Source organism: Pseudotenacibaculum sp. MALMAid0570 (assembly GCF_040151415.1).
Taxonomy (GTDB): domain Bacteria; phylum Bacteroidota; class Bacteroidia; order Flavobacteriales; family Flavobacteriaceae; genus Polaribacter.
This window is the reverse complement of sequence record NZ_JBDKWF010000048.1, coordinates 57,672-173,014: the sequence shown is the minus strand read 5'-3', so window position 1 is coordinate 173,014 and position 115,343 is coordinate 57,672. Positions and strand designations below refer to the sequence as shown.

Sequence of the window (115,343 nt, the reverse complement as noted above, 5' to 3'; positions counted from 1 at the left end):
CGTTTCCAATAACTCCATAACTAGCTCTTAGTTTTAAGAAGTCAATAGCTTCGCTATCCTTCATAAAGTTTTCATCTGAAACGACCCAACCTAAAGAAGCAGTTGTAAAGTATCCAAACTTATTTTTAGGTCCAAAGTTTGAAGAACCGTCTCTTCTTACAACAGCTGAAAGCAAATACTTTCCTTTATAGTTGTATTGAACTCTTGCAAAGTAGGATAATAAACGGCTGTCAGAAAATTGTCTTGGACTATTACTTAATGCCAAGTTATCTCTAGCTCCACTCTGAATGTGGGCGCTATTTAAATCACTTCCACTTACATTATCACTAGTTAGATTTACATCATTAATACCTAGAGATTTGTTTACAGATGTACCTAGCATTAACTTTAAGTCATGTACATCGTTGAATTTTCTTTCATATCTTAGAATAGCATCAAAAAGATAATCTTTAAAAGTTTGTTGGAAAATATTCACACTAGAAATATTCCTATTGAAAACTTTTCCTGCTCCAAAATCTGCAACAGGATTGAAGAATTTACCTTTAACAACGGCATAGTTGTGTTGGTATCTTGTTTCTGCAGAGAAATAATCTAGAAACTTATATTTTAAACTGTAGCTCCCTGCATATTTGTTTACCCAAACTCTATTGAAAGTACCTTCAGTTTGATCAATAGGGTTTATAACTTCAATTCCTACACCAATAGTAGGAGCTTGTTCATTAACACCACTAGTGGCAGGCATATTTAAGGCATTAAATAAAACAGAACCTAATGCATTTTCCGCTAATGTTTTTCTATTCGTGTTTGTATATAGTGAAGAGGTCGTAAGTGTTAAACCATCTATAATCTCTGTACTATAATTGAACTTTGCTGTTCTACGATTAAAGTTTGATTTGTCTCTTCCTATAATTCCATCTTGATCTAAGGCAGAAAGTCCAAAAGAGTACGTAGATTTTTCAGTTCCTTTATTTACTAGAAAATCAACATTGAATATAGGAGCAGTTTCAAACACTTCATTTTGCCAATCAGTTCCAACTCCTAAAGAGCCAACACTTGGGAAAGGAAGCGCATCGCCATTCGCTGCATGTGCCTCATTTGCAAGCAAAGCATATTCTGTTGCATTTAGCATTGGAATTTCTCTTGTAGTAGTCTGGAAACCTGTATAGGCGTTAAAAGCAAACTTATAATCTGTTTCTTTTCTTCCAGATTTGGTAGTAATGATGATAACACCATTTGCACCTCTTACTCCATAAATTCCAGCAGTTGCATCTTTTAAAACGTTAATAGATTCTATATCTGAAGGGTTGATAACACTTAAATCTTCTATGATGTTTCCATCTACAAGAATTAAAGGATTGTTATTCCCATTTGTTGATATACCTCTAATACGGATATTTGGAGCAGCTCCAGGAGATCCTGAAGGTGAAGTAATATTTACCCCGGCAACTTGACCTTGCAAGGCTTGTTCTACACGTGTAGGTTTTAATTCTTCAATTGTTTCACTTCCAACAACTGATACGGCACCTGTAACTTCTTTCTTACGTTGAGTACCATAACCTACAACAACAATCTCGTCTAATTTCTCAGAACTTTCTTCGAGAGCAACATTGATAGTTTCTTTATCAACGACTACTTCTTTGGTTTTGTACCCTAAATAACTAAATACCAAAATAGATCCTTTTGGTACTGCAGAAATTTTATAATTTCCATCAAAATCGGTTACGTCACCTCTAGAAGAATTTTTTACAATAACATTAACCCCCAACAGTGTTTCTCCTGTTACTACATCAGTAACAACACCCTTAACATTAAAAGTTTGGGCATAGAGAAACATCGAACTAAAGGTCAATGCAAATACTAGCAAGAGTTTTCTCATAAAATTTTCAAATTTGTGATTTTGATAAAAATATTACCAATTATTGCGTAATCATTAAAAAAATACACAACAAAAAATATACACTTCAAAAAAAACGAAAAAACATTGCAAACCTTTTATTAGCAAGGATTATTTAATGTCTTTTCAATAAAAAAAAACAAGATGTTGTGGTAATGTATTGTTTTTTAATATAGTTGAAATAAAATCGTATAGTTTTAATTCCTTTGTTTTTAGGGGTTTTACGGCAAATCAAGATTACCAATGTTAAAAACTTAAATTGATTTGATGTGGTGTTTTTTGTAAAAATACTATAAATAGCATTTGTTTAAATCTTAGATTAAGATGTTAAATCATTCTTAAATCAGTTCTGCAAAAGGGCTAAAAAAAATAGTTCCTCTGAAATTTTTGTAACTTGAAAACATTAATATTATAGATCAACGTATTATGCCGGATTACACACTAAAAATTAATGGAAAGTCAATTACCGTTAACGCAGATTCAGATACGCCTTTGTTATGGGTTTTAAGAGATGAACTTGATATGGTTGGCACCAAATTTGGTTGCGGAATTGCTCAATGTGGAGCTTGTACAGTTCATGTTGGAGAAGATGCAATGAGAAGTTGTTCTCTTCCTATTTCTACTGTTGCAGGTGAAAGTATTACAACAATTGAAGGTCTTTCTAAAGACGGATCACATCCAGTACAAGAAGCTTGGAAAGAGATTGACGTACCGCAATGTGGCTATTGTCAAGCCGGTCAAATGATGACTGCTTCAGCATTTTTAAAAGCAAATCCTAACCCTAGTAAAGAGGAAATTCGTCAGGCAATGCACGGAAATATTTGCAGATGTGCTTCATATAATAGAATAGAAAAAGCTGTAGAATTAGCAGCAAAAAAATCATAATCAACTAAATGAACGAAACTATGGAATCTCAAAATAATTCATTGGAATTTAGTAGAAGGAACTTTTTAAGAACTACCGCGTTAGTTGGAGGAGGAATGTTGATTGGGTTTAATTTTTTTACGTCTTGTAAACCTGAAGCTCAACCACCTGTTGATATTTCAAAATTAAATTTTAATGACTTCAATGCCTTTATTAAAATATCTGATGAAGGTTATGTTACAATATTTTCACCCAACCCAGAAATTGGGCAAGGAGTGAAAACATCAATGCCAATGATCATTGCAGAAGAGCTAGACATTCCTTGGGATAAAGTAAATGTTGCTCAAGGAATATATGATCCAAAAAATTACCAAAGACAAGTTGCGGGAGGCAGTCAATCTATTCGTTCTGGATGGGATGCTTTACGTCAGACAGGAGCTACTACTAGGCAGATGTTAGTGAATGCTGCCGCTGCAAAATGGGGAGTTGATGCATCTACATGTACAGCTTCACAAGGAGTGATTACAAACGCAAATGGTGATAAATTAGGTTATGGAGATGTGGTAAAAGAAGCTGCAGCTCTTGAAGTACCCGAAAACGTTAAGTTAAAAGAACCTAAAGATTTTAAATTAATAGGACAAGATGTTGGTAATGTAGATGTTGATAAAATCAAAACAGGAAAGCCATTATTTGGATTGGATTATAAATCGGAAGGAATGGTATATGCTTCGTTATTAAGACCACCTGCTTTTGGGCAAAAGCTAAAGAACTTTGATGATTCAAAAGCCAGAGCTGTTAAAGGTGTTATAGATGTAGTTAGAATTGGAGAAAAACTTAAAAAGTTAGATCGAATTGATTTTACTAGATCTGTAGATAAAATTGCTGTTATTGCCACAAACACTTGGGCAGCAATGAAAGGTAAAAAAGCCTTGATAGCAGAGTGGGAAAATGATAAAAAGTTAGAAAGTACAGAGAGTCATGACAAAGAGCTTTTAAAAATTTTAAATGGGAAAAAATTTGATGTTCGACGTGAAGATGGAAATGTAAAGAAAGCTTTTTCTCAAGCAGATAAGGTAATAGAAAGAACCTATGAATCTCCCTTCTTACCGCACAATTGTATGGAACCCATGAATTTTTATGCAAATGTTACTGCCGAAAAAGTTCATTTGGTAGGACCTATTCAAACTCCAGCTTGGGCCTCTTTCTTGGTTTCTCAAGCTTTAGGTAGAAAGCCAGAAGAGATTCATTTAGAAATGACACGTATGGGAGGTGGTTTTGGTCGCCGTTTGTATGGTGATTTTGTGTTGGAAGCTGCTGAGATTTCAGACAAGATTAAAAAACCTGTAAAAGTAGTTTTCTCCAGAGAAGACGATATGACTGCAGGAACATACAGACCTGCAATTAAATATAGAATAGCTGCTTCCATCAAAGGAGGAAAAATTACAGGATATCATTTAAAAGAAGCTGCTATCAATTCTAACATGTATGGATTGATTCCAAATTTCTTTCCTGCAGGATGTATTCCAAATTATAAAGTAAGTACTGGAAATTACAAAAGTGATATGACCACCGGAGCTTGGAGAGCACCTTATACAAACTTTTTAGCATTTGCTGAGCAATCGTTTTTTAGAGAGTTGGCAGATGAATTAGGAAAAGATCACCCGCAATTATTAATTGAACTTCTTCAAAATGTAAAAGGCACAGAAGATAAATCAATTCAGTATTCAGGACAAAGAATGGAGGATACTATTAAGCTGGCAATGGCTAAGTCTAATTGGGGTAAACCAGCCCAAGGAAGACATCAAGGATTTGCAGCCTATTATAGTCATAACACTCACGTTGCAGAAGTGGCTGAGGTAGAAATGAAAGATGGATATCCTATTGTTAAAAAAGTAACTGCAGCCGTTGATTGTGGAATTGTTGTTAATCCTTTAGGAGCCAAAAATCAAGTTGAAGGAGGAGTTATTGATGGAATTGGACATGCAATGTATGGTGATTTAAATTTTAAAGACGGAGTACCTCAATCTGTTAATTTCGATAAATATAGATTAATTAGAATGCAAGAAACACCAGAGGTTGATGTGCATTTTGTTCAAAATGAAGAATCTCCTACAGGATTAGGAGAACCAGGTTTACCGCCAGCAGGAGGTGCAATTGCCAATGCGATTAAAGCTGCCACAGGTAAACAAATGTTCAACCAGCCATTCATTCATTATTTCGATAAGAAAAAGAATACAATCTTAGGGTAAAAGACAATAATGAAAAGTTACTTGCTTATTTGCTGCTGTTTGCTTATCATGATTTCATGTAGTAAACATACTACGAAAACAGACATTTCTAAGGAAAAAAAAGCAATCTTAGAATTGCATAAAAAACAACGAGAGTATCACTTTTTGAAAGACTCTATTGCTTTTGCAAATCAGTTATCTGATAACTTTATTTCAGTTAATAAAGGCGAAATCACGAACCCAAAAAGAGAAGCAATTATAACGAGATACCATCGTTATTTTTCATCAGTAGAATTTTTAGAATGGGATGATGTAAGTGAGCCTATTATTAAGTTTTCTGATGATGGAACAATGGCTTATACGATTGTTGATAAAATGGTTAAAGTATCTTTTGTAAATCAAGATGGAGACACAATTCAAGGAAAAACTCACTTTGCTTGGACTGCGATTTATAAAAAATACGGAAATCAATGGAAAATAGATAACGTAACTTCTACAGACAAAAAACAAGAAATATAGATTAAAGTTATTACGATAATTCTAGTAATTTCTGATATGCATCTTGTGTATCTACATCAAAGTAAGGGGTTTTAGACTGAAGTTTTAAAACCTCTTTTTTGTATTTGTCTATAATAGGTTTAGCACCTTCATCATTATTCAACAAAGACAAGGCATCAAATAAAGACTTATCAAAAACAACAGGAACGCCTGATGTATCATCATATTCAGTAAGAATAATTCTTTTCCTAGATTCTACAGACAAAGAAATAAGTTCTTTGTAATGGGAATTAGAAACAAGAGGAATATCACTCAAAGTAATTAAAACTCTATCAAAGGCATTTTTCTTTTTGATGAATTGAATTCCTTTACTGATAGAACTTCCCATGCCGTTTTCCCAATCGTTGTTTTTAAGAACAGTAACTCCTTCAGTTCTGATTGATTGAAAAACTTCCTGAAAATAAGCACCTACAACAACAAAAACCTGAGAGTTTTCAATGCCTTTTACTTGACTTATAGCATGCGATAATAAAGATGTTTTTTTGTAGGGTAATAGTTGTTTAGGCTTACCTAATCTTTTAGATTCACCCGCAGCTAGAATTAAAATAGCGGTTTTAGACATTATTGATGGATACCTCCTGATTTATCCTTCAAAGATATGGGTTTTTGTTTTCTAATAACAGAAAGAATTTCAGCTAATATTGAAATTGCAATTTCTTGAGGTGTCTCAGCCCCAATATTGATACCTGCTGGACCGTAAATTTGATCAAGAAAATCATAAGAAATTTCGCTATCTATTTCTAACAGTTCATTAATGAGCTTTTCTCTTCTCTTGCTCGGACCTAACAAACCAATATAAGGAACTTCTTTGTTGGTCATTGCAGATAAGTACTTCAAATCTTTTACATAGCTATGCGTCATGAGCATTAGTGCAGTTTGTGTATCAAAATCATATGATTGGAAATCATGCTCACTAATTCCGTAATAATTAGAAGCTCCAGGAAAGTTTTCTATCGATTTAGGATCGTCTGGAGGTGCTATAATATCAACCTCCCATCCTGTTAAAGAAGCATATTTAGTTAACTGCACTGCATCGTGTTCTGAGCCAACGATAACTAGCTTAAAGCCAGGTTGAATACGTTGTTTAAAAACTTCCAAAGAAGAGTCTTCTTTATAACTGTCGTATACTCTAAATGTGGTATTTGAAAAAGAAAAAACAGACCCGCCTTCTAGTTGTTTGCTTTCCTCTTTTGAAAATGTAGTAGTAATTTCAAAAGGTTTTCTTGAGACACATTGTTCTTCAAAAGCAAGATAAAATTCATTTTTTGGATCAAATGGTTCGATAAGAATATACAAAATACCCTCACATCCTAAACGATATCGTCCATCGTACATCATTAATTTTGGAAGGCCTTTTTCAAAAACACTTTGCGCTTGCCTTAATACTTCTTTCTCTACGCAACCTCCACTAACAGCTCCAATCATTTTTCCATCACTTTGAATAGACATTCGTACTCCAGGTCTTCGGTAAGAAGATCCGTCTAAAGAAACAACAGAGGCTAAAGCTGTTTTAATTCCTTTTTCTTTGGCTACTTTGGCAGATCGTATAATGTCTTTGAGTTCGTGAAGCATAAATGAAAGTCCAAAATACAAATTTTAAGACTTTTGCTGCTGAAGATTGTGATGAAGTTTTGTTAAGAATTTATCAAAATTAGAAAAAGATATCCTGAGCCAAGCGAAATGTATTTGCATGTGCTTCTACTATTATATTGATATCTTTAGAATACCCACCACCCATACTGCAAACAACAGGAATATTAAAATCTTTACAAGATTGTAATACAATTCGATCTCGTTCTTTACAACCTTGTATTGAAAGTGATAACTTACCTAATTTATCAGATTCTATAACATCAACTCCTGATAAGTAAAAAATAAAATCAGGGTTGTGTTCTAAGATTAATTTAGGTAAGATACCTTTTAGGATTTGATGATATTCTTCATCTTGGATTCCATCTTCTAACGGAATATCTAAATTACTTTTTTCTTTTTGAAACGGATAGTTCTTTTTCCCATGCATAGAGAATGTAAAAACGCTATCATCATCCTTAAAAATCTCAGCAGTTCCATTTCCTTGATGGACATCTAAATCGATAATTAAAATTTTATCAGCAAGGTTTTTGTGCTGAAGATAACGTGCTCCTATAGCTTGGTCATTCAACATACAAAAACCTTCTCCTTTGTTTGTAAAAGCATGATGTGTACCGCCAGCAATGTTCATGGCAATTCTATTTTTTAAAGCATATTCACAAGCTTTTATAGTACCATCGGCAATAATAATTTCACGCTTTATTAAAAGTTCATTTAAAGGGAAACCAATACGTCTAGCGATTCTTTGATCTAAAGTAAGGTTCATTAAATCTGAAACATATTCTGGGTCATGCGTTAGAAAAAGATATTTATTGTTAGGAATTTCAGGTTCAAAAAAATTCTCTTCAGTACATGTTCCTTCATGCAAAAGTTGCTGATATAGGAATTCGTATTTACCCATAGGGAAACGATGTCCTAAAGGTAAAGGATGTCTGTAAATAGGGTGGTATGCTATTTTAAGTAAAAACTCTTTTATCGATTGATGGTTTTGGTTTGAGAAATAAGACCTTTCCCATTAATTATTCCTTCAATATATAAATTTATTTCATCCCTATAGTTATTAGGTATTTTGAAAGTTGCGATTCCATCTTCGCTTACAGAAATATTAGGAATCCAATCAATAACACCATATTCTTTAAAGAATTTAGTTCTTCTAGAAGAATAAAAAGGAGTATAGAATTTCTTAGCTGTACTAAATGTTAAAGAAAAAGGGTATTGTGAAACATTTTTTCCTGAATTACCAATAGACTTAGCAGAAAGCAGAGGATTGGTTACAATTTTAATCAAAGTTCTACCGCCTCTAACTCCAAGTCCCATACCTCCCTTATTGATATCTATAAAGTCTACTTCATCCATTCTCAAGTAGTAAATGAAATTAAAATCCTCTGTAACAATTCCATTCAGCATAAAGATTGGATTTGTTGCATTTGGACTTGCAGGGTTTCTATCTTCAATAGTATATCGTCCAATACTAGAGTTTTCAATTCTAAATCCTCTTCCGCTTAAATATTGGGCAATGGAACGGTAATTTCTTCGATCTTTATCATCGAATACGTGTACGTTTCCAAAGCTTCGGTTTCTAATTTCCTCAATTCTGGATGATCTCCTGTATTTAGATTTTACAACAACTTCCCCAAGTAATTCTGTGTCTTCAATATCCCAATTTGCAACTATAGGGTTTGTATCTACCGAAGAAATAGATAATGACAGGTCTCTTAAAGGAGTTTTATAGAAAGAAAAGTCAAAAGTAGGAACTTCTGAAGGGAAGAATTGTAAATACATTCCTGCTTTTTTCGTCTTTCCACTTTTCTTTAAGATACTTACACCATAACTGTCTTTTTCATATGGGAAGATGTTTGCATGCGTAAATTTCTTATTCCCATCGGCAATCTCAACTATGTTTGGTGTTCTTCCTTTAAGAGGATAAACCATAAACTTTTTCTCTTTTGTGTCGTTTATGTTTGCAACAACATCGATACCGCTTTCAAAACGATGCTTAATCTCAGGTTTTTTGAAAATTGTAGTCCAATCATAACTACTCCAACCTTGTGTGATGAGAAGATTATCTAGGTCAGATTTTACTTTCTTAGAATTATTTGAAAAATAGTAACCAGCGTTTTCAATAAAACCTTTCACATACGAATTCAAATATGTTTGCGATAAAATATTGGTGTTAAATTGATATGATTTTGTGTTTTTAGGCAATACTGAAATACTCAAATTCTGAACTTTTTTCAAATCGATTGTTTCATCTATTTTTAAAGAAACAAGAATAGAATCGTTGGCTTTGGTTGTTGATACAGAAGAAATGTCTGTATTAGGAATCCCTTTCCAGTTAAAGAACATACGCTCCAAAATAGGGATGTTTTTATCTGGATCAAAAACAGTAAAAATATTAATTCCAGGATATAAATTGTCATGACTCAAAGCCTGAACAACTTGATCATTATCACCAAATTGAAAAGGAGCTACTTTTACATAAGTACCATTGTGAATGGCAAGAATATATGACTTCCCTTTTACATAAGGCATCGACTTTTTATTGGCTTTGTATAGTAAAGCAATCTTGTTTGTATAACTAAATAGTGAAACATTAAAACCAATGTCCTGAATATCTGTAATTTTTGATTCAATTATTTTTTCGCCTTTTGATACTAAGACTTTATATGTTTTTCCTTCTTCTGGCGTTAATGAGACTTTGGCAATTCCAAATTGATTTAAAGTAAAATCTTTAACCATTTGATTCTTATTATCTAAAATCAATCCAGAAGCATTAGCCAAACCAAAACCATCAGAATCTTTAACAATTACCCCTACATAATTGTTTATGCCTTTAACAAGATGTCCTCCTTCAGGAAGTACTTGAATTTTATACGCAGCATCTGTAGTAGTTTCTACAATTTCTTTTTGCTGATCTGGATCTATAATGGTAATTGTATGTTCGTAATAATTACGCTCATCAAAATTTAGCATCCAGTTTGTGTAAGCTCTAAAAGTGTACTTACCTGAGTTAAATAAACTATCTATTTTAAATATATTGGAAGAAACTCCTCTATTAACCTCAACTAATTTGCTTTTGATAACCTTATCATTTTGGTCGGAAATTGTACAATATAAATTCTTTGTAACCAATGAAGGTTGTTTGGTGAATTTATCAAAAACGTAAGCTGTAAATCCTAGCATTTCATTTTTAATCAAAGTCGATTTGTTAAGATGCGCATATGCTATTTCTCTAGGAGAGCCTACAAATGTTTCATAAGATTTTACAATTTGATCTTGTGAAATCTGAGCAAATATGACAACGGAAAAAAGTAATGAAAAGGTAGAAAGAATCCTTTTTTTAGAGGTAATAGTTTTCATTGGGTTTTTCTATTTAGCGTATTGAATTTTGACATAACAAAACACAAAAGGTTTAATTATAAATAATATCAGTTATGCTTTGGTCGATATCAAAGATAATCCATAACAAAACGAGGTTTTATTTTTTAACGAATAATTAGGAAATGATGTATTCCAAAAAAGAAGAACCAACTCAATGAATTTACTTGTATTGGCTCTTTTGAACAACTTAAAATTATTGATTGCTATTTTACAAATTTGGTTTCTGAAATAAGATCTTTTCCATTAATAATTCCTTCTATGCGTAACCTCATTACATCTTTATATTTTCTAGAAATTTTAAAAGTAGCAGTATTATTTTCATCAAACTTCACATTAGGAATCCAACTGATGACTCCAAAATTTCGAAAAAAATCAGAACTGTAAGAAGAATACATTGGAGTATAGTATTCTTTAGGAGCACTAAAGGTTAATAAAAAAGGGTAACTAGAGATTCTATTATTTGCATAGCTTGTATCTTCAAATAAAAATTTAGAATCAGTCACAATTGTCACTATAGGTCTTAAACCTCCCTCTGTGCCTGGACCTTCTTTTCTAATTTCTATATAATCTACGATATCCATTCTAACTACACTGTTTAAGTATCCCAAATCTTCTGTAACAAAACCATTCAAAATAAATTTGGGAGCCCCTCCAGAGAGTCCTTCACTAGTCAAATAATGTGATAATGATCGGGCATGCTTTCTATCTAAACGATTAAATACATGTACATCCCCATAACTAGCAGCCTTTATTTCTCTAACTCTTTTTGACCTTTTACTTTTAGCCCTAACATAAACCTCATCTAAAAGTTCTGATCCTTTATCATACCAGCTTGTAATCAACGGATTCATATCTAATGAATAAATAGAAAAAGGAGAATATTTTAAAGAAAATTCATGTGAATAAATTGAAAAACTAGGAATTTTAGATGGATAAAATTGTAAATACATAGAAGGCTTTCTCACTTCACCACTGTTTTTTAATTTACCCACGATATATTGTTCCTTTTCGTAAGGGAAAAGGTTGGTGTGCATAAATTGAGAATTTGTTTCTTCCATTTGAATTATACTTGGAAGACTATTTTTTAGAGGATATACTATAAATTTTTTGTCTTTCTTATTGTTAACTTTCGCAACAACATCAATACCATTTTCAAACCGGTGATTGATGAGTTGTTTTTGAAAAATGGTGCTCCAATCATAACTACTCCAACCTTGAGTAATTAGTAAATTGTCAAAATCAGATTTTACTTTCCCAGAAAAATTTGTAAAATAATAATGAGGGTTTTCAATATATCCTTTTATATAAGGGTTTAAATGCAATTGAGAAATGATGGTGGAATTAAACTTCGGCAATAGAGCGCTTTTAGGTAATACAGAAACACTTAGATTTTGAATTTTAGAAAGATCAATGTTTTCAGATATTTTGAGAGAGACAGATAAAGAGTCTTCCATCTCTTTTACCTTCATGTCATTAATCTTGGCAATTGAAATTCCATTCCAATTGAAGTATAGCCTTTCTAATACGGGCATGTTTTGATCCTGATCAAAGACCGTAAAAATATTAACTCCAGAAAAAAGATCTTGATGATTAAACGTTTTGATAATGCGTTGTTTGTCATGAAATTGAAATTTTATTGATTTAATTTCTGAACCATTGTGAATAACCAGCACATATGATTTTTTTTGAAGTAAAGGGAGAGACTGCTTATTGGTACTAAACAGCAATCGAATTTTCTTTGGGAGGTTAAGTAAAGATATATTAAACCCAACGGAACTAATTTCTTTTATGGGAGTAACTATTTTTTGGCCATTTCCAGAAATAATCACTCGGTACTTTTCCCTATCTATTGGTTTTAAATTAACCTTAGCAATTCCAAATTGATTCAGAGTAAACTCTTTAATCGGTTGATTATTGCTATCTACGATAAGACCACGGGCATTTGACAGACCAAACCCATTCGTATCCTTCACAATAATTCCTAGGTTGTTACCAACACCAGCTACAATATGCCCCCCTTCTGGAAGCACTTGTGTAGTAAACATACGCTCAACTTTTTTCGGAACAATTTCTTTTTGTTTATCTGGATCTATAACTGTAATTGTATGTTCATAATAATTGCGCTCATCGAAATTAAGCATCCAATTTGTATAGGCTCTAAAGGTGTAATTTCCTGAACTAAATAAACTGTCAATCTTAAAAACATTTGGAGAAATTCCATCCGCTACTTTAATTAACGTACTTTTAATAATCTTATTATTTTTATCTGTAATAGTGCAATATAGATTGGTGGTAACAGTAGAAGGTTTTTTAGTGAACTTATCAAACACATATGCATTAAACCCAAGCATTTCATTTTTTATGAGAACAGATTTATTAAGATGAACATAAGCTACTTCTCTAGGAGACTTTGCAAATTCTTTATAAAAGTTGATAATCTGATCTTGTGAAATTTGTGCGCTTAAGCTTATTGAAAAAAAAGAGCAAAGGGCTATAAGGAGAATTTTCTTAAGAGCGACTAATTTCATAGATGACTTCTTTTAACTTGTACTAACAATTTCTATAAAAGTTTACTTGTAAACAGTAAACAAGTAGAAACACTCTACAAAATAAAAAATATTCCCTAATGAATTGATTCTAAAATAAGTTAAAAAGAAAAGAGATGATTTTTTAACGAATAATTAGTAAACGAAAGATATATAAACAAAAACTCCTTTGTGTATTAACTAATCTGTTGTCCGTTTTTTACTTCTCTTTCAGGTTCTACAAAAGCCAATTTACCATCAGGAGTATCTGTCATTAATATCATTCCTTGACTTTCTACACCTCGTATCTTCCTAGGCGCTAGGTTTGTCAATACAGTTACTTGTTGTCCGATGATTTCTTCTGCAGAAAAACTTTCAGCAATTCCAGAAACGATGGTTCTAACATCAATTCCTACATCTACTTTTAATTGAAGTAATTTCTTAGTTTTTGGAACTTTTTGAGCTTCCAAAATGGTTCCTACACGAATATCTAATTTTGTAAAATCTTCAAACTCGATAGTCTCTTTTTGAGGTTCTACAACTTTGTTGGCTTGCTCATTGGCAAGTTTCGTAGCTTTTAATTTTTCTAATTGAGCTTCAATTGTTTTGTCTTCTATTTTAGAGAAAAGTAATTCAGACTTTCCAATTTGATGACCAGAAGACAAAAGAATATCTTTCTCGGTAACATCATCCCAAGAAAGCTCTTGAAGCTGTAAGATAGATTTTAGTTTACTTGAAGTAAACGGTAAAAAAGGTTCAGAAACTACGGCCAAACCAGCTGCAATTTGTAACGCAACATACATGATGGTTTTTACACGCTCTTCATCTACTTTAATTTTTTTCCAAGGCTCTTCATCTGCTAAATATTTGTTCCCTAAACGAGCCAGATTCATCAATTCTTGTGAACCTTCTCTAAATCGATAGCGTTCAATAGATTTACCAATAATATTAGGAAAACCTTTTAAAGCAGCTAGTGTGTCTTCGTCAACTTCAGAGAAGTCATTTGGTTCAGGAATAACTCCGTCAAAGTATTTGTGAGTTAACACAGCAACTCGATTGATAAAATTACCAAAGATGGCAACCAACTCATTATTGTTTCTAGCTTGAAAATCTTTCCAAGTAAAATCGTTGTCTTTATTTTCAGGAGCATTTGCTGTTAATGTATAACGCAATACATCTTGCTGATTTGGAAATTCTTCTAAATATTCGTGCAACCAAACCGCCCAATTTTTAGATGTAGATAATTTGTTTCCTTCTAAGTTTAAAAACTCGTTTGCAGGCACATTGTCAGGCAGGATATAACCACCATGTGCTTTTAGCATAGAAGGGAAAATGATACAGTGAAAAACAATATTATCTTTTCCGATAAAGTGAACTAATTTGGTGTCTTCATTCTTCCAGTAATCTTCCCAGTTCTTTCCCTCTCTTTTAGCCCATTCTTTAGTAGCAGAAATGTATCCAATAGGTGCATCAAACCAAACATACAGTACTTTTCCTTCACCGCCTTCAATTGGAACAGGAATCCCCCAGTCTAAATCACGAGTTACAGCTCTTGGTCGTAATCCATCTTCTACCCAAGATTTAACTTGTCCGTATACATTTGGTTTCCAGTCGTTTTTATGACCTTTTAAGATCCACTCTCTTAAGAAATCTTCATGTTTATCTAAAGGTAAAAACCAATGCTTGGTTTGTTTTACCGTAGGCGCGTTTCCTGTGATTGCTGATTTTGGATTGATTAAATCTGTAGCGTTATGACTGGTTCCACAATTTTCACACTGATCTCCATAGCTCTCTTCAAATCCACATTTTGGGCAAGTTCCTACAACAAAACGATCTGCTAGAAACTGATTCGCTTCAGCATCGTATAATTGTTCTGTAACTTCTTCGATAAATTCTTCTTTTTCATGTAGGTTGATAAAGAACTCAGAAGCTGTTTTATGATGAATCTCTGTAGAAGTTCTAGAATAGTTATCAAAAGAGATTCCAAAGTCTTCAAACGATTTTTTGATAATTCCGTGATACTTATCAATAATGTCTTTAGGGGTTACACCTTCTTTTTTTGCACGCATAGGTATAGCAACACCATGCTCATCACTACCACAGATGTATGCAACATCATTTCCTGTTAATCGTAAATATCTAGAATAAATATCTGCAGGAACATATACCCCCGCTAAATGACCAATATGAATAGGTCCGTTAGTGTAAGGTAAGGCTGCAGTGATTGTATATCGTTTCGAAGAACTCATGAATTTCTCTTTGGTCAAGTTTTTGCGTGACAAAAGTACAAAAAGCAACTTGAACTACTTTTTGAATAACAGATGAAAATAGATACATTTACAAAAACCTTTTTTATGAAGAATCGAATTCGATTCACTATCGTTTTTTTATTTCTTATTATTTGCTTCTCAGTAAATGCACAAATAGAGAAAGATTCAATTTCTGAACCTATGAAATTAGTACAACCTGAATATTTAAAAAAAGGAGATTCTATTGCTATTGTGGCTCCGGCTGGAATCTTAAAAAACAAAAAAGATCTAATAAATCAAGCGAAAGAATTAGCAGAAAGCTGGGGTTTAAAAGTGATTGTTGGTCAACATGTTTTTAATCAGAACCATCATTTTGCAGGAACAGATGAAGAAAGAACAAGTGATTTTCAGAAAGCATTAGACAATCCAAATATCAAAGCGATTTGGAGCGCCAGAGGAGGTTATGGTTCTGTTCGAATCATCGATGAATTAGATTTCACCAAATTTAAAGAGAATCCTAAATGGATTATTGGTTATTCAGATATTACAGCGCTTCACAGTCATATTCATAATTTAGGTTTTGAAACAATTCATGGAATGATGGGAACCAGTATGCAATTCGATTCAGAGGAGAACAAAGAAAGTATAGAAACCCTGAGGAAAGCTTTGTTTGGTGAAATTTTACAATATCAAGTTCCGTCTTCAGAATACAACCAAAAAGGAATTGCAGAAGGTCAATTGATAGGTGGTAATTTAACCATCCTACTAACAATGTTGGGTAGTGAAAGTCAATTAGAAACAAAAGGAAAAATACTTTTTATAGAAGAAATAGGCGAGTATAAATATCACATAGATCGAATGCTGCAAAGCTTAAAAAGAGCTGGTTATTTTGATGAGTTAAAAGGATTGATTGTTGGAGATATGAGTAATATCAAAAAGAATACAACGAAATGGGGAAGTTCTATAGAGCAATTGATTTTAGATGCGACTTCCGAATACGATTTTCCGATTTTGTTTGATTTTCCAGCAGGACACGAAATAGATAATAGAGCAATTTTACTAGGAAGATCTATTAAAATGAATGTGAAAAGCACAACATCCGAAGTAAAATTTAAATGAAGGTAATAGAAAAGATAATTGTAGATTTTGCTTCATTTATATGGGGATTGCCTCTGTTAATCCTATTAATTGGAGGAGGTTTTTACCTTTTAATTCGATCAAAATTTTTACCTTTTCGATTCTTCGGACATGCAATTCAGGTCTTACGAGGCAAGTATGACAACCCTAATGATCCAGGTCAAATAAGCCATTTTCAAGCACTCACTACCGCACTTTCTGCAACAGTTGGAATGGGAAATATCTCTGGTGTTGCTGTGGCAATTGCTATGGGTGGACCGGGTGCTATTTTTTGGATGTGGATGAGCGCAATAGTTGGGATGTCTACAAAATTCTTTACTTCTTCTCTAGCTATTATGTTTAGAGGTAAAGACAGTAATGGTGAAGTTCAGGGAGGCCCTATGTACTTTATTATTGAAGGTTTGGGTAAAAAATGGAAACCATTAGCCATCTTTTTTAGTTTTTGTGCTATGATTGGGGCATTACCAGTTTTTAATGTAAATCAACTAACACAAGCTGTTAATGACATTATTCTAATTCCATCGGGTATTAAAGTAACAGATTATACCAATTTAATTTTAGGTATTTTTCTAGTTCTTATTACCAGTATTGTTGTTTTTGGAGGAGTGAAACGTATTGGAAAAGTAACGTCAAAACTAGTACCCTCTATGGTACTACTCTATTTTATCTTGGTTGTTATTATTTTGATTACTCATATTGATGTAGTTCCTAAATATTTAGGAATGATTTTCACCGATGCATTTTCGGCAGAATTTATAAAACCCGATGCATTTTTTGGAGGCGCTTTAGGAACTTTAATTATTTTAGGAATTCGACGAGGAGCTTTTTCTAATGAAGCTGGAATTGGAACAGCACCAATGGCTCATGGAGCAGCAAAAACTTCTGAACCTATTCGAGAAGGGTTGGTAGCCATGCTTGGGCCATTTATAGACACTATTGTTGTTTGTACTTTAACGGCATTAGCAATTTTGGTTACAGGTGTTTGGCAAACAAGTTCTGACAATGGGGTTAGTTTAACTGCTACAGCTTTTAGTGAGGCAATGCCAGGAATAGGAAAGTATTTGTTAATGACTTGTATTGCAGTGTTTAGTATTTCATCCTTATTTTCTTATTCCTATTACGGAACCAAATCTTTGTCATTTTTAGCAGGAGCAAAAAATAAACATTTCTACAACTATTTTTACATTGCAAGCATCCTGTTGGGAGCTATGACTAGCTTAGATATGATGTTGGGATTAATTGATAGTGCATTTGCTTTAATGGCAATTCCAACAATGCTATCAACTATTCTGTTAGCCCCCAAAGTGATGAAAGAAGTTAAAAAATATATTGCAGTATTGAAAGAAGAATAAAGTTAAGGAAGAAGAATATTTCCATCAAAGTTGAATTTGTTGATTTTAGCTAATGAAATTAATATCACAGCTAAAATAGTTTTGGGTTTAGATGCTATTTAAAGATAGTAGAAAGATTACCTCATAGAGGTTATAAAAAATTCAACTCATTTTAAAAGAAACCTTTTCAAATTAGCATCTAATACGCGCGTTTGTTTATTTTCTGTATTGGTGAAAAAGACATATCCGCTTTTATGTTTCTTATTAAAAAAATACTGTGACGTAGAACTACCATTGTTACCACTATGGGCATAATTAGTTCCATAATTTGTATTGTCTATTATGATTCCTAGTCCATAATTTACACCAGGCTTTTTTCCAGTTTTAGGGCGGGAAGACTGTATTTTTAAGATCTCTCTGTGACTATTTTTAGATAATAATTTTCCGTTTATTAAAGCAGAAAGGAAATTTCCATATGCAACTGCATTGGTTTGTAAACTTGCTGCAGCATTAAAATCAGGGTCCTTTAAATTAATGCTCCAACCTTTATTGGGCTTCCCATTAATATGTCCATCAGCACGATATTTTTCGAGATAATTATTCCAAACAAAACTGCTCTCACCCATTGCTAAAGGATTAAATAATAAAGCAGTCATTTTTTCTTGTAATCCGTTCATATCTGTATTCAAAATATGAGCAATTACTTGTGCTAAATATTTGAACCCCTCTCCAGAATACCGATACTGAGTCCCAGGCTTAAATTCTATTCTAAGTTTTCCATTAGGATCATATTGACCTTTATCATTCAAGTAACGCCAGTTAGGAAACCCTGTAGTGTGTGACAATGCCATTCTTGCAGTAATTTTCTTATAACGTTTATCATATGCAATATCAGGGTTTTTAAGATATTTATAAAGAGGTGTATCTAGATTTAGTAATCCTTTATCAACCATTTGCATTGCAAAAAAACTGAAAACTGTTTTCGAAATGGAAGCAGCATCAAATAAGGTTTTATTTGTTACAGGTTCTTTGGTTTTGGTATTTACTACCCCTAAATTTTTACTATAAACTATTTTATCGTTATTTATATATGCAAATGATAATCCAGGAATATTTAAGGAATCCATTTGATGCTTTAAAAAAGAGTCTAAAGCATCAATCTTTATCATATTTCCATTAATGGAATGCATTAATTTTTCTTTTTTGTCCGTTTGACTATGACTCTTTTTTGTATAGTTATGCTTTTTAAGAAACTCATCAAACTTCATTTGAGCATCACGAACTGTTTTCTTGTCAGGGTTTGGCCAACCGTCATCTGGTTCGGTAGAGGGGGTGAATAAATGCCCAACATTATCATAAATAATTAATTGACACTCATTATGATACTTATCCATATTTTTTTTGAAAAGCCGAGAACCTTCCAAAGGAGTTACAGTATCATCTCGTCCAATAACAATAATAGAAGGCGGCGTGTTTTTAGAAACTGATTCTGCTGGAGATATATCTATGACATTAATTTTACCTTTTAAGCGTTTTGAAAAATTAGAGTAACCAGATAGGCTTAATGCAGGTGATTTTAAGAGTAATAAGTTTGGAGCGCTCGATATTTTTTCATTTTCAGCATGTAGATTTTCAAAAATTGAAGCACAAGCTGCTAAGTGCGCTCCAGCTGACCAACCGTAAGCAGCAATTTTATTTTTATTTATTGAAAAGTCATTGGCATTTTTTCTAATCCATCGAATAGCTTTTTGTGCATCAAGTACGGATTCGTAAGGAGTAAAACCTTTTTTTGAGTTTTGTAGCCTATACTGAGCTGAAAAAGCTACCATGCCTTGACTTGCATAGTGTTTGGCAGCGCTAAACCCCCATGAGGGTTCACCAATAGACCAGCCGCCACCATGAAATATTACAATAGCAGCGTATTCTTTGTTTGAGTCATAATTGAGGGGGTTAATGCGATAAATTTTAAGCCCCTCTTTTTGATCATAAATAAACTCTTCAATTTTTAAAGAATCAGATTCAATTTGTCCAGCACTTATAAAAGGGATAAAAAAACTGATTATACTCAGTGTCAATTTCATTTTTTTAGTCATAATTAATACTAATGGGGGATTAAATAAAAAGGTTTTTGAACATAGTTATATTTTGATTGATAAGTTAAAACTTTTCTTATATTGATAACTTATATTACAAATCAAAGGAGTTATTTGCAATCAAAAGTCCTATGATATACTATAGGACTAATCTATTTATAACTTGTAATCAATTAAGGCAAAGATTTATCATTTTGCTTTAAATCATAATATATAGCTCCGTAATTAAAAAATAAATGAATTTATCATTATTGGATATATTATTGATAATTGTAATTGGCCACTGCCTTTATTTAATTTTATCTTTTCAATTAATTCCTCAAAGGAATAAAGATGCCAATAAAATTTTACAATATTTATTAGCTATATATACTTGTATTTTGTTAGAGGGAATTATAGTTTTTAAAATAGAAAACGTAGATCTCTTAACTCGCTACAGAGGAATTACTACTGTAATTTACTTTCTTATAGGGCCATTAATTTATACTTATTTAAGAAGGCTTCTTTTTTCTAAAAACGGGTCTTATAATCTTAATGTTTTACATTATTTACCAGCAATTGGGTTTCTTTTGTATTCTTTAATCATAGTGATTGCATATAAGTATTTGAGAGGTTCTAAAGAGTTTTTAACTACTTCTTATTTTTTATTTGAATTATTTGGAATTGCTTCTATTTGTATATATATATTTAAATCGTATCGATTATTACGATATTTTGAAATAAGCGAAAAACAAGAATTATCATTCAATCAAACAAATTCAAAATATATTAATAGAATTCTTTTTTTTATGTCTGCTTGTATGCTGGTCTGGCTAATTAGTGTAATTAATAGATATATTTTTAAATTTTATGGTTCTATTTTTACTGATCTTATCTGGATATTATTTGGAGCTCAAGCATATATCATAGGTTATTATTCTTTAAAACAACCAAAAATATTTAAAACTCAATTACATAAAGATATTGAAGTTAACTCTCCAAAAACAACCCTTAGAATTAATCAAAATCATATAGATAAGCTTAATAATTTGGTCCATACTTTTCTAGATAATGATAAAGGATATCGAGAACCAGATTTAAGCTTATCTATTATGGCAGATAAATTATCTACAACGACCAATGATTTATCATGGTTTTTAAACAATATTTATAATAAATCCTTCTATCAATTAATAAATGAATATAGAGTAAAAGAATTCAAGAAAAGAATTAAGAATAATGAACATAAAGAGTATACGGTAATTTCTATAGCATATGAGGTTGGATTTAATTCCAAATCTACTTTTTATAAAGCCTTTAAAGAGATTACAAGTATTACACCTACAGAGTATATTAAAAAAGTTGAAAATTCTAATAATCTTGAAAATCAGTAATCATTTTATTCTGTTTACTTCTATAGAGATAAATGAAGAAGTTTAAAAAGACTATAAACTGATTATTATTTCAAAACCAATAGCATCAGAAATAGCGCTGTTTCTTATAGTACTATTGTAATTAACTCCCCAAAGAGTCCTGTCGATTTTAAACTTGGTGGTCATTTGTTTTTTTTCAAAGTTCACTTCTGCCTGAAAATTAATAGGTTTAGTAATACCCTTAATAGTCATATCTGCATAAACCTTCATGTGTGTAGAATCGTGATACGTAACTTTAGTAATAAGCAATTTTGCTTCTGGATGTTTAGCAACATCAAAAAAGTCAGGATCTTTTAAATGATTAACGAGGCTTTTGTTTGCTTTTTTTGCTTTGATATCAATATTTTTAATACTTGTCATATTAATCATAAATTCACCTCCTGTAATTTTATCTCCAGTTTTGATAAAGTTACCTTCTTTAAAGTCTATAGTTCCGTCATGACCTCCAAAGTAAAAAGTATAATAACCATACCAATGTATAGAACTTTTAGAAGTGTTTATTTTAAGTTTTTCTTGAGCATTTAATGCAGTTGAAAAGCAGATGGCAATGATGCATAGACTAATAATTTTTCTCATGATATTTTGTTTTTGGGTAAAACTAAATCGGAGAGAAAAGAAGAATGTCAAAAAAATGTAAAAGAAGTGTCAACAGTTGTAAAAAGTCATAAAAATGTATGTTCTTTACAGAAGATTATGGGCAAAAAAACTATTTTTTCATTTCTTGCATTTGCAATTATCATTCTATTAGTAAGAGTTGTTATAACAACTGATGAAGTAGATGTTGACTTCTCTGAGAAAGCAAAAATCCACCTTCGAGATATAGGGAATCAATTGCTGCTGTCAAATCAAGATTCTACATCTCTTATTTTACCTGTTGTAGAAATCAATAGTTCAAAATATGAACTTTCTTTTCAAAATCAGCTTTCCTTTATTCCAGATAGTTTAGTAACCATTGTTAGCAGAAGTATTTTAAAATCAGAGTTGTCTAAAAGCTATAGAGTTGAGGTGATTCAATGTTTAGATAATGAAGTAGCTTATAGCTATGAAATGAATGAGGATAAAGAGAACACAATTATTCCATGTTTGGATAGATCTTTGCCAAATCAATGCTATAAGATACAGATACGCTTTTTAGATAAAAAGTCGAGACTATTAAACAACCAAATACTTTTTTATGCACTTATTTTAATCACCTTTCTTTTAATACAATTGGCCTTTTTTAAAACTAAACCAGAAAATAGATCAAACGATAAAGAGTATACTTCTTTGGGTAGCTTTCGATTTTATCCAGACCAAAACAAACTAGTTAAAGAAGCTGCTGAAATTAGTCTTTCAAAAAAAGAATGTGAATTGTTAGAAATCTTCGTTGCCAACCCAAATCAAATTATTAAAAGAGATGAGCTCACAAAAAAGATTTGGGAAGATAATGGTGTTTTTGTTGGAAGAAGTTTAGACACTTATATATCTAAACTACGCAAAAAATTAAAAGAAGATTCATCTATTAAGATTGTAAATATCCATGGCGTGGGGTATAAATTAGAAATTATTAATAAATAAGATTGTGTATTTTTAGTCAAAAAAAAAAATGGCTAAACACTACGAATTAGGAAAAATTGGAGAAGAACTTGCTGCCGAATTCTTGCTTAAAGAAAAGTATATCATTCTAGAGAAAAATTGGCGATTTCAAAAAGCGGAAGTAGATATTATTGCTCAAAAAGGTGAGGTTTTGACTGTGGTAGAAGTAAAAACAAGATCAACAGATGATTTTGGAAACCCTCAAGATTTTGTGAGTAAAAAAAAGATACAATTACTTGTAAAAGCAATTGATGAATATGTGATTCAAAACGACTTAGATATTGAAGTTCGTTTCGATATTATTGCAATCACAAAAAACAACTCTAAATTTGATATAGAGCATTTAGAAAATGCGTTTTATCATTTTTAATTTAAGCTTCCTAGAATTACTTTTAAGTCTTCAATCTTTTCAGGATTGGCAATAATTTTTTTATCCATTCCTAAGACAAAATATGTTGGAGTTGAGTTTACCTGATAAGTTCGGGCAATTTTATTCTCCCATTTCCCTAAGCCTAAAGGATGATGCCATCCAGATAAATTTTTGATGTAATTTTTCCAAGCAGTATCTGAAGTTTCCATGGCAAAAGCAATCACTTTTGTTTTGGTTTTGTCTTTCATGAAATCATATATTTGGGGAATTTCACGTAAACAATGTCCGCATTCAGTACTATAAAAAATTAATAAATAACTCTGACCACCTTTTAATTGAGAAAGACTCATTTCTTTACCATTTTCTGTCCAAGAAAAATCGGGAGCGATTCTTCCAATAGCAATTGCCATAGCTTCTTCAATTCTCTTTTTAAATTCTAAGTTTTGCTTGTCTTTAGGCAACTTGTTAAAATGATTGGCAAGTAAATAATCTACTAAATCTACATTCTTTAAAGCAGAGAATTGAGAGGTTAGAAATTCAATTACATCAGCTTTAAATGTAATATCGGTTACTTTACCTATTGCTACATCAACAGCTTTTTTATAGAGCTGTTGTTGCTTTTCTGCATTATTAGAATAATTCATGTAAAAGACATAATCTGCAATACGATCTATAAGAAAAGAAGAATTATACAGTTGAGAATTAGAAAAATCAATCTTATCAAAGAAGTGAGAAATTACTCCATCTAAATACTCTTGTGAACTTTTAGCAATTGTAGGAGAATTATATCTATCAGTAGCTTTAATAAAATGATATGCTAAGGTTCCTTGAGCATTTTTTGTATAAGAACTCTGAACCTTACGAACGTTAGACAATGCATTGTTATAAGCATTTTCACTATTTGTTGATGGATTCTTTAAGTAGGCAACTTGTAAAGAATCTACCTGATATTGAGCAAGAGCAATATCATTTAAAAATCGTTTATAGAGCTGATTTTCTTTCGATGTAGAAAAAACGGTTGTCCCTTCAACATCTCCTGGATTAAATGAAAGTTCAACATTTTCTTTATTAAATAAAAAATCTACAAAACCATTTTGTTGCAAATCATAAGTTATTCTATAAGATCCGGTTTTTGTATCAGCAGGAAGTTCAAATTCAAAAGTTCCTATAGTAATGTTTTTTCCATCTACTTGTTTTACCTCTTGTTTAATCTGAGTGTTTTTCACAAAAAGTTGCCTAGCACCTTCTACTTTATAAAGTAAAACCCAAGTATATTTTTTAGGAGGATGTATGTTTCCTTTAACAGAGTATTGAGCTTGAGCAAATGAACTAATTAATAAAAATAAAATCAGTAGTTTTTTCATGGATCTTAATTTAGAAATGCTTCCCCAAGAAGCGTACCAAAATTACTGTTTCTCTTTGAAAATATGTACATTGCTGTAAAATAAATCTATATGATCTTTCAAGATAAAGTGGTTTGGATTACAGGTGCATCCTCAGGAATTGGAGAAGCACTCGCATTAGAGTTGTCTCAACAAGGAGCTTTGTTGGTAATTTCTGCAAGAAATGAAAAAGCATTAGAAGAAGTAAAATTAAAATGCGCAAGTCCAGATCAAGTAAAAGTGCTACCCTTAGATCTTGAACAGTATGATGATTTTGATCAAAAAGTACAAGAAGCAATTTCTTGGTCTGGAAGAATAGATATTTTGGTTAACAATGGAGGAATTAGCCAACGCTCCTTTGCCAAAGACACCATGATAAGTGTAGACAAAAGAATAATGGAAGTTAATTATATTGGAACTGTAGCACTTACGAAGTCGCTATTGCCGCATTTTATAGAAAGACAGCAGGGTCATTTTGTAGTAACCACAAGTATTGTTGGGAAAATAGGAACTCCATTACGATCAACCTATGCAGCATCCAAACATGCTTTGCATGGTTTTTTCGATAGCCTAAGAGCAGAGGTTTATGATATCAACATAGATGTTACTTTGATTTGCCCTGGTTATGTAACGACCAATGTTTCTATAAATGCATTGCAAGGAGATGGAACTCCACAACAAACCATGGATAAGGCAACCAAAAACGGAATAAAACCCGAACGTTTTGCAAAGCTAATGGCGAAAACCATACACAAAAAGAAGCAAGAAGCTTATATTGCAGGAACTAAAGAAAAGTTAGGGGTTTATGTGAAAAGATGGATTCCGAAATTGTACTCTTACATGGTTAGGAAGTTGAGCGTTACTTAAGAAGTAAAAAAACCAATACTTTCAAAGTAAGTAATAATTGCTTCCTTCATTAAAACAGTTTGCTCACCTGGTTTTAAGTTAGGTAATTCGGTAAGCATTTTATAGTGAGGCCATCCATCATCATCAAAAAAATCAAACTCATAATACCCGTAAGGTTCTAGCAACTTGCAGATAGCAATATGCATGAGATTTACTTTTTCATCTTTCTTAAAACGTCTTTTTCCTTGACCCAACTCTTGTACACCAATGAGGTAGATAATTCCATCAACATTCAAGTCTTCTCCATCAGAAAATTGATTAGTTAGTTCATTAACTAAAAAATCCCATTTTTCTTTCAGTGTTGTGTCTTTTTCCATGATCAAAAGTTGAAGAAACAAAGGTAGGAGAAATTAGCTACTTTTGTGAGGATGAATTTGCCTAAAAAACTTCAGGAAAAACTTCAAAAAAGAACCGATAATCAATCAATAAGAAAACTATCGGATCAAAATCACCTTACTGACTTTTCTTCTAATGATTATTTAGGATTGTCTTCTGATGTAAATGTTTTTCATAGATCACATGATTATTTAATCGAATTAGATTTGCAACAAAATGGGGCAACGGGTTCTCGATTAATTTCTGGAAATCATCAATTATACAATCAAGTTGAAGCTTTTTTAAGCGACTTTCATAAGTCGGAATCCGCATTGGTTTTTAACTCTGGATACGATGCTAATATTGGTTTTTTTTCTTCCGTGCCACAAAGAGGAGATGTCATTTTATATGATGAGCTATCTCACGCATCAATTCGAGATGGAATTACCATGAGCAATGCAAAGAGTTATAAATTCAAACACAATGATCTTTCTAATCTAGAAGAATTACTGAATAGATATAAAGATGCTGATGCAATTTATGTTGTTACAGAATCTGTGTTTTCTATGGATGGCGATTCGCCAGATTTAGTAAGAATGGCCGCACTTGTCAATCAATATCAAGCTCGTTGTATTATAGATGAGGCTCACGCTTTAGGGGTTTTTGGAGATCTAGGTTCTGGTTTGATTCAATCTTTAAATTTAGAAACTAAGGTTTTTGCAAGAGTCATAACCTTCGGAAAAGCCTTAGGTTGTCATGGAGCAGCAGTTTTAGGAAGCCGGGATTTAAGAGAATATTTGATCAACTTTGCCCGAAGTTTTATTTACACCACAGGATTACCACCTCATTCATTAGCAACTATTTTAATGAGTTATCAGGAGATGATTCATTCAAAAAAAGAAGACGCATTACAAACAAACGTAGAGTTTTTTAAGAAAGAAGTTTCTAGAATTGAAATGACAGATTTCTTTATCTCTAGTAATTCTGCCATTCATTCTTGTATTATTCCTGGAAATAAAAAGGTGAAAACTATTGCTAAGAATATCCAAAATTCAGGTTTTGATGTAAAAGCAATCTTATCACCAACAGTTCCAGAAGGACAAGAACGTATTCGCTTTTGTTTGCATGCCTATAATTCTTTTCAAGAAATTACGTCTGTCTTAGAGACGCTTCGTATTTTTGCGGCAATATGAAGAAATATTTTATCACAGGAATTTCAACCGAAGTAGGAAAAACAATTGTTTCTGCTATTGTTACTGAAGCTTTAGAAGCCGATTATTGGAAACCTGTTCAGGCAGGAGATTTACATTTTTCCGACACTGATAAAGTACAGAAGTTGGTGTCTAATTCAACATCTGTTTTCCATGCCAACTCATATGCATTAAACACTCCAATGAGTCCACATGCTGCTGCTGAGATTGATGGAGTTCAAATTAAGTTGAGTGATATTAAAGAACCAAAAACTCAAAATCATTTAGTTATTGAAGGTGCTGGAGGCTTATTTGTACCATTAAATGATAAGGAAACCATTTTTGATATTATCAAACAAGAATACAAAGTAATTGTAGTTTCAAGACACTATTTAGGAAGTATCAATCATACATTGCTAACTGTAAATGCGTTAAAAGAGAAAGGATTTGATGTATCTATAATCTTCTCTGGGGATGAGCACCCAACAACAGAGTCCATTATCGAAAAAATGACGCAAGTTTCTGTTTTGGGAAGGATAGATGATGAGCCTTATTTTGATCAGAATGTGATTAAAGAATATGCAACGAAGTTTAAAGAAGTTTTGTAAATGAGTCTACAAGAAAGAGATAAAAAACATCTGTGGCATCCACTAAAACAGCATCAGTTAAATCCTGATAGTATGGCAATAGTTAAAGCGAAAGGATGTATTCTTACTGATGAAGATGGGAATGAATATATTGATGCTATTTCTTCTTGGTATACCTGTGTTTTTGGGCATTGCAATGATTTTATTACCAATCGAGTATATCAACAAATGCGGCAATTAGATCAAGTGATGTTTAGCGATTTCACGCATGAACCTGCCGTAAAACTCTCAGAAGAACTTATCAAAATTCTACCTCAAGGACAAAATAGAATTTTCTTTAACGATAACGGATCTACTGCAGTAGAAGCTAGTATCAAAATGGCTTTGCAATACTATTTTAACAAAGGAGAAAAGCGTTCCAATTTTATTGCCTTTGAAGATGGCTTTCACGGCGATACTTTTGGAGCAATGAGTGTTTCAGGATTGTCTGTATACAATGGTCCGTTTGAAGATTTTTTGATGGATGTAAAACGTATTCCGGTTCCCAATGGCGAAAATCATGATGAAATTCTAACTCAACTTGAAGAATACATCAATCAAAATGACATTGCAGGGTTTATTTACGAACCATTAGTTCAAGGTGCAGCTGGAATGAAAATTCATGATGCTAAAGGATTGAATGCAATTCTAAAACTTTGTAAATCTTCCGGAGTTCTAACCATTGCAGACGAAGTAATGACAGGTTTTGGAAAAACAGGAAAAAACTTTGCGTCAGATTATATAGAAACCAAACCTGATATTGTTTGTTTAAGCAAGGCCCTTACAGCAGGATTACTTCCAATGGCAATTACTTCTTGTACAGAAGAAATCTACGAAGCTTTTTTAAGTAATGATATTGCCAAAGGTTTCTTTCACTGTCATACATATTCGGCAAATCCAGTTGCTTGTTCAGCGGCTTTAGCTGGAATAGAATTGTTACAAACTGAAGAGATTCAAAATAATATTCAAGAAATTAGTGCAGCTCACCAAGAATTTTCAGAACGAGTTAAACTACATCCCAAGGTAAAATCGACAAGACATATTGGAATCATTTTCGCCTTAGACCTTAATACTGAAACAGAACGATATGGAGGTTTGAGAGACAAGTTGCTTAAATTTTTTATGGATAGAGGTGTTTTTTTAAGACCATTAGGTAACACATTGTACCTGCAAGTTCCTTATATTATTAGCAAAGAAGAATTATCCAAAGTATATAAAGTAATGGAAGAAGCTTTAGATGCCCTCTAAAGATTTCTCTAATAAGTTTATTTTTTCGCCAGTTTCCTTTATACGAATAAGCAGCTTCTCGTAGTACCATTCGCCATCAACTTTTTCTGCCACAACATAGATAATTGCTTTTCCGTTTGGACCTTTTACTGGAATATTAAGATTTGCACTACCATCATTATTACTAAAGTTAATTTCTCCAGAAATTAAACCTTTTTGTTCAATAGGAGTTCCTAGTTGATTGATAACAATTTGATGATTAGATGCTTTTTCTATGGCGTATTTGGTAGGAGTTGCATCAGACATCATGCCCGTAACTCCAAAAATTAATGCACCAATTCCTAAAAAGAATAAAATAATTAATGTTCCACAACCTACTGTAGGAACAAACCATAGCCAATTTCTTTTAAACCAACTTTTTTGTTGTTGCTCTTCCATGAATCTATTTTTAAGCAAGATACATAAAAATAGATTTCAAAAAATTATCATGGTCAATAATGGTTGATGGTGTATTTTTGCAGTCAAATATTCGTTTTTGAAAGAACCAATTTCCATAGTATCCATATCAACGCTTTCTGCTTTAGGAAGTACACAAGAAGAAATATGGAGTAAATATCTAAATAGCGATCACTTCATTACTGAAAAGCAATTTAATTTCGATAAAGCTTTAGTTGCTGAGCTCCCCAAAGAAGCAAAAAAAGAGATAAAAAAACTTAGAGAATCTGATGCAAAGTATAAGAAACTAGATGATACGGTATTGTATGCAATCTACGTATCTAGAAAAGCGACGAAAAAAGCTGGTTGGAAAAGTAAGGATCATTTTGGAATTAATATTGGATCTTCAAGAGGAGCTACACATTTATTTGAAAAATATCATCAAACTTTTTTAAAAAATCAAAAGACACCAACTTTAACCTCACCAACAACTACATTGGGAAATGTTGCTTCTTGGGTAGCTCATGATTTACAATCTCAAGGACCTGAAATTTCCCATTCTATCACTTGTTCTACAGCGTTACATGCTCTGCTTAATGGAGTTGCATGGATTCAAGCTGGCTTAACAGAAAAGTTTTTGGTAGGAGGAACAGAAGCTTCATTAACAGAGTTTACCATTGCTCAAATGAAGGCGATGAAAATTTATGCTAACAAGAATGTTGATTACCCTTGTAGAGCTTTCGATTTAGAAAAGAAAAAAAACACCATGGTTCTTGGTGAAGGAGCTTCATCAATATGTTTAGAAAAAGGAAATCTTAAAGAGGCCATTGCTAAAATAGAAGGCATTGGATACGCTACAGAAATTCTAGAGCATAATATTTCTATTTCTACTGAAGCCGAATGTTTTCAAAAATCAATGCAAATGGCAATTAAAGATATAAATCCTGATGAAATTGATGCTATTGTAATGCATGCCCCTGGAACAATTCAAGGAGATTTATCTGAATACAAGGCTATAGAAAAAATCTTTAATAATAATAAACCATTTTTGACAACTAATAAATGGAAACTGGGACACACTTTTGGAGCTTCAGGAATGTTAAGTTTAGAATTGGCTATTCTTATGCTAGAAAAGCAGCAAATAATTGCTGTTCCTTTTACTATGAAACAAGACCCACCAAAAAAGATTGAAAAAATTCTGGTGAATGCTGTAGGTTTTGGCGGAAATGCCGTTTCCGTTTTGTTAACTAATTAGTCTTTTTTTTATATATTATCATTACTTTTGAACCGTAAAAGCTACTCAACTTTATGAGCGTAACAAAACACAATTGGACCAAGGAAGAAATTCTTGAAATTTATAACAAACCTTTAATGGAATTGTTATATGAAGCAGCAACAATCCATAGAGAACATCATGATCCTAATACAGTTCAGGTGTCTACTCTACTATCCATAAAAACTGGAGGATGTCCAGAAGATTGTGGATACTGTCCGCAAGCAGCTAGATATCACACAGATATTGAAGGAAATGATTTAATGACTGTTTCTCATGTAAAAGCACAGGCTTTAAGAGCTAAAGCATCTGGAAGTTCTCGTGTTTGTATGGGAGCAGCTTGGAGAAATGTTAAAGACGGACCAGAATTTGATCAAGTTTTGGAAATGGTAAGAACCATCAACAAGCTAGATATGGAAGTGTGTTGTACATTAGGAATGCTTACAGAAAACCAAGCGCACCGTTTGGCAGAAGCAGGATTATATGCATACAACCATAATTTAGATTCTTCAGAAGAATACTACAAAGAAGTCATTTCTACTCGTGGGTTTGAAGACAGATTGGAAACAATTGATAATGTTCGTAAAACGAACGTTACAGTTTGCTCAGGAGGAATTATTGGTATGGGAGAAAAAGAAGAAGATAGAGCCGGAATGTTAGTTGCTTTGGCTACGTTGAATCCGCAACCAGAATCTGTACCTATTAATGCATTAGTAGCCGTAGATGGAACACCTTTAGAAGATCAAGAACCAGTGCAAATTTGGGATATGATTCGTATGGTAGCAACCACAAGAATAGTAATGCCGGAGACCCAAGTACGTCTTTCTGCTGGAAGAACAGAAATGAGTAGAGAAGGTCAAGCAATGTGTTTCTTCGCTGGAGCCAATTCAATTTTTGCTGGAGACAAGTTACTAACTACTCCAAATCCTGATGTAAATGAAGACATGGAAATGTTTAAGCTATTAGGATTGAATCCACAAAAACCTTTTATTAAGAAAATGCAACCAAAAACTGTAGAAGCAGATGAATCTCAATTTCAGTCTTTGGGAGAAAAACCAAAATGGTCTAGACCAGATCATACAATTGAGAGAAACGAAGAAGCAAGACAAAAAGCAAAGGAGTTAAAAATTTAACTTTTAGAATAACCAACTATAAAAAACCATCGTCTTTAAAAAGATGATGGTTTCTTTTTTTACGAAACAATTTTCAAACGTTTTATTAACTTTGTTTTTAAATAGTTGCGAATGAGCTTGAATTTGTCTGAGATTGATAGAGTAAAATCCATTACCAAGGAAGACTTTATCAAGAACTACTTTAAACCCCAAAAACCCGTTGTTATAGAACGGTTTATAGAAGATTGGCCTGCCTATAAAAAATGGTCTTTAGATTATATGAAGGAAATTGCAGGAGATAAAAAAGTTCCTTTGTATGATGATAGGCCTGTAGATTACAAGGATGGTTTTAATGAACCTCACGCTACCATGAGAATGGAAGACTATGTAGAACTTCTTAAAAGCGAACCTACTAAATACAGAATTTTTTTATGGAACATTCTAAAAGAAGTTCCAGAATTGCAAAAAGATTTTTCTTTCCCCGATTTTGGGTTACGATTGATGAAAGGACTACCTATGTTATTCTTTGGAGGTAAAGATTCCTATACATTCATGCATTATGATATTGATTTGGCTAATATTTTTCACTTTCATTTTGAGGGGAAAAAACAATGTATTTTATTCGATCAAAAGCAAAACAAATACCTTTATAAAATTCCAAATTCTTTAATTACGAGAGAAGACATCAATTTTGCAAACCCTGATTTTGAAAAATGGCCAGCTTTAAAAAATGCAAAAGGATATGTGGCTAATTTAGAACACGGGAATGTGTTATATATGCCCGAAGGTTATTGGCATTACATGCGATATATAACCCCAGGTTTTTCAATGAGTTTACGTGCTATTCCTAGAAATCCAATTCGTTTAGGAAAAGCTATTTATAATATTGTTGTCATGAGGTCTTTTGACAATATTATGAGAAGATTGAAAGGGCAAAAGTGGATTGATTGGAAGAATGAATATGCGATAAAAAGAACACACAAGAAGAATAATATAACTCAATAAGTCTAATTTATAATTTATTATCTCTAAATTAGAGACATAATTCCCCCAAGTTGAAAAAATGTCCTAGCTGTTCATCTACTAAAAGAAGTAGACGAAGAAGAAAATATGTACTAAAGTATATTCCTTACTCAAGAGCATATGCTTGTGAGGACTGCTATACACGATATTTATATATAATACCGTTTGATCTTTCGATTAAGATTCGAAAATCATTCTATTAAAAACAAAAACCCCGCTTAAAACTAAGCAGGGTTTTTGTTTTATTTTATCCAAGATGTTTAATCAAAGAGTCTAAATATATCATTCCCATTTGCGAATAGTAGTAGTGCTACCAATAGAATGAATCCAGTAATTTGAGCATACTCTAAGAACTTATCGCTAGGTTTTCTTCTTGTAATCATTTCCCATAAAGTAAACACTACATGTCCACCATCTAGAGCTGGAATTGGAAGTAAATTCATAAATCCAAGCATAATTGATAAGAAGGCAGTAATATTCCAAAATGTTTCTGAGCTCCACTCAGATGGAAAAATACTACCAATTGAAATAAATCCACCTAAGCCTTTATAAGCCCCTGTTTTGGGATTAAATATTTTCTTCAACTGTTTAACATAGCTAGTTAAGGTTTCATATGATTTTCTAAACCCTGCTGGAATTGCTTCAGCAAAAGAATATTCTATTCTTGTTAAATCATAATAGCCCAGTTTTGAAAGATCTGAGACGCTAAGACCATAAGCCACTACTTCTAATTTCCCTTCATCACTTACTTTGGCATTTAGAGTAGATATTTTCTCTTCTCTCTTAATATCTATAGTTATATCTTTTCCTTTATTTTCAAGCAAGAGAGCTTCTACTTCGTCATAGTATTTTACTTTCTTTCCGTTAAGACCTACAACAATATCCTTGTCTAAAAATCCAATATTAGCATTTACACTACTATCAGGAACCTGAGCGATCATAAAAGGACTTCTAGGCCTAGCGATAGGACCTTCATTGTTTTTTCTTCGATCAATTAATTTAGAAATGAAATCAACAGGAAGTTCCTTCTCAATAGTTTGCCCATCTCTTTCAATAGTAAAATTATGTCCATTGATAAATGCCACAGTCATGTCGTTAAACTTTCTAAGCTTTTCACCATCAACAGCAACAACTTTATCTCCATTTTGCAATCCGATGTTAATAGCTAAAGAATCTTGAACCCAAAGACCATCTTTTACATTGTCGTTAGAAAGATAATTTTCTCCATATGTGTACATTAACATGATGTAAATGAAAATACCTAAGACAAAATTTACAAACACACCACCTAACATGATAATTAATCGCTGCCAAGCTGGCTTCGACCTAAATTCCCAAGGTTTAGGCTCTTCCTTTAATTGCTCTTTATCCATGCTTTCATCAATCATTCCAGCAATTTTCACGTATCCTCCTAAAGGAATCCAACCAATTCCATATACGGTTTCACCTACTTTCTTTTTAAGTAAAGAAAACTTATAATCGAAAAATAAATAGAACTTTTCTACTTTGGTTTTAAAAATCTTGGCAGGGATAAAATGCCCCAACTCATGTAGAACTATCAATAATGATAAACTAAGAATGAATTGAGAAGCTTTAATTAATATTTCCATCAACAATAATATCTTTCTGATTTGAACGCACAAATGTACGTTTTTAAAGAGAGTTGTAAAAGATTGTTTTTCAAACCTAATCTGTTTTAACAAAGATTTAGGCTGTAAAAGGGGTGAAATAGTTTTAGTAGTGCAATTCTATGCCGTAAATTTGCAAAAGAATTCAGAATCATGAAGTTGAGTTTCTTTAAAAAATCTATACCTACTCTTATTTTTTTAGGAGTCTTTTCTTTAGTAGGAATTACAGTTTTCTATCAACTCTTATTAGTGGAAAAAAAACTGAAGATCTATAACCCAATTGATGTAAACCCAAAATTGGTTGACGCTTCAGTCAAAAACATTCATAAGAACCATAAAATTGGCGATTTTCAATTGATAAATCAGAATGGGGAGTTGATTACCAATGAAGATTATAAAGACAAAATATACATAGCAGATTTCTTTTTTACTCGTTGTCAAACTATTTGCATCGCTATGGCATACAACATGAGTGAGTTGCAAGAACATTATAAGAGCGACAATGAAATTATGTTCTTGTCGCATTCTGTAACTCCAGTGATGGATAGTGTTCCTGTTTTAAAAGAATATGCTATTAACAAAGGTGTTATAGATGGTAAATGGAATGTAACAACCGGACCCAAAAAACACATTTATGATTTAGCACGCAAGAGTTATTTTGCAGTGGAAGATGAGGGTGATGGAGGAGATCAAGATTTTATACATACCAACTTATTTATCCTGATTGATAAAGAAAGAAGGATTCGAGGGTTCTACGATGGAACAGAAAAAGAGGATATGGAAAAGATCAAGAAAGATATTCTAATCTTAAAAAAAGAATACGAGTAAAATTACTTGTTTAGAATCATTCTAATATAGTATCTTTGCTTTTTAACTTTGTTCTCGTATAAATCGAGAATCTATACATGACTACAATAGCTTCTTTACATATTGGTGAACTAGGATACGTTTCTGAAGAATCTTTGAGTGAAATACCACTAAAACTTTTAGAAATGGGTTGCTTACCAGGAGCTGAGGTAGAACTAATTCAAATTGCACCGTTAAATGATCCATTGTATATCTGTGTCAATGGAAGTCACCTAGCTATTAGAAAAGAAACTGCAGCTAAAATACAAATTATTAAAGCAAACTAATGAGTGAAAAGAAAACAATCAATGTTGCTTTAATAGGAAACCCCAATACTGGAAAAACGTCACTATTCAATCAGCTAACTGGGTTGAATCAAAAAGTGGGAAATTATCCAGGAATTACCGTTGATAAAAAAGAAGGAACCAGCAAACTTTCTGAAAAAATAAAAGCTGTTGTAACTGATCTTCCAGGAACTTACAGCATCAACCCAACTTCTGCAGATGAGTCTATTGTTTTAAAAACATTACTCAATTCAAAACACGACAAAACACCTGATGTGATTGTTGTGGTGGCTGATGTTGAAAATCTTAAAAGAAATTTATTACTATTCTCACAAGTCAAAGATTTAGAAATCCCTACTGTTTTGGTGGTTAATATGGCCGACCAAATGAAGAGAAAAGGTATTATCTTGAATATAGAGGAATTAGCCAATGAAGTTGATAACGAGGTAGTTTTAATTAGTGTAAGAAAAGAAAGTGGAATTGAGGAAGTAAAAAAAGCAATTATTCGTACTTACGAAACCAAAAAAACAACTCCACTTTGTAATATCAATCATAAGATTGATGCAGACTATTTTCAAAAACTAAAAGAAGTCAACTCGAATTATTCGACATATGAATTGTGGTTGATGATAACACAGGAAAGCTTTCCAAAAAATATTACTGAAGACGAAAGACAACAGTTAATCGATTTTAAAAATAATTCGAAGAATCTAAAAAAATATCAGCACAAAGAAACGATTTATAGATATCAAAGAATTAATGAAATTTTAAAGAAAGCTTATACGGTAGATAGATCTAAAGCAACAGATTTAAGAGCAAAATTAGACAAAGTATTTACGCATAAGATATTTGGTTACGTATTGTTTTTTGGAGTTCTTTTACTGATTTTTCAATCTATTTTTGAATGGGCAAGTACACCAATGGATTTTATAGACGCAACTTTTGCCGACTTAAGCTCCTTTATCAAAAATCAGATGTCTGAAGGCGTTTTAAATGACCTTATAACAGACGGAATTATCCCAGGAATAGGTGGTGTGGTAATCTTTATTCCACAAATAGCAATTTTGTTTTTATTTATCGCTGTTTTAGAAGAAACAGGATACATGAGTCGCGTGGTATTTTTAATGGATAAAATCATGCGTAAGTTTGGAATGAGTGGTAAAAGTGTTATTCCTTTAATTTCAGGAACTGCTTGTGCAATTCCTGCTGTCATGGCTACCAGAAATATTTCTGGATGGAAAGAACGATTGATAACTATTTTGGTTACTCCATTTACTACCTGTTCTGCAAGACTCCCTGTGTATGCAATTTTAATCGCATTGATTATTCCAGATAAAGAAGTGTTAGGATTTTTTAATTTGCAAGGATTAACATTGCTAAGTTTATATCTGCTAGGATTTTTAACAGCAGTTATTGCAGCAATTATACTACACAAAACACTAAAGGTAAAAAGTACCTCTTTCTTTGTAGCTGAGATGCCAGATTATAAACTTCCTTCAATAAAGAATGTGTTTTACGAAGTAGTAGAAAAAACAAAAGCTTTTGTGATTGGAGCCGGAAAGATCATTTTAGCTATTTCCATTATTTTATGGTTTTTAGCATCCAATGGTCCAGAATCCTATAAGATGGCGGAAAAGAATGTTATTGAAAATGTTAATAATCAACAATTATCACAAGAAGAGTTAAATCAAAAAATTGCATCAGCAAAACTAGAAAACTCCTACATTGGAATTATGGGAAAAACCATAGAACCTGTTATAAAACCTCTAGGATATGATTGGAAAATAGGAATAGGATTGATTACTTCATTTGCGGCCAGAGAAGTTTTTGTTGGGACCTTAGCAACTATTTATTCTGTAGAAAGTGATGATGAAGACAATTCAACCATTAAAGAACGAATGGCTTCAGAAATTAATCCAACTACAGGAGAAAAAAGATTTAACTTTCCAGTAGGAATGTCTTTATTGGTGTTTTATGCATTCGCTATGCAATGTATGGCAACCTTGGCAATTGTAAAAAGAGAAACTAAGAGTTGGAAATGGCCATTAATCCAGTTATTTGGAATGGGATTATTAGCATATATATCATCATTTATTGTATTTCAAATTTTAAGCTAATGCAAGAAGTATTTGTTTATATTATTGTAGCAGCAGCAATTGTTTTTCTAATTAGAAAGTTCTTCTTTAGTTCTAAAAAAAGTTCAGGATGTAATCCTGATTGTAATTGTTAGAAGGTATTCTAGAATCTTTACTTTTAGAATTTAAATCTAAATGAGCAAAAGGATAAAAAATCTTGATCCCTTGAGAGGATTTCTGGCAATATGCGTAATGTTGTGTCACATTCCTTTGATATCGAAGACACTTAATCTTCCGTATTTTTCTGCATTACCTCTTTTTGATAAAGGGCATGAAGTAGTCTTAGTATTTTTCGTTTTGAGTGGTTTTTTAATCATCGGTCTTTTGTATGATGAAAAAAGAGAAAAGGGGAAAATCAATATTAAAGACTTTTATATACGTAGAATCTTAAGACTTTACCCAGTCTACTATCTGGTTTTGTCTTTTGGTTTTATCCTTTATCATTTCTTATTACCAGTTCTTAAAATCCCTTTTGATGTAAATTATCATCTTTTGGAAGGAATTGCTTGGAGTGTAGGATTTTTACCCAATGTTTTTAGAGCCTTATACGAACCTGGTAGTGTTTTAACAATTTTATGGTCCATAGGAATTGAAGAACAATTCTATTTGATAATCGCACCATTACTTTATTTATTGCCAATAAAGAACTATATGAAAGGGCTGTTGTTTTTTACAATTGGATACTTATTGATATTTCATCTAGAAACTTTTTATTTTTTAGAGAAATACGATTTTCTATACTTTTTCCTAACATCTGGAGGATTGGTTGCTATTGCTCACAGAAAAGGAATCCGATTGTACTTTCAGTCAACAATCTTGAGATGGATTGTCTATATTATCTTTTTCATGTATTTGATGACAGATGTCTTTAGTTTCCTTGCACCTAAAATTTATGAATCAGTATTTCAGGTAGTTATTTTTAATTTATTAATTATTAATCTTTCTAATGATGCAACAATAGATATTAAAAACAGATTTATAAACTATCTAGGAAAAATATCTTATGGGATATACATGTACCATATGATAGTAGTCAATCTCGTATTATATGTGTTTATGAAAATCAATATTCAAGGCTACCTATATGATTGGCAAACAATTATCTTAGTCCATATTATATGTTTGGTAGGGACATTTTTTGCATCACACCTTTCTTACAAGTATTTTGAATCTTATTTTTTAAAGAAAAAAGAAAAGTATAGAAATTAAATCTTAACACAACATTAATAAATCTCTGATGTAAGGAGTAGTATTTTTGAAGACTAAGGTTTAAATCAAACTAAAATATTTCATTATGAAAAAAACTATTTCTTTGATAGCAGTATTAGTAGTTGCTGTTATCTTCTCTAACCAAATACAAGCTCAAGAATTTGAAGGGTTAGATAAAAGCCCAATGGATCAGGTAGTTTACCCAATCTCAAAAAGGAATACAGACAAAACTGTTAAAATTACTTATAGCAGACCTCAATTAAAAGGAAGAAGTTTGGCAAAGTTAGCTCCAGCTGGAAAAGTATGGAGAACAGGTGCAAACGAAGCTACAGAAATTACGTTTTATAAAGACGTAACTGTTGGAGGAAAACAAGTAAAGGCTGGTACATATACGATGTATGCGATTCCTGGAGATAACGAATGGACTATAATCATTAGCAAGCAATTAAATGTTTGGGGTTCTTATTTTTATAAAGAAAGTGAAGATGTAGCTCGAGTAAAAGGAAAAGTATCTAAATCAGATAAAACCCTTGAAGCATTTTCAATGGCTTTTGGAAAAGACATGACCCTATATTTAGGATGGGGAGATACTATTGTAAGTGTTCCGATGAAATAATCTTACAACTGTAAAACATAAAAAAACCGCAAACATTGTCTGCGGTTTTTTTATGTTCTTTTTGATTGTTTACTTACTAAGAAAACACCTAAAAACACCAGTAAGCAACTCACAATTTTTATCCATCCAATATCTTCCTTATACTGTTCATGTCCTAACCAGTAAGCATAAATGCTTACCATGATAAAACTAATAGCAGGTTGCAAATAAATATAGCTTCCATTTACAGAAGGAGAAACATTATTTAAAGAATATGTATTTAATAAATAAGCTAAGAAAGTAGTTCCAATAATTACAAAAGCCACAGTTAGGTAAGTATGCAATGTAAATGATTCAAAATCAGTACTGATTACGTCTTCAATTCCGATTGGAAACATAAAAATAAAACCAAATAAAAAAGCCCAGCTTACCACAGTAATTGTATTGTATTTTTTCATTAAAGGTTTTACTAAAACTAAATACAATCCATAACAACAAGCATTCAAAAAAACAAAGAGATTCCCTAGCAAAGAACTTGTTCCATCAGCAGAATTTCCTGTTGAGATTAGTAAAACAGCACCAATAGCACCAATGGTAACCCCTAGTATTTTATTGGAAGTAATCTTTTCTTTTAGGATAAAAAAACTGAACACCAATACCAGAATAGGAACTGCAGTAATAATAATAGAAGCATCAATTGGAGAAGTTAGATTCAATCCATGAAAAAACAACAATTGATTGGTTGCAACTCCCAATAATCCACAAATCAATAATCGTCTTAAATCTTTTTTTGCAACACGCTCTTTAATAAAAGTTTTTAATAACCAAAACAAGATGCCAGCTCCAACAATTCTAAGAAAGACAAAAGCAGATGCCCCAATTTTATGAGGCATAATTCCTTTTGCAATTATATGATTTGCTCCGTAAATAAGATTAGCTCCCAAAAGAGCCAAATGAGCTTTTAAGATTTTAGAATTCACTCTCTATTGTTTTCTACTACAAAGAACAACATTTTCAAACAATCCAAAGAACGAAAAAATAAAGATTTACACCTTTAAAAGATTTGTTAGATTTTAGTTGGTCATAATAGCTTGACAACAAATCCTTTTTACTTCGTTAATTGATACAGAAAATGTAACTTTGCCTCCTTTAAAAGAGAAGAAATACGATGCAATACAATCATCAAGAGATAGAGAAAAAATGGCAGGATGAGTGGAGGAAAAGAGAAACCTTCAAAGCAGAAAATAATTCTGAGAAACCAAAATACTACGTTTTGGATATGTTTCCTTATCCATCCGGAGCAGGACTGCACGTAGGTCATCCTTTAGGGTACATTGCATCAGATATATATGCAAGGTATAAGCGTCATAAAGGATTCAATGTATTGCACCCACAAGGATATGACTCGTTTGGGTTACCAGCAGAACAATATGCGATTCAAACAGGACAGCATCCTGCAAAAACAACAGATGAGAATATCAAAACCTATCGTCGTCAGCTAGATCAGATTGGGTTTTCTTTTGATTGGTCTCGTGAAGTGAGAACTTCAAATCCAGAATATTACAAATGGACACAATGGGTCTTCATTCAGTTATTCAACTCATGTTACTGCAATGAAATTGACAAAGCCCGTCCCATAAGTGATCTTGTTGCTGTATTTGAAAAAGAAGGAAATGCAAATTGCAATACTGTTTGTGATGAAGATACTCCTACATTTTCGGCAGAAGAATGGAATAACTTTTCTGAGAAAGAACAGCAAGAGATTTTATTAAAATATCGCCTTACATTTTTATCGGATACCGAAGTAAACTGGTGTCCGGCATTAGGAACTGTATTAGCAAACGACGAGATCGTAAACGGAGTTTCAGAACGTGGTGGTCATCCTGTGATTCGTAAAAAAATGACCCAGTGGTCGATGCGAATTTCTGCTTATGCACAGCGTTTATTGGATGGATTAGATACTATTGATTGGCCTCAACCTTTAAAAGATTCTCAAACCAATTGGATTGGTCGTTCTCAAGGAGCAATGGTGGAATTCAAAATTGAAAATTCAGAATCTAAAATCTCTGTTTTTACCACACGTCCTGATACAATTTTTGGTGTCAGTTTTATGACTTTAGCGCCTGAACACGAATTGGTGTCAGAAATTACAACAGAGGCTCAAAAAGCAGAGGTAGAAGCTTATGTAGAAGCTACAGCAAAACGTTCAGAACGCGATCGTATGGCGGATGTAAAAACCATTTCTGGAGCCTTTACTGGAGCCTACGCTATACATCCATTTTCTGGAGAAAAAGTACAGATTTGGATTGGAGATTATGTGTTAGCTAGCTACGGAACAGGAGCTGTAATGGCAGTACCATGTGGTGATCAACGCGATTACGATTTTGCAAAGCATTTTGGAATAGATATCCCAAATATTTTTGAAAATGTCGACATTTCTGAAGCAGCGCATGCTGATAAAGAAGGAACTGTGATAGCCAATTCCGATTTCTTAAGCGGATTAAAATATAAGAAAGCACTCAAACTAGCCATATACGAGTTAGAGAAAAAAGGATTAGGATACGGAAAAATTAACTATCGTTTACGAGATGCAGTATTTAGCCGTCAACGTTATTGGGGAGAACCATTTCCAGTCTATTATGTAGACGGAATGCCTCAAATGATTGCAGACCAGCATTTACCCATTGTATTGCCCGAAGTTGAAAAATACTTACCTACAGAAGACGGTCAACCTCCGTTAGGAAATGCAGAGGTTTGGGCTTGGGATACAACAACAAATTCTGTGGTTGAAAATTCGAAAATAGACCATGAAACTATTTTCCCGTTAGAGCTAAATACCATGCCAGGTTGGGCAGGAAGTTCCTACTATTTCAATCGTTATATGGATTCTAACAATAGCTCTGAGTTTGCATCGAAAGAAGCTTTAGACTATTGGAAACAAGTAGATTTATACATTGGAGGATCTGAGCATGCAACAGGTCACTTATTATACGCACGCTTTTGGCAAAAATTCTTGTTTGACATGAACTTAGTTCCTGTAGACGAGTTTGCCAAAAAACTAATCAACCAAGGAATGATTCTGGGAACAAGTGCTATAGTATATCGTATAACAGGTACAAATAAATATGTTTCAAAGGGATTAAAAGATCAATATGAAACAGATGAGTTAAGAGTAGATGTTAATCTAGTAAATAATGCTGATGAAATTGATGTAGAAGAATTAAAGAATTGGCAACCTCAATTTAAAGATGCTGAGTTTCTTTTAGATGAGGGTAAATATATAGTTGGAAGAGAGGTTGAGAAGATGTCAAAAAGATGGTTCAATGTAGTCAACCCAGATGATATTTGTGAAGAATACGGTGCTGATTCATTACGTTTGTTTGAAATGTTCCTAGGACCATTAGAACAATCCAAACCTTGGAAAACATCTGGAATCTCTGGAGTGTATTCGTTCTTAAAGAAGCTTTGGAAATTGTATCATTCTTCCCTCGAGGGAGGTCAGGTGGGTGTAACTGATGCAGAGCCTACCAAAGATGAACTAAAGACCTTGCATAAGACCATCAAAAAAGTAGAAGAAGACATCGAGAATTTCTCGTTCAACACATCTGTTTCTACTTTCATGATTGCTGTGAATGAACTCACTGCTCAAAAATGTAACAAACGAGCGATTCTTGAACCGTTATTAATTTTAATTTCTCCTTATGCTCCGCACATTGCAGAAGAACTCTGGGAAAAACTAGGAAATACTGAGTCCATTTCAGAAGCTGATTTCCCAGTATTTGATGAGAAGCATTTGGTAGAAAGTAGCAAGAACTATCCAATTTCGTTTAATGGAAAAATGAGGTTCACACTTGAGTTATCGTTAGACTTAAGCAAGGAAGAAATAGAAACTACAGTTTTAGCACACGAGAAAACACAAGCACAACTACAAGGACGAACGCCTAAAAAAGTGATCGTAGTTCCTGGAAAGATTGTGAATATTGTAGGGTAATCATAACTCTTACATAAAAAATTCCTTCTGTCACCTCGAGGGCAGCCGAGAGATCTCTTTAGGTCTCGACTGCGCTCGACCTGACATAAATTTATGTATCTTGTAACTCCTAAAAACATACACATGAAACGACTTTTTTTATTGTATCTAGGTCTTTTTGGAATGCTATTTGTATCCTGCAAACAAGAAGAAAAAACACTCAAAGAATACATGACAGATTCTTGGCAAACAACCTATATAAAAATTGAAATGCCTACTTTTCAAAAGTCAGATACAACAAATGTTTTTGAAGACAAATTTGAAAATAACCCAGCAAGAATTGTACAATCTAAATACAACAGTGATGGAAGCTTTTCTACTTGGTCATTAAATAGAGAAGGAGAAAAGTATGGAAACTCTGAAGGAGTTTGGGGTGTTAAAGGAGATTCACTTTTTCTAGAATTTTACTATGACGGAAGAAATGTAAAAGAAGCTTATCAAATAGAAAAAACAGAAAATGGTTTTCAAGGAAAAAGTAAGTACGATTGGGACAAAGATGGGGAATTTGACGACCTTCTGATTATGAAAACCAAAAGAATCAAATTAGAAGAATAAGTGGTAAGTTTTAAAAATATATCGCTTCGTATAAGGATATTCTTGTCAATGATCCTGCTTATTCTTTTGGCGTCAGTTTTAATTATTACCGTTACTATTTATCAATATGACGAGCAAACTAAAGAATACAACGTAAAACGTTTTGGACGTAAAGAACAAACGATAAAAAAAGACATCAATTTTGAACTAACCAAAAAGACAACTTATCCTGTAAACACAGAAAACTTACAATACATCTTCCAAGAGCGAATATATGAGTTATCCGACATTCATAATTTTGAGATTACCATGTATGATATGGAAGGGAAACTACAAAAAACCTCCATTCCGTTTGGTTTAAAAGATTCTATTCCTAACGATCTTTCAAAAACTATTGTAGATGAGTTAGCCAATAAAGATGATTTTAGAATCTTAGATATCAAAGAATCTCAAGATGTAAGTTACGAAACATCTTACACCTATATTTTAGATTCATATTCAAAAAAAATAGGAATATTAAAATTAGAATTCACCCAAGATAATTTAGAGCAAGAACAAGAATTAGAAGAGTTTTTATCTCGCTTGAGTGTGGTTTATTTTTTCATGTTTCTTATTGCCATTACCTTGGCTTATTTCCTTTCAAGTTATATTACCAGATCTATTAAAAAGATCACCATAAAAATGCATCAAACTAGATTGAATAAAAGAAATGAGAAAATCATTTTAAAAGATGCTAGTTCTGAGTTGAACATCTTAGTAGAAGCTTACAATAATATGATTGACGAACTTGAGGAAAGTGCTGTAAAATTAGCTCAAAGCGAAAGAGAACAGGCTTGGAGGGAAATGGCAAAGCAAGTGGCGCATGAGATTAAAAACCCACTAACTCCAATGCGTTTGTCGGTACAAAGTTTTGAACGAAGATTTGATGCGAATGATCCTAAGATAGAAGAAAAAGTAAAAGAATATAGCGAAACCCTCATTCAGCAAATAGATGTAATGAGCTCTATAGCTTCTGCATTTTCTGATTTTGCAAAAATGCCTACTCAGAAGAAAGAAAAAATTGAAGTCATTGGAGTTGTAAAAATGGCTTTAGATATCTTTAATGAGGACTATATTACTTACCATCCAAAAGAAACCGAATTGTTTGGAAACTTAGACAAAACCCAACTCATTAGAATTGTAACCAATTTAATTAAAAACGCTACGCAAGCAGTAGAAGAAAAAGACAATCCTAAGATAGAAGTAAAGGTTTTTTCTCAAAAAAATAAGATCGTTATTGAGGTTACAGATAACGGAAAAGGAATAAAACAAGAAGTAGAACACCTTATTTTCGAACCAAAGTTTACCACAAAAACAAGTGGTATGGGGCTTGGATTACCAATGATTAAAAATATTATTGAAGCTTACAGCGGGACCATAAGTTTTACATCCAAAGAAGATATAGGAACCACATTTAAAGTAATTTTACCAAAAACATAATAGAATAACCAACAATGGATTTTGAAAATATTTTAGTTGATCAGCAAGATGGATTAGCCACGATCACAATCAACAGACCGAAGAAGTTAAACGCATTAAACAGAAATACTATTGCAGAATTGCACAACGCTTTTAACCAACTCAATCAGGATTCTTCAATTAAAGTAATTATCATTACTGGAAGTGGTGAAAAAGCATTTGTTGCAGGTGCAGATATCTCAGAGTTTGCAGACTTCTCTGTTGAAGAAGGTGGAAAATTAGCTGCCAACGGCCAAGAAACTTTATTTGATTATGTAGAAAACCTTTCAACACCAGTTATTGCTGCTGTAAATGGATTTGCCTTAGGAGGAGGTTTAGAACTAGCCATGTCATGTCATTTTAGAATAGCTTCAGACAATGCCAGAATGGGATTGCCAGAAGTTTCTTTAGGAGTTATTCCTGGATACGGAGGAACACAGCGTTTACCTCAATTGGTAGGAAAAGGAAAAGCTATGGAAATGATTATGACAGCAGGGATGATTTCTGCCGATGAAGCTAAAAACTCTGGATTGGTTAATTACGTAGTTGCTCAAGAAGAACTTATTCCTTTAGCGCAAAAACTAGCAGGAAAGATTGCCAGAAACTCATCAGTTGCAATTAGTTCTGCAATTAAGGCAGTTAATGATAATTTTAAAGATGGAGTGAATGGTTATTCCACTGAAATCAGAGAATTTGGAAACTGTTTTGGCACCGAAGACTTTAAAGAAGGAACCACAGCTTTCTTAGAAAAAAGAAAACCAAAATTTCCAGGGTTTTAGTGCTTAAATCAAAGAAATACAAATTAATAATTGGAATAATACTTATTTCCTTTTCTTTATTATTGAAAATATATTTTTTTCATCAGTATTCCTTTTGGACATTAAGAGAGTTTCTTTCGCTTATATTTTTGATTTTAGGTTTTGTTATAGTCTATAATACGGTTGTTTCATTTTTTTTAGAATCAATTGAAAAACAAAACAGTTTAGTTAAAACGATTCTTAATATAGTCATGTTGGTATTGTTATTCTTTTTATTCTTTAAAACAGATCAGTTGACGAAAGATTTAAATTATAATTTATGGAAAGATTACAAGAACACAGAAAAGATAGAGTTCATAGGAACAATAATAGATATTAAACAAAAAGGCATTGCCAGATCTCCAAAAGAAAATTTTTATATTGTTAAATATAAGCTTGACGGCAAGTTTTATGAAACAGGAATTTTATGTGATTATACTGAAAAAGATATAAGCTTAACAAAACAAGCCATAACAAGATCAGAAAATGAATTAACTATAAGAAAAATAATTAATTCCAAAGTAAGATTAAGTTATTCTGCAAATAAACCTTCATATATAAGAATAGTAGGATTTGAATAAAATTTAAAATTATTGTCCAATTTATAAAGGTGAGTTCGTCTTTATCCAAATCATATTAATTTAAAAACTAAAAACATGAGTAATTTTTTGTATTTATTTAGAGGAGGAGACGAAGATTTTAATAGCTGGACTCCAGAACAACAACAAGCCCATATGTTAGTTTGGGAAGAATGGATGGGTAATTTAGCTCAGAAAGGGAAATTGTTAGGAGGAGAACAACTATTTGATGGAGGAAAAATAGTGAAAGACAAGGGTGAGATTATTACAGATGGTCCCTTTGTTGAAGGAGCTGAAATGGTTGGAGGCTATGTAATTGTTGTAGCTGCAGATTTGAATGAAGCAGTGCAAATGTCTAAAACATGTCCTATTTTCGATTATAAAGGAGCTTTTGTAGAAGTAAGAGAGATTGCAAGCAAAGAACACTAAAGTTTTGCTTATGAGTAATTTTTTATTTCTATTTAGAGGAGGAGATGAAAACATGAGAAGTTTATCTCAAGAAGAGAAAGAAACTCACATGATTTTATGGCAAAAATGGATGGGAAAACTCATTCAAGAAAAACATTTAATTGATGGTTTGCCTTTAGACAGCAAAGGAAAAGTGATTGCAAATCAAGGAGACGTAATTACTGATGGACCTTTTGCTGAAGGAGCCGAAATGATAGGAGGATATTTAATTGTTTCTGCTAAAGATCTTAGTGAGGCAACAGAGATTTCTAAAGATTGCCCGATTTTTGATTATGACGGAAGTACAGTGGAAATTCGAGAGATTATGTCAATGGATATGTAATCGAAAAAATTAAAATTAAAGTCCGAAATTTACTTTTCGGACTTTTTGTTTTATGAATAAATACAATCAAAATACTACCATAGATCATATATTCAGACATGAATATGGTAAGATTATCTCAATCTTGATTCATAAGTTTGGTCCTCAAAATCTTGAAAAAATTGAAGATGTAGTACAAGATGCCTTTTTAAAAGCCATGCAAGTTTGGGGGTATAAAGAAGTTCCTAAAAATCCCACAGCTTGGCTTTTACAAGTTGCTAAAAACACCTTAATAGATTCTCTGAGAAGAGATCAAAAAATGCAACAGAAAGATGATGTTCTTGATTTTTTAGAGAACTCTTCAAATCAACAAGAAGAAATTTCTCTTAATAACATGATTCAAGACAGTCAACTTAAAATGACATTTGCTTGCTGCAATCCAAAGCTTTCTTCCGAAAGTCAAATCATCCTAAGTTTAAAACTAATAGGAGGGTTTAGTAATAAAGAAATTTCTAAAGCACTACTCAAAAAAGAAGACACAATAGCGAAATCATTTACAAGAGCTAAAAAGAAATTTAAGGAAACAATAAAAACCTTAGATATTCCTGTAGAGATGGCGCTATCATCTAGAATAAATATTGTTTTAAAAGTAATCTACTTGTTGTTTTCCGAAGGTTATACAACTAGCTATGGAGAAGAAATTATCAAGAGAGATATTTGTTATGAGGCGATAAGATTAGCCCTTTTATTAACCGATAATTCTTCTACAAATACTTCAGAAACAAACGCTTTAATTGCTTTGATGTGTTTTCATGCCTCTAGGTTTGATGCTAGAACAGATGAGAATGGAAATTTTGTTGATTTAGAACATCATAATCGTTCAAAATACAATAGAGAACTTATACGAGTTGGAATGATTCATTTTAAAACAGCAGAAAAAAAACCATCTCAGAATCCATCTTATTTTTTACAGGCAGCAGTCTCTTATAGTTATTGTGAAGCAGAGAGTTTCGATAAAATTCAGTGGAAAAACATCTTGAATTTATATGATTTACAACTCAAATACTCTTACTCGCCAATAATTAGATTGAATAGAATTATTCCGTTTTATAAAGTTTATGGAGCGAAAAAAGCAATCAAAGCTCTAGAAGATGTTTATCTAGATTCTGATTTAGAAGAAAGCGGATTGTATTACTCTATCAAAGCACAATTATTGATAGATTTAAGTCAAAAATCAGCAGCCGTAGAAACTTTAAATAAAGCAATAGAACATACCACGAATGATGTTCAAAAAAAACACCTCAAGAAAAAATTAATTCAAATTAAGTAAGATTTTTTCAAAAATAATCTTTGTCTGTTCAGATTCATTAGTATAAACACTAACAATATCAAAACCATTTTTGAGGTTCAAGATAATCATGGGTTTAAATCGGTTCATCGATTTTGTTCTTACTTTTTCATATCTTTTTTTTAAGGCACAGTCATGTTGTAGTTCCATTAGCTTTTGAGCAATTCCTTGTTTTCTATGTTCATCTAAAACACCACCAACCCAACTATAAAAAGTAGTATCATTATACCGATAACCCAATTTAAAACCAACTAACAAATCATCATGATAACACAGAATAGTAACAAGATCCTCTTTAGCGTGAATTCTATCTACAAAAAAGGCTAGTTTGGCATCATCAAACAAAGTTTTATACAGCACTAAGAGTTCTTGAATGGTTTTTTGCTTAGGAATTCTTTTAACTATTTCGTATCTATATTTACTCATTACTCATTACTCATTACTCATTTACTTATGATACAAATAAGACTGTAAAATAATGGTTGCACTGATTTCATCAACTAAAGCTTTATTTCTTCGTTGTTTTTTCTTTAAACCACTGTCGATCATAGTTTGAAAAGCCATTTTAGAAGTAAATCGCTCATCAATTCTTTTAATGGGGATATTTGGAATTTTTTTCTCAAGTGAAGTTAAAAAATGCTGAATGTATTGCTCGCTTTCACTTTCTGAGTTATTCATTTGTTTAGGTTCTCCTACTATAAACAAATCTACTTTTTCTTTTTGCACATAGTCTAATAAGAAAGACAGTAAATCTTTAGTATCTACAGTGGTTAATCCAGAAGCAATAATTTGCAATTCATCAGTAACCGCAATTCCAGTTCTCTTTTCACCAAAGTCAATAGCTAATATCCTTCCCATATGATAGAATTTGATGCAAAAATAAGGATTTTAAACAAGCAACTTTTATCTGTTTAAAAAATGTATCTTCGCATGAAAGACTGATGCGAATGGTATCTTTGTTGGTTAATTATTATCAGAAAGAATCAACCATAAAATTCAAAGTTAAAAATGATGAATTCGTTAAGAGAAACTATAGAAAAAGCTTGGGAAGATAGAGCACTTTTAAAAGAAGAAACAACCATTAATGCTATAAGAGAAGTAGTGAGTCTTTTGGATGAAGGAACTTTACGCGTTGCTGAACCTTCAGGAAAAGATTGGAAAGTGAATGAGTGGGTTAAGAAAGCAGTTGTCTTATATTTTCCAATTCAAAAGATGGAAACACTTGAAGCTGGAATTTTTGAATACCACGATAAAATTCCATTAAAAAGAGATTATGAAGCGAAAGGAATTCGTGTAGTGCCTAATGCAGTAGCTAGACATGGTGCTTATATTTCTTCAGGAACTATTTTAATGCCTAGTTATGTAAACATTGGTGCTTATGTAGATGAAGGAACAATGGTAGACACATGGGCTACAGTAGGTAGTTGTGCTCAGATTGGTAAGAATGTTCACTTATCTGGAGGTGTTGGAATTGGAGGAGTGTTAGAGCCGTTACAAGCATCACCAGTAATTATTGAAGATGGAGCTTTTATTGGATCACGTTGTATCGTGGTTGAAGGAGTGCGTGTTGGTAGAGAAGCCGTTTTAGGAGCTAATGTAGTACTTACGATGAGTACAAAGATTATTGATGTTACTGGAGATAAACCTGTAGAAATGAAAGGCTATGTTCCAGAAAGATCTGTTGTGATTCCGGGAAGTTATTCTAAGAAGTTTGCTGCAGGAGAATACAATGTGCCTTGTGCTCTAATTATTGGGCAAAGAAAAGAAAGTACTAACAAAAAAACATCACTAAATGATGCGCTACGTGAATATGACGTAGCTGTTTAATATAAAAATTATCTATGACTAAGATTACTGCGATTATTCCAACGTTCAATGAAGAGGAACGTATTAAGAATTCGCTAAAATCAGCTGAATTTGCAGATGAGATTATTGTCATAGATTCCTATAGTACAGATAATACAATAGAAATCGTCAAAGAGTCTAATGCAGTTTTATTGCAACGGAAGTTTGACGATTTTTCTTCTCAAAAGAATTATGCTATTGAAAAAGCATCTAATGATTGGATCGTTTGGATTGATGCTGATGAGGTCTTAACCCAAGAGCTTCAAGATGAAATTAAACTAGCCATTCAAAATGCAAAAGAGCTTGTTGGTTTTTATATTTATAGAGTTTTCTTTTTTAAAGGGAAAAGAATGCGATATACTGGAACTCAAAATGATAAGCTAATTCGTGTTTTTAATAGACAGTATTGTAAGTACGAAGGAAAAGTACATGAGAAAATAGTACCTCAAGGAAAAGTAGGAGTTTTACAAAATAGGATACTTCACTATTCTTATATTAGTTTTGATCGATATATCGTAAAACTAAATCAACATTCAGCATTAAAGGCTGAAGAGTTGTTTGAGAAAGGTCTGATAATAACTCCTTTTCATATAGTTATTAAACCTTTTGCACGTTTTATAAAACACTATTTTATAAAGCTAGGAATACTAGATGGATTTTATGGCTTTATCATTTCATTTGCCTTGTCTTATGGAGTTTTAGTACGGTATATCAAGCTGTGGAATTTAAAACAGAAGCAGAGAAAGAATGAAAAGCTCGACAAATAATATTGATATTTCTATTGTCATTGTCAATTACAGAAGTTGGAAACATCTAAAAGACTGTCTGAACTCTCTTAAATTCGAAAACAATGAATTTCTTTTTGAAGTTATTGTTGTAGATAATAATTCTTCAGATAAAAAAATCGAAGTTTTTCAAGAAGATTTTTCAGAAGTAAAATTTCTACAGAATACAGGTAATAATGGATTTGCTAATGGTTGTAATTTTGGTGCTCAACATTCCAAAGGGAAATACCTTTTGTTTTTAAATCCAGATACAATAGCAAATAAAGATGCTATTGAGAAAATGTGGAATTTTGCCAAAGCAAATCCTACAAAAGGGATAGTTTCTTGTGAACAAAAAAAATCAAAAGGAGGTTACGAAAAATCTCAACGTATCTTCTTAAATACTTTTACACTTTTCGGACTTACAAGAGCTCTTTATAGATTTTTAAATAAGAAAAGATTACAGAATAAATTTGAAACAAAAGAGAATATACTTTTTCCAGATTGGGTGTCTGGATCTGTAGTTTTTATTAGTAAAGAATGGTTAAATCAGATTAATGGATGGAATGAGGATTATTGGATGTATTATGAAGATATGGACCTTTGTAGGAGAGTTCAAAACTCTAACGGACAGATTGCTTTATTAAAAGATGCTGAAATTATTCATAACCATGGTGGAGCTTCTCGATTAAATATAAAAACTGCAAGTATTACAAAAACAGAAGTACTAATTTCTAAGCATGTATATATTAGTAATCATTTCAAGGGTTTCGAAAACGGAATTGCTCAATGTTGTTTAGTTGTCAATAACTTGATTATAAAGCTTTTACTGGGAATTATTGGAGTTTTATTGTTTTTTATTCCTAAAATGCGATTAAACGTATATTTGTTCCTGAAAATGATTAGGTATTACTTTTCATCACTTATTCGAATGAGTTGGTTGAGTAAAAGGTCTATGAATGCAAAATAAAGATTGATGAGTAAATCAAAAAAAGATACAGCTTACTATGCAAATGTGCGTCCAGAGATGTTAAAATACATTCCTTCCGATGCAAAGAAGATTTTAGAAGTTGGTTGTGGTGAAGGAAATTTTTCTGCACAACTTGTTCAAAACGAAAGAGAAATTTGGGCTATTGAACCTGATATCAATGCAGCAAAAAAAGCTTCAGAAAAATTGACAAAAGTTTTTGTAGGTACAATAGCTGAAAAAATAGATGAGGTTCCAGATAATTTTTTTGATGTCATTATCATGAATGATGTTATTGAACATTTATTAGAGCCTTGGGATGATATTCAAAAATTGAAAAGTAAATTAAAGAGTGATGGGATATTTGTGTCCTCAATCCCTAATGTTCGTTATGCAAAAAACCTTTTTAATATGCTGTTTAAAAGAGATTGGAAATATACGGATGATCGTATTTTAGACAGTACACACTATCGATTCTTTACAAAGAAAAGTATTCGAAGATTGTTTGAAGAAAACGGATATAGTGTGCAAAAAATGAAAGGAGTAAACAGAACAAAATCCTTTGCTTTTTTCCCGTTTGCAGTTTTGTTCAACATTCTTTTTTTATTTAGTCAATTAGATATTTTTTATATGCAATACGCAACTGTTGCAAAAAAGAAATAAAATCATGTTTAATGACGAGATAGCGCAAAGTATTTTAGATCTTAAAGAAGGGAAGTTAATTCTGTATCCAACCGATACGGTTTGGGGTATAGGTTGTGATGCTACATCAGAACAGGCTGTCCAGAAAGTATACAACTTAAAGAATAGGGAAGAGAGTAAAAGCTTAGTGATTTTAGTAAGTTCTATGGAAATGCTAAAAGAGTATATCAATGAGATCCCAGAAAAGGTTTTAGAAACCTTAAGAACTCAAGACAATCCTACCACAATTATTTACAATCAACCTAAAGGATTAGCAAAAAATACGATAGCTATAGATAATACGATTGCTATAAGAATTCCAAGACATGATTTTTGTAGAAAACTTATCGATGAATTTAAAAAGCCTATCGTATCTACATCTGCAAATATTTCTGGAGAACCTACACCTAAGTCTTTTTCAGAAATCTCTAAACCTATTTTGGAGGGCGTAGATTATATAGTAAATTTGGAGCGCGAAAAAATCACTGAAAAATCTTCAACCATTTTAAAGATTGTAGGAGAAGAGATTGAAGTGATAAGAGCTTAATTCATGCAAGAAAATAACTATACAAAAGCAGTTTCTGCCGATATTTTCTCCATCATTTCTCAGGCATCTAAAGAAATAAATGTAAAGAGTTATGTGATAGGAGGCTATGTTCGCGACTTTATTCTAAAAAGAGGAAATGCTAAAGATATAGATGTTGTAGCTGTTGGTAGTGGTATAGAATTAGCAAAAAAAGTAGCAAGTTTACTTCCAAACAAACCAAAAATTCAAGTTTTTAAAACCTACGGAACAGCAATGTTACGTTATAAAGACATCGAACTAGAGTTTGTTGGCGCACGAAAAGAATCCTATTCTGAAGAAACTAGAAATCCTGAAGTTTCTGAAGGAAACTTAGAAGATGATCAAAATCGTAGAGATTTCACTATTAATGCATTGGCAATAAGCTTAAATAAGGAAGATTATGGAGCTTTATTAGACCCGTTTGGAGGAATAGAAGATTTAGAAAAAAAGATCATTAAAACTCCTTTAGACCCAGATATTACTTATTCCGATGATCCATTACGAATGATGAGAGCCATTAGATTTGCTTCTCAATTAAATTTTAAAATAGAAAAAAGTTCGCTAGAGGCAATTACTAAAAATGCAGAAAGATTAGATATTATTACTAGAGAGAGGATTGTTGATGAACTCAATAAAATATTAGCATCGCCTAAACCTTCCGTTGGATTCTTACTATTAGAAAAAACCAATTTATTGGAACGATTTCTACCTGAACTTATTGCTTTAAAAGGAGTAGAAGAGGTAGAAGGACAAAAACATAAAGATAATTTTTATCATACATTAGAAGTTGTAGACAATATTTCTAAAAACACCGAAGATGTTTGGTTGCGATGGGCAGCTTTGTTGCATGATATTGGAAAAGCACCTACAAAACGATTTCATAAAAAAATAGGTTGGACCTTTCATTCTCATGAATTTGTTGGGGCAAAAATGGTATATAAACTCTTTAAACGTTTAAAAATGCCATTGAATAATAAAATGAAGTTTGTTCAAAAAATGGTATTGCTAAGTTCTCGCCCTATTGTTTTAGCGTCTGAGGTAACTGATTCGGCTGTAAGAAGATTGATCTTTGATGCTGGTGATGATGTTGATTCTTTAATGACTTTATGTGAAGCTGATATTACTACGAAAAACCCAAGGAAATTTCAACGATATCACAAGAACTTTGAATTGGTTAGAACCAAAATTAAAGAAGTTGAAGAGAGAGACAGAGTTCGTAATTTCCAACCACCAGTTACAGGAGAGGAAATCATGAAAGCGTTTAATCTAAAACCTTGTCGCGAAATAGGTCAGATTAAGGAGGCAATTAAAAATGCAATTCTCGATGGAGAAATTCCTAATGAACACGAAGCTTCGTATCAATTTATGTTGAAGAAAGGGAAAGAGTTAGGATTAAAATTAGCTTAAAAATAATTGATCTAATTTCTTTGAACAATTTTCCCAACTATGTTTCATTGCGGTTGATCTAACGTCAATTGTTTTTGAATCTGCTTGATTGATGAGGTCAATTACTTCAGTATAATGAGCATCAATATCAAATAAAAAACCATTCTCTCCATGAGAGATAATATCTGGGCAAAATCCTGTTTTTGAGGCAATTGGAAAGCAGTTAGATAACATGGCTTCCAATACTGGAACTGGACCACCTTCTAATGTTGATGGAGAAATAAAAATATCTATTTTATTGTACAAATCAGGATATCTTTCATAGTCCTCATTGTCAAAATAAGTAAAATTAGAAAGCTTCTTTAATTCTTCATACTTTTCATAACGATCCCAATATCGACCAATCATGTAAAATTGTCTCTCAGGCATATGTTTAATCAGATTATACACCATTTCAGGATTTTTACGGTCCCCAAAAGCGCTACAAAATCCAACAGAACCTGTTGTTCTTTCATGAGGATAAAAGAAATTAGGATCTGAAGCAATGGGCATTAAGATGGCTTTTTCAGCTTTTAAACCCAAATCGATTAATTCTCTTTTTACTTCCGAATTCAAACAGATTACATAGTCAGCTTTATTCAAACACCAAATAACATGAGTTTTAGAAAATGAAAATGTCCAATTAGGATGTGTAAACATCACAATATTTTTCTTAGTAAGTATTTTTGGATTATGGCGAATAGCTCTATAGAAGTACTGATGAAAAACAAAAAAGTAGCCGTCAGAATCGGGTAAATCCCGCAAACGATCGTGAAAATATGTTTGAGCATTTAGCTTAGAAAATTTGGCTAACCTAGTAACTTTTGCTCCAAAAATCCAATCTTTATCAGCTTCTCTTGCTACGTAAGTAATGGTTTCTGTTTTCTTTAGTTTAGTTTTTGGTAAACTTTTAGCCTTAAGAAATGCAAGAAGATATTTCCATTTATATAACAGATTGAAAATGATCTTTTCTTTAAGCATTATTCCATATTTTGCATAGAAACCAACTTAAAGTACTCACCTTTTTTCTTCATTAAGTCCTCATGTTTTCCTTGTTCTACGATTTCACCTTTTCTTAAAACCACAATATTGTCGGCATTTTGAATGGTAGATAGTCGATGAGCAATTACCAAAGAAGTGCGGTTTTCCATCATGTTTTCCAATGCTAATTGCACAATTTGCTCCGATTCAGTATCTAAAGCAGACATGGCTTCATCTAAAATCATGATTGGAGGATTCTTTAAGACAGCTCTAGCAATAGACAAGCGTTGTTTTTGACCACCTGAAAGCTTATTTCCACTATCTCCAATATTTGTTTCATATTGATTAGGCATGTCTTTTACAAACTCGTGAGCATGAGCTATTTCAGAAGCTTGCTGCACTTCTTGTAGAGTGGCATCTTGCTTTCCTAATTTGATGTTATTAGCAACAGAGTCGTTAAATAAAATAGAGTCTTGAGCTACAATTCCCATTAAACTTAACAACGATTTTTTCTTAATGTCTTTTACATTTATACCGTCTATAGTAATACTTCCTTCATTCACATCGTAAAAACGTGTGACTAAATTGGCTAATGTAGATTTTCCACTACCTGATTGACCTACTAAAGCAACTGTCTTTCCTTTAGGAACAGTTAACGAAAAATCTTTAAGAACATATTCATCTTCGTACTTAAAAGAGATGTTATTGAATGAAATCTCTGAAGTAAAGTCTGTTTTTTCAAGAGCATCTTTTTTATCTTTTAAAGGATCTTCTGTTTCAAGAATTTCTAAAATTCTTTCGGCCGCTGCATTTCCTTTTTTGATGGTATAGCTCGCTTTTGAAATTGATTTAGCAGGTGTGATAATATTATATGCTAGCGCAATATATGCAATGAAGGTTTCTCCAGACATTGCCTCTTCTACTAAAACCAAAGAACCACCGTACCAAATAAGAACACAAATTACTCCAATTCCTAATACTTCACTAACAGGTCCTGCTAACTGTGTTCTGGTCATCAACTTATTTGATAGTTTTTCAAACCTTGAAGTAGACTGTCCAAACACTTTTTGAAAAAGACTCTCAGCGTTAAAACCTTTAATTACTCGTAATCCAGATAAGGTCTCTTCTAAAAGAGATAAAAAGACTCCTTGCTCTTTTTGAACTTTATCCGATGTCTTTTTTAAATTTTTACCAACAACATTAATTAAGAAACCAGCAACAGGTAGAAATACAAAAACAAAAATGGTGAGCTTAACACTCATGATTAGCATGATAGCAATTGTAACCAAGATCATTAAAGGGTCTCTGAAAATCAATTCTAAAATAGAAAGAAAAGAATAGTGAACTTCAATTACATCGGGGCCAATTCTGGACATTAAATCTCCTTTTTTCTTTTCTGTAAAGTAAGAAACTGGAAGTGATACAGTCTTGGCATACAAATCATTTCGAATATCTTTTAAAACTCCATTTTTTAAGAATGTTATCGCATAAAAACCTAAATAGCTAAATAGGTTTTTTAGAAGAAAGACAACAATGATTAATACAATAACAGCGATTAATATATCAGCTTTATCATCACCAACCAATTTGTAAACTGAATAACTAAAATAATCATTGAAATAATTATCTAATTGCTCAATTCCCTTATACTCTGGCTTTATCTTGGTAATAGCCCTTTCTTTATTAAAAATGATTTTTAAAAAAGGCATTAAAACCACAAAAGATAATGCTGAAAATAGTGCATAGAAAATATTAAAAAATACATTTAAGAAAGCAAACCTTTTATAAGGGTAAGCATAACGTATTATTTTTTTAAAATACTTCATTAAATACTCATTTCTTCAATAATGCGGTCTATTTTAGCTTCTAATTCGCTCTCAATAGTATCTGCATTTTTTACTGAATCTAATTTAGTTTGTACGCTAAAATAGAATTTAATTTTGGGTTCTGTACCACTTGGTCTTGCAGCTACCTTTGTTCCGTCTTCTGTATGATAAATCAAAACATTAGACTTAGGAATATTCATAATAGTTTCTTCTCCTGTACTCATGTTCTTTTCAATAGAAGATTGATAATCATTGATAAATGTAACTTTAGAACCATCGATATGTGTTAATGGATTACTTCTTAAATCAATCATAATTTGTTTGATTTGTTGCGCTCCATCCATTCCTTTCTTTACAAAAGAAACCAAACGCTCTTTGTAAAACGAATGTTTTACATACAATTCTAACAAAGCTTCATAAAAAGAACTTCCTTTAGATTTTGCATCAGCAGCTATTTCACAAGCTAAAAGGGCAGAAGTAACAGCGTCTTTATCTCTTACAAAATCACCTACCATATACCCAAAACTTTCTTCACCACCACCAATAAAATCTAATTCAGGATTGTCTTTAATCATTTTAGCAATCCATTTGAAACCAGTCAATCCAATTTTAGTTTCAACTCCATAACTATCAGCAACATCATTTACCATAGTTGTAGAAACAATCGTAGATCCAACAAATTCGTTACCATCAAGCTTGCCTTGTTGTTGCCATTGATTGATTAGGAACTCTGTCATAACAACCATTGCTTGATTTCCGTTTAACAACTTCATTTTGCCATGATTATCTCTAACAGCAACGCCTATTCTGTCGCTATCAGGATCTGTTCCTAAAACAATATCAGCATTAATTTCTTCGGCTAATTTTGTAGCAATTTCAAGAGCTTCAGGTTCTTCTGGGTTTGGCGATTTTACCGTAGGGAAGTTCCCATCAGGAACTTCTTGTTCTTTTACACTATGAACTTGGGTATATCCTGCGCGTTTTAAAACTTCTGGAATTAATTTTATTGAGGTTCCATGTAATGAAGTAAAAACAATTTTTAAATCTTCTCTACCTTTTATGTCAAAGGTTCCGTTTTGTAATGACGCTTTCCAAAAAGCCTCATCTACTTCAGAACCAATATAAGTGATTAAATCTTCGTTTGCATTAAAATTAATGTCAGCATACTCTAAAGAATTCACTTCGTCAATAATGCCTTTGTCTTCTGGTGGGACAATCTGACCTCCATCAGTCCAATAAACTTTATAGCCATTGTATTCAGGTGGATTATGCGATGCTGTTAAAACAATTCCAGCATGACAATTCAGCTCATTTACAGCAAATGATAATTCTGGAGTTGGGCGTAAATCTTCAAATAAGAATACTTGAATTTGATTGGCAGTTAAAACATTAGCAACAGTTTTTGCTAACCATTCGCTGTCGTTACGACAATCATAACCAATAGCTACTTTTATAGTTTCGTCAGAGATTACTTTGTGCAAATAATTGCTTAACCCTTGCGTAGCTTTCCCTAGAGTATATTTATTAATACGGTTTGTTCCAGCTCCAACTACACCTCTCATTCCTCCTGTACCAAATTCTAGATCTTTGTAAAATCTATCTGCTAAATCAGGAGAATTTGTATCAATTAACTCTTGAATCTCCTTTTGTGTTTTATTGTCAAATGGCTGAGAGAGCCATTGTTTTGCATTTTCTAAAATATTCTCCATAGTTCTAAAATTAGCAGGCTAATTTAGGATTAGTGATTGATTTTTTCTCTGATTTTGTAATGTTTTTCGCTTGATTTGGACTTTATTATCAATTCTCCAATAAAACCTGCTAAAAATAATTGAGTTCCTAAAATCATTGCTGTTAAAGCGATATAAAACCAAGGATTATCAGTTACTAAAATGGTTTTCATTCCTTGAGAAAGCTTATAAAGTTTCATTGCTCCAATATATCCAGCTGAAATAAAACCGAAAACAAACATGAATGTACCCCATAAACCAAAAAAGTGCATGGGTCTTTTTCCGAATTTAGATAAGAAAGAAATAGTAATTAAATCCAGAAAACCGTTTACAAAACGATTCATTCCAAATTTAGTTTCTCCATATTTTCTAGCTTGGTGTTGAACTACCTTTTCACCAATTTTGGAAAAACCTTCGTTCTTAGCAAGTACAGGGATATACCTATGCATTTCGCCACTTACTTTTACACTTTTCACAACAGCGTTTTTATACGCTTTTAATCCGCAATTAAAATCGTGAAGTTTTAAACCAGATGTTTTTCTAGCTGCCCAATTAAATAACTTTGAAGGTAAGTTTTTAGCAATTACATTATCATATCTCTTTTTCTTCCATCCAGAAATGAGATCAAAATTATCTTTGGTGATTAGGTTGTATAATTCTGGAATTTCATCAGGACTGTCCTGTAAATCTGCATCCATTGTAATAACAACTCTTCCAGTTGCAATTTCAAAACCAGCATCTAAAGCTTGAGATTTTCCATAGTTTTTTTGAAAACGAATCCCTTTTACAGATTCGTTTGAAAGGGATAATGTCTCTATGACTTCCCATGATTTATCTGTACTTCCATCATCTATAAAAATAACTTCATACAAAAATCGATTGGATTGCATCACCGATGCAATCCAATCATATAATTCTTTTAAAGATTCTTCTTCGTTTAATAAAGGTATAACAACCGATATATCCATAAGTGGTTATTTATAGTGCAAAGTTAATGATAATCTTAACACTAAAAATAAGAATCTAGTATCCGTCTTCTTCTGTTCTTTTCATTACAGCTCCAGCAATAAGAGAAATAACTCCCCCAAGGAAAAGGTTTACAATAAGAATACCTCCAAATAATGAAAGATAAAAGAAGTCGTTAGCTCTTTTAGCACTTTCTTCAATTTCAGAAGGAGTCATACCAAAGGTGTCAGCCCAAACAGTCTTTTGAGATTCTATAGATAATGTTTGGAATTCAGGTTCAATGACTGTAGAAAAAAGAAAGTAATAAGCCATTATAATTAATGTTGATATTAATGTAATTCCTAAGCCTATTTTTACTGCTTTTCCAAAAGATAAGATATTCATGTTATCTTTCTTAAAGGCCTTTATACCTAAGATGATAAATACAATTAAAGCTAATATTCCAGCAATTCCAGAATAAAACTCTTGCTCATATTGCATTTCCATAGCATATTTTATCACTGCTATTAATATAGAGACAACTCCAAGGTATAAACCGTAGTTTAAAATAACATTTTTACTTGATGCTTGATTTTCCATAAGATTTGATTTAGTTAGTTAACAAATATAAAGATTTCATTTTCAGTACCTTTTCATGGGTTTACTACTGAAAACAATAGATTAGTAATCAATTGATTTGAATTGTTACATAAAAAATGAGAAAGTTTTCATTTGTTATGCTAAAAATTGATTGTAACTTTGCATCGGCAAGTCCTACACAACTAGCTCCCTCGGAATCCCCCAGGGCGGGAACGCAGCAAGGGTACTTGGTTGTAGCAGTGTGATGTAGGTAGCTTGCCTTTTTTTGTGCCTTAAATTTACCTATTCATAACTCTGTTAATATCTACCACTAAAATTGTATTCGAGTCACATTTTCTTTTTAGATATTTGTTTCGATATTTTTCTTAAGTCAATATGTCTAAAGTAGTACTTATTACCGGCGCTTCTTCTGGAATTGGAAAATCTACAGCGCAACTTCTTTCTGATAAGGGATATGTTGTCTACGGAACAAGTAGAAATACAAAAGAAGGAAACCAAGATTACAAGATGATTTCTTTGGATGTAACAGAGGTTAGTTCTATTCAAAATGCTATTCGTACTGTAGTGGAAAGTGAAGGTAAGATAGATGTGTTAATCAACAATGCTGGAATGGGAATTACAGGGCCAATTGAAGATACACCAACTGATGAAATGCGAAAAGTGTTTAATACAAACTTCTTCGGAGCTATAGATGTAATGAAAGAAGTACTTCCAGTAATGAGAAAACAAAAGTCTGGGTGTATTATAAATGTAACTTCAATAGCTGGATACATGGGATTGCCTTACAGGGGAATTTACTCGTCTACGAAAGGGGCTTTAGAATTGGCTGTAGAAGCCGTGAGAATGGAAGTAAAAGAGTTTGGAATTAAAGTAACTAATATAGCGCCAGGCGATGTAGCAACCAATATTGCTGCTGGAAGATATCATACTCCTGTTTTTGATGACTCTGCCTACAAAGAAAAATATCAAATGAATTTAGATTTGATGGATAGCCATGTAGATTCTGGAATGGATCCTCTTAAAATGGCTAAGAAAATAGAAAAGATTATCAATACAAACAATCCTAGAGTGCATTATAAAGTTGGTGGATTTATGGAGAAGTTTTCGATTGTTTTGAAGAGAATCTTGCCAGACAAAGTTTATGAAAAACTATTAATGAATCACTATAAATTGTAACACACAACTAAAAACAAAACCATGAAATTTTTTATTGATACTGCGAACTTAGACCAAATTAAAGAAGCTCAAGCTTTAGGTATTTTGGATGGAGTAACTACTAATCCTTCTTTAATGGCCAAAGAAGGAATTACCGGAGAAGAAAATATTATCAATCACTATAAAGCAATCTGCGAAGAAGTAGATGGTGATGTTTCTGCAGAAGTAATCTCAACAGATTTTGAAGGAATGGTTAGAGAAGGAGAAGCATTGGCTGCTTTAAACCCACAGATTGTTGTAAAATTACCAATGATTGCCGATGGTGTAAAGGCTTGTAAATATTTTTCAGACAAAGGAATAAAAACCAACGTTACTTTGGTGTTTTCAGCAGGTCAAGCATTGTTAGCAGCGAAAGCAGGAGCAACGTATGTATCTCCATTTATTGGTCGTTTGGATGATATTTCTACTGATGGATTAAACTTAATTGCTGAAATCCGTCAAATTTATGATAACTACGCATTCGAAACAGAAATCTTAGCAGCTTCTGTACGTCATACAATGCATATTATTGACTGTGCTAAGATTGGGGCTGATGTAATGACAGGACCTTTAAGTGCTATTAGTGGTTTATTAAAACATCCTTTAACTGATATCGGATTAGAAAAGTTTTTAGCTGACTATAAAAAAGGCAACTAAATACGCCAATAATCAAAATATTAAATCCATGCAATTGCATGGATTTTTTCTTTTTTAGAAGTACCTTTGTTATAGAAAATTCTTCTATGTATCCTAAAAAGGAATTAGCACAAATTATCATTTCCGCTTGTCGTCAATTTCAAATTGAAACTGTTGTCATTTCTCCAGGTTCCAGAAATGCACCTTTAACAATTGGTTTTACAAATGATACAGATTTTGATACTATCAGTATTGTTGATGAACGTTGTGCTGCCTTTTTTGCTTTAGGAATTGCGCAACAAAGACAAAAACCAGTTGCAATAGTGTGTACTTCAGGATCAGCTTTATTAAATTATTATCCTGCAGTTGCCGAAGCATATTATAGTCAAATTCCATTAGTAGTAATTTCTGCTGATAGACCTAGACATTTAATTGATATTGGAGATGGTCAAACAATCCGTCAAGAGAATGTTTTTACCAATCATATTTTATATAGTGCCAACTTAGAGGAAAACCAAACAGAAATGAATTTTCAGTTGTTAACTGAAGCTTTTTCAATGTTAACACAGGTAAAAGGCCCTATACATATCAATGCACCATTTGATGAACCTCTGTATGAAACCACAAATGAAATAAAAGAGTTTTCATTTAAAGTAGATCAACAGATTCAAATGGATAATGTAGATTATACCTCTTTAGCTAATCAATGGAACTCAGCTAAAAAGAAAATGATCTTGGTAGGAGTGCATTATCCTGATAAAGAATTAGAAAATTTATTAGATAAAGTTGCGGATGACCCTTCGGTTTTAGTGCTAACTGAGACTACTTCGAATCTTCATAATAAGAGATTTATCAATTCAATAGATAATTTAATTTTCAATCTTTCTGATGAAGAATTTAGATCTCTTCAACCTGATATTTTACTCACCTTTGGAGGTTTAATTGTGTCTAAAAAAATCAAAAGATTTTTACGCGATTACAAACCAAGAGAACATTGGCATGTGAATGAATTAAGAGCTTTTGATACCTATTTTGCTCTAACTAAGCATATAAAAATTGATAGTAAAACTTTTTTCACTCACTTTAGTAAACTCACCAACTATAGAAATGGTAGTGATTACGAATCTAAATGGATAGCTTATAGAGATCATACAAATAAAAAACACAAAGAATATTTAGAAAAAGCCAAATATTCAGATTTAAAGGTTTTTGAGAGTATTTTGGATTCCTTACCAGAAAGTTCTGAAGTTCAATTTAGTAATAGTGCCATTATTCGATATTCTCAGCTTTTTAAAATGAAGGACTCAGTAGTTGTGTTTTGTAATAGAGGAACTAGTGGGATTGACGGTAGCACAAGTACTGCTATAGGAGCTGCTTATGCAGCTAACAAGCAAATTACATTAATTACAGGAGATTTGAGTTTCTTTTATGATAGCAATGCTCTTTGGAACTCACATATCCCAAAGAATTTTAGAATTATTGTGGTTAATAATTCTGGAGGAGGAATCTTTAAAATTATTCCAGGACCTAATACAACAGATTCTATAGAGTATTTTGAAGCACCACATAATTTAACGGCAGAACATTTGTGTGCCATGTATGGATTCAAGTACGAGAAAGTTAAAAACTTGAAATCCTTAAAGGAAAATCTTGATACTTTTTACCAAGATGAACAACCAAAACTTTTGGAAGTTTTTACACCTAGTGATGAAAATGATAAAGTTTTAAAACAATACATAAATCACCTACACTAATGGATTTAGAAATTGGACAAAAAGTTAATTTGATTATCGGAGTTGAAACTGCTTTAGGATTTACAGTTTTAATTGAAGAATCTCATGAAGGATTAATTTACAGGAATGAAATTTTTAAACCTTTAGAAGAAGGAGTGAAAACTACTGGGTATATTAAGAATATAAGAGAAGACGGTAAGATCGATGTTTCTTTACAACCTCTAGGATATAGAAATACTATTGACGCTGATAAAGAAAAGATATTATCAAAATTAATTGCGAATCAAGGAGTTTTAAATTTTACAGATAAGAGCAGTCCAGAATCTATCAAGTTTCACCTGCAAATGAGTAAAAAAGCTTTTAAAAGAGCTTTAGGAGCTTTGTATAAAGAGAAAAAAATAAAATTGTTTCCAGATAGGATTGAGAAAAATTAACCAATTTTAGATTCAAGTAAACTTGTAATCTCTTTCATTTGATCTTTAGATATAATATCAACAGGTATAATAGTAGCGGGAGACTTGTCAAAAATATTTTTTGAAAACAAGATCAAAAAGCTGTTAGTTTGAGAGAATTTTGAATAAAATTCCCATTTCCTTTCAATAGTGGTTGTCTCATTTTTAAATGTAATTCCATTGGAATTAAATTGATAAGAAAATTCGTTAGCAAAAGTCGAAAATTTAGTATTAAAGATCAACGTTAAAGCATTCTTAACCTTTACAAAGTTTGAAATAAGAAAAAGGCCATATAAAAGAAGTCCTATACCTAAACCAAGAAAAATATTAGAAATTATAAAGCCAATATTTCCAAATTTATTTTCCGAAAGTGAATACGTATTGACTTTGGAATCGTCAAATATGTAACCAAGAATTAGGAATATTGCAAAAATCAAAATAATGATTATATACAATTTCTTCTTTCTTGTAAAAATTGTTTCCCAAAATATATCTCTTATGGGGTTAAGGTAATCTTTTGTATAAGAATATGTTATTGTGATGTCTATCATTATAAATTCAAAGCGTATTGACCTTACTTCCCAAGAACTCTTTCTACATTCTGATAAAATAAATCTGCATTTGGATCGGCAGGATCCATTTTTCCATATCCTAATCTATATTGCTCTAAAGCCGATTTAAAATCATTCCCACTTTCAAAATAACGCCCTAAATAGTAGTTCCCCATTTCAGAAGTTGGATAAAGCTTCAAGATCATTTCACCAAAATCCTTTAAATAGTCTCCATTTTCTTTTTCAATAATGATATCTTCAATAGCTACAACATCGCGTTGTCTAATACCAATATTAGAACCAAACAAATATTCAATATCTAAATATTTCTTCTCCAAATATGCAATGGCGCTAGGAGGGTCAAGCTCTTTAATATTCTTATCGTATTCATCTTGAGTAATACCAGAATATATTTCAAAGATTTTAGCAAAGGCTCTAGACATTCCTTCTCCTATAACAGAAGAAGAACTTGGAGAACTTTTTAATTCATCAAAAACAACATGAAAGTTCTCAACGCCAACAGATTTCATAAACTTCCCATAAGACTGAATTTTGGTTAGCTTTTCGCTTTTAGCATAAGGGTTTCCAGATAAATAAAAATAGAAAGTATTGTCCATTGGACCCATCTTCTCTAGGTTGAAACCTTGCATTTTTGCGTTCACATCAGGAGCTAGTGTTGGATTCAAACAGATATATGCATTAAAAATGGGGTCGCCTTCTTTTAAAAAGTGAGTAATAAAATTTGCAGTTAAACTCTCACCCACAATTGTTAAAAAAGGTGATGTTTTATAATTTGCTTCTACAAAAGGAATTAATTCATCTCTCAAAAAACGATAAAACCTTTTGGCATCAGTTCTCAGATTGCTATTGGTAATATCATACCCAGCATCTTTGTTTCTAGTAGATTCCATATCAATTCCTACTACTATTTGCTCAGGAGCATTGTCTTGATTTGAATAATAATTAGAAACACCTACATAGAGGTCAAAAAGTTTATGACCATCTAAAACGATAGCTAAAGGGAAATTAGAAATAGAATCCTTTTCATAACTCTTCGGTAAATAAATAGAAACATCTCTAATATCTTTTAACTCATCAGACTCATATTTTTTAAAAATCGTTTTTTGTCCAAATGAAAAGGAAAAAGAAAAAACGAGTAAAAGTAATGTTAGTATTCTCATAATGTGGAGGAATCATTTATTTGTTAAATATAGAAGTTTTCAAAATATTGAAAAAGGATTATTCTTATCAAAATGGCTATTGCCAATTCTGAAAGTTTTATTTTTGTCTTCTCTTTAATGAAAAATACATCCAACTAGTAAACGACTAAAGTTTGAAATTATGATACAACCAGAATGGATTACTGCAAAAGAATACGAAGATATCACCTATAAAAAGTGCAATGGTGTTGCTAGGATAGCATTTAACAGACCCAATGTAAGAAATGCATTCAGACCTAAAACAACTAGCGAATTGTATGATGCTTTTTATGATGCTAATGAAGATACTTCTATTGGAGTTGTTTTGTTATCTGCTGAAGGACCTTCTACCAAAGATGGTATTTGGAGCTTTTGTTCTGGAGGAGATCAAAAGGCAAGAGGTCATCAAGGATATGTAGGTGAAGACGGATACCACCGATTGAATATTTTAGAAGTTCAACGTTTAATTCGTTTTATGCCTAAAGCTGTAATAGCTGTTGTTCCTGGATGGGCTGTAGGAGGAGGTCATAGTTTGCATGTAGTTTGTGATTTAACATTGGCAAGTAAAGAACATGCTATTTTCAAACAAACAGATGCTGATGTTACCTCTTTTGATGGAGGATATGGCTCGGCTTATTTAGCAAAAATGGTTGGACAAAAAAAAGCAAGAGAAATCTTTTTCTTAGGAAGAAACTATTCTGCGCAAGATGCTTATGAAATGGGAATGGTTAATGCTGTGATTCCTCATGATGAGTTAGAAAGTACGGCTTATGAATGGGCGCAAGAAATTTTAGCAAAATCACCAACATCTATTAAAATGCTCAAGTTTGCCATGAATTTAACCGATGATGGTATGGTAGGGCAACAAGTTTTTGCAGGTGAAGCAACACGTTTGGCTTATATGACTGATGAAGCTGTTGAAGGACGAAATGCGTTCCTAGAAAAAAGAAAACCAAATTTTGATAAAAAGTGGATCCCTTAGTCAATGAACAATTACCATTAATCAATGTTAACGTACAATTGATATCTGATAATTGATATCTGATAATTGAATATGAAAATAATTTGTATTGGGCGTAACTACGCTAAACATATTGAAGAGCTTGCGAATGAAAGACCAGAAAGTCCTGTGATTTTTTTGAAACCAGATTCAGCCATTCTTCCAAAGAACAATCCTTTTTTTATACCACCTTTTTCTAATGATGTACATTATGAAGTGGAGGTGTTGGTGAAGATTAATAAAGTTGGAAAACACATTGCGGCACGATTCGCTCATAAATATTATGATGAAGTTGGATTAGGAATCGATTTTACCGCAAGAGATGTTCAAGCACTATGTAAAGAAAAAGGACTACCATGGGAAAAGGCAAAAGCTTTTGATGGTAGTGCTATTGTTGGACAGTTTTTTTCAAAAACAGAATTTGATCTAGAGAACCTTTCTTTTCAATTGTTAAAAAATGATGAAGTAGTGCAAGACGGAAATACAAAAGCTATGTTGTGGAAAATAGATGAATTAATTAGCTATGTTTCTCAATACTTCACACTCAAAAAAGGAGATTTAATATTTACAGGAACACCAGCAGGAGTTGGAAAAGTTAAAGAAAATGATGAATTGATTGGAATTATAGAAGATCAAAAAGCATTTCAAATTAGAGTAAAATAGAAATTAACAAAAACAAATTACTATGTTAGGAATATTACTGCTTTTCTTCGCTGGAAGAATTTTCTATAAACTGGCTGAGAAATATAATAAGAATAAGTGGGGTTTTGGTGTTTTAGGAGTAGTCAGTTATATATTTGGATTCTATGCAGCTGGAGTAACATATACAGTTATTTTTTTTATTAGTAATCCTGAAGCGTTAATTTCAGACTTAAATGAGACAACAGTTGGTTTAATTAGCATACCTTTTGGTATTATTACTTCATATATAATGCACTATTTTTTAAAAAAATCGTGGATTAAATATAAGAGTGAAGATGAGAAGTCATTCAACATAGATGATATCGGAACAAAATAAGAACCAGTTGACATGAATGCAGAGATTATAACTATAGGTGATGAGATTCTCATCGGTCAAATTGTAGATACCAACTCGCAATGGATGGCTGTTGAGTTAAATAAAATAGGAATTTCTGTACATCAAATATCTTCTGTTCAAGATAATAGAGAGCATATTTTAGAAGCGCTTGAAGAAGCAAATGGTAGAGCTGATCTAATTTTAATTACTGGAGGTCTTGGTCCTACAAAGGACGATATTACTAAAAAAACAATTGGAGAATACTTCAATGATACTGAAATGATACATTATCAAGAAGTCTATGACAATATCGTTCGACTATTCAAAAGAGTTGGTCATCCTGTAAATGAGGTACAGAAGTATCAAGCCTTATTACCTTCTAAAGCTACAATGCTTCCTAATAGATTTGGTACGGCGCCTGGAATGTGGTTTTATGAAAACAACACTGTTTTTGTGTCTATGCCTGGTGTTCCCTATGAAATGAAAGGGTTGATGAAGTATGAAGTATTACCTAGAATTCAAAAACAGTTTCAATTACCGCATATTCTTCATAAGACGGTTATGACCTATGGACAAGGTGAAAGTGTAATTGCCGAACGAATTATAGGCTGGGAAGAAAGTTTACCCAATTTCATTAAGCTTGCTTATTTGCCATCTTTTGGAAGAGTTCGATTAAGACTCTCTGCAAAAGGAACAAACAAAGAATTACTTCAAAACACCATTCAAGAAAAAATAAATGAGCTCTATGCTTTAATTCCTGATATCATAACAGGTTTTGACGACGGAGAAACCATTGAAAAACATGTAGGAAAACTATTGAATGATCATAACTTAACAGTTTCAACTGCAGAAAGTATGACAGGAGGTAGAATTGCTTCAACGATAGTTTCGGTGGCGGGTGCATCTTCATACTTTAAAGGAAGTGTAATAACATACTCTGCAGAAACCAAAAAAGAATTATTAGGAATTAGTCAAGAAACAATTAATCAGTTTACTGTAGTGAGTAAAGAGGTTGCCGAGCAAATGGCAATTTCTGCGCGAAAAAAAATGAAAACAGATTACTCAATCGCTATTACCGGAAATGCAGGTCCCACTAAGGATGAGACAGATAAATCTGTAGGGATTGTTTTTATTGCTATTGCTTCTGAGAATGGAGTAATATGCAAGGAGTATAATTTTGGTCAACCAAGAGAAAAAGTCATTAAAAGAACGGTAAATAAATCTTTAGAAATGTTACAAGAAGAAATTCTAAAAAATAACTAAGATTGTTTTTGCAGAATTTTAAAATTGTCGTACATTTGCACCTCGTTTAAAGATAAGAACCAAAAACTGTAAGAAGATGTCTAGAGTTTGTGAATTAACAGGAAAAAAAGCGATGGTAGGAAACAATGTTTCTCACGCTTTAAACAGAACGAAAAGAAAGTTTAACGCTAATCTTATGACTAAGCGTTTCTACATTCCAGAAGAAGATAAGTGGATTACATTGAAAGTTTCTGCTTCTGCGTTAAAAAATATCAACAAGAAAGGAATTTCTGCAGTTATCAAAGAAGCAAGAGAGAAAGGTTTCTTAACTAAGTAATTCTCTAGATAAAGTATAGAAAGATGGCAAAAAAAGGAAACAGAGTACAAGTAATCTTAGAGTGCACAGAGCACAAAGCTTCTGGACAACCAGGAACTTCTAGATACATTACAACTAAGAATAAGAAGAATACTCCAGATAGAATTGAGTTAAAGAAATTCAATCCTATTTTGAAGAAAATGACAGTTCATAAAGAAATTAAATAATTCGACATTTTTTATAAAAATGTCAGATAACATCTAAGTCATGGCAAAGAAAGCAGTAGCATCATTACAGACAGGTTCTAAAAGACTAACAAAAGCTATCAAAATGGTAAAGTCTCCAAAATCAGGAGCTTACACATTTGTTGAAGCGATTATGGATCCAACAAAAGTAAACGACTTCTTAGCTAAGAAATAAGTTTACCTTTATCACAATATTACAAAGCTACTTTCTTATGGAGGTAGCTTTTTTTATGCCGTTTATTTCGTTAATTTTGAAGCACTTTAATTAGAAATCAATCAATGAGTTTTTTTAAGAATATATTTTCAAAAGAGAAGAAGGAAACACTAGACAAAGGATTAGAAAAATCTAAATCTAGCTTCTTCAATAAACTATCCAAAGCAGTTGCAGGAAAATCTAAAGTAGATGATGATGTTTTAGATAATCTAGAAGAAGTACTCGTTTCATCAGATGTAGGGGTAGATACTACGTTAAAAATAATCGATAGGATTGAAGAGCGTGTTGCAAGAGATAAGTACTTAGGTACAGAAGAACTCAATCAAATTCTTAGAGAAGAAATAGCAAGTCTACTTTCTGAGACAAATGTTGGGGAAGAAACAGATTTTACTATTCCAGCTGATAAAAAACCTTATGTATTAATGGTAGTGGGAGTGAATGGTGTTGGAAAAACAACAACCATTGGAAAATTAGCCGCTCAATTTAAAAAGAAAGGACTCAAAGTAGTCTTAGGAGCAGCCGATACCTTTAGAGCTGCAGCCATAGATCAATTGCAAGTTTGGGCAGACAGAACAGATGTTCCAATTGTACGTCAAGAAATGGGATCTGATCCTGCTTCTGTAGCTTTTGATACTTTAAAATCAGCAGTTTCTCAAGAAGCCGATGTTGTGATTATAGACACTGCTGGTCGTTTGCATAATAAGGTGAATTTGATGAATGAATTAACCAAGATTAAGCGTGTAATGCAAAAAGTAATTGATGATGCACCGCATGATGTACTCTTGGTATTGGACGGTTCTACAGGTCAAAATGCCTTTGAACAAGCTAAACAATTCACCAAAGCAACAGAAGTAACTTCCTTAGCTGTAACCAAGCTAGACGGTACTGCAAAAGGCGGTGTTGTGATTGGAATCTCAGATCAGTTTCAAATTCCTGTAAAATATATTGGAGTAGGAGAAGGAATTGACGATTTACAAGTATTTAATAAACACGAGTTTGTAGATAGTTTCTTTAAATAAGATAATGAGTTCAGAAAAAGGTTTTTCTATTTACCACAATTTACTGATTAAAGCTTCAGTAGAAAAAGTATTTGATGCCATAAGCCTTCCTGAACACCTAAACAATTGGTGGTCTCTAAAATCTTCAGGAGAACCAAAATTAGGAACGAAATACAATTTAAATTTTACAGATCAGTACAATTGGTTCGGAATTGTCTCAGAAGTAAAGCAAAACGAGTTGTTCTTTATTAAGATGACTGAAGCAGATGACGACTGGAATCCTACTACTTTTGGTTTTGTTTTGGAACCGAAAGATAATGGAACCTACCTTCGATTCAGTCACACGGGTTGGTTAAAAAACAACGATCACTTAAAACACTCTTCTTTCTGTTGGGCAATGCTATTAAATGGTCTTAAGAATTATGTAGAAAAGGGTGTGATTATCTCTTTCGATAAACGAGAATAATATGCCCATTGTTATAAATTTGATAACCCCCGTGATTATTTAGTTCAAACAAAACACGAGGGATATGCATGGTTGGGGGGAGAGGCTACGTATAAACATGTAGCTACATGTTTATAAGACTAAGGTTTTTTGATAAGGTTTAATGAGTTATCTTTGATTCTTATCAAATACAAGACCATGAAAAAATATCTTACACTTCTCCTAGTAGTAATTCTTGTGTATGCTTGTCAAGAAAAGCAAGCACCAGATTTTTTCCAAAAATACGATGAAACACAAGCTCTAGAAAAACAACAAGAGCATCAAAACCCTCGTATGAAATTCAAGCTATTTCAGTCGAAATACTTGAATATGAATGAAGTTTTCAAACCTTTTGAAAATGAACTAGAAAATTTTTCTGAGGAAGAATACAATATGTTGAAGCCTTTAATTATAGAGCAAAATATTCCTAGTATTCAAAAAAGTGTAAGAGACGGTCAGTTAACCTATGAAAAACTGACGCTGTTTTATTTGTACCGAATCAGAAAATTTGAAAGTGATAGTACAAAATCATTAAATGCAATCATAGCTTTAAACCCTAATGTGCTTAATGAAGCAAGACAAAGAGATCAGGAAAGGGCTTCAAAAAGAATAGATCAGAATAAAGTTTATGGAATGCCAATTCTTTTAAAAGACAATATCAATACTGCAGGAATGCCAACAACTGCTGGCGCTCTAGCCTTATCTGAAAATAAGAATACTAAAGATGCTTTTATTGTTACTAGATTGAAGGAAGAAGGAGCTTTGATTTTAGGAAAAGTAAACTTGAGTGAATGGGCTTATTATTTTTGTTCTGGTTGTCCTCTAGGCTATAGTGCTGTGGGAGGTCAAACTTTAAATCCTTATGGAAGAGGAGAATTTGAAACAGGTGGTTCAAGTGCTGCTAGTGGTGCTGCAGTAGCTGCAAACTATGCTGTTGCAGCTGTTGGAACAGAAACTGCGGGATCTATTACATCACCTTCAAGTCAGAATTCTTTAGTTGGTTTAAAGCCTACCATTGGATTGTTGAGTAGAGTAGGAATTGTTCCTATTTCTAGTACCTTAGATACACCAGGCCCTATGACAAAAAGTGTTATGGATAATTGGATCATGATTAACGCAATGTATGGATATGATCCAAACGATTCTAAATCGTATAACTACGTCGATAGAAACTATGGCACATTTAAGGATAACCTAAAAGGAAAACGATTTGGAATTATAAAATCATATTTACAAGATTCTGTGTTCAATGCCAATGTGAATATAATCAAGGAAGCTGGAGCAGAAATTGTAGAAATTACACCCCCACAAGTTGGATTGCCAGGTTTTTTAACGCTTTTGAATATCGATATGAAGCACGATCTTCCCGAATATTTAAAAAATCATACAGATCCTAATGTAACTGTTCGTTCTGTAAAAGATGTGGTTGATTTTAACTTAAAAGATTCTATTCTTAGGGCTCCATACGGACAACAACTTTTTGACGGAATTGTGGCAGATACTACAACTGTGGAGCAATTACAAGAAATCAAGAAGACTTTAATGAAAAATGCGCGTCAATATTTTGAAGCCTTAGATACCGAAAATCTGGATGCAATTTTATCTATTAATAATTATCACTCAGCATTTTCAGCAGTTGCAGAATATCCTAACATTACAGTGCCAATGGGGTATAAAAAATCAGGAGAACCTATGAATATGACTTTTATTGTAAAGGATAAAGAGGAATCTAGATTGTACGTTTTAGGAAATGCATTTGAACAATTAACGAAGCATAGAAAATTGCCTAAGAATTACGAATAGAATTTAGATGAGAAGGGCTATTTTTGTGGATTATTTATAAAGAAGAAAAGAGTAAGGATTAACGAGTAAAGGATAAAGAGTAAAGAAAAAGAAAAGGCTAAAGAGAAAAATAAAAATGATGCTATGGGAAAAAGTTTTAAAAATTTAGTGCTTTGGAAAAAAGCGCATGGATTGGTTTTAGGAGTTTATAAATTAAGCTCTCAATTGCCAGATTCAGAGAAGTTTGGGTTGATTAATCAAATTCAGAGAAGTTGTGTTTCAGTTCCGGCTAACATTGTTGAAGGTTTTGGACGAATAAGTCCTAAAGAGAAACTTAGATTTTTATATATCGCTAATGGATCGCTGGAAGAAACAAGATATTTCTTGATTCTAATTCAAGACTTAAATTTTTCAATAACTGAAAGTTTACAAGAAGAACTTTCTGAAGTATCAAAAATATTAAACACATACATAAAAAAGTTGAGAGCTAGTTTACAGTAATCATTACTCTATACTCCTTTCTACTTAATCTTTAATTATGCGTACTAAGACGGTAAAAAAAAATAAAATCAACGTAGTTACTTTAGGATGTTCTAAGAATATCTACGATTCAGAAGTGTTGATGGGACAGCTAAAAGCGAATGGAAAGGAAGTTGTTCATGAAGATGAAAATGATGAAGGAAACATTGTGGTAATCAATACCTGTGGTTTTATTGGAAAAGCCAAAGAAGAATCTGTAGATACTATCTTACATTATGTAGAGAAAAAAGAAGCTGGAGATGTAGATAAGGTTTTTGTAACTGGATGTTTGAGTGAACGTTATAAACCAGACTTAGAAAAAGAAATTTCTGATGTAGATCAGTATTTTGGAACTCATGATTTGCCAAATTTATTGAAAGTTTTAGAAGCTGATTACAAGCATGAATTGATTGGTGAACGTTTAACCACAACACCCAAACATTATGCTTATTTAAAAATTGCAGAAGGTTGTGATCGTCCTTGTTCTTTTTGTGCCATTCCTTTAATGCGCGGAAAACATAAATCTACACCTATTGAAGAAATCGTTACAGAAGCTGAAAAACTAGCTGAAAAAGGAATCAAAGAACTCATGTTGATTGCTCAAGATTTAACCTATTATGGTTTAGATATCTATAAAAAAAGAGCCTTAGCAGATTTACTGAAAGCATTGGTGAATGTTGAAGGAATTGAGTGGATTCGTTTGCACTATGCATTTCCAACAGGATTTCCGGTTGATGTATTGGAGGTTATGAATAATGAACCCAAGGTTTGTAATTATTTAGACATTCCACTACAGCATATCAATACAGAAATTTTAAAGTCAATGAAACGTGGGACGACCCATGAAAAAACGACAGCGTTGATTCATAAGTTCCGTGAAACAGTTCCTAACATGGCTATTAGAACAACATTAATTGTAGGTTATCCTGGTGAAACCGAAGAACAATTTCAAGAGCTAAAAGATTGGGTAGAAGAAATGCGTTTTGAGCGTTTGGGTGCTTTTGAGTATTCTCACGAAGAAAATACAGGAGCTTTTGCTTTAGAAGATGATGTTCCTGCAGATGTGAAATTCCGTCGTGTGAATGAGATTATGGAAATTCAATCTCAAATATCTTGGGAAATCAATCAAGAAAAAATTGGTAAGACTTTCCGTTGTTTGTTTGATAGAAAAGAAGGAAACTATTTCTATGGACGTACAGAGTTTGATTCACCTGATGTAGATAATGATGTATTAGTTGACGCTAGAGAACATTATATCAAGATTGGTGAGTTTGTTGATGTAAAGATCTATGAAGCTGGAGATTTTGACTTATACGGAACTCCTGTAAAAGATGAATAATTGTGACATCGAGTGCAGTCGAGATGTCTTGTAGAGCTTTATAATAAAAGATGAAAGAGTTGCTTGAAAGTACAGTACTACAATTTGAAATAGAAGACTTTGCGCATTTAATGATTGATAAAAGATATGATTTTTCATCATTAAAAAAGAAAGTTTGTGATTTACCTCTTTCAAATGATAATAGAAAAATAGTATTGCAAAGAATTGATTTTGCTAATAAGAGAATCAACAAGCCTTTAAGTTGGTCAGAGACTATATTATTTATCCTCCTTCCTTTTGGTAGATTTAATAGATATGTTAAATCTACTTTTATAAATACTGAAGAAGAGCTAAGATTAGGTTTTAAGAGAAGAGTTGATGAATTTGTTATTTATTCTATTGTAGGTATTGTTATGTATGTATTAGTTGCTCTGGGTATTATATATATATAATTATGAAAAAAGCCTACTTCAATTGGTCATCAGGTAAAGACTCCGCACTAGCATTGTATAAGATGCTTCAAGACTCTGAATATGGAATTGATTTATTAGTAACTACCGTCAATCAGGATTTTAATCGTGTTTCTATGCACGGATTGCGAAACGAATTGCTAGAGCAACAAGCCAAATCTATAGGACTTCCCTTATTGAAAATTCCTTTTGCCGCCAATGTAACTATGGACGATTACTCCAAAACTATGAAATTGGCAATGACTTCTTTACTGGATCAAAACTACAAACACGGTATGTTTGGAGATATCTTTTTAGAAGATTTAAAATCGTATAGAGATTCAAAATTAGCTGAGGTAGGAATTCAAGGAGTTTATCCCCTTTGGAAAAAAGATACAAGAAGTCTCATACAGGAATTTTTGGGCCTAGGATTCAAAGCGATTACGGTATGTGTGAATGCTAAACTATTGGGAAAAGAGTTTGTTGGCCGTGTAATTGACGAACAATTCATCAAAGATTTACCTGAAAACGTTGATGTTTGTGGTGAGAATGGCGAATTTCACACCTTTGTGTTTGATGGACCTATTTTTTCAAAACCAATAGATTTCAAGATAGGAGAGAAGGTCTTACGTTCTTATACTTTACACGAAGAAGATTCCGATAATTGTCACCAATCTAAAGAAGAACAGAAAAATTATGATACCAGTTTTTGGTATTGTGATTTGTTACTGAAAGAGTTAGGAAACAAGAGAAAAGAGTAAAGAGAAAAGAGTAAAGAGTAAAGAGTAAAGAGTAAAGTGAAAGGACAAAGTATGTCATTCTGAGGAGTTTCGAGATTTCGAAACGACGTGAGAATCTCATAAATAATAATTGTGAGTTATAAAGACATTTCTCCACTTCGGCCGAAATGACAAACTGATGAATTTTTAGTATTTGTGAACTACTTTAGGATTTATAAATCTCTTAAAAAGACATCCTTTTAGGAAATACAATCTTTTTAATATTCTTAGTCAACAATAGATTGTATAAAAGAATTAAAATAAGCATGATGACTGCACCAAATAAAACAATACGATTGCTTTGCAATGAGAAATCAAAGAAATTTTGAAACTCTTTTAGATAACTATTTCGAATACTACTACTCACAATAATTGCCACTACAATAGCTAAAAAAGTAGTACTGCTAATAATAATTTGATAAAACTTAGCAATCTTTTTGTGATTATACCCGATATGATATAAGTTTAGAATCAAATCTTTGTTCTTATGAATAATTAAATTCAAGCTCATTAAAATAAATGCTACAGACAGTATGATGATAATAATGGCAATAATAAAGACAAAGATTAAAGCAGATTTGAAAAAGAAGAATAGTTTTCCAAACTCTAAATTTTCTTTATTAATCGTATAATTATGATCATTAAAATACTTAAGAATGCCTTCATCAGAAGGATCGTTAAATTCGACTAGAACACGACTAGTTTTTTGAGCTTTTAACTCTCCAAATTCGTTATTAGCCCAAAGCATAAAATCTTGAGGAACCAGAATAGAATTAATTTTATTAGAAAAACCTACAATCTTACTTGAGTATAACTGAGACTTAGAATTTCCTGAAATTTCAATATGGAACTCTATTTGAGAGATGGTGTTTTTAGAAACTACCGGTAATCCTTGACTTTCTGCAAAACCAAAATTGTAGAGGTTTACATAGTCTTCAGGAATGATGATAGGAATAAAATCTTGAGAAATACCCCATTTCCAATCTTCTGGCTTTACATCTAAATGTTTTTCAGAAATGCTTTCAAAGAATAAATCGGTTGAAAACATAGGAACATTAGCAGTTTGTTTAGATTGTGCTTTTACTTTAAATCTAGCACTGGTAAACAGAGAAACGTCTTTAGCAAACTTCTGCTTTTTTAAATTGTCAATTTCTGATTGCGTAAAATATATTTTCTCTTTATCTAGAGATTTAAAAATCGAAATCTGCTTACTAATTACTGTAGATTTACTTTCAAAAACAGAAGAATCTTTAAACAGTAAGGGTTTGGCATCTAGAAACAACTGAATGGTTGTTAAAATGATAACAATCCCGATAAATAAAGTAAGTGTATACCCAATTATCTGAGTAAGATTTAACGTCTTTTTTTGAAGTTTTAAAAGCATCTATTATAAGTTTAAAACTTGATCGTAGGTAAATAGATATGAACTATCTAAAGAAGTAAGAATGAGTCCTGCTTTTTGTTGCTCCAATTCCTTTTCGATAATTTGAGAGATTTTCTCAATATTATTATTGTCTAAATGACTAAAAGGTTCATCTAACAGTAAAAAATCAAATGGTTGACAGAGAGCTCTTATCAAAGTAACACGTTGTTTTTGACCTAATGATAAATTTTTCACCAAAGAATTTCTTTTATGACTAAGCTGTACCTGATTGATCAATTCATCAATCTCTTTTTCAGATTTATAACTCGTAAGTAGGTTTTTTAGTTGAATATTTTCAAAAACAGTTAATTCTGGAAATAACTTAAAATCTTGAAAAACGTAACTAATGTTAGTTTTTCTATACTCAAAAATATTTTTATTGATGTTTGAATGATATCGAATTTCTCCTTCAAAATTTAGATTACTTCCGTAGATAAAGTTTAAGATAGAACTCTTTCCGTGACCAGAATGTGCTTTGATCAAGTATTTTTTTTCTTTCTCAAAAACAACACTATTTTGTTTATATACATCGGAAGCAGCAACATCTGCTTCCGACATATACGTAGGTTTGATATTATTAAGTTCTATTCTCATTTAGATTAAAACGGAGCCAATTGGTTCATGTTCTTATCAATGGTAGAAATAATTTTATATAAGCTGTTAACACCATCATCACTTGTGGTGAATATAAACTCGCTTGAAGTACTATTAATTTGTTTAAACTCCATGCTTTTAGCCATTTCACCCCATGTTTCTAGCATAGAAACCACTTTTGTTCCTTGACTGTCTCCTAATTGTTTTTGTAGAGATTTAGAGTAGGATTTAAAATCTAAATTCATATACATATACATAGAGTTATTTGCTAAATTCTTAGCTAATGCAGAATTTCCTAAATGATTTGAAGCGTAAGTAGTATTGTTTTTAAATGCATTTACACTTTTCACATCATTTGTAATTAACCCTTTAGAATCATCATAGATAATATATACAGAAGTGCCGGGAACAATTTCCATTTCAAATTCATTTTCCCCTTTCTTAGCTTCAGCAGGCATATTCTTTGCTAACTCTACTAACATTTTATCACTCTTGATATCAAAAGCACATCCCATCAAAGGAATCATTGTACCATCATTAGCTGTATTATCAGAACTATAAATAGTATACACCATATTTCCGCCAACACTTTCAAACATTTCTTTAACGTTAATAGGATATGTTTTTTGAATTTGGTCTAACATTATATCAAATGATTTTTGACTAGAAATCATTTTATAGTATCCATTTGGATTTATAGAAGCACTCATAGAAATAAACCCATTATCAGGAAATAACTTTAATAGGTCTTTGTCGAAATCATTATCTAGAATGTTATATTCATCCATTTGCTTTTGCAACTCAGCATTTGGTTTGTATTCTGTTTTTAATACAATTTTATCAGTTGCAAAATCTAAAAAAGCAGAAAGTTGATTGTCCCTAAGGTCAAAACCAACTTGTTCTTTAAACATATCCATTCCAGGAAAACCTTCTAAGATGTTGGTAGACATCCAAAAGTTGAGATCTTTTGTTTTGCTATAGAACTGATTAAAATCTTCATTAGAAGTTATCTGATCTTTTTCTTCAAGGCTAATCAATTCTTCGATTAAAGTTTTCAAACCTTTTCCACCCTTATAACTTTGAGGAGATGCTAAAATTAGCTTTTCATTATCCCATGCCATTGCCATTTGACTTCCAAAATTTATATGCTTGTAATTTTCAGCCTCTTCTATAGGAAGTTGAACTCCAGATTCTGCTACTAAATCTTTTACAAATTGAGTGAATTTTTCTTCACTATCTACTTCAATAGAAAAACACATGTACATTCCTTGTTGTTCTTTATCTAAAACGAAAAAGAATAAATCTGAGGTTAAATCCAGTCCAGATGATCGAGGATCTTTCATCAAATCATCCATCATAGTTGCAACTTTCTTGTTTTCATTTTTTATTTCAGTATTGAAAGCTTTAAAGAAATTAAATTCTGACATGTCTGTTAATTTTCCTTTAGAGGCAATAGAGTAGATATCTACTGAAGAAACTAAGTTAGTGTCTTTAGGAATCGCTTTTAAACTATTAGGTTTTGAAGAACACGATGCTAAAAACATTGTAGTTAGTACAAATAGCGTTATGCTGAAAAATGTTTTTTTGATTTTTTTCATTATACAATTATTGATTGGTTAATTTTTATTTAGAATAGGAAGATTTGTGATAATAGCAATTTTTAACCACTAAGAAAATTTCTTACCTATAGCTTGTCAAAAGTAAGAAAAATAACATGAAGGAAAAAGCATCATTTTGAAATGATATTAGTTTAATTACTTTTTCTCAACTCCTTCGCAGCCCCAGCATTAAACTCAAAATCGTAATAAGAAATGTGTGAATTAATTGTTCCTAAGGCCCTTTCAATTTGCTTGTAGATTCCCGAGAGACTTCTGTAGTAGTTTAACACCTTCGAATCTCCGGCGTCAAGGTATTTGTGTTTAGTCCATTCTAAAATATCTTCTTCCTCGCTATAAGTTTCTAATTCTCTTAATATCAAGCATAAGTGAAGTAGTGGATTGTTAATTTTAAAATCGTTGACTTCATCGTCAATTAGCAATACGAAAGAGTTTTTATTGATAGTAAACTCAACCCATACATGTCCTAATGCTTTAAACAGAAATTCTTCTCCCAAAACTTTGATGTTAATGTCAAAATCTTGAGTTATCTTTTCTAAAGCTTGTATTTCTGGGTATTTACTCATAATACGATATATGAATCCTTGAAGTTCTATCAAGACAATGAGTTAAAAATCCCTCCTTAGGAGGGATTTAGGGAGGTGTCAATTACCTCTTTATATCACTTGAGTTTCTAAAGAACAACGCATTCACAAAGAATAACTTTCCGTTATCCCAGAAAGATCTAAACAGCACATTGTCTACAAAATAGATAATGCTTCCTCCACCTTTACGCTCTTCTCCAATTAATAAGGATTCTGGAATGTTTTTTACAGCTTTACTTCCTGCAAATCCAGAAACATTGGTAGCATCTTTGGTAAAGTAGGCAACATTTCCTCCGTTTTGTAGATAATCATAAGTACGGCTTCCTAATTTTAAAGAGAAATATTCATTACCATAACCAAACGCTAAAGGATGTGTAGCATCAACTTTCGATTTAAAAACTGCACCAGTAATTAAATTATCGGCGCCTGCTCTTTCTTGATCTGCATACGGAGTCAAATTTGCTTTAGGAGCCTCTTTATTAGCACTTTTTTTACTCTTAAGAGCAAAACCTTTTTTATCAGCAAAACTGCGTAAAGCATTTCCAATTGCAATAACAGTTCCACCGTTTTGCGCAAATTCTTTTACTTTTTCTAAACCGCTTTTATTTAAGACTCTTCCGTAAAAACCATTTGGAATGATTAAAACGTCGTAATTATCTAAATCTACACCACCAAAGTAGTCAGTATCTATAATTGTTATTGGATATTTTAATTGCGTTTCAAAGAAATGCCAAATCTCACCAAAACTTAATGAAGAAGTTCCTTGTCCTGATAAAAGAGCAATTTTTTGTCTGTTAATAGGATTTACACTACTCGATCCAAAATCAACTCCTTTGCTAACAAATCCAGTACTTACAGCAGTTAGTTTTCTGCCATATTTATTGGCCAAAGCAATAAGTTTAGAATCGAAATCTGCCTGACGATTGTCGTGTCGTAAGATCATCAATGTTCCTTTCTTATAGTTGTTTCCTTCAGTTGAGAAATCTTTTTCAGCAAAACGAACTCGTATTCCATGATCTAAAATCTGAGCTAAGAATGTAGCATCCTCTAAGCTATTCCACTTAGCCAAATATGCATAAGAAGATTTGTTAGGCACATTAACAATTACATTGGTGTTTACACCTTTTGATGAATTTACTTTTGTTTTAGAAGCAATAGCTTTAAAACCATGAGCATACGGAATAGACCATGCAGTAATATCATAGGTTAAAGAATCAGATAATTTGGCATTAGGTTCAAATAAAACCTTCACCATTTTCCCTTTAGGTTGATCTGTATGAACTACCAAATCGTTATTAGAAACATTCATTCTAGATTCTTTTTGAGTTTGGTAGTTGTATCCTCTTACTTGTCCTTTTTTAGCATATTCATAATCAATTTCATGTTTGTCTAGCAAATCAATTAAACGTTGAGTTTTGTCTTTGTTTTCATTTTTTAAGACATAACTTTTATACAGTAAACCTCTGTTATCAAAGAATTTTTTGAACTCAGAATTTAATTTTGTTGCATTCTTAGAAGAAATTTCAACAGTAGACAATCCAGTTGTTGTATGATGTGCAACTCTATCTATCAACGTCAATTCATATCCATGATCAGTATCAATTCCCAATCCAGCCATACCATGCCCAGCTTGTTCGTAAGTCATTCCAATTGCTCCCATATAGGTTGGGTAGGTGTCACCATAACTAGGATATAATAAATCGAAACTCTCTTTTGTAAAATACAACCAACCATTTTGATCGAAATATTTCGCATGATTCTTTCCAATTTGAGTTTGGAAGTCACGTTGCCAATCAGAAATAATTTCATGGAAAGGCTCTGCTGCAGGAGCAAAATAATATGGATTATTAATGAATTGCTCATGAAAATCTACATGAATATGAGGCATCCACTTATTATATACTGATAAGCGTTGAGCAGATTCTACTTGAGTGGCCCAAGCCCAATCGCGATTCAAATCAAATAAATAGTGATTTGGTCTACCACTTGGCCATGGTTCTCTATGTTCCTTTGCATTTTGATCGCTGTTATAAGGAGAACTACTCACCTGATTGAACCAGTTTACATAACGATCACGACCATCAGGATTAATACATGGATCTATAATTACTAAAGTGTTTTCTAAATAAGATTTCTTCTCAGTAACCAACTTATATAAGGTGTTCATTGAAGCTTCAGTACTAGAAGCTTCATTTCCATGTACATTGTAACTCAACCAAACAATAGCAATATCATTATTACCGTTAGAAGGTTTTAAACCAGTTTGACCTAAGTTTTTTAAACGAATTTGTTCTAGATTATCAATGTTTTTTTGTGAAGAAACATAGGTAATGTATAAAGGTCTATGTTCATTGGTTTCACCATATTTTTCCATTTCAACATTTCCAAGTTGATTGCTTACATAGGTGAAATATTCTACAACTTTATGATGACGGGTAAATCGTTCTCCAAGTTTATATCCTAAGAATTCTTCTGGAGATTGAATGCTTTGAGCAATAATGGTTGTTGTAAAAAGAATCGAAACAAGTAATAGTATTCTAAATTTCATTGAGTTTATTTTGATGGAAACCAAATGTACAGAATATTATTTTTTGTTGGAAGTTAAATCTTTGTTAGAATAAACAAGGACTTTCGTCTAAGTTTCAAAAAATCGTATTTTTGAACTATGACTACAAACGAAAGCGACTGTCAAGTTTCTACACTAACCACCTTTTGTATTGGTATAAATAAATAACTGCATGAAAGTTACACATATACCATTTCAACAAACCGGCTTCTTTTCTAAAACTATGAAAGACTATTTAGAAAAGAATGAAAGTATTAAGGAATACTATCATAATTTCCCTGATATTGATGGATTTGCCAAGCAAATTGAAGAGAAAAAAGGATTTTCAAAAGAAAATAGAGATGTATTGGTTAAGACTTTGCAAAAGCAATATGAGAATGTGGAAGCTTCTGATTTAACTATTGAGAACATTGAAAGTTTACAGGACGAAAATACATTTACTATAACTACTGGTCATCAATTAAACTTGTTTACAGGTCCTTTGTATTTCTTGTATAAGATTATTTCTACGATAAATTTATGCGAAACGCTTTCTGAAAAATTTCCGAAACAACATTTTGTACCTGTCTATTGGATGGCTACTGAAGATCATGATTTTGAAGAAATCAATTATTTCAATTTTAAAGGAACTAAAGTAGTTTGGAATAGAAATGATGGAGGTGCAGTTGGGAGATTTAACACAAAAGGACTTAAAGAAGTACTTGAAGTTTTTTCTAAACATATCGGCGCTACAAGAAATGCAGAATATTTAAAAAATCTTTTCAAAAAAGCATACATAAATCACCAGAATCTGTCTGATGCTACTTTATATATAGCTAATGAATTGTTTAAGGAATATGGTCTTGTAATTGTGGATGCAGATCATGCAAATTTAAAACAACTTTTTGCTCCGATTGTTAAAGATGAATTGTTACATCAAACCTCTTTTAAAGCTGTTTCTCAAACCATAACTGATTTTGAAAAAGAGTATAAGGTACAGGTAAATCCAAGAGAGATTAACTTATTTTATTTAACAGATACAATAAGAGAACGAATTATATTTGAGGAAGGGACATATTTAGTAAACGATACCGACATTTCTTTTTCTAAGGAAGAGATTTTACAAGAACTAGAGTCCCACCCAGAACGATTTAGTCCTAATGTAATTATGCGTCCTTTATATCAAGAAGTAATCTTACCCAACCTCTGCTATATTGGAGGAGGAGGTGAGTTGGCTTATTGGTTAGAGCTGAAAAATTATTTCAACAAGGTTGAAATTCCTTTTCCTATTTTATTGTTGAGAAATTCTGTTCAGGTGATATCTGAAAAACAAGCAAAAAAACTAAAAAACTTAAATGTTTCTTTAGAGGAAATATTTATCAAACAACATAAATTACTAGCTAAAAAAGTAAAAGAGAATTCTGATATTCAGTTTAGTTTTCAAGATGCGCAAACTTTGTTGGAACAACAATTTGCTGCTTTACAAAGAGTTGCTGAACAAACAGATGTTTCTTTTGTAGGAGCAGTGAATGCACAACAACAAAAACAATTAAAAGGGTTGAAAAACTTAGAAAAACGATTGTTAAGAGCAGAAAAAAGAAAACATTCCGATTTAGTTACTAGAATTATAACTCTACAAGATGAGTTATTACCCAATCAAAGTTTAGAAGAAAGACAACGTAATTTCTCTGAGTTTTATTTAGAGTATGGACCTAATTTTATTTCAACTTTGAAAGAGGCCTTACAACCATTACAACTAGAATTTACTATTTTAGAGGTCTAATTTCCCCTAAGAATGGCCCTTCATAAAGGATTACATCCTAAGAATAAACATAAGCAAGGCTATGATTTTGAAGCATTAATTCAGAAGAATCGTAGACTAAATGCCTTTTTGTTTCAGAATAAATTTAAGGTTCGCTCTATTGATTTTTCTGACCCAAAAGCGGTAAAAGAGCTGAATCGTTCTTTACTAAGGCATCATTATGGAATTCACTTTTGGGACTTTCCAGATGAGAACTTATGTCCACCAATTCCCGGAAGAGTAGATTATATTCATCATCTTTCTGATTTGTTATCACCTCTAAATTTACAAGATGTTAAAGTACTTGATATTGGAACTGGTGCAACGTGTATTTATCCTTTACTAGGAGTAAAAGAATACAATTGGACAATGGTTGCTTCCGACATCGATAGGGATTCTTTGCTATCGGCTCAAAGAATTATTGATAAAAACAATTTGAATGATGTTATTGAACTTAGATACCAAAATAGCAAACAGCAAATTTTAAAAGGTATTCTACAAACAGATGATATGTTTTCGGTAACAATGTGTAATCCTCCTTTTTATAAATCAGCAGCCGAAGCAAAAGGAGCAAACGCTAGAAAGTCTAGAAATTTAGGGAACAATGCTGTAAGAAATTTTGCTGGAAACAATAATGAACTTTGGTATGAAGGGGGTGAAAAAGCATTTTTGCATAACTATTTATATGAAAGTTCTTTATTTCCAAAACAGAGTATTTGGTTTACGTCTTTAGTTTCCAAAAAAGAAAACGTAAAAAGCCTTGAAACATCAGCTAAAAAGTTGGGAGTAAAAACGTTTAAAATAATCCCGATGCATCAAGGGAATAAGGTAACTAGAATTGTAGCTTGGCAATTTTAACTAAAGACAATGTCTTTGATTTTGTATTTCTTGCATAGAAAATAGAGTAGTGTGTATACCAACATGTGTACAAAAACTAAGCAAAGAAATGCATAGAGTGGAACTCCAAATAATTGATAAGGCCAATAGTAGGTCCAAACTCCTAAATTAATAGTGATTACTTCTCCAAAAGCAGGAATAATTAATGATAACCAAAATGCGATGATGAGTTTATTGCTAATAGTTTTATGTTGAATATGTTGAATTAAACCAGATTCTATTCGATATAAAAAATAGAAAGCCAACATCCATGCGAAGGGTAGCCATAAAGGCAATTCTCTAGAGACATCATGATATTCCCAATAGTGATTACTTACTCCCCAATATTCTCCAATGATTCCGCCAAAACCAGTAAGAAGCATACCTATTAAGAGAATCCAATTTTTCTGATGTGGTTTCCATAGATTGATATAGATAACATGAACAATTTTTAAAAGTAAAATGATGGCAATAATGAGGTCGTAACTTTTTAAATAACCAATTACAAATCCAGCAACCGTTAGTTTAAGAATAGCTTTGATAATTTCTATGAGAAATCCTTTAGAGTTGGTAATTGTTATCATCTAAATATCTTGAACCACAAAAATGGCATTTTTATTCAGATCATAAAAACCAAATTCGTGAGTTTTCCATGGAGTGTTTTTACGCAATTTTTCGGGCTTTATAGTTCCTCTTTCTACAAACTCTTGGAAGATGGATAGAATGTCTTTGACAAAAATTTTAATCACAGAACCACCAAGTAAAGGATCCTCTTCAGAATCTGCATGCCATTGTAAATGAATAGATAAGTTTTCTCTTTTCAAAACAGCATACATGTTATCGGTATGAACAGGAGTAAAACCTGTGTATTTTTGATACCATTTGATGTCTCGTTGGATATCTTGAGAGGGTAAGACAGGCTCTATTTGTCGAAAATTAGATTGAGTCATGTTCAAAGATAAAAAAAACCGAAGAGGGGGTTCTTCGGCTTTAAAAAGTGTATAACTTTTTCTTTAGTTAGCAATTCTCCCCACAAATCTTGCTTTTAGTAAACTTAGAATCATGGTTGGAAAGTTTATGTTAATGTTTTGTTAATCACAAATATGGTGCCATAAAAAAACCGAAGCTTTAGCTTCGGTTTTTGTTTGTTGTCTTGTGTATGTTTTATAAGTGAATTACCTCATCATACGCATCAGCTACAGCTTCCATAACAGCTTCACTCATCGTTGGATGCGGGTGAATTGCTTTTAATACTTCATGCCCTGTAGTTTCTAGTTTTCTACCTAATACAGCTTCAGCAATCATATCGGTTACTCCAGCTCCAATCATATGGCAACCTAGCCACTCTCCGTATTTTGCATCAAAAATTACTTTCACAAATCCGTCTGGAGTTCCAGCGGCTTTTGCTTTTCCAGAAGCAGAAAATGGAAATTTTCCAACTTTTAGCTCATATCCTTGCTCTTTAGCTTGCTCTTCAGTTAATCCAACAGAAGCAATTTCTGGAGTTGCATATGTACATCCAGGAATATTTCCGTAATCGATAGCTTCTGTATGTAAACCGGCAATTTTTTCTACACAAGTAATTCCTTCAGCAGAAGCAACGTGTGCTAAGGCTGGTCCAGGAGCAACATCACCAATAGCATAATATCCTGGAATATTGGTTTGATACCAATCGTTTACTAAAATTTTATCTCTATCTACAATGATTCCAACATCTTCCAACCCAATATTTTCAATATTGGTTTTGATTCCTACAGCAGATAATACTAAGTCTGCTTCTAAAACTTCTTCTCCTTTTTTAGTTTTTACAGTTGCTTTTACTCCTTTTCCTGAAGTATCTACAGATTCAACTGAAGAGTTGGTCATTACTTTGATCCCTGATTTTTTGAAAGAACGTTCAAATTGTTTTGAAACATCTTTGTCTTCTAATGGAACTAAATTTGGTAAGTACTCTACAATAGTTACTTCAGTTCCCATAGAGTTGTAGAAGTGAGCAAACTCAACTCCAATAGCACCAGAACCAACTACAATCATTGATTTTGGTTGCTTTGGTAAACTCATAGCTTCTCTATATCCAATTACTTTTTTACCGTCTTGTGGTAAGTTGGGTAACTCTCTAGAACGAGCTCCTGTGGCAATAATGATGTGATCTGCACTGTATTCAGTTACCTTACCATCAGCTGCAGTAACATCTACTTTTTTTCCGGTTTTGATTTTTCCAAAACCCTCAATAACATCAATTTTATTTTTCTTCATTAAGAATTGAACTCCTTTGCTCATTCCTTCAGCTACACCACGACTTCTTTTGATAACCGCTTCAAAATCTTTATCAATTGCTTCAGCTTTTAAACCATATTCGTCAACATGTTTTAAATAATCATATACTTGAGCACTTTTTAGCAAAGCTTTGGTTGGAATACATCCCCAGTTCAAACAAACACCACCTAAGTTTTCTTTTTCAACTACAGCGGTTTTCAATCCTAATTGAGAAGCTCTAATGGCAGTTACATATCCTCCAGGACCACTACCAACTACTATTACGTCGTATTTCATCTTTTAGTTGTTTTATAATTTTACATTCTGTTTGGAACCTGAATTCCTAATAAACTGAATGCCGATTTTATGATGTCAGCTACTTTATGAGATAACTGAACTCTAAATATTTTCTTGTCTTCGTTTTCTTCGCCTAAGATAGAGACATTTTGATAAAAAGAATTGAACTCTTTTACCAAATCATAGGTGTAATTAGCAATTAATGCTGGCGAATAGTTCGCAGCTGCTTGCTGAATTACTTCTGGATACATCTCTAACTGTTTGATTAATTCTTTTTCTTTCTCATGCAGTTCAACATCTAAGATAGCTTTTGAATAGTCAAAATTAGCTTTCCTTAAAATCGATTGTATCCTAGCATAAGTGTACTGTACGAAAGGACCAGTATTTCCTTGAAAATCTACAGAAGCTTTTGGGTCGAATAAGATTCGTTTCTTAGGATCTACTTTTAAAATAAAGTATTTTAAAGCTCCTAAACCAATAATTCTATACAGCTCTTCTTTTTCTTCATCTGAGTATCCTTCTAGCTTTCCTAGCTCTTGAGAAATTTCTTTCGCAGTATTGGCCATTTCTATCATCAGATCATCAGCATCTACAACTGTACCTTCTCTTGATTTCATTTTTCCTGAAGGAAGATCTACCATTCCGTAGCTCAAATGATACAATTGCTCAGCCCAAGAAAATCCTAATTTCTTTAAGATTAAAAACAATACTTTGAAATGGTAATCTTGTTCGTTTCCTACTGTGTATACCATTCCGTTGATATCAGAATAATCTTTAACACGTTGTATAGCTGTACCAATATCTTGAGTCATATAAACAGCAGTACCATCAGAACGTAAAACCAATTTTTCATCCAATCCTTCATCGGTTAAATCACACCAAACAGAACCATCTTCTTTTTTGAAGAATACACCTTTTGTCAACCCATCAGCAATTACATCTTTTCCTAATAAATACGTATTGCTTTCGTAATATAAGGTATCAAAATCTACACCTAAGTTCTTATAGGTAATATCAAACCCATCATAAACCCAACCGTTCATGGTTTTCCATAAATCAACGGTTTCTTCATCACCAGATTCCCATTTACGAAGCATAGTTTGTGCTTCTAACAGAGAAGGAGCTTGTTTTTTAGCATCCTCTTCAGATATTCCAGAAGCAATAAGTTCAGCCATTTCTTTTTTATATTCTTGATCGAACTTCACATAATAATTCCCAACCAATTTATCGCCTTTCAGTCCTGTAGATGTTGGCGTTTCTCCATTTCCATATTTTTTCCATGCCAACATAGATTTACAAATATGAATTCCACGATCATTAATAATCTGTGTTTTGTATACCTTTTTTCCAGCAGCTTTTAAGATCTCAGCAACAGAATATCCTAATAGATTATTTCTAATATGCCCTAAATGAAGTGGTTTGTTAGTGTTAGGAGATGAATATTCTACCATCATCGTATCTTGTGTTTTTGTTACAAAACCATACGAATTGTCTTGATAGATGTTTTGGAAGAAATTGGTGTAGAATATATCAGAAACTACCAAATTCAAAAAGCCCTTCACTACATTGAAACTCTTTATCTCACTAACATGTTCTACTAAGTACTTCCCAAGATCTTCTCCTATTTGTACTGGATTTCCTTTTTTATAACGTAGCATTGGAAAGACAACAACTGTAATATCTCCTTCAAAATCCTTACGAGTGGCTTGAAATTCTACGCTAGGTAGTTCGGTATCAAATAAAGAAGAAAACCCTTCCTTTACTTTTGTTTCAAGTAGTGCTTGAATATTCATTGAATTACTTAAAATTGAAGTGCAAAATTACGTATTTTATTTGTTTTGATAACGGTATTTTTGTGTTTGAATTCGTTGTACTTTTATCACATGGAAAAACGATTGGAGGAATTGCCAAAATTGGCCAAGCAAGCGCTAGCAGAGAATAGAAAATATTTTAAAATGCTAAAAAAGAGAACACCTAAAAATTTAGATGTTGTCATGAAAGAATTGCATGATGAAGAATTTCAGAAAACCGATTGTCTGTCTTGTGGAAATTGTTGTAAAACAACCAGTCCTATATTTACCGAAAAAGATATTCAGCGTATTGCAAAGCATCTGCGGATGAAAGAACGTCAGTTTATAGATCAGTATTTAGAAAGAGATTCTGATGATTTTATGGTATTAAAATCTTCGCCCTGTAGTTTTTTAGATGAGTCTGATAATTCTTGCTTTATCTATGACGTTAGACCCAAAGCTTGTTCTGAATATCCGCATACAAATCGCAAAAAATTTATCCAAATTACAGACTTAACATTGACTAATACCCAGATTTGTCCGGCAACCTATGCAATTATTGAGAATCTAAAAAAACGATTGCCTTTAGAGTACAATAAGAAGGTTAAAAGAAGTTAAAGTTCTTTATAGGGATTTAATTATGTTCTGCATGTAAATTCACTCAAACTATTATATTAGTTTTTTCCTTATTTTAGGGAAAAATTTACACTTTGGACGCTGTATTTAATTACTTTGAAAATATTCCTTCGCTGCATAGAAGTATAATATTAGTTGGAGGAATTACTTTTTTTTGGTTGCTGGAAGGCGCTTTACCATTATTCCGATTCAGATATCATAAATGGAAGCATGCATTTCCTAATTTATTTTTTACAGCCACTACAGTAGTCATCAATTTTGCACTAGCTTTCTTATTATTGAATACAGCCGATTGGGTGCAAGCTAATGATTTTGGAATACTCAATTGGTTGCCAGAAATGTCTACTGGAATGAAGATTGTTCTAGGTGTATTATTATTGGATTTCTTTGGAGCTTATTTGCCTCATTTTGTAGAACATAAGGTCAAACCTTTGTGGATGGTTCACTTAGTGCATCATACAGATCATAAGGTAGATACAACTACGGCAAACAGGCATCATCCGCTAGAGAGTATGATTCGTTTTACCTTTACTTTGTTCGGAGTATTTGTTATCGGAACTCCTATTGCTATTGTAATGTTATATCAATCGATGTCGTTAATCTTTACGCAGTTTACACATGCAAATATTAAGATGTCTAAACGATTGGATAAAATCTTGAGTTATGTTATAGTATCGCCAGATATGCATAAGGTTCATCATCATAATTTGTTGCCTTACACAGATTCAAACTACGGAAATATTTTTTCTATCTGGGATCGTTTGTTGGGTACTTATCTATATCTAGATAGAGAAAAGATTGTGTATGGCGTAGACACTTTTCCGGATGAAAAGATCAATAGCAATCTATGGGAATTATTGAAACAACCGTTTCAGAAGTATAAGAAACCTACTAATATAGATCATCTTTAATGCCTTTTTTTGCTAATTGGAAAGCGTTACTTATTTATTTGCTTGAAGATAAGAATAGTTTTACTCGAGTTGAAGATGCTATTTCTTTAAGTGGAGATTCTATAAGTTTAACCTTTGAAAAGCCTTATTTAGACTCTAAGACTAAAATAGAAGCAATTACTTTAGATACAGGAGAGTTAATTACTTTGAGGTTTAGTAACCCTATCGTACCTGGCTATAATGAGTTTTCTTTTGGAGAATATTTTTATTCATTTCAATTTCAAACTCCATCAGGTTATGGTCCACCTGGATTGGAATACAATGAAATAAATATAAGTGGAATACAATCAATCTTAAGAGAAGGTGTTAAAGGAAAAGAAGTTCAATATTTTAAAGGAGATGTTATTTTGAAATCTGAAGTTCATTTTGATATAAATAATCGTGTGTTTAAATACAAGTATGATTTTACCGACAGATCATTATGGAAAAGACTTTTTAGAAAAAAAATAGATAGTTTAGATGGAGTAGTGGTTAGAGAAATAAATCTAAGTGACTATTTCCCTCCATTACTTGTAGAGTAAATACTTTTCCCTCACTTTTTTAAATTCCTCAATTCCTGTTTTCCAAGTACGTTTGATGTCTTCTTGAGAAACTTTTCCCTCTAGTTGTGATTGTAGTTTGGTTGTTCCTGCAAGTTTGGTAAAAAACGCATTAAAAAAGTTCTTTGTAGTATTTTCTTTACAAGCCTTAATTAACCAGTTTAAATCCAACTCTTTTAAACGTGGAGTATTACGTAAGTCTTCGCCGTAACAAATCATATAAGCGTGCTTAGGGTATTTTGCGCCTTCGTTTGGAGATGGTGTATACGAAAACGGATTTTTATCACTTAAAAAAGGAGAACCGTATATCTGAAACTGCATATCCGTTCCACGACCAGCACTTACATTAGTTCCTTCAAAGAAACATAAACTAGGGTACAAGTTGATGGAAACATCATTTGGTAAATTGGGTGAAGGCTTGATAGGTAAACTGTATTCCGATTGATGTGTATAATTTTGTAACGGAATTACGGTAAGTTTCGCTTGAATCCCATTATTCAACCATTTTTCTCCATTAATCATCTTGGCATATTCACCAATGGTCATACCATATACAATAGGAACAGGATGCATGCCAACAAAACTTTTATGTTCCGGTTCTAAAACAGGTCCGTCTATATAATGTCCGTTGGGATTTGGTCTGTCTAATACAATCACAGGGATTTTAGCTTCAGCACAAGCTTCCATTACATAATGCAATGTTGAAATATACGTGTAAAAACGAGCCCCAACATCTTGAATATCAAAAACAACAACATCAATTCCTTTCAATTGCTCTTTACTAGGCTTTTTGTTTTTCCCGTACAAAGAAATAATAGGAAGACCTGTTTTTTTATCTAAACCATCTGCGATGGCTTCTCCTGCATCTGCTTTTCCTCGAAACCCATGTTCTGGAGCGAATACTTTCTGAATATTGATTTGCAAGCTTACAAGGCTGTCTACAAGGTGAGTATATTTCTTACTCTTATCTCCATTCTTCTCAATAATAACTGAGGTTTGATTAGCTACAACAGCAACTCGTTTCCCTTTTAACTTTTTGAGATACAATTCAGTTCGGTCAGCTGCCGTTTGTATAGTATTGGATGATTTTTGAGCACAAGAACTCAAGTGAATCATTAGAAAAAAAGCAAAGAATAAATACGTACTTTTACGAGCAGTTAAAGTCATGAAATTGAATTTCGAATTATTTGTCGCCAAACGGATTATTGCCGGTAAGGAATACAAAAGTAGTATATCGTCACCAATAATTAAAATTGCTATCACAGCAATTGCATTGGGAATTATTATTATGATGATTTCTGTGGCTACAGGTGCCGGATTACAACAGAAAATTCGAGATAAAATGTCAGGCTTTAAAGGACATATTCAGATCACGAATTTCGACAATAATAATTCTGATGTATCTGTGGTTCCTGTGAGTAAAAACCAAGATTTTTATCCTAATTTTTCTACTATAGACGGAATCAAAAATGTACAAGTTTTTGCTAATACAGTTGGACTGGTTAGAACAAAAACCGATTTTGAAGGAATTGTTTTTAAAGGGGTTTCAACAGACTACGACTGGTCGTTCTTTAAAGAATATTTAGTAGAAGGTGATGTGCCTAATTTTAATCAGAAAAGGACAAGAGATATTTTATTATCCAAAACGTTGGTTGATCGATTGCAATTAAAATTAAACGATACAATTAGAGTTTCTTTTTTTAAAAAAGATCCAAAGAAACTTCCTAGTACCTATAAATTGATAATCAAAGGAGTTTATAATACTGGTTTTTTGGAGTTTGATAAGAATATGATGATTGGTGATTTGCGTGAAGTTCAAAGGTTAAATAAATGGACAAAAGATCAAGTTGGTGGTTTTGAAGTTTTAATTGATGATTTCGATCAACTAAGAGAGAAAGGGAATCAGATACATCAATCTATTGGGTCTACATTAGAAGCTACAACTATCGTAGGAAGTTACCCTGCAATTTTTGAATGGATCAACCTTTTTGATAACAATATTTGGTTCATTATTGGAATTATGATTTTGGTTGCAGGAATTAACATGATTACAGCTTTGTTAGTGCTAATTCTTGAACGCATACCAATGATAGGAATTTTAAAAGCATTAGGAAGTTCAGATTGGAGCATACGAAAAGTATTTCTCTATAATGCTACCTATTTAATCATACAAGGACTATTTTGGGGAAATCTAATTGGATTGACTATTCTTTTATTGCAACAATACTTTGGGTTTATTACTCTAGACCCAGAGAACTATTATGTTTCTGAAGTACCTGTTTATATTGATGTTTTCTCAATGTTAGCCTTAAATCTTGGAACATTGATTTTATGTTTTACAATGTTGGTAGTTCCTTCCGTAATAATTACTAAAATTCAACCTTCAAAATCCATTCGATTTGCGTAATTTTGCCGCGTAAAATCGAATCATGAAATACGCTAAAAATATTTTAGAAACTATTGGAAATACTCCTTTAGTGCAATTAAACTCAGTTACTTCAGAAATAGATGCTATGGTATTAGCCAAAGTAGAAACTTTCAATCCAGGAAACTCTGTTAAAGACCGTATGGCTTTAAAAATGATTGAAGATGCAGAGGCAGATGGAAGATTGAAACCTGGAGGAACTATCATTGAAGGAACTTCTGGAAACACTGGAATGGGATTGGCTTTAGCAGCAATTGTTAAAGGTTACAAATGCATATTTGTAATCTCTGATAAGCAATCTAAAGAAAAGATGGATATTTTAAGAGCTGTAGGAGCTGAGGTGGTAGTTTGTCCTACCAACGTTGAGCCGGATGATCCGAGATCATACTATTCAGTTTCTAAAAGATTAGGAAAAGAAACTCCGAATTCTTGGTACGTGAATCAATATGATAACCCATCTAATGCAGTAGCTCACTATGAGCAAACTGGACCAGAAATTTGGGAGCAGACAGATGGAAAAATTACCCATTTTGTAGTTGGAGTTGGAACAGGAGGAACCATTTCTGGAACTGCTAAATATTTAAAAGAGAAAAATCCCAATATCAAGATTTGGGGAGTAGATACTTACGGATCTGTATTTAAAAAATATCATGAAACTGGAATTTTTGATGAGAATGAAATCTATCCATACATTACAGAAGGTATTGGAGAAGATATTCTTCCTGAGAATGTAGATTTTAGCTTGATTGATGGATTTACTAAGGTAACAGATAAAGATGCAGCAGTTTATACAAGAAAGATTGCCAAAGAAGAAGGGATTTTTGTTGGAAACTCGGCGGGATCTGCAGTAAAAGGAATCTTACAATTGAAAGAACACTTTACAAAAGATGATGTTGTTGTGGTTTTATTCCACGATCATGGAAGTCGTTATGTAGGTAAAATGTTTAACGACGATTGGATGAGAGATCGTGGCTTTTTAGAAGAAGAAATTACTACTGCTGCTGATTTGATTAAAGATCATGCAGATAAGCCTTTGTTAACTGTTAGAACTGAAGAGTTGGTGTCTCATGCCATAGAGAGAATGAGAGAGTATAAGATTTCTCAAATTCCAGTTGAAGACTTAAATGGCTTTGTAGGTTCTGTAGATGAATCCACTTTATTACATCACTATATTGTTGATAAAGATATAGCTGAGAAGCCTATCAAAGAAGTTATGGGAGCTACTTATCCTATTGTTTCCGCAGATACTTCTATTGAGAAAGTTTCTAAGCTAATTACAAAAGATAATCAAGCAGTTTTGGTTAATTTAGGAAAAGGAAAGCATCATATTATTACCAAATATGACATTATAAATGCAATGTAAAAACATAGTTATAAAAAGAAAAGGAGCTTTAAGCTCCTTTTTTTATGATTAACACCCACATGAAATTTCAATAACACTTTGTGCTTTGGTTTGTTTTATCTTGTAATAACAACCTGCTTCTTCGTTTTTGGGGCCATATTCATTTTTACCTTTATACCAGGTGTTTTCTATATCTGAAGGATTAGACTTATCTATTTGCTCAATCCACTTTTTAAGTACTGCTAGTTGAGTTTTAGGGAAAATAAGTTTCTCTTTCACAGGAGCTGCTTCACCACAATTATGATAGGTGTATTTTATTCCATATTCAAACTTTTTAGTAAATCCACATTCAACTCCACCCATTTCATCATCTTTCTTAATGTCTAGCTTTCCAGTGGTAGATTTATAATTTTTCTCCAAATATGACAGTATGATGTTCATTTGGTATTCGCTCTTTTCGAATTCTTTTTTTAATTTTTTAGAATTAGGAGTTTTTAAAACAAAAGATTCTTGAGCTGTTATTGCGAAACTGCAAAAAACAAAAAGTATAGATAAGTATTTGATTTTCATGATTTAAAAGTACTAAAAAAATGAATAGACTAAGATTCCTATCTTTAACATCAAATACCAAACCAATCAATATGCGAATTTTAAAAATTATTTTTTGTGCACTACTTATTGTGTCTTGTAATAACAAACAAACAGAGAACAACAACCCTATGGGTTATTCAGATGAAGTTCTTGCGAAAGCAAAAGAAATTCATGATAGAGTATTAAAATTAGATACTCACGTAGATATTAATGTTAATAATTTTACAGCTGAAAAGAATTATAATCAAGAACTGAATACACAAGTAAACCTTCCTTTTATGGATGAAGGAGATTTAGATGTGGCTTGGTTGATTGTGTATACAGGTCAAGGAGAATTAAATGAAGAAGAGTATAATAAAGCTTATAAAAATGCTATAAGCAAATTTGATGCAATTCATAGGCTAACCAAAGAATTAGCCCCAGATAGAATTGAATTGGCTGTAAATTCAAAAGAAGCCAGAGACATTCATTCTAAAGGAAAGAGAGTAGCCATGATTGGAATTGAAAATGGATATCCGGTTGGAACCGAAGTATCAAGAGTAAAAGAGTTTTACGATTTAGGAGCTAGATATATGTCTTTATCTCACAATGGTCATAGTCAATTATGTGATTCTAATACGGGAGAAAAGGATAGTATTTGGTTGCATAATGGGGTAAGTGAATTAGGAAAAGAAGTGATTAAAGAAATGAATAAATGGGGAATGATGATCGATGTTTCTCATCCCTCTAAAAAATCGATACAGGATATGATAGAACTTACAAAGGCCCCTATCATTGCTTCTCATTCTTCAGCAAGAGCATTGTGTGGTCATAGTAGAAATTTGGATGATGAACAGTTGCAATGGATGAAAGAAAATGGTGGAGTAGTTCAAACCGTAGCTTTTAGTTCTTATTTAAAGACAGACAAGCATAATACTTACAGAAAAGCACTTGGAGAAGCTATGAAAAAGGTAGCCAAAGAAGAAGGTTTTGAAATGAAACCTTGGGGAGAGGTAAGAAAAATGAAAGATGAAGAGATTAGTGAGTATATCTCAAAACGAAGAGAAATTTCAAAAAAGGCAGCAGAAACCGTTAAAAGTGAAGCAGAGCCAGTTGATGTTGCCGATTTTGTTGATCATATAGATTATTTGATAGAAAAAATGGGAATAGACCATGTAGGAATTAGTTCTGATTTTGATGGAGGCGGAGGAGTTTATGGCTGGGATGATGCATCCGAAACATTAAACGTTACTGCAGAATTAGTAAAAAGAGGATATACAGAAGAAGAGATTGCTAAACTGTGGAGTGGAAATTTACTCAGAGTTTTGGACGAGGTTGAAGCGGTTGCACAAAAAATTCAACAAGCCGAAAAATAAAATCTCTATAAAAACACAAAACCACCTCGAGAGAGGTGGTTTATGCTAATCAACTAATTCAAATAATTTACACAATGAAAACAATTTTACTTGCTTCGTAAAACATATTTCAATTACCGTGCCAAAATGAATTATTCTGTTGTTTTTTGTTAAAAAGATGTGATTTTTATATTTATTTAACATTCAAGGAGTTTTTATTAAAGATTCCTTAAATATCAGCTCATTTAAGATATTAAATAAATAATTTTTTGAAGAAAAATTGTGAATCTTATAAAAACTTAATTGGCGTGTTTATGAGCTTTATATGAAGAACGAACCAAAGCACCACTTTCTACATACATGAATCCCATTTCTAATCCTAAGGTTTCGTATTTTTTAAATTGCTCTGGAGTGATAAATTCTTTTACAGGAAGATGCTTTTTACTAGGTTGTAAATATTGACCAATAGTAATAACATCTAATCCAACTCCTCGAAGATCTTTCATAGTTTGAATAACTTCTTCTTCGGTTTCTCCTAAACCTAACATGATTCCAGATTTGGTACGCATACCATTATCTTTTAAATATTTTAAAACACCTAAACTTCTATCATATTTAGCTTGAATGCGAACTTCTCTAGTTAAGCGACGAACGGTTTCCATATTATGAGAAACTACTTCTGGATGTACTTCAATAATTCGATCTAATAATTTTTCATTTCCTTGAAAATCAGGAATTAAAGTTTCTAAAGTTGTATTAGGATTTGCTCTACGAATAGCTTCAACAGTTTCTGCCCAAATTATAGATCCACCATCTTTTAGGTCGTCTCTATCAACAGAAGTAATCACTGCATGCTTAATTCCCATGATTTTAATAGAACGAGCCACTTTTTCTGGTTCGTCCCATTCAACCGTTTCTGGTCTTCCAGTTTTTACACCACAAAATCCGCAAGAACGAGTACAAATATTTCCTAAGATCATAAATGTAGCAGTTCCTTCACCCCAACATTCACCCATGTTAGGGCAGCTTCCACTCGTACAAATAGTATTCAATTTGTACTTATCTACCAAACCACGAAGCTCCGTATATTTCTTCCCAACAGGAAGTTTAACACGTAACCACTCTGGCTTTTTCTTTCTTTCCGGTGCTGCAACTGTATCGCTACTCATCAATAGAAATATTTAAGTTGCAAAGTTACGAAGAAAACTATTATAAATTCAAAAGAAACCAAACACTAAACCCTAGTAAAAAAACAATACCTAGAATACTCAATATTTTAAGAGAAATGTTAGGTTGATGTTCTTTTGGAGTATGCTTTCCTGTGATTAAAATATAATTAAGAATTGCATAAAACGGAGCTGTTAGAAAAGACAATACAGTAGCTATTTTAACCATTAGTCCCATGTCATCTCTAAAGAAGCGTAAAATAATATAAGTTCCCAATCCAAGTAAAACAATCCAAAACCAATACGTGAGTTTTGTCTTTTTGCCAAATACTAAATTGTTGGCAATGGTCATGGTTCTTGGAGATGCATCTAACGTGGTAATAGTAGTGCTAAACATTGTAGTAAATGCAGCTATGGCAATAAAGATATAGGCAAAATCACCCAAACTGTTAGTATATAACTCAATTAACTGTCCAGCGAAAACCCCTCCTTGATTAGAAAAGCTTTCTCCAGATTTATGCATTACTAAAGCGCCAAGCATTACAAAGCAAACAGCTAGAAAAATAGTGCCGATATAACCAACATTAAAATCGAAGATAGCTTGTTTAGGCTGAATTTTTTGATGGGTTGTTTTTTCCTTTTCTAAAGACCAAATAGATTGCCAAATAGAAATATCTAAAGGAGCTGGCATCCAGCCTAAAAATGCAATTAGAAAGGTGATTTCTATGGTTCCTTTAGGAAGAACTTGAGTAATATCAAAAGTGTCTGTTGTTTTAAATAACGCCACATTTACAGCTACCAAAGTACAAATGGTGAGCAATAAAATGATGTATTTCATCAATTTGTCCAAAAGTTTATACCTCCCAACAATTAATATCACAATGCTTACAATAGTAATTGCTAAGGACATTGTAACCATATCATCCCCAGAAAACCCAAATAGATTAACGGCCAATCCTGCTGTAACAATGGTTACTGCAGCTTGAATGATAAACATAGTAATGAAACTAATAATATAGCTAATAATTAAAATTCCCTTTCCTAATTTTTTATAACCATCTAATAATGTTTCTCCTGTTGCCGCAGCATACCTTGGGCCGAATTGAAAAAATGGATATTTCAAAAGGTTTGCCAATAATAGTGCCCATAACAATCCAAATCCAAACTCGGCACCTGCACGTGTAGATTGTACCAAGTGCGATACGCCAACAGCAGCACCAGCAAAGAGAAGTCCAGGACCTAAAGAGCGTAAAATAGATTTTGTTTTCATATTATTTGAGGTTGAAATTTTCTTTAATTTCTTTTATATGATGCGATTCAATATGAGAAGGAGCTAAAACTTCGATGTAATCTTTTTTTGAATTTTTATCTATAGATACATTTTCTATTTCTATTAAAAAACTGATTCTATTTTTGTCATAATAAATATAAACATTTGAGTATCTATAAGGATCTGGCTTACTTAAATTCATTAAAGCCTTAGAAGGGTTTGAATACAATGATTCTAAAAAATGATTTCTTAATGTAATATATTCGAACTCTTGATCAATTTTTACTTTCTTATACCACTTGTTGTCTATCTCAGAAAAAGGAATTACTTCAAATAAATTATATATTCTCAAAGGAACTAATATGAGAATAACTGCTTCTGTAATCCATACACACCATAAAATAGGTCCATTTATAATAGTTGATCTGATTTCCCAAGTTCCAATCGAATTGATTTGAATTATATCGTTAAAAATTATATCAGGACTTATGAATAGTTCCAAAATAATAGAGATGTCTTGCAAAGGGTTAATCTCATTAGCTAAGTAGATATAAATGAATAGAACCCATTGTATGTATATGATTATTAATGAAATGATACCTGTAGCTAAAAAACAAATCCTTTGATTTCTAATTTTAAAGGCTAAACATAAATATCTTACTGTATAAGCAATACAATATCCAAGACCAACAACAAGAAGCACATTTAAATATACTATTGGAGAGAGTGTAAGAAGAATGTTGTAGATAAAACTAAAAAAAGAAATTATAAGTAAACTGGAAATAAAGGCTAGTAGTAAATTCAATACAGGAGCTGTTCCAGACTCTTCATATTTTTTAAATAAATTCTTTGGAGGCATTATGATTTCTTAATAATTTCTGCTAACAATTTTTTTGCGCGAAGTAATTTTACTTTCACATTATTCATAGGTTCACCAATTTGTTCAGAAATTTCTTTATAACTCAATTCTTGAAAATACCGGAGGTTAATAACCTGCTGGTATTTAGGTTTTAATTGCTTTATATCTCTTAAAAGCTTGGCAAGATTTTGTTCCGTGATAATCTTATCTTCAGGGGTTGGGTTGTCGTCAACAACAGCATATGCCTCTCTTTCTTGCTCTTTAGTAGTTTTTAAATTGATAGAAGCTTTATTTTTTCTAATTAGATCAATATGAATATTCTTAGAAATAGTAATAAGCCAAGTTTTAAACTTATACTCTTCATTAAAAGAGTCTATCTTATCAAAAGCCCTAGAGAATGATTGAATAGTAATATCCTCAGCATCATTATCATTTTGAGTTCTTTTTAGTTGATATTGATAGACATCACTCCAGAAATGATCAAGCAAAAAGTTAAATGAAATCTGATTTCCTTCTTTTGCTCTTTTAATATGATTATTTAGAATCTCCTTCTTTATTTCCAATGAGTGGGCTTTGAAATGGTGTTGGCAATAAATATAGTAATTTGAAATAACACCAAAAAGAGTTCAAGAAAAGGTAAAAAGTAAGAGACCTGAGTCTCGTTTAATTTTTTTGAAGAGACACCTATGGTTATGTAATTAAAAATAAAGTAAGAACCTATAATAGCTAAAGAAATTTCAATAGGCTCCCAAAAAACAATAAAAGGAGCCAAGACCCAAAAAGACAATTTTGTCAGAAAGAAAAGAGTTAAAAAGAATTGATGCTTGAACTTATAGTGTGATGAAGTTGAAATGTGCCTTCTTTTTTGTCGGAACCATTCAATAAAACTTTTGGGAGCTTCTGAAATTGTAAAACTATTTGGGTGAATGCTAATTGTAGTGTTGTTTCTATCAGCTGCATCTTTAATAAATAAATCATCATCACCTGAACGTATCTGCATATGATTGATAAACCCTTTTACTTTAAAGAATTCATCTTTTGTATACGCTAAATTTCTACCAACTGCCATATATGGAGATCCTAATCTTGCATAGCTGAAATACTGAACTGCAGTTATTAAAGTTTCATAACGTACCAATAAATTTACAGGAGAAAATCTTTTGGATCGATATTTACCATAACCTAGAATAATAGTTTTTTTAGAAGAGAACTGAGCACTCATTTCTTGCACCCATAAATCTGATGAAGGAACACAATCGGCATCAGTAAACAATAAATGATTGTATTTAGCCGCTTTAATACCTAGAGTTAGTGCATACTTCTTGTTTCCCCAAAAAGCTTCATTGTTTTCTACATTCACTATTTTAATTCGAGAATCTTTACCCTTGAATGCATCTAAAACATCTAACGTATTATCTGTAGATGCATCATTAATAATGACGAGTTCAAATTTAGGGTGCTTTTGTTTTAATAGAAGAGGAATTAGTCTTTGTAAATTCTGTTCTTCATTTTTAGCACATACAATAATAGATATGTCTGGTGTTATATCTTCCATTTTCTTTTTAGAACTGTAAAAAGCAAACGAAAAAAAAGAGATATAATAGAGGATTTGAATTACCGTAACTGCTACAAAAAAGTAGAATAAAACAGTAAAAATCATCGAAAAGAATTATTTATGAGAAGTCTCAGTGCACGTATCAAATTGATCAGGAGTTTTACCACAAAAGCCACAAGCTTCTCCTTCTGTATTTAACATCGGATTCTGACTAGCGCAAGTTCCTGCAAACTCACCATTTTTCTTTCCCCAAATCTTAATAGCAATACCTGCAACCGCCAAAGCCAACAACCCTAAAGTTAATAAAAGAAGTTTCATTGTAATACGTTTTTTACAGATGCAAAGATAATCATAATCTAAGAAAAATTAACTCATTATAGTTGAGTTATTCTAAGTTTTTTATACTTTACAACTCAACAGATTATTTCACTTTTTGACTAACCAAGAAGAATTCATAGAAAAACTTAAAAAAGGAAGCGAATCTGCTTTTAGCCTTCTTCTAGAAGAATATCAGCAGAAAGTATTCCATACATGTTTGTCTTTTGTGCCTAACAAAGAAGATGCAGAAGATGTAGCGCAAGAAGTTTTTTTAGAAGTGTATAAATCTGTTTCTAAATTTAAAGGAAACTCCAAACTATCAACTTGGATATATAAAATATGCACAAACAAGTGCTTGGAATTTATTAGAAAGAAGAATGCAAAAAAGAGGTTTGCATTTATGCAAAGTATTTTAGGAAATGAAATTCCAATGGACAAAACGAATTTTTTTACGGAATTCAATCATCCAGGAATTTTATTGGAAAATAAAGAAAAATCAGAAGCAATTTTTTTAGCAATTAACACGTTACCAGAGAGTCAACGAGTTATTTTTACCTTGGCTAAAATTGATGGTAAAAGCTATCAAGAGATTGTTGAAATTACTGGAAAAAGTTTGTCTTCTGTAGAATCTGTTATGTTTAGAGCAAAGAAAAATTTGCAACAAAAGTTAGAGAATTTTTATAAAAAAAATCAATAAACGCAAGTTTTAAAAAGATATTGCATCTTAATAAAAGAACGAGATGAAAACACATAAAAACAAAAGTATAGAGAATAACAATACTTTAGATATTTTAGACGAGATTCAAGAAGTAAAGGTAAGTCCTTTCTTTAAGAATAAAGTATTGAATACTATTCGCCAACAAAAGGAAGAAAAGACTCCTTCGTTTGGTTGGTTCACTCCGCAATTACAATTAGCTACACTTGCATTGGTGCTTTGTATCAATGTATTGACAATTTACTTTACTTTCAATTCACAAGAAACAAGTCAAGAAATTTCTGGATTTGAAGCTTTTATGGAAGATTATTATTTAGATTCAGATAACACTCTCACTTTAAATTAAAGACATGAGAAATAAATTACTATATATTTTCTTGGTTGTTATGTTAGTTATCAATGCACTTTTATTGTATATGATACTTGATAAAAAATCAATGAAAAACAAACCGAAAGCTCAAAGTTTCTTAACAGAAGAACTTGGTTTTTCTGAAGATCAAAAAGAACGATTTTTCTTTTTAGATAGAGAACATAGGGGTCAAATGTTACAGTTAGATGAAGAACAAAGAACTCTAAGAAAAAAAATGTTTAACTCTTTTGGAAACAACGAGTTCTCTCCTGATTCTTTAATAAATCGTATGGGAGAGATTGAAAAAGATAAGCAAAAGGAATTGTTTGCTTTTTTTAAAGAAGTGAGAAAATTATGCAATGAAGATCAAATTAAAAAGTTTGATGAGATCATTCAAAATGTTCTCTTAAGAAGAGGTCCTAAACCACCAGGAAAAGGAAGAAAAGGTCCTCCAAGAAGACATGGTCCACCGGAAAAAGATTTTTAATAGACGGCCTCATTTTTGAGGCTTTTTTTATGCGCAAGAAAACTTAAAAAAGTGTTAAGTTTTTAAAATCTATAAAAAATGCGCAAGTTTTTTTTCAGGCCAGCATCCAAATAATTAAACGGAAAGGTTTTAATCAATTGTTTAATTAAAAAGATGTATTATGAGGACTATAAAAAACACATTACTACTAGTATTAGCAATTAGTTTATTTGCATGTAATAACGATGACTATGTAGACATTACTACAGATGGAGATATTACAAATGATGATGGAAACGGAGATACAAGCGATGATGATATCTTAGCGCAAACGCTAAACTTACCAGCAACTTCTTTTAATTATGCAAATATTCAAATGCCAGGGCATTTTTTGGATAATCAATTACAAAATGAAGACAATACTCCCAATAACAACCCCATCACAGATGCTGGGGCTACTTTAGGAAGAGTTCTTTTTTATGATAAAAAACTTTCAGCAAACAATACTGTTTCTTGCGCATCTTGTCATGTTCAAGAGAATGGCTTTTCTGATCCTAACACATTAAGTATCGGTTTTGAGGGAGAATTAACAGGAAGAAATTCAATGGGATTATCAAATGCTAAATTTTATAATAATGGAAGATTTTTCTGGGATGAAAGAGCAGCTACGTTGGAAGATCAGGTTTTAATGCCAATTCAAGATGCTGTAGAGATGGGATTAACATTAGAAGAATTGGTAGATAAAGTATCGGCTGAAGGGTATTACAGAATTTTATTTGACAGAGCTTTTGGAGATGAAAATATTACTAGTGAAAGAATATCATTAGCATTAGCTCAGTTTGTAAGATCAATGGTTTCTTATGAGTCTAAGTTTGATGCTGGAATGGCGCAAGTGGGTAACCCTCAGCAAAACTTTCCAAATTTTACTCCTTCTGAAAACTTAGGAAAAAACCTATTCTTTAGTAATAGAACTAGGTGTAACGATTGTCATGACACCAATGCTATGGTTGGAGACGCCCCAAGAAATAATGGATTAGATGCTGTTTTAACCGATTTAGGAGTTGGTGGTGTAACTGGAAATAATAATGATAGAGGAGAGTTTAAAGTTGGGTCTTTAAGAAATATCGAATTAACAGGACCTTATATGCATGATGGAAGATTTGCTACTCTTGGAGAAGTTATAGATCACTATGATGACGGAGTTCAAAATAGTCAAGATTTAGACAACAGACTAAGAGTTGGAGGAAATCAAGTGAGAAGATTGAATTTAACTCCTGCAGAAAGACAAGGTTTGATAGATTTTCTATTAACACTTACAGATACTAATTTTATTACAGACGAGAAGTATTCAGACCCATTTCGTACTAATTAATGCACTGTTAAGACAACAATATTTTAGTAGAATATATGCAAACAATGATGGTTTTATTACCAAAACTGAATTAAAAAAAACTCCTAAATCTAATAGGAGAAGAGCTAAATAAAAGAAAAGTAAACTTTGGTTGGTTTAGTTGAATGTAAAGAGTCTCTTGACAATGTCAAGAGGCTTTTTTCTATGAAATGATGTTCACTTCAATTTCTAATGAAATTCCAAATGAAGTACGAATGCTTTCTTGAATTTTTCTTGCTAATTTTAGAATATCTTTTCCATCAGCGTTGTTGTAGTTTACCAAAACAAGTGCTTGTTTTTCATGAATGCCAAAATCTCCAAAACGTTTTCCTTTGTAACCGGCAGTCTCTATTAGCCAACCAGCCGGAACTTTAATTTCAGTTTCAGATACTTTATAACTAGGAATACTTGGGTACTTTTCTTGAAGTTCTTGAAAATGCTCTGTAGAAATTACAGGATTCTTAAAAAAGCTTCCACTATTTCCAATTTCTTTAGGGTCGGGTAATTTAGATTGGCGAATCTTGATAACAGCATTGGAAACATCTCTGATTGTTGGAGAAGTAATTCCTTTTGCCTTTAACTCAGTTTCAATAGCACCATAACTAGTATTTAGTGTATGGTTTCTCTTAGTCAAACAAAAACTCACTGAAGTTAACACAACTTTGTCTTTTAATTCATTTTTAAAAATAGAATTTCGATATCCAAACAAACACGCTTCGTTAGAAAATTCAATTCTTTTCGCAGAATCAATTTCAATACCTTCTACTTTTGTAATAGTATCTTTTACTTCAACACCGTAAGCGCCAATATTTTGAATAGGGCAAGTCCCTACATTTCCAGGAATTAAGGAAAGGTTTTCCAATCCGCCATAATCTTGTTCTAAACACCAGAGTACAAAGTCGTGCCAGTTTTCACCAGCGTTTACAGTCAAAAATACTTCGTCATCAGTTTCTTTATCAATAGAAATTCCATGAATATTCACATGAACCACTAGTTTGTTAATATCATTTGTAAGAAGCATATTACTTCCCCCACTTAATAAAAAGATATTTTTTTCTTGTTCTAGAACCGATTGAAGTTGATAAAAACTGTCTACAGAAACAAAACGTTTGGCATTCACATCGATACCAAACGTATTGTATTTTTTAAGTGATATGTTTTGTTGAATATTCAACTATGAATTGTATTGATTTAATGCAATTTTTAAAATCTCTACACAACGTATTAAGTCTTTCTTATTTAATACATAAGCAATACGTACTTGATTTTTTCCTTCTCCTTTAGTTGAGTAAAAACCTCCGGCTGGAGCTACCATAACTGTTTCATTCTGATCATTGAATTTCTCTAAAAGCCATTGTGCAAAAGCATCTGTATCATTTACTGGTAATTCAGCGATACAATAAAAAGCACCTTTAGGATTGGCAACTTTTACACCTTCTATTTTTTGCAATTCAGAAATCAATGTGTTTCTTCTTTCTACATATTCTTCTATCACATCATCAAAGTAACTTTGAGGTGTATCTAAAGCAGCCTCACTAGCCAATAAAGCATAAGTAGGCGGACTTAAACGAGCTTGAGCAAATTTGATAGCAGTATTGATGAAATCTTTGTTTTTAGAAACAATGCAACCAATTCTAGCACCACACATACTATAACGCTTAGATACTGAATCAATCATGATAGCGTTTTGCTCTAAACCAGCTTCAGCCATTACAGAATGATGTGTATTTCCATCATAAGCAAACTCTCTATAAACTTCGTCAGCAATTAAGAACAAATCGTGTTTTAATACAATTTGTTTTAATTTTTCAATTTCTTCTTTACTGTATAAATACCCAGTTGGGTTTCCAGGATTACAAATTAAAATAGCCTTAGTTTTAGAAGTAATCAACTTTTCGAAATCTTCAATCTTTGGTAATGCAAAATTATCATCGATAGAAGAAATTACGGGAACAACTTTTACTCCTGAAGCAGTAGAAAATCCATTGTAATTTGCATAAAAAGGTTCAGGAATAATAATCTCATCTCCTGGATCAGTGATACTTCCAATAGTAAAGAGTAAAGCTTCAGAGCCACCTGTTGTAGCTATAATATCAGTAGCTTGAACATTGATGTTGTTTTTCTGATAATAGTCTGCAAGTTTATTTCTATACTCTTCTGACCCTTCTGAACGAGCATAAGATAAAACCTCTATTGTATTGTTCTTAACAGCATCTAATGCTACTTGAGGTGTTTTAATATCTGGCTGACCAATATTTAGGTGATAAACTTTTGTTCCATTCTTTTTTGCAGCTTCTGCAAAAGGAACCAATTTACGTATCGGAGATTCGGGCATTAATTGCCCTTTATTTGATATTGATGGCATTACTAATTAATTGAATAGTCACATGCAAATTTGCGAAATAAATTTTAGAAATAACGCCGTTTTTTAAGTTGTTTTAAAAGGTTAAAGTTTTCTAAAAATGAAATGGATTTTTCTTAAAATTTGTACATTTAGTATAGAAACTTTACTGCATTTGAAAAAAAATATTACCGTCTTAGCGATATTAATTTGTTTAATAAGCTCTAGCTCAGTATTTAGTCAGAGCGGATTTCGCTTTTTTGATCCTAATCAGAAAAAAACACGAGTAAAATTCAAACTGATTAACAACCTAATTATTATTCCACTTGAAATAAATAATAGAAAACTCAATTTTATTTTAGATACAGGAGTTAATAAAACAATCCTTTTTAATTTATCTGATAGAGATAGCTTGCAACTTAAGAATGTGCGTAGAGTAAATCTGCAAGGACTTGGTACGGGTGATTCTGTTGAATCCTTACTTTCTAGAAACAACACATTTGTTTTAAACAACTTGATAAGTTATAACGAATCTATCCATCTTGTGATAAACGATAAGTTTGATTTATCGGCTAAAATGGGAATAACCATTAACGGTATTATAGGATATAGACTGCTTAAAGATTTGATTGTAAAGATTGATTATAACAAGAAGTATTTAACATTTTTCAATCCAAAAAACAACTCAATACCTAAATGTAAAAACTGTGAAGAGTTTAGAATAGAATTAATTAAAAATAAACCTTACATGTATGTTGATGCTCAAATAGACACAATAGGAACTAAAAAGACAAAGGTGAAGTTGTTGATTGATTCTGGAGGAAGCGACGCTTTTTGGTTGTTTGAACATACTAAAGAGAATATTGTTACACCCAATAAACATTTTAAAGATATTCTTGGTGAAGGTTTAAGTGGCACTATTTATGGAAATAGGAGTAGAATACCTAAAGTAAGTATTGGTAGTTATGAAATAGAAGAGCCTACAGTCTCATTTTTAGATACAATTTCTACAAAAATGGCAAGACAAGTGCAAGGTAGAAATGGAAGCTTAGGAGGTAATATCTTAAAAAGATTTAGAATTTGGATTGACTACCCTAATAAGAGAATTATTTTAAAGAAAACAGGTTCTTTGAAAGGAGGATTCAATTACAATATGAGTGGATTAGATATTATTCACAATGGAAGAAGATTGGTGAAGATTAAAGAACCACCTAGAATTAATACTGGTTACGGAAGATCTAGTCAGACTTCAGGAAACACAAGTCTTTCTATTCTTACAACGTATAGATATAAATTTAGGCCTTCTTATATTATTAATAACGTTTTAGAAAATTCTCCAGGAGGAGAAGCAGGATTGAAAGTAGGAGATGTTATTTTATCTATCAATAGAAAACATGCACATACATTTAAACTGAGTAATATCAACAAGATATTGCAGTCCTACAACAATAGGAAGATTGTGCTTGTTGTAGAAAGAGATGGTAAAAAAATGGAATTTAAATTTCGCTTGAGGAAGATTATTTAATTATCATCGGAAAGCATGCTCTTTTTCTTTTCAGGAGCACTTACTCTTTCAACATAACCTCTTATTTTAATCATCTTTCGAGGATTCTTTGCATTAGAGTAGATAGTAATAGCTTTAGAAAAACCTCCAGGTTTTTTTGTGTCATAAGCAACTTCAATTTTTCCTTTTTCACCAGGCATAATTGGCTCATTAGGTCTTTTAGGAACTGTACAATCACACGAGGTTTGAATCCTAGTAATAATCAAAGGAGACTTTCCAATATTAGTAAATTCAAAAACACGTACGCCATTAGATCCTAAGTAGATTTTACCGTAATTAATCGTTTCTTTTTCAAATTTAAATTGAGGTTTCTCACCTTGAGCAAAGGAAGAAAGTCCAACAAATAAAATTAGTGCGAATGTTGCTACTACTCTCATTACATTTTCTTTTTTGTAAATGTACTAAAATTATCAACTATCAATTGTCAAACAAGAAACTAACAATCCTTTCTCTTTAATCTTTAATCTTTAATCTTTTCTAATGTTATAGATAGTTGTACTTTTGTAGGCTATATTCAAAAACTATTCCAATTTATGAGTATTCCATCTAAATATGATGCAACTTTAGTAGAAGACAAGTGGTATGCTTACTGGATGAAACACAATTATTTTCATTCAGAAGTAGATGAAAGAGAACCCTATACCATAGTTATTCCTCCACCAAATGTTACTGGAGTCTTACACATGGGGCACATGCTAAATAATACGATTCAAGATGTATTGATCCGTCGTGCTCGTTTGTTAGGGAAAAATGCTTGTTGGGTACCAGGAATGGATCATGCCTCTATTGCTACTGAAGCAAAAGTTGTGGCAAAATTGAAAGAACAAGGAATAGATAAAAACGATTTAACAAGAGAAGAATTTTTAGAACATGCTTGGGAATGGAAAAATAAGTATGGTGGAATTATTCTTGAACAGTTAAAAAAGTTAGGAGCTTCTTGCGATTGGGATCGTACAAAATTTACAATGGATCCAGACATGTCTGAAGCGGTCATCAAAGTATTTGTTGATTTATATAACAAGGGTCTGATTTATCGCGGTTACAGAATGGTAAATTGGGATCCAGAAGCGCAAACAACACTATCTGATGAAGAAGTAATCTATGAAGAGAGAACAGACAAATTATACTACGTAAAGTATCAAATAGAAGGAGAAAACGAGTTTGTAACTATTGCAACTACTCGTCCTGAAACCATATTAGGAGATACAGCTGTTTGTATCAATCCAAATGACGAAAGATATACACATTTAAAAGGTAAAAAAGTAATTGTTCCTATTTGTAATCGTGTCATTCCTATTATTGAAGATGATTATGTAGATATCGAGTTTGGAACTGGATGTTTGAAGGTAACTCCCGCACACGATGTAAACGATAAAGAGATTGGAGAAAGACACAACTTAGAAGTAGTTGATGTTTTACATGCTGATGGATCGATGAATAGCTTCGGATTACATCACGAAGGAAAAGATAGAGTAGTAGCCAGAAAAGATGTAGTTGCTGAGCTGGAAGAAATGGAAATTCTGGTAAAAACTGAAAGTATAACTCATAATGTTGGAACGTCAGAAAGAACCAAGGCGGTCATCGAACCAAGGTTATCTGATCAATGGTTCTTAAAAATGGAGCAATTGGCAAAACCAGCCTTAGATGCCGTTTTAAAAACCGGAGACGTAAAATTGTTTCCAAAAAAGTTCGAAAATACATATCGACATTGGATGGAAAATATCCGCGATTGGAATATTTCTCGTCAACTTTGGTGGGGACAACAGATACCAGCTTACTATTATGGAGATGGTAAAAACGATTTTGTTGTTGCTGAAACCAAAGAAGAAGCATTACAATTAGCACAAGAGAAGTTAAATGCATCCTCAAGTGCAGTAGAGAGGTCTTTAACTTTAGATGACCTAACTCAAGATCCAGACGCTTTAGATACTTGGTTTTCATCTTGGTTATGGCCAATGTCTGTGTTTGATGGAATTCGAAATCCTGAAAACGAAGAGATCAAATATTATTACCCAACAAACGATTTGGTTACAGGACCAGACATTTTATTTTTCTGGGTAGCACGTATGATTATTGCTGGATATGAATACAAAGACGAACGTCCGTATGAAAATGTGTATCTCACAGGTTTGGTACGAGACAAGCAACGTCGAAAAATGTCGAAATCTTTAGGGAATTCGCCAGATGCATTAAAACTGATTGAAGATTTTGGCGCTGACGGAGTTCGTGTAGGATTGTTATTGAGTTCTGCTGCCGGAAATGATCTATTGTTTGATGAAGCCTTATGTCAACAAGGAAAAGGGTTGGCAAACAAGGTTTGGAGTGCTTTTTATTTGACAACTCTTTGGGAAACTTCAGAAGAAGTAGCACAACCAGAATCTAGTCGAATTGCATTAGATTGGTATCGATCTAAATTCCAAAAAGTATTGGCTGAGATAGAAGATCATTATAGTAAATATCGTTTATCAGATGCGTTAATGGCGATCTATAAATTGATTTATGACGATTTTTGTGGCTGGTTGCTTGAGATTGTAAAACCACCGTATCAACAACCAATAGATGCTAAAACTTATAAAGAAGTCATAGAAATCTTTGAAGATAATTTGAAGATTTTACATCCTTTTATGCCGTTCTTAACGGAAGAGATTTGGCAATCTATAGAAGAGAGAACACCAGAACAAGCATTAATCATTGCAAAATATCCTAAGCTAAGCTCTTTTGATGCATCATTAATTTCAAATTTTGATTTTGCCTCAGATGTAGTTTCTGGAATTAGAACGATTAGAAAAGAGAAAAACATTGCGTTTAAAGAAGCTATAGAAATCTCTATAATGAACAATGAGAATTTTACCAAAGACTTTGATTCGGTAATTCAAAAGTTAACCAATGCATCACAAATTAATTACGTAAATGAAAAAGTTGATGGGGCTTCGTTTCGCGTAAAATCGAACGAATATTTTGTGCCAATTTCTTTAGACAACATCAATGTAGAAGAAGAAATAGAGAAATTAAATAAAGAATTAAAACGTGCTGAAGGATTTTTAGTTGGAATTCAAAAGAAACTCTCTAATGAACGTTTTGTAAACAATGCTCCAGAACAAGTCATTGCTTTAGAACGCAAAAAAGAATCAGATACACTAGCGAAGATAGAAACGATTAAGTCGAGTTTGGCATCTTTGAAGTAGAGAAGAAACTTATACAAAACAAAAAGCCGCTCATCATGAGCGGCTTTTTTTGATTTTAAGCCATCTTATAATTCTTATAGTACTGCATTAAGATGAATGAGCAGATTACTGAAGATGCCATACCTTCTACAAACAAAGCAAAGACAATTAAAGGCATCGTTAGATTTCCTGTCCACAAGAATGATTCTTGAAGAAGCGCAACCAAGCCAGAATCAATTAAGTTTACATAGAGAATTAATCCTATGATTGACATGGCTACCGATAAGGCAGAAGTTGCCACTCCTATTGCTAGATTTCGCACATAGAGATTTTCATTATTGGCATGAATATTTGTTTTGATGGCGTTGTTGATTCCCCACAAAACAAAAATAAAATTCAAAAAACGAAGCTCAGAACGTGCCTCCAGACCTAACAATTTCATCAAAAAGAAGTACACTGAAATTCCTAAGAATATAAATGCAGCGTTTTTTACGATGATTTTATTAGTAGTAGACATAAGAATAATGTTTCCAATAAAGTTACTAGAAAAATCGCTGAAAATCAAAATGTTATGTTTTTTTCGTCGAGTTTTATTTTTAAGTTAGATATAGAAATTATATTTACACAAACAATAGAATTAGATAATTTTGATTTGAAAAGTCATAGGGCAAAACATATAGAAGGGAAAAAAATTATTGCTGGTAGGTTTAACATAACACAGTGGAAAAGCTCTAAAGAGATGTACTTTATACTTTCTCTATTATTGCTTTTACTTACATTTCTATACATATTAAATAATAGTCGAGATAGAAATTTGAAAAAGAATGGAATTGTTACGGAGGCTATAGTAAAAAATATTGTAAGTAATGCTTATATAATGAATGAACTGGATGCAACTGGACCAGATAATTATCACATAATTTATACGTTTAAAGTTGATAAATATTCATTTGATGGGTTGTACGAAATATTAAAAGAAGATTATTCTAAGTATTTTAAAGAAAGATTGAAAATAAACGATACCATTAAAATTATTTATGACAGAAGAAATCCAACTGACAATAAAATTTTAATGATTGATAAAAATTAAAAGTTTTTTATCATCCTCCTAAACCCAATCGTTGCTAACAATCCTACCAAAGGAAACAAGGCAAACAATTGAAACAGGTTTTGATATTCTACAATC

At 32.2% G+C, this 115,343-nt stretch carries 113 protein-coding genes and 1 other RNA gene (2 of these 114 cut by a window edge); 69 read left to right on the top strand and 45 right to left on the bottom strand.

The genetic code is table 11. The features are described from left to right. Positions 1–1,876, bottom strand: the 5' portion of a protein-coding gene (locus AAON49_RS09000; protein ID WP_349554185.1) for a SusC/RagA family TonB-linked outer membrane protein. Its footprint begins 1,139 nt before the window's first position; only the first 1,876 of its 3,015 coding nucleotides appear in the window; it begins with the start codon at positions 1,874–1,876; the stop codon falls past the left edge of the window. Between the two features lie 444 nt (positions 1,877–2,320). Here AAON49_RS09000 and AAON49_RS08995 point away from each other — a divergent pair, with 444 nt between their 5' ends. Genes AAON49_RS08995 through AAON49_RS08985 form a run of 3 tightly spaced genes read left to right on the top strand, consistent with a single transcriptional unit; the run spans position 2,321 to position 5,505 of the window. Next, positions 2,321–2,779 carry a (2Fe-2S)-binding protein gene (locus AAON49_RS08995; RefSeq protein WP_349554184.1) on the top strand — a complete coding sequence of 153 codons (459 nt, stop codon included), beginning with the start codon at positions 2,321–2,323 and terminating at the stop codon, positions 2,777–2,779. A gap of 20 nt (positions 2,780–2,799) precedes the next feature. Beyond that, a complete protein-coding gene (locus tag AAON49_RS08990) occupies positions 2,800–5,007 on the top strand; it encodes a xanthine dehydrogenase family protein molybdopterin-binding subunit (RefSeq protein WP_349554415.1) in 2,208 nt (735 codons plus the stop codon). Between the two features lie 48 nt (positions 5,008–5,055). After that, positions 5,056–5,505 (top strand): nuclear transport factor 2 family protein, encoded by a 450-nt coding sequence (locus AAON49_RS08985; protein WP_349554183.1) that lies wholly within the window; start codon positions 5,056–5,058, stop codon positions 5,503–5,505. 10 nt (positions 5,506–5,515) lie between these two features. Here AAON49_RS08985 and AAON49_RS08980 read toward each other — a convergent pair whose 3' ends face one another. The 6 genes from AAON49_RS08980 to metG all read right to left on the bottom strand — a co-directional run bounded on the left by AAON49_RS08980 (position 5,516) and on the right by metG (position 15,289). Next, positions 5,516–6,106, bottom strand: coding sequence for a nucleotidyltransferase family protein (locus AAON49_RS08980; protein ID WP_349554182.1), 591 nt, complete (start codon positions 6,104–6,106; stop codon positions 5,516–5,518). Further along, positions 6,106–7,116, bottom strand: a complete 1,011-nt coding sequence (locus tag AAON49_RS08975; RefSeq protein ID WP_349554181.1) for an XdhC family protein — start codon at positions 7,114–7,116, stop codon at positions 6,106–6,108. The genes AAON49_RS08980 and AAON49_RS08975 overlap by 1 nt, the downstream gene beginning before the upstream one ends. A 79-nt stretch (positions 7,117–7,195) precedes the next feature. Then, positions 7,196–8,035 carry a histone deacetylase family protein gene (locus AAON49_RS08970; protein ID WP_349554180.1) on the bottom strand — a complete coding sequence of 280 codons (840 nt, stop codon included), beginning with the start codon at positions 8,033–8,035 and terminating at the stop codon, positions 7,196–7,198. Positions 8,036–8,106: 71 nt separating this feature from the next. After that, on the bottom strand, positions 8,107–10,494 hold the full coding sequence (locus AAON49_RS08965) for a hypothetical protein (protein WP_349554179.1): 2,388 nt from the start codon (positions 10,492–10,494) through the stop codon (positions 8,107–8,109). Between the two features lie 224 nt (positions 10,495–10,718). Then, positions 10,719–13,043, bottom strand: coding sequence for a hypothetical protein (locus tag AAON49_RS08960; protein WP_349554178.1), 2,325 nt, complete (start codon positions 13,041–13,043; stop codon positions 10,719–10,721). A 194-nt stretch (positions 13,044–13,237) separates the two neighbouring features. After that, positions 13,238–15,289, bottom strand: a complete 2,052-nt coding sequence (gene metG / locus AAON49_RS08955; protein ID WP_349554177.1) for a methionine--tRNA ligase — start codon at positions 15,287–15,289, stop codon at positions 13,238–13,240. Between the two features lie 105 nt (positions 15,290–15,394). On the opposite strand from metG, the gene AAON49_RS08950 reads away from it, so the two are divergent. Continuing rightward, on the top strand, positions 15,395–16,408 hold the full coding sequence (locus AAON49_RS08950) for a S66 peptidase family protein (RefSeq protein ID WP_349554176.1): 1,014 nt from the start codon (positions 15,395–15,397) through the stop codon (positions 16,406–16,408). After that, entirely contained in the window at positions 16,405–17,778 is a 1,374-nt protein-coding gene (locus tag AAON49_RS08945) for an alanine/glycine:cation symporter family protein (RefSeq protein ID WP_349554175.1), read from the top strand. The genes AAON49_RS08950 and AAON49_RS08945 overlap by 4 nt, the downstream gene beginning before the upstream one ends. 146 nt (positions 17,779–17,924) lie before the next feature. Here the strand turns inward: AAON49_RS08945 and AAON49_RS08940 are convergent, their stop codons facing one another. Continuing rightward, positions 17,925–19,838 carry a serine hydrolase gene (locus tag AAON49_RS08940; RefSeq protein ID WP_349554174.1) on the bottom strand — a complete coding sequence of 638 codons (1,914 nt, stop codon included), beginning with the start codon at positions 19,836–19,838 and terminating at the stop codon, positions 17,925–17,927. Positions 19,839–20,086: 248 nt separating this feature from the next. Between AAON49_RS08940 and AAON49_RS08935 the strand changes: the two genes are divergently transcribed. Further along, positions 20,087–21,223 carry a helix-turn-helix domain-containing protein gene (locus tag AAON49_RS08935; RefSeq protein WP_349554173.1) on the top strand — a complete coding sequence of 379 codons (1,137 nt, stop codon included), beginning with the start codon at positions 20,087–20,089 and terminating at the stop codon, positions 21,221–21,223. Between the two features lie 51 nt (positions 21,224–21,274). Here the strand turns inward: AAON49_RS08935 and AAON49_RS08930 are convergent, their stop codons facing one another. Continuing rightward, positions 21,275–21,838 (bottom strand): YceI family protein, encoded by a 564-nt coding sequence (locus AAON49_RS08930; protein ID WP_349554172.1) that lies wholly within the window; start codon positions 21,836–21,838, stop codon positions 21,275–21,277. Between the two features lie 12 nt (positions 21,839–21,850). Between AAON49_RS08930 and AAON49_RS08925 the strand changes: the two genes are divergently transcribed. Together AAON49_RS08925 and AAON49_RS08920 are read left to right on the top strand one after the other, a co-directional pair. Then, the gene (locus AAON49_RS08925; RefSeq protein ID WP_349554171.1) at positions 21,851–22,819 is read left to right on the top strand and encodes a winged helix-turn-helix domain-containing protein; all 969 of its coding nucleotides are present in this window, start codon (positions 21,851–21,853) and stop codon (positions 22,817–22,819) included. A gap of 28 nt (positions 22,820–22,847) precedes the next feature. Beyond that, positions 22,848–23,207, top strand: a complete 360-nt coding sequence (locus AAON49_RS08920; protein ID WP_349554170.1) for a YraN family protein — start codon at positions 22,848–22,850, stop codon at positions 23,205–23,207. On the opposite strand, the gene AAON49_RS08915 is transcribed toward AAON49_RS08920, so the two are convergent. Beyond that, the gene (locus AAON49_RS08915; protein WP_349554169.1) at positions 23,204–24,571 is read right to left on the bottom strand and encodes a TlpA family protein disulfide reductase; all 1,368 of its coding nucleotides are present in this window, start codon (positions 24,569–24,571) and stop codon (positions 23,204–23,206) included. The genes AAON49_RS08920 and AAON49_RS08915 overlap by 4 nt on opposite strands. 90 nt (positions 24,572–24,661) lie before the next feature. On the opposite strand from AAON49_RS08915, the gene AAON49_RS08910 reads away from it, so the two are divergent. Then, entirely contained in the window at positions 24,662–25,456 is a 795-nt protein-coding gene (locus AAON49_RS08910) for an SDR family oxidoreductase (RefSeq protein ID WP_349554168.1), read from the top strand. On the opposite strand, the gene AAON49_RS08905 is transcribed toward AAON49_RS08910, so the two are convergent. Then, positions 25,453–25,812 (bottom strand): hypothetical protein, encoded by a 360-nt coding sequence (locus AAON49_RS08905; protein WP_349554167.1) that lies wholly within the window; start codon positions 25,810–25,812, stop codon positions 25,453–25,455. The two genes, AAON49_RS08910 and AAON49_RS08905, sit on opposite strands and share 4 nt — an antisense overlap. 51 nt (positions 25,813–25,863) lie before the next feature. Here AAON49_RS08905 and AAON49_RS08900 point away from each other — a divergent pair, with 51 nt between their 5' ends. Genes AAON49_RS08900 through bioA form a run of 3 tightly spaced genes read left to right on the top strand, consistent with a single transcriptional unit; the run spans position 25,864 to position 28,874 of the window. Beyond that, positions 25,864–27,003 carry an aminotransferase class I/II-fold pyridoxal phosphate-dependent enzyme gene (locus AAON49_RS08900; protein ID WP_349554166.1) on the top strand — a complete coding sequence of 380 codons (1,140 nt, stop codon included), beginning with the start codon at positions 25,864–25,866 and terminating at the stop codon, positions 27,001–27,003. Next, complete coding sequence (bioD, locus tag AAON49_RS08895) at positions 27,000–27,608, top strand: dethiobiotin synthase (protein ID WP_349554165.1); 609 nt, start codon at positions 27,000–27,002, stop codon at positions 27,606–27,608. Before AAON49_RS08900 ends, bioD begins: the two co-directional genes overlap by 4 nt. Then, entirely contained in the window at positions 27,609–28,874 is a 1,266-nt protein-coding gene (gene bioA, locus AAON49_RS08890; protein WP_349554164.1) for an adenosylmethionine--8-amino-7-oxononanoate transaminase, read from the top strand. Here the strand turns inward: bioA and AAON49_RS08885 are convergent. After that, on the bottom strand, positions 28,860–29,291 hold the full coding sequence (locus AAON49_RS08885) for a cytochrome c oxidase assembly factor Coa1 family protein (protein WP_349554163.1): 432 nt from the start codon (positions 29,289–29,291) through the stop codon (positions 28,860–28,862). The genes bioA and AAON49_RS08885 overlap by 15 nt on opposite strands. Positions 29,292–29,388: 97 nt before the next feature. Here AAON49_RS08885 and AAON49_RS08880 point away from each other — a divergent pair, with 97 nt between their 5' ends. The 3 genes from AAON49_RS08880 (at position 29,389) to AAON49_RS08870 (ending at position 32,678) form a co-directional block, all read left to right on the top strand. Then, positions 29,389–30,543, top strand: coding sequence for a beta-ketoacyl synthase N-terminal-like domain-containing protein (locus AAON49_RS08880; protein WP_349554162.1), 1,155 nt, complete (start codon positions 29,389–29,391; stop codon positions 30,541–30,543). 53 nt (positions 30,544–30,596) lie between these two features. Continuing rightward, complete coding sequence (gene bioB, locus AAON49_RS08875; RefSeq protein WP_349554161.1) at positions 30,597–31,694, top strand: biotin synthase BioB; 1,098 nt, start codon at positions 30,597–30,599, stop codon at positions 31,692–31,694. Between the two features lie 111 nt (positions 31,695–31,805). Further along, complete coding sequence (locus AAON49_RS08870; RefSeq protein ID WP_349554160.1) at positions 31,806–32,678, top strand: cupin-like domain-containing protein; 873 nt, start codon at positions 31,806–31,808, stop codon at positions 32,676–32,678. Between the two features lie 278 nt (positions 32,679–32,956). Here the strand turns inward: AAON49_RS08870 and rseP are convergent, their stop codons facing one another. Beyond that, positions 32,957–34,306 carry an RIP metalloprotease RseP gene (rseP, locus tag AAON49_RS08865; protein ID WP_349554159.1) on the bottom strand — a complete coding sequence of 450 codons (1,350 nt, stop codon included), beginning with the start codon at positions 34,304–34,306 and terminating at the stop codon, positions 32,957–32,959. A 171-nt stretch (positions 34,307–34,477) separates the two neighbouring features. Here rseP and AAON49_RS08860 point away from each other — a divergent pair, with 171 nt between their 5' ends. From AAON49_RS08860 to AAON49_RS08835, 6 genes are all read left to right on the top strand, one after another. Beyond that, positions 34,478–35,152: an SCO family protein gene (locus AAON49_RS08860; RefSeq protein ID WP_349554158.1), complete on the top strand. Its 675-nt coding sequence runs from the start codon at positions 34,478–34,480 to the stop codon at positions 35,150–35,152. A gap of 77 nt (positions 35,153–35,229) precedes the next feature. Continuing rightward, positions 35,230–35,457: a FeoA family protein gene (locus AAON49_RS08855; protein ID WP_349554157.1), complete on the top strand. Its 228-nt coding sequence runs from the start codon at positions 35,230–35,232 to the stop codon at positions 35,455–35,457. Next, positions 35,457–37,571 (top strand): ferrous iron transport protein B, encoded by a 2,115-nt coding sequence (feoB, locus tag AAON49_RS08850; protein ID WP_349554156.1) that lies wholly within the window; start codon positions 35,457–35,459, stop codon positions 37,569–37,571. Before AAON49_RS08855 ends, feoB begins: the two co-directional genes overlap by 1 nt. Further along, entirely contained in the window at positions 37,493–37,684 is a 192-nt protein-coding gene (locus AAON49_RS08845) for a FeoB-associated Cys-rich membrane protein (protein WP_349554155.1), read from the top strand. The genes feoB and AAON49_RS08845 overlap by 79 nt, the downstream gene beginning before the upstream one ends. Positions 37,685–37,724: 40 nt before the next feature. Next, a complete protein-coding gene (locus AAON49_RS08840) occupies positions 37,725–38,798 on the top strand; it encodes an acyltransferase family protein (RefSeq protein ID WP_349554154.1) in 1,074 nt (357 codons plus the stop codon). An 85-nt stretch (positions 38,799–38,883) separates the two neighbouring features. Further along, positions 38,884–39,414, top strand: coding sequence for a DUF2911 domain-containing protein (locus AAON49_RS08835; protein ID WP_349554153.1), 531 nt, complete (start codon positions 38,884–38,886; stop codon positions 39,412–39,414). Between the two features lie 50 nt (positions 39,415–39,464). On the opposite strand, the gene AAON49_RS08830 is transcribed toward AAON49_RS08835, so the two are convergent. Beyond that, on the bottom strand, positions 39,465–40,373 hold the full coding sequence (locus AAON49_RS08830) for a DMT family transporter (RefSeq protein ID WP_349554152.1): 909 nt from the start codon (positions 40,371–40,373) through the stop codon (positions 39,465–39,467). A gap of 188 nt (positions 40,374–40,561) precedes the next feature. Here AAON49_RS08830 and leuS point away from each other — a divergent pair, with 188 nt between their 5' ends. The 8 genes from leuS (at position 40,562) to AAON49_RS08790 (ending at position 48,928) form a co-directional block, all read left to right on the top strand. Next, on the top strand, positions 40,562–43,384 hold the full coding sequence (gene leuS, locus AAON49_RS08825) for a leucine--tRNA ligase (RefSeq protein ID WP_349554151.1): 2,823 nt from the start codon (positions 40,562–40,564) through the stop codon (positions 43,382–43,384). Between the two features lie 123 nt (positions 43,385–43,507). After that, the gene (locus AAON49_RS08820) at positions 43,508–43,978 is read left to right on the top strand and encodes a hypothetical protein (protein WP_349554150.1); all 471 of its coding nucleotides are present in this window, start codon (positions 43,508–43,510) and stop codon (positions 43,976–43,978) included. A gap of 48 nt (positions 43,979–44,026) precedes the next feature. Further along, complete coding sequence (locus AAON49_RS08815; protein ID WP_349554149.1) at positions 44,027–45,436, top strand: sensor histidine kinase; 1,410 nt, start codon at positions 44,027–44,029, stop codon at positions 45,434–45,436. A 14-nt stretch (positions 45,437–45,450) separates the two neighbouring features. After that, complete coding sequence (locus AAON49_RS08810; protein ID WP_349554148.1) at positions 45,451–46,233, top strand: enoyl-CoA hydratase/isomerase family protein; 783 nt, start codon at positions 45,451–45,453, stop codon at positions 46,231–46,233. A gap of 272 nt (positions 46,234–46,505) precedes the next feature. Further along, on the top strand, positions 46,506–46,832 hold the full coding sequence (locus AAON49_RS08805; protein WP_349554147.1) for a hypothetical protein: 327 nt from the start codon (positions 46,506–46,508) through the stop codon (positions 46,830–46,832). Between the two features lie 75 nt (positions 46,833–46,907). Beyond that, positions 46,908–47,258 (top strand): YciI family protein, encoded by a 351-nt coding sequence (locus AAON49_RS08800; RefSeq protein WP_349554146.1) that lies wholly within the window; start codon positions 46,908–46,910, stop codon positions 47,256–47,258. A gap of 10 nt (positions 47,259–47,268) precedes the next feature. After that, positions 47,269–47,619, top strand: coding sequence for a YciI family protein (locus tag AAON49_RS08795; RefSeq protein WP_349554145.1), 351 nt, complete (start codon positions 47,269–47,271; stop codon positions 47,617–47,619). Between the two features lie 52 nt (positions 47,620–47,671). Then, complete coding sequence (locus AAON49_RS08790) at positions 47,672–48,928, top strand: RNA polymerase sigma factor (RefSeq protein ID WP_349554144.1); 1,257 nt, start codon at positions 47,672–47,674, stop codon at positions 48,926–48,928. Here AAON49_RS08790 and AAON49_RS08785 read toward each other — a convergent pair. After that, positions 48,911–49,372, bottom strand: coding sequence for a GNAT family N-acetyltransferase (locus tag AAON49_RS08785; RefSeq protein ID WP_349554143.1), 462 nt, complete (start codon positions 49,370–49,372; stop codon positions 48,911–48,913). The two genes, AAON49_RS08790 and AAON49_RS08785, sit on opposite strands and share 18 nt — an antisense overlap. Positions 49,373–49,393: 21 nt before the next feature. Continuing rightward, on the bottom strand, positions 49,394–49,804 hold the full coding sequence (gene ruvX / locus AAON49_RS08780) for a Holliday junction resolvase RuvX (protein ID WP_349554142.1): 411 nt from the start codon (positions 49,802–49,804) through the stop codon (positions 49,394–49,396). A gap of 153 nt (positions 49,805–49,957) precedes the next feature. Here ruvX and AAON49_RS08775 point away from each other — a divergent pair, with 153 nt between their 5' ends. Genes AAON49_RS08775 through AAON49_RS08750 form a run of 6 tightly spaced genes read left to right on the top strand, consistent with a single transcriptional unit; the run spans position 49,958 to position 55,175 of the window. Further along, the gene (locus AAON49_RS08775; RefSeq protein WP_349554141.1) at positions 49,958–50,773 is read left to right on the top strand and encodes a 2,3,4,5-tetrahydropyridine-2,6-dicarboxylate N-succinyltransferase; all 816 of its coding nucleotides are present in this window, start codon (positions 49,958–49,960) and stop codon (positions 50,771–50,773) included. Between the two features lie 14 nt (positions 50,774–50,787). Then, the gene (locus tag AAON49_RS08770; RefSeq protein ID WP_349554140.1) at positions 50,788–51,558 is read left to right on the top strand and encodes a glycosyltransferase family 2 protein; all 771 of its coding nucleotides are present in this window, start codon (positions 50,788–50,790) and stop codon (positions 51,556–51,558) included. Next, complete coding sequence (locus tag AAON49_RS08765; RefSeq protein ID WP_349554139.1) at positions 51,539–52,525, top strand: glycosyltransferase family 2 protein; 987 nt, start codon at positions 51,539–51,541, stop codon at positions 52,523–52,525. Before AAON49_RS08770 ends, AAON49_RS08765 begins: the two co-directional genes overlap by 20 nt. 6 nt (positions 52,526–52,531) lie before the next feature. Beyond that, complete coding sequence (locus AAON49_RS08760; protein ID WP_349554138.1) at positions 52,532–53,185, top strand: class I SAM-dependent methyltransferase; 654 nt, start codon at positions 52,532–52,534, stop codon at positions 53,183–53,185. Positions 53,186–53,189: 4 nt separating this feature from the next. After that, positions 53,190–53,750, top strand: a complete 561-nt coding sequence (locus AAON49_RS08755; RefSeq protein ID WP_349554137.1) for an L-threonylcarbamoyladenylate synthase — start codon at positions 53,190–53,192, stop codon at positions 53,748–53,750. A 3-nt stretch (positions 53,751–53,753) separates the two neighbouring features. Beyond that, complete coding sequence (locus AAON49_RS08750) at positions 53,754–55,175, top strand: CCA tRNA nucleotidyltransferase (protein WP_349554136.1); 1,422 nt, start codon at positions 53,754–53,756, stop codon at positions 55,173–55,175. On the opposite strand, the gene AAON49_RS08745 is transcribed toward AAON49_RS08750, so the two are convergent. Genes AAON49_RS08745 through AAON49_RS08725 form a run of 5 tightly spaced genes read right to left on the bottom strand, consistent with a single transcriptional unit; the run spans position 55,167 to position 61,272 of the window. Then, on the bottom strand, positions 55,167–56,174 hold the full coding sequence (locus AAON49_RS08745; RefSeq protein ID WP_349554135.1) for a glycosyltransferase family 4 protein: 1,008 nt from the start codon (positions 56,172–56,174) through the stop codon (positions 55,167–55,169). The two genes, AAON49_RS08750 and AAON49_RS08745, sit on opposite strands and share 9 nt — an antisense overlap. Beyond that, a complete protein-coding gene (locus AAON49_RS08740) occupies positions 56,174–58,000 on the bottom strand; it encodes an ABC transporter ATP-binding protein (protein WP_349554134.1) in 1,827 nt (608 codons plus the stop codon). Before AAON49_RS08740 ends, AAON49_RS08745 begins: the two co-directional genes overlap by 1 nt. Next, entirely contained in the window at positions 58,000–59,709 is a 1,710-nt protein-coding gene (locus AAON49_RS08735) for a phospho-sugar mutase (RefSeq protein WP_349554133.1), read from the bottom strand. The genes AAON49_RS08740 and AAON49_RS08735 overlap by 1 nt, the downstream gene beginning before the upstream one ends. Positions 59,710–59,738: 29 nt before the next feature. After that, positions 59,739–60,695, bottom strand: a complete 957-nt coding sequence (locus AAON49_RS08730) for a glycosyltransferase family 2 protein (RefSeq protein ID WP_349554132.1) — start codon at positions 60,693–60,695, stop codon at positions 59,739–59,741. Positions 60,696–60,750: 55 nt separating this feature from the next. Continuing rightward, positions 60,751–61,272: a DUF4199 domain-containing protein gene (locus AAON49_RS08725; protein ID WP_349554131.1), complete on the bottom strand. Its 522-nt coding sequence runs from the start codon at positions 61,270–61,272 to the stop codon at positions 60,751–60,753. Between the two features lie 165 nt (positions 61,273–61,437). Here AAON49_RS08725 and ffs point away from each other — a divergent pair. The 5 genes from ffs to AAON49_RS08700 all read left to right on the top strand — a co-directional run bounded on the left by ffs (position 61,438) and on the right by AAON49_RS08700 (position 65,269). After that, positions 61,438–61,536, top strand: an RNA gene (gene ffs, locus AAON49_RS08720) — signal recognition particle sRNA small type. A gap of 111 nt (positions 61,537–61,647) precedes the next feature. Next, positions 61,648–62,448, top strand: coding sequence for an SDR family oxidoreductase (locus AAON49_RS08715; protein WP_349554130.1), 801 nt, complete (start codon positions 61,648–61,650; stop codon positions 62,446–62,448). Between the two features lie 21 nt (positions 62,449–62,469). Beyond that, on the top strand, positions 62,470–63,123 hold the full coding sequence (fsa, locus tag AAON49_RS08710; RefSeq protein WP_349554129.1) for a fructose-6-phosphate aldolase: 654 nt from the start codon (positions 62,470–62,472) through the stop codon (positions 63,121–63,123). 86 nt (positions 63,124–63,209) lie between these two features. Continuing rightward, positions 63,210–64,856, top strand: a complete 1,647-nt coding sequence (menD, locus tag AAON49_RS08705) for a 2-succinyl-5-enolpyruvyl-6-hydroxy-3-cyclohexene-1-carboxylic-acid synthase (RefSeq protein ID WP_349554414.1) — start codon at positions 63,210–63,212, stop codon at positions 64,854–64,856. Continuing rightward, positions 64,856–65,269 (top strand): S1 RNA-binding domain-containing protein, encoded by a 414-nt coding sequence (locus AAON49_RS08700; protein ID WP_349554128.1) that lies wholly within the window; start codon positions 64,856–64,858, stop codon positions 65,267–65,269. Before menD ends, AAON49_RS08700 begins: the two co-directional genes overlap by 1 nt. On the opposite strand, the gene AAON49_RS08695 is transcribed toward AAON49_RS08700, so the two are convergent. Both AAON49_RS08695 and AAON49_RS08690 read right to left on the bottom strand, forming a co-directional pair. After that, on the bottom strand, positions 65,266–65,838 hold the full coding sequence (locus AAON49_RS08695) for a hypothetical protein (RefSeq protein ID WP_349554127.1): 573 nt from the start codon (positions 65,836–65,838) through the stop codon (positions 65,266–65,268). The two genes, AAON49_RS08700 and AAON49_RS08695, sit on opposite strands and share 4 nt — an antisense overlap. Before the next feature lie 23 nt (positions 65,839–65,861). Then, on the bottom strand, positions 65,862–67,019 hold the full coding sequence (locus AAON49_RS08690) for an alpha/beta hydrolase (RefSeq protein ID WP_349554126.1): 1,158 nt from the start codon (positions 67,017–67,019) through the stop codon (positions 65,862–65,864). Between the two features lie 160 nt (positions 67,020–67,179). On the opposite strand from AAON49_RS08690, the gene AAON49_RS08685 reads away from it, so the two are divergent. From AAON49_RS08685 to AAON49_RS08620, 14 genes are all read left to right on the top strand, one after another. Then, positions 67,180–68,019 (top strand): 1,4-dihydroxy-2-naphthoyl-CoA synthase, encoded by an 840-nt coding sequence (locus AAON49_RS08685; protein WP_349554125.1) that lies wholly within the window; start codon positions 67,180–67,182, stop codon positions 68,017–68,019. A gap of 72 nt (positions 68,020–68,091) precedes the next feature. Further along, positions 68,092–68,700, top strand: a complete 609-nt coding sequence (locus tag AAON49_RS08680; RefSeq protein WP_349554124.1) for a fumarylacetoacetate hydrolase family protein — start codon at positions 68,092–68,094, stop codon at positions 68,698–68,700. Between the two features lie 22 nt (positions 68,701–68,722). Then, entirely contained in the window at positions 68,723–69,055 is a 333-nt protein-coding gene (locus AAON49_RS08675; RefSeq protein ID WP_349554123.1) for a hypothetical protein, read from the top strand. 12 nt (positions 69,056–69,067) lie between these two features. Further along, positions 69,068–70,318: a CinA family nicotinamide mononucleotide deamidase-related protein gene (locus AAON49_RS08670; RefSeq protein WP_349554122.1), complete on the top strand. Its 1,251-nt coding sequence runs from the start codon at positions 69,068–69,070 to the stop codon at positions 70,316–70,318. A 76-nt stretch (positions 70,319–70,394) separates the two neighbouring features. After that, on the top strand, positions 70,395–70,634 hold the full coding sequence (rpmB, locus tag AAON49_RS08665) for a 50S ribosomal protein L28 (protein ID WP_105004371.1): 240 nt from the start codon (positions 70,395–70,397) through the stop codon (positions 70,632–70,634). A gap of 23 nt (positions 70,635–70,657) precedes the next feature. Further along, positions 70,658–70,840, top strand: a complete 183-nt coding sequence (gene rpmG, locus AAON49_RS08660) for a 50S ribosomal protein L33 (protein WP_140595061.1) — start codon at positions 70,658–70,660, stop codon at positions 70,838–70,840. Between the two features lie 40 nt (positions 70,841–70,880). Next, positions 70,881–71,033 (top strand): DUF4295 domain-containing protein, encoded by a 153-nt coding sequence (locus AAON49_RS08655; protein WP_349554121.1) that lies wholly within the window; start codon positions 70,881–70,883, stop codon positions 71,031–71,033. Between the two features lie 104 nt (positions 71,034–71,137). After that, positions 71,138–72,091, top strand: coding sequence for a signal recognition particle-docking protein FtsY (ftsY, locus tag AAON49_RS08650; protein ID WP_349554120.1), 954 nt, complete (start codon positions 71,138–71,140; stop codon positions 72,089–72,091). A gap of 4 nt (positions 72,092–72,095) precedes the next feature. Continuing rightward, the gene (locus AAON49_RS08645) at positions 72,096–72,536 is read left to right on the top strand and encodes an SRPBCC family protein (RefSeq protein WP_349554119.1); all 441 of its coding nucleotides are present in this window, start codon (positions 72,096–72,098) and stop codon (positions 72,534–72,536) included. Positions 72,537–72,713: 177 nt separating this feature from the next. Then, positions 72,714–74,357: an amidase family protein gene (locus AAON49_RS08640; RefSeq protein ID WP_349554118.1), complete on the top strand. Its 1,644-nt coding sequence runs from the start codon at positions 72,714–72,716 to the stop codon at positions 74,355–74,357. Positions 74,358–74,480: 123 nt separating this feature from the next. Next, positions 74,481–74,837 carry a four helix bundle protein gene (locus AAON49_RS08635; protein WP_349554117.1) on the top strand — a complete coding sequence of 119 codons (357 nt, stop codon included), beginning with the start codon at positions 74,481–74,483 and terminating at the stop codon, positions 74,835–74,837. A 37-nt stretch (positions 74,838–74,874) separates the two neighbouring features. Beyond that, positions 74,875–76,194 (top strand): 30S ribosomal protein S12 methylthiotransferase RimO, encoded by a 1,320-nt coding sequence (rimO, locus tag AAON49_RS08630; protein WP_349554116.1) that lies wholly within the window; start codon positions 74,875–74,877, stop codon positions 76,192–76,194. 50 nt (positions 76,195–76,244) lie between these two features. Continuing rightward, a complete protein-coding gene (locus AAON49_RS08625; RefSeq protein WP_349554115.1) occupies positions 76,245–76,625 on the top strand; it encodes a hypothetical protein in 381 nt (126 codons plus the stop codon). Positions 76,626–76,627: 2 nt separating this feature from the next. After that, a complete protein-coding gene (locus AAON49_RS08620) occupies positions 76,628–77,383 on the top strand; it encodes a Dph6-related ATP pyrophosphatase (protein ID WP_349554114.1) in 756 nt (251 codons plus the stop codon). A 202-nt stretch (positions 77,384–77,585) separates the two neighbouring features. Here the strand turns inward: AAON49_RS08620 and AAON49_RS08615 are convergent, their stop codons facing one another. From AAON49_RS08615 to AAON49_RS08595, 5 genes are all read right to left on the bottom strand, one after another. Next, positions 77,586–78,785 carry a transporter gene (locus AAON49_RS08615; RefSeq protein ID WP_349554113.1) on the bottom strand — a complete coding sequence of 400 codons (1,200 nt, stop codon included), beginning with the start codon at positions 78,783–78,785 and terminating at the stop codon, positions 77,586–77,588. A 3-nt stretch (positions 78,786–78,788) separates the two neighbouring features. Then, positions 78,789–79,418 carry an ATP-binding cassette domain-containing protein gene (locus AAON49_RS08610; RefSeq protein WP_349554112.1) on the bottom strand — a complete coding sequence of 210 codons (630 nt, stop codon included), beginning with the start codon at positions 79,416–79,418 and terminating at the stop codon, positions 78,789–78,791. Between the two features lie 5 nt (positions 79,419–79,423). Continuing rightward, complete coding sequence (locus tag AAON49_RS08605; RefSeq protein ID WP_349554111.1) at positions 79,424–81,016, bottom strand: DUF4836 family protein; 1,593 nt, start codon at positions 81,014–81,016, stop codon at positions 79,424–79,426. Positions 81,017–81,168: 152 nt separating this feature from the next. Continuing rightward, complete coding sequence (locus AAON49_RS08600; protein ID WP_349554110.1) at positions 81,169–81,633, bottom strand: hypothetical protein; 465 nt, start codon at positions 81,631–81,633, stop codon at positions 81,169–81,171. A gap of 49 nt (positions 81,634–81,682) precedes the next feature. Then, on the bottom strand, positions 81,683–84,166 hold the full coding sequence (locus AAON49_RS08595; RefSeq protein ID WP_349554109.1) for a M14 family metallopeptidase: 2,484 nt from the start codon (positions 84,164–84,166) through the stop codon (positions 81,683–81,685). A 190-nt stretch (positions 84,167–84,356) separates the two neighbouring features. Here AAON49_RS08595 and bshC point away from each other — a divergent pair, with 190 nt between their 5' ends. Together bshC and rlmF are read left to right on the top strand one after the other, a co-directional pair. Beyond that, entirely contained in the window at positions 84,357–85,946 is a 1,590-nt protein-coding gene (gene bshC / locus AAON49_RS08590; protein ID WP_349554108.1) for a bacillithiol biosynthesis cysteine-adding enzyme BshC, read from the top strand. A 12-nt stretch (positions 85,947–85,958) separates the two neighbouring features. Beyond that, positions 85,959–86,822 carry a 23S rRNA (adenine(1618)-N(6))-methyltransferase RlmF gene (gene rlmF, locus AAON49_RS08585; RefSeq protein ID WP_349554107.1) on the top strand — a complete coding sequence of 288 codons (864 nt, stop codon included), beginning with the start codon at positions 85,959–85,961 and terminating at the stop codon, positions 86,820–86,822. Here rlmF and AAON49_RS08580 read toward each other — a convergent pair. The 4 genes from AAON49_RS08580 to argS all read right to left on the bottom strand — a co-directional run bounded on the left by AAON49_RS08580 (position 86,819) and on the right by argS (position 91,186). Further along, positions 86,819–87,424 (bottom strand): hypothetical protein, encoded by a 606-nt coding sequence (locus AAON49_RS08580; RefSeq protein ID WP_349554106.1) that lies wholly within the window; start codon positions 87,422–87,424, stop codon positions 86,819–86,821. The two genes, rlmF and AAON49_RS08580, sit on opposite strands and share 4 nt — an antisense overlap. Beyond that, positions 87,425–87,790 (bottom strand): VOC family protein, encoded by a 366-nt coding sequence (locus AAON49_RS08575; protein WP_349554105.1) that lies wholly within the window; start codon positions 87,788–87,790, stop codon positions 87,425–87,427. 214 nt (positions 87,791–88,004) lie between these two features. Continuing rightward, on the bottom strand, positions 88,005–89,393 hold the full coding sequence (lpdA, locus tag AAON49_RS08570; protein ID WP_349554104.1) for a dihydrolipoyl dehydrogenase: 1,389 nt from the start codon (positions 89,391–89,393) through the stop codon (positions 88,005–88,007). Between the two features lie 20 nt (positions 89,394–89,413). Then, positions 89,414–91,186, bottom strand: a complete 1,773-nt coding sequence (gene argS / locus AAON49_RS08565) for an arginine--tRNA ligase (protein WP_349554103.1) — start codon at positions 91,184–91,186, stop codon at positions 89,414–89,416. A gap of 90 nt (positions 91,187–91,276) precedes the next feature. Between argS and AAON49_RS08560 the strand changes: the two genes are divergently transcribed. The 3 genes from AAON49_RS08560 (at position 91,277) to AAON49_RS08550 (ending at position 93,290) form a co-directional block, all read left to right on the top strand. After that, entirely contained in the window at positions 91,277–91,801 is a 525-nt protein-coding gene (locus AAON49_RS08560; RefSeq protein WP_349554102.1) for a YkgJ family cysteine cluster protein, read from the top strand. A 92-nt stretch (positions 91,802–91,893) separates the two neighbouring features. Continuing rightward, positions 91,894–92,730 carry a sterol desaturase family protein gene (locus AAON49_RS08555; RefSeq protein WP_349554101.1) on the top strand — a complete coding sequence of 279 codons (837 nt, stop codon included), beginning with the start codon at positions 91,894–91,896 and terminating at the stop codon, positions 92,728–92,730. Further along, positions 92,730–93,290: a hypothetical protein gene (locus AAON49_RS08550; RefSeq protein ID WP_349554100.1), complete on the top strand. Its 561-nt coding sequence runs from the start codon at positions 92,730–92,732 to the stop codon at positions 93,288–93,290. Before AAON49_RS08555 ends, AAON49_RS08550 begins: the two co-directional genes overlap by 1 nt. Here AAON49_RS08550 and AAON49_RS08545 read toward each other — a convergent pair. After that, the gene (locus AAON49_RS08545) at positions 93,276–94,475 is read right to left on the bottom strand and encodes an exo-beta-N-acetylmuramidase NamZ family protein (RefSeq protein ID WP_349554099.1); all 1,200 of its coding nucleotides are present in this window, start codon (positions 94,473–94,475) and stop codon (positions 93,276–93,278) included. The genes AAON49_RS08550 and AAON49_RS08545 overlap by 15 nt on opposite strands. Before the next feature lie 4 nt (positions 94,476–94,479). On the opposite strand from AAON49_RS08545, the gene AAON49_RS08540 reads away from it, so the two are divergent. Beyond that, a complete protein-coding gene (locus AAON49_RS08540) occupies positions 94,480–95,715 on the top strand; it encodes an ABC transporter permease (protein ID WP_349554413.1) in 1,236 nt (411 codons plus the stop codon). Positions 95,716–95,737: 22 nt separating this feature from the next. Beyond that, entirely contained in the window at positions 95,738–97,096 is a 1,359-nt protein-coding gene (locus tag AAON49_RS08535) for a pyridoxal-phosphate dependent enzyme (RefSeq protein ID WP_349554098.1), read from the top strand. 48 nt (positions 97,097–97,144) lie between these two features. On the opposite strand, the gene AAON49_RS08530 is transcribed toward AAON49_RS08535, so the two are convergent. Further along, positions 97,145–97,645 carry a hypothetical protein gene (locus AAON49_RS08530; protein ID WP_349554097.1) on the bottom strand — a complete coding sequence of 167 codons (501 nt, stop codon included), beginning with the start codon at positions 97,643–97,645 and terminating at the stop codon, positions 97,145–97,147. Between the two features lie 71 nt (positions 97,646–97,716). Here AAON49_RS08530 and AAON49_RS08525 point away from each other — a divergent pair, with 71 nt between their 5' ends. Further along, positions 97,717–99,021 carry a dipeptidase gene (locus AAON49_RS08525; RefSeq protein ID WP_502942952.1) on the top strand — a complete coding sequence of 435 codons (1,305 nt, stop codon included), beginning with the start codon at positions 97,717–97,719 and terminating at the stop codon, positions 99,019–99,021. Positions 99,022–99,299: 278 nt separating this feature from the next. On the opposite strand, the gene lipA is transcribed toward AAON49_RS08525, so the two are convergent. The 6 genes from lipA to AAON49_RS08495 are packed head-to-tail and all read right to left on the bottom strand — an operon-like array spanning position 99,300 to position 104,168. Then, positions 99,300–100,169, bottom strand: a complete 870-nt coding sequence (gene lipA, locus AAON49_RS08520; protein WP_349554095.1) for a lipoyl synthase — start codon at positions 100,167–100,169, stop codon at positions 99,300–99,302. Positions 100,170–100,209: 40 nt separating this feature from the next. Continuing rightward, positions 100,210–101,436 (bottom strand): Nramp family divalent metal transporter, encoded by a 1,227-nt coding sequence (locus tag AAON49_RS08515; RefSeq protein WP_349554094.1) that lies wholly within the window; start codon positions 101,434–101,436, stop codon positions 100,210–100,212. 1 nt (position 101,437) lies between these two features. Next, positions 101,438–102,295, bottom strand: coding sequence for a hypothetical protein (locus tag AAON49_RS08510; protein WP_349554093.1), 858 nt, complete (start codon positions 102,293–102,295; stop codon positions 101,438–101,440). Continuing rightward, complete coding sequence (locus AAON49_RS08505; protein WP_349554092.1) at positions 102,295–102,858, bottom strand: RNA polymerase sigma factor; 564 nt, start codon at positions 102,856–102,858, stop codon at positions 102,295–102,297. The genes AAON49_RS08510 and AAON49_RS08505 overlap by 1 nt, the downstream gene beginning before the upstream one ends. Beyond that, positions 102,849–103,955 (bottom strand): glycosyltransferase, encoded by a 1,107-nt coding sequence (locus AAON49_RS08500; protein ID WP_349554091.1) that lies wholly within the window; start codon positions 103,953–103,955, stop codon positions 102,849–102,851. Before AAON49_RS08500 ends, AAON49_RS08505 begins: the two co-directional genes overlap by 10 nt. 9 nt (positions 103,956–103,964) lie before the next feature. Next, a complete protein-coding gene (locus AAON49_RS08495) occupies positions 103,965–104,168 on the bottom strand; it encodes a membrane or secreted protein (RefSeq protein WP_349554090.1) in 204 nt (67 codons plus the stop codon). 115 nt (positions 104,169–104,283) lie between these two features. On the opposite strand from AAON49_RS08495, the gene AAON49_RS08490 reads away from it, so the two are divergent. The 4 genes from AAON49_RS08490 (at position 104,284) to AAON49_RS08475 (ending at position 107,070) form a co-directional block, all read left to right on the top strand. Next, positions 104,284–104,865: an RNA polymerase sigma factor gene (locus AAON49_RS08490; RefSeq protein WP_349554089.1), complete on the top strand. Its 582-nt coding sequence runs from the start codon at positions 104,284–104,286 to the stop codon at positions 104,863–104,865. A gap of 43 nt (positions 104,866–104,908) precedes the next feature. Beyond that, positions 104,909–105,229 carry a hypothetical protein gene (locus AAON49_RS08485; protein WP_349554088.1) on the top strand — a complete coding sequence of 107 codons (321 nt, stop codon included), beginning with the start codon at positions 104,909–104,911 and terminating at the stop codon, positions 105,227–105,229. A 4-nt stretch (positions 105,230–105,233) separates the two neighbouring features. Further along, positions 105,234–105,719 (top strand): hypothetical protein, encoded by a 486-nt coding sequence (locus AAON49_RS08480; protein WP_349554087.1) that lies wholly within the window; start codon positions 105,234–105,236, stop codon positions 105,717–105,719. Between the two features lie 160 nt (positions 105,720–105,879). Continuing rightward, entirely contained in the window at positions 105,880–107,070 is a 1,191-nt protein-coding gene (locus AAON49_RS08475) for a cytochrome-c peroxidase (RefSeq protein ID WP_349554086.1), read from the top strand. Between the two features lie 181 nt (positions 107,071–107,251). Here AAON49_RS08475 and murB read toward each other — a convergent pair whose 3' ends face one another. Next, positions 107,252–108,262 carry a UDP-N-acetylmuramate dehydrogenase gene (murB, locus tag AAON49_RS08470; RefSeq protein WP_349554085.1) on the bottom strand — a complete coding sequence of 337 codons (1,011 nt, stop codon included), beginning with the start codon at positions 108,260–108,262 and terminating at the stop codon, positions 107,252–107,254. Beyond that, positions 108,263–109,453: a pyridoxal phosphate-dependent aminotransferase gene (locus tag AAON49_RS08465; protein ID WP_349554084.1), complete on the bottom strand. Its 1,191-nt coding sequence runs from the start codon at positions 109,451–109,453 to the stop codon at positions 108,263–108,265. Positions 109,454–109,604: 151 nt separating this feature from the next. On the opposite strand from AAON49_RS08465, the gene AAON49_RS08460 reads away from it, so the two are divergent. Beyond that, the gene (locus AAON49_RS08460) at positions 109,605–110,954 is read left to right on the top strand and encodes an aspartyl protease family protein (RefSeq protein ID WP_349554083.1); all 1,350 of its coding nucleotides are present in this window, start codon (positions 109,605–109,607) and stop codon (positions 110,952–110,954) included. Here the strand turns inward: AAON49_RS08460 and AAON49_RS08455 are convergent. Then, positions 110,951–111,370 (bottom strand): DUF1573 domain-containing protein, encoded by a 420-nt coding sequence (locus AAON49_RS08455; protein WP_349554082.1) that lies wholly within the window; start codon positions 111,368–111,370, stop codon positions 110,951–110,953. The genes AAON49_RS08460 and AAON49_RS08455 overlap by 4 nt on opposite strands. Positions 111,371–111,526: 156 nt before the next feature. Between AAON49_RS08455 and AAON49_RS08450 the strand changes: the two genes are divergently transcribed. Beyond that, on the top strand, positions 111,527–114,178 hold the full coding sequence (locus AAON49_RS08450) for a valine--tRNA ligase (RefSeq protein ID WP_349554081.1): 2,652 nt from the start codon (positions 111,527–111,529) through the stop codon (positions 114,176–114,178). 55 nt (positions 114,179–114,233) lie between these two features. Here AAON49_RS08450 and AAON49_RS08445 read toward each other — a convergent pair whose 3' ends face one another. Continuing rightward, positions 114,234–114,674 carry a hypothetical protein gene (locus tag AAON49_RS08445; RefSeq protein WP_349554080.1) on the bottom strand — a complete coding sequence of 147 codons (441 nt, stop codon included), beginning with the start codon at positions 114,672–114,674 and terminating at the stop codon, positions 114,234–114,236. A gap of 54 nt (positions 114,675–114,728) precedes the next feature. On the opposite strand from AAON49_RS08445, the gene AAON49_RS08440 reads away from it, so the two are divergent. Then, complete coding sequence (locus AAON49_RS08440) at positions 114,729–115,247, top strand: hypothetical protein (RefSeq protein ID WP_349554079.1); 519 nt, start codon at positions 114,729–114,731, stop codon at positions 115,245–115,247. Here the strand turns inward: AAON49_RS08440 and AAON49_RS08435 are convergent. Further along, a protein-coding gene (locus AAON49_RS08435) for an MFS transporter (protein ID WP_349554078.1) crosses the window boundary here: on the bottom strand, positions 115,244–115,343 show its 3' end. Its footprint extends 1,193 nt past the window's final position; 100 of the gene's 1,293 nt are visible here — the last part of the coding sequence; its start codon lies beyond the right edge, outside the window; its stop codon occupies positions 115,244–115,246. The genes AAON49_RS08440 and AAON49_RS08435 overlap by 4 nt on opposite strands.

Bases quoted from the DNA above. Each gene is read 5' to 3' on its own strand.
- bioB (WP_349554161.1), top strand. From the start codon at position 30,597: ATGAGCGTAACAAAACACAATTGGACCAAGGAAGAAATTCTTGAAATT.
- AAON49_RS08575 (WP_349554105.1), bottom strand. From the start codon at position 87,790: ATGACTCAATCTAATTTTCGACAAATAGAGCCTGTCTTACCCTCTCAA.
- rimO (WP_349554116.1), top strand. From the start codon at position 74,875: ATGCGTACTAAGACGGTAAAAAAAAATAAAATCAACGTAGTTACTTTA.
- AAON49_RS08790 (WP_349554144.1), top strand. From the start codon at position 47,672: ATGAATAAATACAATCAAAATACTACCATAGATCATATATTCAGACAT.
- AAON49_RS08700 (WP_349554128.1), top strand. From the start codon at position 64,856: ATGGATTTAGAAATTGGACAAAAAGTTAATTTGATTATCGGAGTTGAA.
- AAON49_RS08995 (WP_349554184.1), top strand. From the start codon at position 2,321: ATGCCGGATTACACACTAAAAATTAATGGAAAGTCAATTACCGTTAAC.
- AAON49_RS08685 (WP_349554125.1), top strand. From the start codon at position 67,180: ATGATACAACCAGAATGGATTACTGCAAAAGAATACGAAGATATCACC.
- AAON49_RS08845 (WP_349554155.1), top strand. From the start codon at position 37,493: ATGGCCATTAATCCAGTTATTTGGAATGGGATTATTAGCATATATATC.
- AAON49_RS08975 (WP_349554181.1), bottom strand. From the start codon at position 7,116: ATGCTTCACGAACTCAAAGACATTATACGATCTGCCAAAGTAGCCAAA.
- AAON49_RS08815 (WP_349554149.1), top strand. From the start codon at position 44,027: ATGATCCTGCTTATTCTTTTGGCGTCAGTTTTAATTATTACCGTTACT.
- AAON49_RS08760 (WP_349554138.1), top strand. From the start codon at position 52,532: ATGAGTAAATCAAAAAAAGATACAGCTTACTATGCAAATGTGCGTCCA.
- ruvX (WP_349554142.1), bottom strand. From the start codon at position 49,804: ATGGGAAGGATATTAGCTATTGACTTTGGTGAAAAGAGAACTGGAATT.
- AAON49_RS08645 (WP_349554119.1), top strand. From the start codon at position 72,096: ATGAGTTCAGAAAAAGGTTTTTCTATTTACCACAATTTACTGATTAAA.
- metG (WP_349554177.1), bottom strand. From the start codon at position 15,289: ATGAGTTCTTCGAAACGATATACAATCACTGCAGCCTTACCTTACACT.
- AAON49_RS08755 (WP_349554137.1), top strand. From the start codon at position 53,190: ATGTTTAATGACGAGATAGCGCAAAGTATTTTAGATCTTAAAGAAGGG.
- AAON49_RS08940 (WP_349554174.1), bottom strand. From the start codon at position 19,838: ATGAAATTGACACTGAGTATAATCAGTTTTTTTATCCCTTTTATAAGT.
- AAON49_RS08580 (WP_349554106.1), bottom strand. From the start codon at position 87,424: ATGATAACAATTACCAACTCTAAAGGATTTCTCATAGAAATTATCAAA.
- AAON49_RS08935 (WP_349554173.1), top strand. From the start codon at position 20,087: ATGAATTTATCATTATTGGATATATTATTGATAATTGTAATTGGCCAC.
- AAON49_RS08870 (WP_349554160.1), top strand. From the start codon at position 31,806: ATGAGCTTGAATTTGTCTGAGATTGATAGAGTAAAATCCATTACCAAG.
- AAON49_RS08980 (WP_349554182.1), bottom strand. From the start codon at position 6,106: ATGTCTAAAACCGCTATTTTAATTCTAGCTGCGGGTGAATCTAAAAGA.
- AAON49_RS08745 (WP_349554135.1), bottom strand. From the start codon at position 56,174: ATGCTTAAAGAAAAGATCATTTTCAATCTGTTATATAAATGGAAATAT.
- AAON49_RS08855 (WP_349554157.1), top strand. From the start codon at position 35,230: ATGACTACAATAGCTTCTTTACATATTGGTGAACTAGGATACGTTTCT.
- AAON49_RS08595 (WP_349554109.1), bottom strand. From the start codon at position 84,166: ATGAAATTTAGAATACTATTACTTGTTTCGATTCTTTTTACAACAACC.
- AAON49_RS08715 (WP_349554130.1), top strand. From the start codon at position 61,648: ATGTCTAAAGTAGTACTTATTACCGGCGCTTCTTCTGGAATTGGAAAA.
- bshC (WP_349554108.1), top strand. From the start codon at position 84,357: ATGAAAGTTACACATATACCATTTCAACAAACCGGCTTCTTTTCTAAA.
- AAON49_RS08515 (WP_349554094.1), bottom strand. From the start codon at position 101,436: ATGAAAACAAAATCTATTTTACGCTCTTTAGGTCCTGGACTTCTCTTT.
- AAON49_RS08655 (WP_349554121.1), top strand. From the start codon at position 70,881: ATGGCAAAGAAAGCAGTAGCATCATTACAGACAGGTTCTAAAAGACTA.
- AAON49_RS08770 (WP_349554140.1), top strand. From the start codon at position 50,788: ATGACTAAGATTACTGCGATTATTCCAACGTTCAATGAAGAGGAACGT.
- AAON49_RS08990 (WP_349554415.1), top strand. From the start codon at position 2,800: ATGGAATCTCAAAATAATTCATTGGAATTTAGTAGAAGGAACTTTTTA.
- AAON49_RS08485 (WP_349554088.1), top strand. From the start codon at position 104,909: ATGAAAACACATAAAAACAAAAGTATAGAGAATAACAATACTTTAGAT.
- rpmG (WP_140595061.1), top strand. From the start codon at position 70,658: ATGGCAAAAAAAGGAAACAGAGTACAAGTAATCTTAGAGTGCACAGAG.
- AAON49_RS08915 (WP_349554169.1), bottom strand. From the start codon at position 24,571: ATGAAAAAACTACTGATTTTATTTTTATTAATTAGTTCATTTGCTCAA.
- AAON49_RS08500 (WP_349554091.1), bottom strand. From the start codon at position 103,955: ATGATTTTTACTGTTTTATTCTACTTTTTTGTAGCAGTTACGGTAATT.
- lpdA (WP_349554104.1), bottom strand. From the start codon at position 89,393: ATGAAATACGACGTAATAGTAGTTGGTAGTGGTCCTGGAGGATATGTA.
- AAON49_RS08740 (WP_349554134.1), bottom strand. From the start codon at position 58,000: ATGAAGTATTTTAAAAAAATAATACGTTATGCTTACCCTTATAAAAGG.
- AAON49_RS08620 (WP_349554114.1), top strand. From the start codon at position 76,628: ATGAAAAAAGCCTACTTCAATTGGTCATCAGGTAAAGACTCCGCACTA.
- leuS (WP_349554151.1), top strand. From the start codon at position 40,562: ATGCAATACAATCATCAAGAGATAGAGAAAAAATGGCAGGATGAGTGG.
- rpmB (WP_105004371.1), top strand. From the start codon at position 70,395: ATGTCTAGAGTTTGTGAATTAACAGGAAAAAAAGCGATGGTAGGAAAC.
- AAON49_RS08785 (WP_349554143.1), bottom strand. From the start codon at position 49,372: ATGAGTAAATATAGATACGAAATAGTTAAAAGAATTCCTAAGCAAAAA.
- AAON49_RS08560 (WP_349554102.1), top strand. From the start codon at position 91,277: ATGGAAAAACGATTGGAGGAATTGCCAAAATTGGCCAAGCAAGCGCTA.
- AAON49_RS08765 (WP_349554139.1), top strand. From the start codon at position 51,539: ATGAAAAGCTCGACAAATAATATTGATATTTCTATTGTCATTGTCAAT.
- AAON49_RS08525 (WP_502942952.1), top strand. From the start codon at position 97,717: ATGCGAATTTTAAAAATTATTTTTTGTGCACTACTTATTGTGTCTTGT.
- ftsY (WP_349554120.1), top strand. From the start codon at position 71,138: ATGAGTTTTTTTAAGAATATATTTTCAAAAGAGAAGAAGGAAACACTA.
- AAON49_RS08545 (WP_349554099.1), bottom strand. From the start codon at position 94,475: ATGACTTTAACTGCTCGTAAAAGTACGTATTTATTCTTTGCTTTTTTT.
- AAON49_RS08945 (WP_349554175.1), top strand. From the start codon at position 16,405: ATGAAGGTAATAGAAAAGATAATTGTAGATTTTGCTTCATTTATATGG.
- AAON49_RS08905 (WP_349554167.1), bottom strand. From the start codon at position 25,812: ATGGAAAAAGACACAACACTGAAAGAAAAATGGGATTTTTTAGTTAAT.
- AAON49_RS08455 (WP_349554082.1), bottom strand. From the start codon at position 111,370: ATGAGAGTAGTAGCAACATTCGCACTAATTTTATTTGTTGGACTTTCT.
- AAON49_RS08860 (WP_349554158.1), top strand. From the start codon at position 34,478: ATGAAGTTGAGTTTCTTTAAAAAATCTATACCTACTCTTATTTTTTTA.
- AAON49_RS08640 (WP_349554118.1), top strand. From the start codon at position 72,714: ATGAAAAAATATCTTACACTTCTCCTAGTAGTAATTCTTGTGTATGCT.
- AAON49_RS08445 (WP_349554080.1), bottom strand. From the start codon at position 114,674: ATGTCTACTACTAATAAAATCATCGTAAAAAACGCTGCATTTATATTC.
- AAON49_RS08950 (WP_349554176.1), top strand. From the start codon at position 15,395: ATGAAGAATCGAATTCGATTCACTATCGTTTTTTTATTTCTTATTATT.
- AAON49_RS08610 (WP_349554112.1), bottom strand. From the start codon at position 79,418: ATGAGAATAGAACTTAATAATATCAAACCTACGTATATGTCGGAAGCA.
- AAON49_RS08885 (WP_349554163.1), bottom strand. From the start codon at position 29,291: ATGGAAGAGCAACAACAAAAAAGTTGGTTTAAAAGAAATTGGCTATGG.
- AAON49_RS08675 (WP_349554123.1), top strand. From the start codon at position 68,723: ATGTTAGGAATATTACTGCTTTTCTTCGCTGGAAGAATTTTCTATAAA.
- AAON49_RS08550 (WP_349554100.1), top strand. From the start codon at position 92,730: ATGCCTTTTTTTGCTAATTGGAAAGCGTTACTTATTTATTTGCTTGAA.
- AAON49_RS08930 (WP_349554172.1), bottom strand. From the start codon at position 21,838: ATGAGAAAAATTATTAGTCTATGCATCATTGCCATCTGCTTTTCAACT.
- AAON49_RS08750 (WP_349554136.1), top strand. From the start codon at position 53,754: ATGCAAGAAAATAACTATACAAAAGCAGTTTCTGCCGATATTTTCTCC.
- lipA (WP_349554095.1), bottom strand. From the start codon at position 100,169: ATGAGTAGCGATACAGTTGCAGCACCGGAAAGAAAGAAAAAGCCAGAG.
- AAON49_RS08800 (WP_349554146.1), top strand. From the start codon at position 46,908: ATGAGTAATTTTTTGTATTTATTTAGAGGAGGAGACGAAGATTTTAAT.
- AAON49_RS08695 (WP_349554127.1), bottom strand. From the start codon at position 65,838: ATGATAGACATCACAATAACATATTCTTATACAAAAGATTACCTTAAC.
- AAON49_RS08810 (WP_349554148.1), top strand. From the start codon at position 45,451: ATGGATTTTGAAAATATTTTAGTTGATCAGCAAGATGGATTAGCCACG.
- AAON49_RS08450 (WP_349554081.1), top strand. From the start codon at position 111,527: ATGAGTATTCCATCTAAATATGATGCAACTTTAGTAGAAGACAAGTGG.
- bioD (WP_349554165.1), top strand. From the start codon at position 27,000: ATGAAGAAATATTTTATCACAGGAATTTCAACCGAAGTAGGAAAAACA.
- menD (WP_349554414.1), top strand. From the start codon at position 63,210: ATGTATCCTAAAAAGGAATTAGCACAAATTATCATTTCCGCTTGTCGT.
- AAON49_RS08680 (WP_349554124.1), top strand. From the start codon at position 68,092: ATGAAAATAATTTGTATTGGGCGTAACTACGCTAAACATATTGAAGAG.
- AAON49_RS08730 (WP_349554132.1), bottom strand. From the start codon at position 60,695: ATGGATATATCGGTTGTTATACCTTTATTAAACGAAGAAGAATCTTTA.
- AAON49_RS08840 (WP_349554154.1), top strand. From the start codon at position 37,725: ATGAGCAAAAGGATAAAAAATCTTGATCCCTTGAGAGGATTTCTGGCA.
- AAON49_RS08495 (WP_349554090.1), bottom strand. From the start codon at position 104,168: ATGAAACTTCTTTTATTAACTTTAGGGTTGTTGGCTTTGGCGGTTGCA.
- feoB (WP_349554156.1), top strand. From the start codon at position 35,457: ATGAGTGAAAAGAAAACAATCAATGTTGCTTTAATAGGAAACCCCAAT.
- AAON49_RS08725 (WP_349554131.1), bottom strand. From the start codon at position 61,272: ATGGAAAATCAAGCATCAAGTAAAAATGTTATTTTAAACTACGGTTTA.
- AAON49_RS08900 (WP_349554166.1), top strand. From the start codon at position 25,864: ATGAATTTGCCTAAAAAACTTCAGGAAAAACTTCAAAAAAGAACCGAT.
- argS (WP_349554103.1), bottom strand. From the start codon at position 91,186: ATGAATATTCAAGCACTACTTGAAACAAAAGTAAAGGAAGGGTTTTCT.
- AAON49_RS08920 (WP_349554170.1), top strand. From the start codon at position 22,848: ATGGCTAAACACTACGAATTAGGAAAAATTGGAGAAGAACTTGCTGCC.
- AAON49_RS08465 (WP_349554084.1), bottom strand. From the start codon at position 109,453: ATGCCATCAATATCAAATAAAGGGCAATTAATGCCCGAATCTCCGATA.
- AAON49_RS08670 (WP_349554122.1), top strand. From the start codon at position 69,068: ATGAATGCAGAGATTATAACTATAGGTGATGAGATTCTCATCGGTCAA.
- AAON49_RS08625 (WP_349554115.1), top strand. From the start codon at position 76,245: ATGAAAGAGTTGCTTGAAAGTACAGTACTACAATTTGAAATAGAAGAC.
- AAON49_RS08960 (WP_349554178.1), bottom strand. From the start codon at position 13,043: ATGAAATTAGTCGCTCTTAAGAAAATTCTCCTTATAGCCCTTTGCTCT.
- AAON49_RS08440 (WP_349554079.1), top strand. From the start codon at position 114,729: ATGTTTTTTTCGTCGAGTTTTATTTTTAAGTTAGATATAGAAATTATA.
- AAON49_RS08530 (WP_349554097.1), bottom strand. From the start codon at position 97,645: ATGAAAATCAAATACTTATCTATACTTTTTGTTTTTTGCAGTTTCGCA.
- AAON49_RS08475 (WP_349554086.1), top strand. From the start codon at position 105,880: ATGAGGACTATAAAAAACACATTACTACTAGTATTAGCAATTAGTTTA.
- AAON49_RS08605 (WP_349554111.1), bottom strand. From the start codon at position 81,016: ATGAAAAAAATCAAAAAAACATTTTTCAGCATAACGCTATTTGTACTA.
- AAON49_RS08965 (WP_349554179.1), bottom strand. From the start codon at position 10,494: ATGAAAACTATTACCTCTAAAAAAAGGATTCTTTCTACCTTTTCATTA.
- AAON49_RS08835 (WP_349554153.1), top strand. From the start codon at position 38,884: ATGAAAAAAACTATTTCTTTGATAGCAGTATTAGTAGTTGCTGTTATC.
- rlmF (WP_349554107.1), top strand. From the start codon at position 85,959: ATGGCCCTTCATAAAGGATTACATCCTAAGAATAAACATAAGCAAGGC.
- AAON49_RS08480 (WP_349554087.1), top strand. From the start codon at position 105,234: ATGAGAAATAAATTACTATATATTTTCTTGGTTGTTATGTTAGTTATC.
- AAON49_RS08820 (WP_349554150.1), top strand. From the start codon at position 43,508: ATGAAACGACTTTTTTTATTGTATCTAGGTCTTTTTGGAATGCTATTT.
- AAON49_RS08535 (WP_349554098.1), top strand. From the start codon at position 95,738: ATGAAATACGCTAAAAATATTTTAGAAACTATTGGAAATACTCCTTTA.
- bioA (WP_349554164.1), top strand. From the start codon at position 27,609: ATGAGTCTACAAGAAAGAGATAAAAAACATCTGTGGCATCCACTAAAA.
- AAON49_RS08795 (WP_349554145.1), top strand. From the start codon at position 47,269: ATGAGTAATTTTTTATTTCTATTTAGAGGAGGAGATGAAAACATGAGA.
- AAON49_RS08635 (WP_349554117.1), top strand. From the start codon at position 74,481: ATGGGAAAAAGTTTTAAAAATTTAGTGCTTTGGAAAAAAGCGCATGGA.
- AAON49_RS08735 (WP_349554133.1), bottom strand. From the start codon at position 59,709: ATGGAGAATATTTTAGAAAATGCAAAACAATGGCTCTCTCAGCCATTT.
- AAON49_RS08985 (WP_349554183.1), top strand. From the start codon at position 5,056: ATGATTTCATGTAGTAAACATACTACGAAAACAGACATTTCTAAGGAA.
- fsa (WP_349554129.1), top strand. From the start codon at position 62,470: ATGAAATTTTTTATTGATACTGCGAACTTAGACCAAATTAAAGAAGCT.
- AAON49_RS08775 (WP_349554141.1), top strand. From the start codon at position 49,958: ATGAATTCGTTAAGAGAAACTATAGAAAAAGCTTGGGAAGATAGAGCA.
- AAON49_RS08690 (WP_349554126.1), bottom strand. From the start codon at position 67,019: ATGAGAATACTAACATTACTTTTACTCGTTTTTTCTTTTTCCTTTTCA.
- AAON49_RS08615 (WP_349554113.1), bottom strand. From the start codon at position 78,785: ATGCTTTTAAAACTTCAAAAAAAGACGTTAAATCTTACTCAGATAATT.
- AAON49_RS08510 (WP_349554093.1), bottom strand. From the start codon at position 102,295: ATGCCTCCAAAGAATTTATTTAAAAAATATGAAGAGTCTGGAACAGCT.
- AAON49_RS08970 (WP_349554180.1), bottom strand. From the start codon at position 8,035: ATGGGTAAATACGAATTCCTATATCAGCAACTTTTGCATGAAGGAACA.
- rseP (WP_349554159.1), bottom strand. From the start codon at position 34,306: ATGGAAATATTAATTAAAGCTTCTCAATTCATTCTTAGTTTATCATTA.
- AAON49_RS08910 (WP_349554168.1), top strand. From the start codon at position 24,662: ATGATCTTTCAAGATAAAGTGGTTTGGATTACAGGTGCATCCTCAGGA.